Source organism: Arthrobacter sp. 05T45 (assembly GCF_056395875.1).
On sequence record NZ_JBFTKI010000020.1, the window covers coordinates 1 to 82,340 of the forward strand.

General features: G+C 67.0%; 76 protein-coding genes, 1 tRNA gene, 1 rRNA gene and 2 riboswitches. Of the genes, 19 read left to right on the forward strand and 59 right to left on the reverse strand.

Going from position 1 to position 82,340, the window contains the following annotated elements; all coding sequences use genetic code 11:
• From AC1DGD_RS16505 to AC1DGD_RS16530, 6 genes are all read right to left on the reverse strand, one after another.
• On the reverse strand, nucleotides 1-1,361 hold a 1,361-nt coding region (locus AC1DGD_RS16505; protein ID WP_476857535.1), incomplete at its 3' end, for an L-serine ammonia-lyase.
• A 174-nt stretch (nucleotides 1,362-1,535) separates the two neighbouring features.
• Nucleotides 1,536-2,882 carry a serine hydroxymethyltransferase gene (gene glyA / locus AC1DGD_RS16510; RefSeq protein WP_476857536.1) on the reverse strand — a complete coding sequence of 449 codons (1,347 nt, stop codon included), beginning with the start codon at nucleotides 2,880-2,882 and terminating at the stop codon, nucleotides 1,536-1,538.
• The gene (gene gcvH, locus AC1DGD_RS16515; RefSeq protein WP_230007215.1) at nucleotides 2,879-3,262 is read right to left on the reverse strand and encodes a glycine cleavage system protein GcvH; all 384 of its coding nucleotides are present in this window, start codon (nucleotides 3,260-3,262) and stop codon (nucleotides 2,879-2,881) included. The genes glyA and gcvH overlap by 4 nt, the downstream gene beginning before the upstream one ends.
• Nucleotides 3,263-3,797: 535 nt before the next feature.
• A complete protein-coding gene (gcvT, locus tag AC1DGD_RS16520; protein ID WP_476857537.1) occupies nucleotides 3,798-4,946 on the reverse strand; it encodes a glycine cleavage system aminomethyltransferase GcvT in 1,149 nt (382 codons plus the stop codon).
• A 12-nt stretch (nucleotides 4,947-4,958) separates the two neighbouring features.
• Nucleotides 4,959-7,880: an aminomethyl-transferring glycine dehydrogenase gene (gene gcvP / locus AC1DGD_RS16525; RefSeq protein WP_476857538.1), complete on the reverse strand. Its 2,922-nt coding sequence runs from the start codon at nucleotides 7,878-7,880 to the stop codon at nucleotides 4,959-4,961.
• Between the two features lie 39 nt (nucleotides 7,881-7,919).
• Nucleotides 7,920-8,034, reverse strand: a riboswitch (glycine riboswitch).
• 1 nt (nucleotide 8,035) lies between these two features.
• Nucleotides 8,036-8,134: riboswitch (glycine riboswitch) on the reverse strand.
• 268 nt (nucleotides 8,135-8,402) lie between these two features.
• Complete coding sequence (locus AC1DGD_RS16530; RefSeq protein WP_079555622.1) at nucleotides 8,403-8,942, reverse strand: TetR/AcrR family transcriptional regulator; 540 nt, start codon at nucleotides 8,940-8,942, stop codon at nucleotides 8,403-8,405.
• A gap of 67 nt (nucleotides 8,943-9,009) precedes the next feature.
• Here AC1DGD_RS16530 and AC1DGD_RS16535 point away from each other — a divergent pair, with 67 nt between their 5' ends.
• On the forward strand, nucleotides 9,010-10,596 hold the full coding sequence (locus AC1DGD_RS16535) for an MFS transporter (protein WP_476857539.1): 1,587 nt from the start codon (nucleotides 9,010-9,012) through the stop codon (nucleotides 10,594-10,596).
• Nucleotides 10,597-10,752: 156 nt separating this feature from the next.
• On the opposite strand, the gene AC1DGD_RS16540 is transcribed toward AC1DGD_RS16535, so the two are convergent.
• Entirely contained in the window at nucleotides 10,753-11,232 is a 480-nt protein-coding gene (locus AC1DGD_RS16540) for a Dps family protein (protein WP_028275324.1), read from the reverse strand.
• A gap of 166 nt (nucleotides 11,233-11,398) precedes the next feature.
• Nucleotides 11,399-12,217 (reverse strand): sigma-70 family RNA polymerase sigma factor, encoded by an 819-nt coding sequence (locus AC1DGD_RS16545; protein ID WP_026538956.1) that lies wholly within the window; start codon nucleotides 12,215-12,217, stop codon nucleotides 11,399-11,401.
• Nucleotides 12,218-12,460: 243 nt separating this feature from the next.
• Between AC1DGD_RS16545 and flgN the strand changes: the two genes are divergently transcribed.
• On the forward strand, nucleotides 12,461-12,976 hold the full coding sequence (flgN, locus tag AC1DGD_RS16550) for a flagellar export chaperone FlgN (protein WP_476857540.1): 516 nt from the start codon (nucleotides 12,461-12,463) through the stop codon (nucleotides 12,974-12,976).
• Nucleotides 12,977-12,990: 14 nt separating this feature from the next.
• Here flgN and AC1DGD_RS16555 read toward each other — a convergent pair whose 3' ends face one another.
• The 13 genes from AC1DGD_RS16555 to AC1DGD_RS16615 all read right to left on the reverse strand — a co-directional run bounded on the left by AC1DGD_RS16555 (nucleotide 12,991) and on the right by AC1DGD_RS16615 (nucleotide 23,927).
• On the reverse strand, nucleotides 12,991-13,239 hold the full coding sequence (locus tag AC1DGD_RS16555) for a carbon storage regulator (RefSeq protein WP_026538957.1): 249 nt from the start codon (nucleotides 13,237-13,239) through the stop codon (nucleotides 12,991-12,993).
• A gap of 9 nt (nucleotides 13,240-13,248) precedes the next feature.
• Nucleotides 13,249-14,520 carry a hypothetical protein gene (locus AC1DGD_RS16560; RefSeq protein WP_476857541.1) on the reverse strand — a complete coding sequence of 424 codons (1,272 nt, stop codon included), beginning with the start codon at nucleotides 14,518-14,520 and terminating at the stop codon, nucleotides 13,249-13,251.
• Nucleotides 14,498-16,546 (reverse strand): flagellar biosynthesis protein FlhA, encoded by a 2,049-nt coding sequence (locus AC1DGD_RS16565; protein ID WP_476851538.1) that lies wholly within the window; start codon nucleotides 16,544-16,546, stop codon nucleotides 14,498-14,500. The genes AC1DGD_RS16560 and AC1DGD_RS16565 overlap by 23 nt, the downstream gene beginning before the upstream one ends.
• Nucleotides 16,547-16,619: 73 nt before the next feature.
• Nucleotides 16,620-17,708, reverse strand: coding sequence for an EscU/YscU/HrcU family type III secretion system export apparatus switch protein (locus AC1DGD_RS16570; RefSeq protein WP_476857542.1), 1,089 nt, complete (start codon nucleotides 17,706-17,708; stop codon nucleotides 16,620-16,622).
• Nucleotides 17,708-18,466 (reverse strand): flagellar biosynthetic protein FliR, encoded by a 759-nt coding sequence (locus tag AC1DGD_RS16575; protein ID WP_476857543.1) that lies wholly within the window; start codon nucleotides 18,464-18,466, stop codon nucleotides 17,708-17,710. The genes AC1DGD_RS16570 and AC1DGD_RS16575 overlap by 1 nt, the downstream gene beginning before the upstream one ends.
• Nucleotide 18,467: 1 nt before the next feature.
• Nucleotides 18,468-18,743: a flagellar biosynthesis protein FliQ gene (gene fliQ, locus AC1DGD_RS16580; RefSeq protein WP_079555610.1), complete on the reverse strand. Its 276-nt coding sequence runs from the start codon at nucleotides 18,741-18,743 to the stop codon at nucleotides 18,468-18,470.
• Nucleotides 18,740-19,606 carry a flagellar type III secretion system pore protein FliP gene (fliP, locus tag AC1DGD_RS16585; RefSeq protein ID WP_476857544.1) on the reverse strand — a complete coding sequence of 289 codons (867 nt, stop codon included), beginning with the start codon at nucleotides 19,604-19,606 and terminating at the stop codon, nucleotides 18,740-18,742. Before fliP ends, fliQ begins: the two co-directional genes overlap by 4 nt.
• Nucleotides 19,603-20,229, reverse strand: coding sequence for a flagellar biosynthetic protein FliO (gene fliO / locus AC1DGD_RS16590; protein WP_476857545.1), 627 nt, complete (start codon nucleotides 20,227-20,229; stop codon nucleotides 19,603-19,605). The genes fliP and fliO overlap by 4 nt, the downstream gene beginning before the upstream one ends.
• Nucleotides 20,230-20,952: a flagellar motor switch protein FliN gene (gene fliN, locus AC1DGD_RS16595; RefSeq protein WP_028277087.1), complete on the reverse strand. Its 723-nt coding sequence runs from the start codon at nucleotides 20,950-20,952 to the stop codon at nucleotides 20,230-20,232.
• Nucleotides 20,949-21,845 carry a flagellar motor switch protein FliM gene (locus AC1DGD_RS16600; protein ID WP_223914317.1) on the reverse strand — a complete coding sequence of 299 codons (897 nt, stop codon included), beginning with the start codon at nucleotides 21,843-21,845 and terminating at the stop codon, nucleotides 20,949-20,951. The genes fliN and AC1DGD_RS16600 overlap by 4 nt, the downstream gene beginning before the upstream one ends.
• 146 nt (nucleotides 21,846-21,991) lie before the next feature.
• Nucleotides 21,992-22,816 carry an OmpA/MotB family protein gene (locus AC1DGD_RS16605; protein WP_079555607.1) on the reverse strand — a complete coding sequence of 275 codons (825 nt, stop codon included), beginning with the start codon at nucleotides 22,814-22,816 and terminating at the stop codon, nucleotides 21,992-21,994.
• Nucleotides 22,813-23,622, reverse strand: a complete 810-nt coding sequence (locus AC1DGD_RS16610) for a motility protein A (RefSeq protein ID WP_028277084.1) — start codon at nucleotides 23,620-23,622, stop codon at nucleotides 22,813-22,815. Before AC1DGD_RS16610 ends, AC1DGD_RS16605 begins: the two co-directional genes overlap by 4 nt.
• 2 nt (nucleotides 23,623-23,624) lie before the next feature.
• A complete protein-coding gene (locus AC1DGD_RS16615) occupies nucleotides 23,625-23,927 on the reverse strand; it encodes a flagellar FlbD family protein (RefSeq protein ID WP_018775806.1) in 303 nt (100 codons plus the stop codon).
• A gap of 285 nt (nucleotides 23,928-24,212) precedes the next feature.
• On the opposite strand from AC1DGD_RS16615, the gene AC1DGD_RS16620 reads away from it, so the two are divergent.
• Entirely contained in the window at nucleotides 24,213-25,379 is a 1,167-nt protein-coding gene (locus AC1DGD_RS16620) for a cytochrome P450 (protein ID WP_476857546.1), read from the forward strand.
• 14 nt (nucleotides 25,380-25,393) lie between these two features.
• Here AC1DGD_RS16620 and rox read toward each other — a convergent pair whose 3' ends face one another.
• From rox to AC1DGD_RS16710, 18 genes are all read right to left on the reverse strand, one after another.
• Nucleotides 25,394-26,854 carry a rifampin monooxygenase gene (rox, locus tag AC1DGD_RS16625; RefSeq protein WP_476857581.1) on the reverse strand — a complete coding sequence of 487 codons (1,461 nt, stop codon included), beginning with the start codon at nucleotides 26,852-26,854 and terminating at the stop codon, nucleotides 25,394-25,396.
• Between the two features lie 78 nt (nucleotides 26,855-26,932).
• Nucleotides 26,933-27,397: a phage tail protein gene (locus AC1DGD_RS16630; RefSeq protein WP_476857547.1), complete on the reverse strand. Its 465-nt coding sequence runs from the start codon at nucleotides 27,395-27,397 to the stop codon at nucleotides 26,933-26,935.
• Nucleotides 27,398-27,594: 197 nt separating this feature from the next.
• A complete protein-coding gene (locus AC1DGD_RS16635) occupies nucleotides 27,595-28,761 on the reverse strand; it encodes a flagellar hook protein FlgE (protein WP_028277079.1) in 1,167 nt (388 codons plus the stop codon).
• 31 nt (nucleotides 28,762-28,792) lie between these two features.
• Entirely contained in the window at nucleotides 28,793-29,227 is a 435-nt protein-coding gene (locus AC1DGD_RS16640; protein WP_476857548.1) for a flagellar hook assembly protein FlgD, read from the reverse strand.
• 18 nt (nucleotides 29,228-29,245) lie between these two features.
• Nucleotides 29,246-31,303 (reverse strand): flagellar hook-length control protein FliK, encoded by a 2,058-nt coding sequence (locus AC1DGD_RS16645; protein ID WP_476857549.1) that lies wholly within the window; start codon nucleotides 31,301-31,303, stop codon nucleotides 29,246-29,248.
• A complete protein-coding gene (locus AC1DGD_RS16650; RefSeq protein WP_476857550.1) occupies nucleotides 31,300-32,040 on the reverse strand; it encodes a C40 family peptidase in 741 nt (246 codons plus the stop codon). The genes AC1DGD_RS16645 and AC1DGD_RS16650 overlap by 4 nt, the downstream gene beginning before the upstream one ends.
• Nucleotides 32,037-32,471, reverse strand: coding sequence for a flagellar FliJ family protein (locus AC1DGD_RS16655; RefSeq protein ID WP_026538968.1), 435 nt, complete (start codon nucleotides 32,469-32,471; stop codon nucleotides 32,037-32,039). The genes AC1DGD_RS16650 and AC1DGD_RS16655 overlap by 4 nt, the downstream gene beginning before the upstream one ends.
• A complete protein-coding gene (locus tag AC1DGD_RS16660; protein ID WP_476857551.1) occupies nucleotides 32,468-33,796 on the reverse strand; it encodes a FliI/YscN family ATPase in 1,329 nt (442 codons plus the stop codon). Before AC1DGD_RS16660 ends, AC1DGD_RS16655 begins: the two co-directional genes overlap by 4 nt.
• Entirely contained in the window at nucleotides 33,793-34,527 is a 735-nt protein-coding gene (locus tag AC1DGD_RS16665; RefSeq protein ID WP_476857552.1) for a FliH/SctL family protein, read from the reverse strand. The genes AC1DGD_RS16660 and AC1DGD_RS16665 overlap by 4 nt, the downstream gene beginning before the upstream one ends.
• Nucleotides 34,517-35,533 (reverse strand): flagellar motor switch protein FliG, encoded by a 1,017-nt coding sequence (fliG, locus tag AC1DGD_RS16670; protein WP_476851547.1) that lies wholly within the window; start codon nucleotides 35,531-35,533, stop codon nucleotides 34,517-34,519. Before fliG ends, AC1DGD_RS16665 begins: the two co-directional genes overlap by 11 nt.
• Nucleotides 35,530-37,134, reverse strand: a complete 1,605-nt coding sequence (gene fliF, locus AC1DGD_RS16675; protein WP_028277074.1) for a flagellar basal-body MS-ring/collar protein FliF — start codon at nucleotides 37,132-37,134, stop codon at nucleotides 35,530-35,532. Before fliF ends, fliG begins: the two co-directional genes overlap by 4 nt.
• On the reverse strand, nucleotides 37,134-37,445 hold the full coding sequence (fliE, locus tag AC1DGD_RS16680; protein ID WP_028277073.1) for a flagellar hook-basal body complex protein FliE: 312 nt from the start codon (nucleotides 37,443-37,445) through the stop codon (nucleotides 37,134-37,136). Before fliE ends, fliF begins: the two co-directional genes overlap by 1 nt.
• Complete coding sequence (locus AC1DGD_RS16685) at nucleotides 37,445-37,837, reverse strand: flagellar basal body rod protein FlgC (RefSeq protein WP_028277072.1); 393 nt, start codon at nucleotides 37,835-37,837, stop codon at nucleotides 37,445-37,447. Before AC1DGD_RS16685 ends, fliE begins: the two co-directional genes overlap by 1 nt.
• Nucleotides 37,837-38,178, reverse strand: coding sequence for a flagellar basal body rod protein FlgB (gene flgB, locus AC1DGD_RS16690; protein WP_028277071.1), 342 nt, complete (start codon nucleotides 38,176-38,178; stop codon nucleotides 37,837-37,839). Before flgB ends, AC1DGD_RS16685 begins: the two co-directional genes overlap by 1 nt.
• A gap of 145 nt (nucleotides 38,179-38,323) precedes the next feature.
• Nucleotides 38,324-38,749: a hypothetical protein gene (locus AC1DGD_RS16695; protein WP_476857553.1), complete on the reverse strand. Its 426-nt coding sequence runs from the start codon at nucleotides 38,747-38,749 to the stop codon at nucleotides 38,324-38,326.
• On the reverse strand, nucleotides 38,742-39,251 hold the full coding sequence (locus AC1DGD_RS16700) for a flagellar export chaperone FliS (protein WP_476857554.1): 510 nt from the start codon (nucleotides 39,249-39,251) through the stop codon (nucleotides 38,742-38,744). The genes AC1DGD_RS16695 and AC1DGD_RS16700 overlap by 8 nt, the downstream gene beginning before the upstream one ends.
• Complete coding sequence (gene fliD, locus AC1DGD_RS16705) at nucleotides 39,248-40,576, reverse strand: flagellar filament capping protein FliD (protein ID WP_476857555.1); 1,329 nt, start codon at nucleotides 40,574-40,576, stop codon at nucleotides 39,248-39,250. Before fliD ends, AC1DGD_RS16700 begins: the two co-directional genes overlap by 4 nt.
• A 150-nt stretch (nucleotides 40,577-40,726) precedes the next feature.
• Nucleotides 40,727-41,899 (reverse strand): flagellin N-terminal helical domain-containing protein, encoded by a 1,173-nt coding sequence (locus tag AC1DGD_RS16710; RefSeq protein WP_476857556.1) that lies wholly within the window; start codon nucleotides 41,897-41,899, stop codon nucleotides 40,727-40,729.
• A 293-nt stretch (nucleotides 41,900-42,192) separates the two neighbouring features.
• Between AC1DGD_RS16710 and AC1DGD_RS16715 the strand changes: the two genes are divergently transcribed.
• From AC1DGD_RS16715 to fliW, 4 genes are read left to right on the forward strand one after another with little or no spacing between them, the layout of a single operon-like run.
• Nucleotides 42,193-42,681 carry a flagellar protein FlgN gene (locus AC1DGD_RS16715; protein WP_476857557.1) on the forward strand — a complete coding sequence of 163 codons (489 nt, stop codon included), beginning with the start codon at nucleotides 42,193-42,195 and terminating at the stop codon, nucleotides 42,679-42,681.
• Between the two features lie 10 nt (nucleotides 42,682-42,691).
• Nucleotides 42,692-44,104: a flagellar hook-associated protein FlgK gene (gene flgK / locus AC1DGD_RS16720; protein WP_476857558.1), complete on the forward strand. Its 1,413-nt coding sequence runs from the start codon at nucleotides 42,692-42,694 to the stop codon at nucleotides 44,102-44,104.
• A 2-nt stretch (nucleotides 44,105-44,106) separates the two neighbouring features.
• Complete coding sequence (flgL, locus tag AC1DGD_RS16725) at nucleotides 44,107-45,030, forward strand: flagellar hook-associated protein FlgL (RefSeq protein WP_476857559.1); 924 nt, start codon at nucleotides 44,107-44,109, stop codon at nucleotides 45,028-45,030.
• The gene (gene fliW, locus AC1DGD_RS16730; protein WP_476857560.1) at nucleotides 45,027-45,431 is read left to right on the forward strand and encodes a flagellar assembly protein FliW; all 405 of its coding nucleotides are present in this window, start codon (nucleotides 45,027-45,029) and stop codon (nucleotides 45,429-45,431) included. Before flgL ends, fliW begins: the two co-directional genes overlap by 4 nt.
• A 53-nt stretch (nucleotides 45,432-45,484) precedes the next feature.
• Here fliW and AC1DGD_RS16735 read toward each other — a convergent pair whose 3' ends face one another.
• The 3 genes from AC1DGD_RS16735 to AC1DGD_RS16745 all read right to left on the reverse strand — a co-directional run bounded on the left by AC1DGD_RS16735 (nucleotide 45,485) and on the right by AC1DGD_RS16745 (nucleotide 47,342).
• Entirely contained in the window at nucleotides 45,485-46,030 is a 546-nt protein-coding gene (locus tag AC1DGD_RS16735) for an AMIN-like domain-containing (lipo)protein (protein ID WP_476857582.1), read from the reverse strand.
• A 320-nt stretch (nucleotides 46,031-46,350) separates the two neighbouring features.
• Entirely contained in the window at nucleotides 46,351-46,653 is a 303-nt protein-coding gene (locus AC1DGD_RS16740; protein WP_018775830.1) for a DUF4193 domain-containing protein, read from the reverse strand.
• Nucleotides 46,654-46,847: 194 nt separating this feature from the next.
• On the reverse strand, nucleotides 46,848-47,342 hold the full coding sequence (locus AC1DGD_RS16745) for a GyrI-like domain-containing protein (RefSeq protein ID WP_290370286.1): 495 nt from the start codon (nucleotides 47,340-47,342) through the stop codon (nucleotides 46,848-46,850).
• Nucleotides 47,343-47,576: 234 nt separating this feature from the next.
• On the opposite strand from AC1DGD_RS16745, the gene AC1DGD_RS16750 reads away from it, so the two are divergent.
• From AC1DGD_RS16750 to AC1DGD_RS16765, 4 genes are all read left to right on the forward strand, one after another.
• Nucleotides 47,577-48,602, forward strand: coding sequence for a nitrilase-related carbon-nitrogen hydrolase (locus tag AC1DGD_RS16750; RefSeq protein WP_476857561.1), 1,026 nt, complete (start codon nucleotides 47,577-47,579; stop codon nucleotides 48,600-48,602).
• On the forward strand, nucleotides 48,599-49,642 hold the full coding sequence (locus AC1DGD_RS16755) for an agmatine deiminase family protein (RefSeq protein WP_476857562.1): 1,044 nt from the start codon (nucleotides 48,599-48,601) through the stop codon (nucleotides 49,640-49,642). The genes AC1DGD_RS16750 and AC1DGD_RS16755 overlap by 4 nt, the downstream gene beginning before the upstream one ends.
• Nucleotides 49,639-51,207, forward strand: a complete 1,569-nt coding sequence (locus tag AC1DGD_RS16760; protein ID WP_476857563.1) for an APC family permease — start codon at nucleotides 49,639-49,641, stop codon at nucleotides 51,205-51,207. Before AC1DGD_RS16755 ends, AC1DGD_RS16760 begins: the two co-directional genes overlap by 4 nt.
• 240 nt (nucleotides 51,208-51,447) lie before the next feature.
• Nucleotides 51,448-52,770 (forward strand): hypothetical protein, encoded by a 1,323-nt coding sequence (locus tag AC1DGD_RS16765; protein ID WP_476857564.1) that lies wholly within the window; start codon nucleotides 51,448-51,450, stop codon nucleotides 52,768-52,770.
• Nucleotides 52,771-52,795: 25 nt separating this feature from the next.
• On the opposite strand, the gene AC1DGD_RS16770 is transcribed toward AC1DGD_RS16765, so the two are convergent.
• The 7 genes from AC1DGD_RS16770 to speB form a co-directional block, all read right to left on the reverse strand.
• Entirely contained in the window at nucleotides 52,796-53,674 is an 879-nt protein-coding gene (locus AC1DGD_RS16770; protein ID WP_476857565.1) for a polysaccharide deacetylase family protein, read from the reverse strand.
• Between the two features lie 57 nt (nucleotides 53,675-53,731).
• The gene (locus AC1DGD_RS16775) at nucleotides 53,732-54,655 is read right to left on the reverse strand and encodes an NAD-dependent epimerase/dehydratase family protein (protein ID WP_476857566.1); all 924 of its coding nucleotides are present in this window, start codon (nucleotides 54,653-54,655) and stop codon (nucleotides 53,732-53,734) included.
• 38 nt (nucleotides 54,656-54,693) lie between these two features.
• Nucleotides 54,694-55,452: an SDR family NAD(P)-dependent oxidoreductase gene (locus AC1DGD_RS16780; RefSeq protein WP_476857567.1), complete on the reverse strand. Its 759-nt coding sequence runs from the start codon at nucleotides 55,450-55,452 to the stop codon at nucleotides 54,694-54,696.
• Nucleotides 55,453-55,552: 100 nt separating this feature from the next.
• Nucleotides 55,553-56,848, reverse strand: a complete 1,296-nt coding sequence (locus tag AC1DGD_RS16785) for a D-arabinono-1,4-lactone oxidase (protein ID WP_223914341.1) — start codon at nucleotides 56,846-56,848, stop codon at nucleotides 55,553-55,555.
• 28 nt (nucleotides 56,849-56,876) lie between these two features.
• The gene (locus AC1DGD_RS16790; protein WP_476857568.1) at nucleotides 56,877-58,379 is read right to left on the reverse strand and encodes an aminobutyraldehyde dehydrogenase; all 1,503 of its coding nucleotides are present in this window, start codon (nucleotides 58,377-58,379) and stop codon (nucleotides 56,877-56,879) included.
• Between the two features lie 99 nt (nucleotides 58,380-58,478).
• On the reverse strand, nucleotides 58,479-59,951 hold the full coding sequence (locus AC1DGD_RS16795) for a purine-cytosine permease family protein (protein ID WP_230007952.1): 1,473 nt from the start codon (nucleotides 59,949-59,951) through the stop codon (nucleotides 58,479-58,481).
• A gap of 179 nt (nucleotides 59,952-60,130) precedes the next feature.
• On the reverse strand, nucleotides 60,131-61,135 hold the full coding sequence (gene speB / locus AC1DGD_RS16800) for an agmatinase (protein WP_476857569.1): 1,005 nt from the start codon (nucleotides 61,133-61,135) through the stop codon (nucleotides 60,131-60,133).
• 195 nt (nucleotides 61,136-61,330) lie between these two features.
• On the opposite strand from speB, the gene AC1DGD_RS16805 reads away from it, so the two are divergent.
• Together AC1DGD_RS16805 and AC1DGD_RS16810 are read left to right on the forward strand one after the other, a co-directional pair.
• Complete coding sequence (locus tag AC1DGD_RS16805) at nucleotides 61,331-62,884, forward strand: PucR family transcriptional regulator (protein WP_476857570.1); 1,554 nt, start codon at nucleotides 61,331-61,333, stop codon at nucleotides 62,882-62,884.
• A 50-nt stretch (nucleotides 62,885-62,934) separates the two neighbouring features.
• On the forward strand, nucleotides 62,935-63,645 hold the full coding sequence (locus tag AC1DGD_RS16810) for a methylenetetrahydrofolate reductase (protein ID WP_476857571.1): 711 nt from the start codon (nucleotides 62,935-62,937) through the stop codon (nucleotides 63,643-63,645).
• 66 nt (nucleotides 63,646-63,711) lie between these two features.
• Here AC1DGD_RS16810 and AC1DGD_RS16815 read toward each other — a convergent pair.
• Nucleotides 63,712-63,788 (reverse strand) — tRNA-Thr (locus tag AC1DGD_RS16815).
• 253 nt (nucleotides 63,789-64,041) lie between these two features.
• The gene (locus AC1DGD_RS16820; protein ID WP_476851840.1) at nucleotides 64,042-64,932 is read right to left on the reverse strand and encodes a DsbA family protein; all 891 of its coding nucleotides are present in this window, start codon (nucleotides 64,930-64,932) and stop codon (nucleotides 64,042-64,044) included.
• Nucleotides 64,933-65,225: 293 nt separating this feature from the next.
• On the opposite strand from AC1DGD_RS16820, the gene AC1DGD_RS16825 reads away from it, so the two are divergent.
• Both AC1DGD_RS16825 and otsB read left to right on the forward strand, forming a co-directional pair.
• Complete coding sequence (locus AC1DGD_RS16825; protein ID WP_476851841.1) at nucleotides 65,226-66,635, forward strand: alpha,alpha-trehalose-phosphate synthase (UDP-forming); 1,410 nt, start codon at nucleotides 65,226-65,228, stop codon at nucleotides 66,633-66,635.
• Nucleotides 66,625-67,470, forward strand: coding sequence for a trehalose-phosphatase (gene otsB / locus AC1DGD_RS16830; protein ID WP_476857572.1), 846 nt, complete (start codon nucleotides 66,625-66,627; stop codon nucleotides 67,468-67,470). Before AC1DGD_RS16825 ends, otsB begins: the two co-directional genes overlap by 11 nt.
• Before the next feature lie 33 nt (nucleotides 67,471-67,503).
• On the opposite strand, the gene AC1DGD_RS16835 is transcribed toward otsB, so the two are convergent.
• Nucleotides 67,504-67,905 carry a VOC family protein gene (locus AC1DGD_RS16835; RefSeq protein WP_223914353.1) on the reverse strand — a complete coding sequence of 134 codons (402 nt, stop codon included), beginning with the start codon at nucleotides 67,903-67,905 and terminating at the stop codon, nucleotides 67,504-67,506.
• 262 nt (nucleotides 67,906-68,167) lie between these two features.
• Here AC1DGD_RS16835 and AC1DGD_RS16840 point away from each other — a divergent pair, with 262 nt between their 5' ends.
• Together AC1DGD_RS16840 and AC1DGD_RS16845 are read left to right on the forward strand one after the other, a co-directional pair.
• Complete coding sequence (locus AC1DGD_RS16840) at nucleotides 68,168-69,250, forward strand: ABC transporter ATP-binding protein (RefSeq protein ID WP_018775851.1); 1,083 nt, start codon at nucleotides 68,168-68,170, stop codon at nucleotides 69,248-69,250.
• 181 nt (nucleotides 69,251-69,431) lie between these two features.
• Nucleotides 69,432-70,850, forward strand: a complete 1,419-nt coding sequence (locus tag AC1DGD_RS16845; RefSeq protein WP_476857573.1) for a DUF4032 domain-containing protein — start codon at nucleotides 69,432-69,434, stop codon at nucleotides 70,848-70,850.
• Nucleotides 70,851-70,898: 48 nt separating this feature from the next.
• Here the strand turns inward: AC1DGD_RS16845 and AC1DGD_RS16850 are convergent, their stop codons facing one another.
• From AC1DGD_RS16850 to AC1DGD_RS16870, 5 genes are all read right to left on the reverse strand, one after another.
• Complete coding sequence (locus AC1DGD_RS16850) at nucleotides 70,899-72,269, reverse strand: FAD-binding oxidoreductase (protein ID WP_476857574.1); 1,371 nt, start codon at nucleotides 72,267-72,269, stop codon at nucleotides 70,899-70,901.
• Nucleotides 72,270-72,303: 34 nt separating this feature from the next.
• Nucleotides 72,304-74,289, reverse strand: a complete 1,986-nt coding sequence (locus AC1DGD_RS16855) for a glycoside hydrolase family 13 protein (RefSeq protein WP_476857575.1) — start codon at nucleotides 74,287-74,289, stop codon at nucleotides 72,304-72,306.
• A 2-nt stretch (nucleotides 74,290-74,291) separates the two neighbouring features.
• A complete protein-coding gene (locus AC1DGD_RS16860; RefSeq protein WP_476857576.1) occupies nucleotides 74,292-75,296 on the reverse strand; it encodes a sugar ABC transporter permease in 1,005 nt (334 codons plus the stop codon).
• On the reverse strand, nucleotides 75,293-76,945 hold the full coding sequence (locus tag AC1DGD_RS16865) for an ABC transporter permease subunit (RefSeq protein ID WP_476857577.1): 1,653 nt from the start codon (nucleotides 76,943-76,945) through the stop codon (nucleotides 75,293-75,295). Before AC1DGD_RS16865 ends, AC1DGD_RS16860 begins: the two co-directional genes overlap by 4 nt.
• A 124-nt stretch (nucleotides 76,946-77,069) precedes the next feature.
• On the reverse strand, nucleotides 77,070-78,368 hold the full coding sequence (locus AC1DGD_RS16870; protein WP_476857578.1) for a sugar ABC transporter substrate-binding protein: 1,299 nt from the start codon (nucleotides 78,366-78,368) through the stop codon (nucleotides 77,070-77,072).
• Between the two features lie 279 nt (nucleotides 78,369-78,647).
• On the opposite strand from AC1DGD_RS16870, the gene AC1DGD_RS16875 reads away from it, so the two are divergent.
• Both AC1DGD_RS16875 and AC1DGD_RS16880 read left to right on the forward strand, forming a co-directional pair.
• Nucleotides 78,648-80,426: a glycoside hydrolase family 13 protein gene (locus AC1DGD_RS16875; protein WP_476857579.1), complete on the forward strand. Its 1,779-nt coding sequence runs from the start codon at nucleotides 78,648-78,650 to the stop codon at nucleotides 80,424-80,426.
• 2 nt (nucleotides 80,427-80,428) lie between these two features.
• Nucleotides 80,429-81,460 (forward strand): LacI family DNA-binding transcriptional regulator, encoded by a 1,032-nt coding sequence (locus AC1DGD_RS16880; protein WP_476851831.1) that lies wholly within the window; start codon nucleotides 80,429-80,431, stop codon nucleotides 81,458-81,460.
• Nucleotides 81,461-81,629: 169 nt separating this feature from the next.
• On the opposite strand, the gene AC1DGD_RS16885 is transcribed toward AC1DGD_RS16880, so the two are convergent.
• Together AC1DGD_RS16885 and rrf are read right to left on the reverse strand one after the other, a co-directional pair.
• Entirely contained in the window at nucleotides 81,630-82,130 is a 501-nt protein-coding gene (locus tag AC1DGD_RS16885) for an SRPBCC domain-containing protein (RefSeq protein ID WP_476857580.1), read from the reverse strand.
• Nucleotides 82,131-82,256: 126 nt separating this feature from the next.
• Nucleotides 82,257-82,340: ribosomal RNA gene (gene rrf / locus AC1DGD_RS16890) — 5S ribosomal RNA — on the reverse strand; the annotation flags it as partial.

Genomic DNA, 82,340 nt, shown 5'->3' on the forward strand with positions numbered 1-82,340 from the left:
TTGGAGCTCATGTCCTTGCCGGTTTCGCGCATGGTCACGATGACTTCGTCCAGGGAGACCCGGTGCGTGCCGTCGCCCCAGAGCGCCATTTTGGCGGCGTTGATGGCCTTGGCGGCGGCGATCGCGTTGCGTTCGATGCACGGGACCTGCACGAGCCCGCCGATCGGATCGCAGGTCAGGCCCAGGTTGTGTTCCATCGCGATTTCCGCGGCGTTCTCCACCTGCTGGGGCGTGCCGCCCATGACTTCGGCCAGGCCGGCGGCCGCCATCGACGACGCCGAGCCCACCTCGCCCTGGCAGCCGACTTCCGCCCCGGAGATCGAGGCCTGCTCCTTGTAGAGCACCCCGATGGCGCCGGCGGTCAGCAGGAACCTGACGATCGTGTCGTCCCGGTCGGCCTGGGTGGCCTGGTCCATGCCGGGGGCGAAGTGCAGCGCGTAGTAGAGCACGGCCGGGATGATGCCGGCGGCGCCGTTCGTGGGGGCGGTGACGACGCGGCCGCCGGAGGCGTTTTCCTCGTTCACGGCCAGCGCGATCAGGTTGACCCATTCCTGCCAGTACTTCGGGTCCCGGTAGTCGGGGTCCTGGCCGCGGGTTTCCTTCATGAGCCGTTTGTGCCAGTCGGGCGCCCGGCGGCGGACCTTGAGCCCGCCCGGCAGCAGCCCTTCGCGTTTGAGGCTGACCTCGACGCAGCCTTCCATCACGGAGTAGATGTGCAGCAGCCCGTCGCGGATTTCCGCTTCGGTGCGGGAGGCGCGCTCGTTGACGAACATGATCTGCCCGATCGAGAGGCCCTTGGACTGGCAGCGGCCCAGCAGTTCGGCGGCCGTGCGGAACGGCAGGGGAAGTTCCTTCTTGGATTCGTCGAGTTCCTTCAGGGCCGCGTCCTCCTCGCCCTCGCGGACAATGAAGCCGCCGCCGACGGAGAAGAACGTGGCGCGGTGGAGGACTTCGCCTTCGGCGTCGGAAACCGTGAACGTCATGCCGTTGGTGTGCCGGGGCAGGATGGTCAGCGGCCGCAGGATCATGTCCTTCACCCCGTACGGCAGGGCGACCGAGCCGGCCAGCTGCAGAGTGCCGGTCTCAGCGATCGTGGCCAGCCGTTCCTCCACTTCCTCGGGCAGGATCAGTTCGGGGTGGAAGCCTTCCAGGCCGAGCAGGATCGCGGTCATGGTGCCGTGCCCGTGGCCGGTGGCGGCCAGGGAACCGTACAGGTCCACGCGCAGCGACGCTACCTTCTCCAGGTTCCCGGAGGCCTTGAGTTCCTCGGCGAAGAGGGCGGCGGCCCGCATGGGCCCCACGGTGTGTGAGCTGGATGGCCCTATTCCGATGGAAAAGAGGTCGAAGACTCCAACAGCCATTGTCGGTTCCTAACTAGGTCTTGCTGTGGCCCGGCAGAGGGTCCTGCCGGAAGGCGCTGCGGGCGCTGGTTGGCGGCCGCATGCCGGATGCACGACGCCGGGCGGCGGCTTGTGGCGGCAACCCGGCGTCGTGATCTGTACTGCTGTTAGTTCTGTACTGCTGCTACTTCAGTCTTACGTCGCCTGGGCGAGGTTTTCAACCGAGGGGTAGAGCGGGTGGGCGGCGGCGAGGGCCTCCACCCGGGAACGCAGACCGGACAGGTCCGCGCCGGCGTCGGCGATCAAAGCCTCGGCGATGATGTCGGCAACCTCGGTAAAGGCCGCCTCGCCGAAGCCGCGGGTGGCCAGCGCCGGGGTGCCGATCCGCAGCCCGGAGGTGACCATCGGCGGGCGCGGATCGAACGGCACGGCGTTGCGGTTGACGGTGATGTCGATCGCCGCGAGCCGGTCCTCGGCTTCCTGCCCGTTCAGCACGCAGTTGCGCAGGTCCACCAGGACCAGGTGCACGTCGGTGCCGCCGGAGATCACGTTGATCCCCTGCGCGGTCACGTCGTCCTGGACCAGCCGCTCGGCAAGGATCCGGGCACCGGCCAGCACACGCTCCTGGCGTTCCCTGAACTCTTCGGACCCCGCGATCTTGAAGGCCACGGCCTTGCCGGCGATGACGTGCTCCAGCGGGCCGCCCTGCTGGCCGGGGAACACCGCCGAGTTGATCTTCTTGGCGATCTCGGCGTCGTTGGAGAGGATGATGCCGCCGCGCGGACCGGCCAGGGTCTTGTGCGTCGTGGAGGTCGTGACATGCGCGTGCGGGACCGGGGACGGGTGCAGACCCGCGGCCACGAGGCCGGCGAAGTGCGCCATGTCCACCATCAGGTACGCGCCCACGGAGTCGGCGATCCGGCGGAAGTCGGCGAAGTCGAGCTGCCGGGCGTACGCGGACCAGCCGGCCACGATCAGCGCCGGCTTGTGCTCCAGGGCCAGGGCCTCAACCTCGGCCATGTCGATCCGGTGATCCTCTTCACGGACCTGGTACGGAATGACGTTGTACAGCCGGCCGGAGAAGTTGATCTTCATGCCGTGCGTCAGGTGCCCGCCGTGGGCCAGGTTCAGGCCCATGATGGTGTCCCCGGGCCGGATCAGGGCGTGCATCACCGAGGCGTTGGCCTGCGCGCCGGAATGCGGCTGCACGTTCGCGTACCCGGCGCCGAACAGGGCCTTGACCCGGTCGATCGCGAGCTGTTCGATCACGTCAACGTGCTCGCAGCCACCGTAATAGCGCTTCCCCGGGTAGCCCTCGGCGTACTTGTTGGTCAGCACCGAACCCTGCGCCTGCATGACGGCTTTGGCGGTGTGGTTCTCCGAGGCGATCATCTCCAAACCGTCACGCTGCCGGGTCAGTTCGGCGTCGATCTTCGCGGCGATCTCGGGATCCAGCACGGACAGGTCCGCGTCCAGGCTCGGCGAAACGACCTGCTCAAACGCCAGCGTCTGGGTGCCCGCGGCCGCCGTTGCGCCGCTCACAGCTCGCCGCCGTTCTTGGACGCGTACTCCTGGGCGGAGAGCAGCGGGCCGTCGGACTCGGCGGCGACCTTGAACAGCCAGCCGGCGCCGTACGGGTCGCTGTTGATCAGCGCGGGGTCATCGACGACGGCGGGGTTGATTTCGGTGACCTCACCCGTGACAGGGGCGTACAGGTCCGAGACGGACTTGGTCGACTCGACTTCGCCGCAGGTCTCCCCCGCGGTCACCGCGGAGCCGACCTCGGGCAGGTCCACGTAGACGATGTCGCCCAGGGCGTCCGTGGCGACAGCGGAGATGCCGATGGAAACAACGTTTCCGGCCTCGCGGGCAACCCACTCGTGCTCGTCGGAGTACTGCAGTTCAGGGGCAACTTTTGCCATGTGTTTTTCCTTTACGTTTGAAAGTCGTGGGCCACAACAATCGTGGTGGGTTGGGTGGCGGATGAGGCAATTCCTCCGCGTGTTCGCTCGTCCCTCGCTTAGACGCACGCTTCCGGAATCCCCTGACCCGCCGCTATTCAGTTCAGTTTTTGGGGCCAGCCGTTTTCCCGGAAGAAACAGTGGCCTTTCGATATCTTCCAGAGCCGGGGTGCTCCGAGGCTTCAAGGGTGTCATCAAGCTCAACCCCCAATGATCGGGCTTGGCATGCCACCCCTTGGTACAGTCCTACCCCGCGGTAGGCGGTACATCCCCCAGCACTTTTGGCTTTCGAAGGCGCCCCAAACGACGCTTGGAACTCGAGGTGAGTTGAACCCGAGGTGAGCTGCAGGGCCCCTTCGGGCCCGACATCCGGGAGCATGCGTCCAAGGGAGCGTTACGTCCGCTCAGCGGGCGTCTTCGCGACCGAGCATGCAGAGGATGCCGGGTCCGACGGGCTGACGCAACCACAGTCACGCAGCCCCCGGGACAGCTTCGGCTACTTTTGGCGCTTGTAGAAAGGCAGTGCGACAACTTCGAAGGGTTCGGCCTTGCCGCGGAGGTCGATGTCCAGTGCGGTGCCGGGCTCGGTGAATTCGACGTCGACGTAGGCCATCGCGACCGGGTAGCCCAGGCTCGGGCTGGGCTGGCCGGAGGTGACTTCGCCGACGACGTTGCCGTCCTTGAGGACCGGGTAGTGGCCGCGGCCGGCCCGGCGCCCGAGGCCCTTGAGCCCGACGAGCTTGCGGCCCGTCGTGGCGCCGGCGCCGGTTTCCTTCTTGGCGGCCAAGGCGGCCTTGCCGATGAAGTCGCCTTCCTTGGACAGGGCGACGACGGGGCCCAGGCCGGCGGCGAACGGATCGCCCTCCAGGGAGAGCTCGTTGCCGTAAAGCGGCATGCCGGCCTCGAGACGGAGCGAATCGCGGGACGCGAGCCCGGCGGGGGTCAGCTCGCCGTCCTCTGCGATGGCGACGAGCGCCTGCCAGAGGGCGGCGGCGGCGTCGTTCGCGACAAAGATCTCGAAGCCGTCTTCACCGGTGTAGCCGGTGCGGGCCAGCAGGAGGTCCTGGCTGGCTCCAGCGAACATGAACGGGACGTCCACGGCGGCGTAGTACTTCAGGCCGGTGACGAGCTCGTGCTGCGCGGCGGGGACCAGGCGCAGCAGGATCTCCTGGGCCTTGGGTCCCTGCACGGCGATCAGCGAGATCTCGGCGGACGCGTCCTGGACGGTGACGTCGAATCCGCCGTCCTTTCCGGAACCGGCGCGCTCGGCCAGGGCCTCGGCGACGACCTTGGCGTTGCCGGCGTTGGGGACCACAAGGAATTTCTGGTCGCCGCGGCGGTAGGTGATGAGGTCGTCGATGATGCCGCCGTCCTCGTTGCAGATCAGCGAGTACTTGGCCTTGCCAATGGCCATCGCCGAGATCTTGCCCACGAGGGCGTAGTCCAGGAAGGCTGCGGCGTCGGGGCCGGTGACCCAGACTTCGCCCATGTGGGAGAGGTCGAACAGGCCCGCGGACTTGCGGACGGCGTGGTGCTCGGCTAGTTCCGAGCTGTACTTCAGCGGCATCTGCCAACCGCCGAAGTCCGTGAAGGAGGCGCCGAGCTTCTTGTGCTCTTCGTAAAGTGCCGTGTAATTCTCATTCATCGGTGGCTGTCCCTAGCTGTCAGAGTCGGAGTTGGCGGAGTCGTCGGAGTGGACTGCTGTGTCTTCTTCGAAGGCCTCGAGGGGCGGGCACGAGCAGATCAGGTTGCGGTCCCCGGCTGCGCCGTCGATGCGGCCGACGGGCGGGAAGTACTTGTCCTGCTTGAGCGTGTGGACCGGGAAGACGGCCTGCTCACGCGGGTACTCGCGGGTCCAGTCGGTGCTGATCACGGCAGCGGCGGTGTGCGGGGCGTTGCGCAGCGGGCTGTGCTCCACGGTGAAGTCGCCGTTGGCCACCTGGTCGATCTCGGCGCGGATGGCGACCATGGCCGTGATGAAGCGGTCGATCTCGCCCAGGTCCTCGGACTCGGTGGGCTCCACCATCAGGGTGCCGGCCACCGGGAACGCCAGGGTGGGGGCGTGGAAGCCGTAGTCGATCAGGCGCTTGGCCACGTCCTCGGCGGTCACGCCGGTCTTGGCCGTGAGTTCGCGCAGGTCCAGGATGCACTCGTGCGCCACCAGGCCGCCCTCGCCGGTGTAGAGCACCGGGAAGGAGTCGTTGAGGCGGGCCGCGATGTAGTTCGCCGCGAGCAGCGCGGACTTGGTCGCCTCGGTGAGGCCGCGGCCGCCCATCAGCTTCACGTAGGCCCAGGAGATCGGCAGCACGCCGGCCGAGCCGTAGCGGGAGGCGGAGATCGGGGTTCCGTCGGCGCCGTTGGCGGGATCAGCCGCGTTGCCGGGCATGAAGGGGGCGAGGTGCGCCTTGGCCGCGACCGGGCCGACGCCCGGGCCGCCGCCGCCGTGCGGGATGCAGAAGGTCTTGTGCAGGTTCAGGTGCGAGACGTCGCCGCCGAACATGCCGGGCTGGGCCAGCCCGACCAGGGCGTTGAGGTTGGCGCCGTCGATGTAGACCTGGCCGCCGGCGGCGTGGACCGCGTCGCAGACCTCGCGGACATCGGCGTCGTACACCCCGTGCGTGGACGGGTAGGTGATCATGATGCAGGACAGCGCGTCCTTGTGCAGCTCGATCTTGGCGGTCAGGTCCGCGTGGTCGATCGTGCCGTCCGAAGCCGTGGCCACGACCACGACCTTCATGCCGGCCAACACGGCCGAGGCCGCGTTCGTGCCGTGCGCGGAGGCCGGGATCAGGCAGATATTGCGCTGGGCATCGCCGCGGGAGAGGTGGTAGCCGCGGATCGCCAGCAGCCCGGCGAGCTCGCCCTGGGAACCGGCGTTGGGCTGGATCGAGACCTGGTCGTAGCCGGTGATCTCGGTCAGCTGGCCTTCGAGGTCCTCGATCAGTTCACGCCAGCCGGCGGTCTGGGATTCCGGGGCGAACGGGTGGATGGAGGCGAATTCCGGCCAGGAGATGGCCTCCATCTCGGCGGTGGCGTTCAGCTTCATGGTGCACGACCCCAGCGGGATCATGGTCCGGTCCAGAGCCAGGTCGCGGTCCGAGAGCTTGCGGATGTAGCGCAGCAGCTGGGTTTCGGAGCGGTGCGTGTTGAACACCGGGTGCTGCAGGTAGTCGGAGGTGCGCTCGACGGCGGGGTCCAGGCCGAACGCAGTGTCCGTGCCTGCAGCCGCGGCAGTCACGGACGCGCCGAACGCGGCAATGACGTCGGCGACGACGGCAACCGTCGTGGCCTCGTCGGCGGAGATGCCGACGGTGTCGGCGTCGATGGCGCGCAGGTTGACGCCCTTGGCGTCGGCTGCCGCGATGATCTCAGCTGCCCGGCCCGGCACGGAGACGGTGATGGTGTCGAAGAAGGAGGTGTGCAGCACGTCCAGGCCGGCGGCCTTCAGGGAGGCGGCGATGGTCTTGGCGTGGACGTGGACCGACTGGGCGATTGCCTTCAGCCCGTCCGGGCCGTGGTAGACGGCGTAGAAGGAAGCCACGATGGCCAGCAGGGCCTGGGCCGTGCAGATGTTGGACGTGGCCTTCTCGCGGCGGATATGCTGCTCGCGGGTCTGCAGGGCCAGGCGGTAGGCGGGAACGCCGGCGTTGTCCTTGGAGACACCCACGAGGCGGCCGGGCATGGAGCGCTCGAGCCCCTTCTGGACGGCCATGTAGGCAGCGTGCGGGCCGCCGAAGAACAGCGGCACGCCGAAGCGCTGGGCGGATCCGACGGCGATGTCAGCGCCCTGCTCGCCCGGAGACGTGATCAGGGTCAGGGAGAGGAGATCTGCCGCGACGGTGACGAGGGCGCCCCGTTCCTTGGCGTCGGCGATCACGGCGGTGTGGTCGAACACGCGGCCGGAGACGCCCGGCTGCTGCAGAACGACGCCGTTGATGACGCCGTCGGGCAGGCCCTTGGAGAGGTCGGCGACCTCGACCTCGAAGCCGAGGGCCTCGGCGCGGCCCTTGACGATCGCGATGGTCTGGGGCAGGCAGTCGGCGTCGAGGACGGTCTTGCCGTCGTGCGCCGTCTTGTTCTTATTCGCGCGGCGCATCATCAGCACGGCCTCGGCCACGGCGGTGGCTTCATCCAGCAGGGAGGCGTTGGCGATCGGCAGGCCGACGAGGTCCTGGACCATGGTCTGGAAGTTCAGCAGCGCCTCCAGCCGGCCCTGGGAGATCTCCGGCTGGTAGGGCGTGTACGCGGTGTACCAGGCCGGGGCTTCGAGGATGTTGCGGCGGATCACCGGCGGGGTGAGCGTGTCGTAGTAGCCCTGCCCGATCATCTGCACGGCGGTCTTGTTCTTCGACGCCAGCTTGCGCAGCTCGGCGAGGACTTCGACCTCGCTCAGGGCCGCGGCGAGCGCGAGGTCGGCGTCCTGGCGGATGTCCTTCGGAACGGCGGTGTCCACCAGGGCGTCGACGGTGTCGTAGCCGACAGCCTTCAGCATGGCGTCGACGTCGGCCTGGCGGCGCGCGCCGATATGCCGGTCAACGAAGGACGTGGAGGCTGGGGTAACAGTCACAAGGAACTCCATAACTCAGGCGGCGCAGGGTACGCCACATTGATTCGGGTTCCTCCCCGCTCTGTATTGGACCTGAGAGTTTCCGCGCAGCCCGCGTTTCAGGGCTCCGCTTGCACCGTCGGTGAGCACAGCATGTCCGGGACACGCCTGCTACTTTCCAGAGATGCCTTGCCGCGGCGGTACATGGGCCTGAGAGATTCCTGGGGAGGGTTTGCTCCTACGGCGCCTGCTTGTACCTACTTGCAGGACTCTCCCGCCGCAGATCAAAGGCGTATTTAATTAGGTGTTCAATCGGGGGTGACTACAGTCACAGCTCTCATTGTCCTATGCCGGGCGCGCGTCCGCAAACTCCCTCCCGGCGGCGGACCCAGGTTACGGGCCACGAGCCACCCGGCGGCGAATCCGGCGGCGCGAATTCGCCGGAAACGCCCGGAGTCGCCGCAACTTTCCGGCGTACTCGAACGCTTCCGGCGAATTCGGCGGCGAGTAGGGGGTCGGCGGGGAGTAGGGGGTCGGAGGGGATGGGTGTGGGCTTCAGCCGCGCAGGCGCTCGACGGCGGCCAGGAGGCTCTGGACGTCCGCCTCGACTTCCGGCGGCGGCCCGCCGGGACCCCGCGCCAGCATGGCGTTGAAGTACAGCCCGTCCCCCATGCACAGGACGGCCTTCGCCATGGCGGGCCCGACGTCGGCCGCCAGCAGTTCCAGCCAGCTCGCCTGGCCGGCGGCGAAGCGGCGGAGGGTTTCCCCGTGCGCCACCTCGGCGAGCCGCGTGGCCGCCACGAAGACCCGGTCCATGGGCGTGTCCGCCCACACCGAGGACTTGATGAAGTACGCCGCCGCCCCTTCCGGGGCTGCCGCCATGGCCGCAACATCGGCAGCCAGGAGCCGGTCCAGCCGTTCCAGCAGGACCGCGATCATGGCCTCTTTCGTCGGAAAATGGTAGAGCAGGCCGCCCTTGGAGACGCCGGCCCGGCGCGCGACGGCGTCCAGCGTCGCGGCGCGTTCACCGACTTCGATGAGCAGGGATTCGAAGGCATCGAGGACGGCCTCGCGGGCGACGGGTTTCCTGGGCATGCCTCCCATCATGCCTGTCCGCGCGCGCATTTCTTAACTGTACCGTCCAGACGGTACAGTTATCCTTATGAGCATTTCATCGATCACCGTAGCCACCAGCACTCCTGCGGCCACCGGGCCCCGGGCACCGTGGCGTGACTGGGTGGCGCTGGCCCTGCTGATGTTCCCCGTCCTGCTCGTGGCCGTGGACAACACCGCGCTCACGTTCGCCCTGCCGGCCATCGCCAGCAGCCTGACCGCCTCCGGCGTCGAACTGCTCTGGATCGTCGATGCCTATCCCCTGGTCCTGGCCGGACTCCTGGTCGCGATGGGTTCCCTGGGCGACAGGATCGGCCGGCGCCGGCTGCTGTTCGTGGGCAGCGCGGGCTTTGCCGCGGTGTCGGCCGTGACGGCGTTCGCGCCGAGTGCGGAATGGCTGATCGCCGGCCGCGCCGGGCTTGGCCTTTTCGGCGCCATGCTAATGCCGTCCACGCTGTCGCTGATCCGGAACATCTTTCCGCAGCCCAACCGGCGCAGGCTGGCGGTGGCGGTCTGGGCCGCCGGCTTCTCCGGCGGCGCCGCCCTCGGCCCGATTGTCGGCGGCTGGCTGGTGGAACACTTCTGGTGGGGCGCCGTCCTGCTGGTCGCGGTGCCGATCATCCTGCCGCTGCTGCTGCTCGGGCCGGCGTTGATCCCGGAATCCCGCGATCCGAAGCCGGGCCGGGTGGACGTGCCCAGCATTGCCCTGTCCCTGCTGGTCATGGTGCCGGTGGTCTACGGGATCAAAGCCCTTGCCACCCACGGGCCGGCTCCCGAGGCCTTCGCGAGTATCGGAACCGGCCTGCTCATGGGCTATGTGTTCATCCGGCGGCAACGCGCGCTTGCCCGTATCCACAGGACAGACCACAGCACCGCGCCGATGCTCGACGTCAGCCTGTTTGGCAACCGGATCTTCAGTACGGCCATTGTGGCCAACGTCCTGGCACTGTTCTCCTTCAACGGCTTCATTCTCTTCCTGGCCCAGCACCTGCAGCTGCTGGAGGGCCAGTCCCCCTCGGCCTCCGGCGTCGCCATGGTCCCGGCCCTCATCGCCACGGTTGTAGCGGGGCTGCTCGTGGTCCCGCTGGTGCGCAAGGTGCGGCCCGGCTTTGTGGTGGCCGGCGGCCTGCTGCTGAGCGCGGCGGGCTATTTCGTGGTGGCATTCGGCGACCACAGCCAGGGCCCGTCGCTGCTCCTTGCCGCCCTGCTGGTGCTCTGCCTGGGGGTGGGGGCCGCGGAGACGATCTCCAATGACCTGATCCTGGGTGCGGCGCCCGCCGACAAGGCAGGGGCAGCCGCCGCTATCTCTGAGACGGGCTACGAAGTGGGGTCCCTGCTGGGTACGGCGATTCTCGGCTCAATCCTGACGGCCTCCTACCAGGGCAACCTCCGGCTTCCCGCGGGCGTGTCCGAACTCGCCCCGGCGGCGGCCACCAGCCAGGCCGGTGAAACCCTGGCCGGCGCTGTGGATCTGGCCCGGATGCTTCCGGCGCCCCTGGCCGAGGCGGTGACGGCGGCCGCGCGCACCGCCTTCGACTCGGGCGTGCACGTCACTGCGTCCATTGCACTGGTCCTGATGTCCGGGGCCTGCGTCCTGGCCGCCGTCGTCCTGCGGTCGGTGCCGAAGGCCCAATAGGGCTCAGCGGCCGCCGTCAGCGTCACGCCGTCGTCAGCGTCAAGCCGTCGTCAGCACCAAGGGGTTCCAGCCCTTAAACAGCAGCGTCCGGCGCCGGGAGGATACCCGGTGCCGGACGCTGCTGTTTTTTTTGGGGGGGGCTGTGGGAGCCGGTCCCTACTTGCTGTCCGGGGTGGTCACGCTGGCAGTGGCCCGCATGGTCTCGGCATTCACCATCCAGGCGTACTGCTCAAACTTGGCGATGAACTCGTGCAGCAGATCCGCGGTGGTGGGATCTTCCTCGTCCACTTCGTCATGGACCTTGCGCATGGTGCCGACGGCCGCCTCAAGCGCGGCGACAATCCGCTCGATGGCGTCCTTCGTGTTGATCAGGCCCTTCGGGAACTCGGCCAGTGCGGTGGACTTGGAAACCGTGGAGCTTCGGCCGTCCGGGAGGGCGTGGAGGGCACGCATGCGCTCGGCAAGGTCATCCGCGAATCCCCGGGCGGCGTCGATGATTTCATCCAGCTGGAGGTGAAGGTCCCTGAAGTTGGTCCCGACGATGTTCCAGTGTGCCTGCTTGCCCTGAACGTGGAGTTCGATCAGGTCCACCAGTACTGCCTGCAGGTTGGTCGTCAATGTTGGTGATGCTTTCATGAATCCTCCTCGATAGAACCGGTGCCGTGCGGGCCGCGCATGCCATTGCTGGCACCCCGGCCGATGCTTCCGACGCTACCGCAGCGCGGCGCCGGGCCGCGATGCTTCTGGGAGGAATTTCTCGGTCAGCTTACTAAGTCGGCTTACTAACCGTTTTGGGGGCGGCTTAGACGGCCTCGTTGAGGATGGGCCCACGCGGGAACACGGCCCGTGTGATGCCGCCGGAGGTGGATTCGGACAGCTGGGTGAGGTAGTCGTTGCGCCGCCTCGGGGTAATCCTGGACTGGGGCTGGAACGGCTGCTCGGGGTCGTCGGCGTAGTGGGCGCTCAGGCCGTCGCGCATGAGCCGGATGGCTTCCGAACGCTGCTGGGACACCGCTGCGTGCGTGGATCCGAGTTCCGCGGCCAGGTCTTTGACCGTGCGGTCTCCGAAATAGATCTCCTCCACCACGTAGCGCATCCGTTCCGGAAGGGATTTCACGGCGGCCCGAAGGTACTGGAGCCGTTCGTCCGCGAGCACGGAGTGTTCCGGGGTGAGGGTTTCGGCGGCCAGGGTGTCCACCACGGCCTCGTCGAGGGGCGTCAATGTGCGCGAGGCATCCGCGAGCGCGGCCTCCACAACGCTCTGCTGGACGCCCAGGGCAGAGGCGATCTCATCCACTGTGGGGGTGCGGCCCAGGGCGGACGCCAGGGTTTCCTGCACGGACATGGTTTCCTTGATCCGGCGGCGGGCGGATCGGGTGGCCCAGTCGCTGGCCCGCATCTCGTCTGCGAAGGCGCCAAGGATACGCCGGCGCGCGAAAGCGCCGAACGGCACCCCGAGGCCTGGATCGAACGAATCGGCCGAGGTAATCAGGGCAATAGCGCCGGCTGACGCCAAGTCATCGCGAGAAAGGTGTGACGCCTTCGAGCACAAATCTGAGACGAGATACCCCACCAGCGGAAGGTGCTGCGTGACCATCTCGTTGCGTTCCACGCGATTCAATACTGTGTCCCCCCATGAGACCGGATCCGAAGGGTCCTCGACCCTTAAAACGCCGAGAGCCGCACCCAAAACCGACCGGTGCTCCCCCCATTGGAGTCAGCGTTCGCAAGTAGGGCGCAGCACCCATGGAGGAAACCTATCACCTGTTCCAAGATCTGCGTGTACCCTCAGGGAAAAGCTGTGCGAAAAATGCGGTGACCGCCCCGAAGCTGTGATTCACGGGGCGGAAAGAGAATGGGGCACATGAGCGCAAGTGATCTCTCCGCGGCACTGTGGCAGGAGCGGCGGCAGCTGGAGCTACTCCTCTTCAGGCTGGAAACGCAGCGCCTGCACGTCGTGGCCGGGAATCTGGAATGGCTGAGCTTCATGGCCTCCGAGATTGAAACCGTGCTGGACCGCCTGCGCTTCGAAGCCCTGGCCCGGAGCGTCGAGTCCGCTGCCGTGGCGGCCCAATGGGGCCTGCCGGCACAGACCACGCTCGTCGAACTGATTGCGGCCGCGCCCGCCGGGCCATGGCCCGAGATCCTGCGCGAGCATCTGGACGCCCTGCACGCACTCCTGGCCCGGCTGGGCGAGGCTTCCAGCGTGAATGAGGACGCGCTGCGGAGCCTCCCGATGCCGGGACGCGCCGGCCCGGCGGGTACGGCCGGGCTTCTGGACCAGCTGACCATGGGAGGAAACCTGGAGCGGTCCCTCGCCGTGCTCCGGCGTTCAGCCCAGCCGCTCCTGGCCCAGTATCTCGGCGGGGACCATGTCTGATCCGGTGCGGGTCCTCAGCCGTCGGCGGGAGTGGCGCGCGGCGGCATGAGCCCGCGCAGCGCTTCCTCGGCGTCCGGGCCCGCTTCCGCCGCCGCGAGGTTCGCCGCTGCGATGGCTTCGATGACTTCCCGGCGCTGGATCGGCACACCGCGGGGCGCCTCAATGCCTATCCGAACACCGTCGCCGCGGCCTTCCAGAACAGTGATGACGATGCCGTCGCCGATCATGATCTGTTCGCCCGGCTTGCGTGTAAGTACCAGCATCCTCTCAATCTACCCTTCAGTCCGGGGAGCATCGTACGATTCCCGCCGGTTCTGCCATGTCGGTTCGGGCCCGGCGGGGCGCCCGTCGATCCAGCCCACGGGCAGTCCCAGGCCATTGACGCTTTCAGGCGACCCGGTCTCCGAGGCGCCGACCACCGCTACCGCGGTCACGTTGAGCTGGGCGGACAGCACGCCGACCCAGCGCGCCGTGTCCTCGTGCTTGCGTCCGGCATCGACCACAACCCAGACCTGGTCGGCGGAGAGCGCCGCCACGGACGGCACCCGGGCCAGGGCGTTGCGGGCTTTGCCCAGTCCGAACGCCACCAGGACGGTGCGCTCCGTCACCACGGCATGGGCGCGCGCGGCCGTGGCACTTTGGCGTCCGTCGACGTGCAGGTGGCCATAGGCGGAGAGCTCACCGGCGGTGCGCACATCGGCACCTCCGGAGGCCATGGACATGGCCAGGGCGGTATCCATCGCGTCCTCCCCCAGCCCGATCAGGAGCACGAGATCGCCGACGCCGGTCAGCGGAGCCGGAGCCGGGGCACCCGCAGCGTTGCCCGGCGCGACGGCGGCCGGGTGCGCGGGGCTCCCGACGGCGGCCGGTTGCGCGACGGCGGCCGGGTGCGCGGGGCTCCCGACGGCTGCGGCGGGGTGCGCGGGGCTCCCGGCGGCGGCGGGCGCTGCGGCGGGCGGATCTGTGGGGGTCCGGAGCCCGGTGCCGAGCTGTTCCAGCAGTTCGGCGAAGTCCCGCGATTCGGTGGACACACCGGCAGGAGCGGGCCGGTGCAGGCTCAGCTCGGCGGCGTCCGCCTCCTCCAGGAGTGCGGCGATGGCGGCGCCCTGCAGGTGATGGGTCGGGGCGGCGGGCCGTGCCGACCCTCCGGCCGGGCCCGCCTGCGCTGCGGCCCGGGCCGCCGGCGGGGCCGGTGCTGCCGCCACGGCTCCGGCGTCGTACTTCCCGGCGGGGGTCCCGGCGCCCGGAACAGTGCCCGCGGTAGCCGCCCCGGCGGCGGTCTCCCCGGCGGGACCACCAGTCGCCGGGCCGGAATCGGCCCCGGCCAGGATGTCGGCGTCAGGCACTACCTCGCCGGTGACGACCTCGTGTTTGGACTGGAGCTCGATCATGGCCTCGTAGCGGTCCTGGGCGAAGAGGCCGGCGATTCCGGGGCTGCTGACGCGTTCGGCGGACACGATCCGGGCCGCCGGACCGTACAGCTGTTCCGCCTTGCGGCGGATTTCCTCGAGCGAGGCTCCCTTAAGCCGATAGCGGTTCGGCATGGCGCACCACTCCTACTGTTTCGATCCGGACGTTGGCGGAGGTCACCTCGCGGTAGGACAACACGGGCACGGATCCCGGCTGAGCCCCGACGAGGCGGTAGATGGCGGGCCGGAGCGCGGGTGCACAGACAAGCACGGCCTGGCGGTTGGCGGCGGCCGCGGCGTCGACAGCCGACCGCACCGAGCGCAGCACGGCGTCGAGCCGTTCCTGCCCCATGACGATCTGGCTGCCGCCCTCCGCGGGCCGCATGTCCTCGAGCATGTGTTGTTCCAGGACGGGGTCGATCATGATGACGTTGAGCACCTCGCCGTCCATGAATTTGGCCGTGAGGGCGGGGCCCAGGGCCTGCCGGGCGGCTTCCACAAGCGATTCCGGATCCGTGGAAATCTTGGCGCGGAGCGTGAGGGCCTCATAGATCCGGGCGAGGTCGTTGATGGGCACCTGCTCATCCAGCAGGCCCTGGAGGACGCGCTGCAGCTCGGCGAGGGAGAGCAGGGCCGGGGTCAGTTCGTCGACGGCGGAGGGGCTCTGCTTGCGCACGCCCTCGGTCAGCACCCGGACGTCCTCGCGGGACAGCAGCCGGGCAGCGTTCGCCGCGACGATCGAGGACAGGTGGGTGACCAGGACGGAGACCCGGTCGATCACTGTGGCACCTGTCATTTCGGCGTTGTGGCGCATCTCCCCCGGAATCCATTTCCCGGCGAGCCCAAACACGGGTTCGATCATCGCCGGGCCCGGGAGCGAGTCCAGGTTCTCGCCCAGGGCGAGCATCTGGCCGCTGGGGGCCGTGCCGCGGCCGGCTTCCACGCCGGCAATCCGGATGGCGTAGGTCGCCGGCGGCAGGTCCACACTGTCCCGGGTGCGCACCGGCGGGATGACCAGGCCAAGTTCCATGGCGATCTTGTGCCGCAGGGACCGGACCCGGGCCAGGAGGTCATCGGAGGCGCCGGAGACCATATCCACGAGGTCAGGTGCGAGCAGGATCTCCACGGGGTGGATGCGCATGTCTTCCAGCAGTTTCTCGTTCGGATCCTGTTCCGGGAAGTTCAGCGCGGTCGACTCAGCCTCCCGGGCCGTTTCCGCCAGCTGTTGGCTTGCCGCGGTCCGGCGGGAGGCGATGAACAGGCCGGCGCCTACGACGACGAACGGAATCGGGGGCATACCGGGGATAAGTGCCATGGCGACGGCGGCGACGCCGGCGATCATGAGGGCGTTCGGTGACTGCAGCAGCTGGGTGGAGGCCGTCCGCCCCATGTCGGACTCGGCGTTGGACCGGGTCACGATCATGCCGGTGGAGACGGCCATGAGCAGTGCCGGGATCTGGGTGACGAGCCCGTCGCCCATGGTCAGCAGGCCGTAGGTGTTCAGGGCGTCGCCGATTTCCAGGCCGCGCTGGACCATGCCGATGGCGATGCCGCCGACGAAGTTGATGATGATAATGATGATGCCCGCGATGGCGTCGCCCTTGACGAACTTCGAGGCGCCGTCCATGGCACCGTAGAAGTCGGCCTCGGCAGAGACTTCGGCCCGCCGCTCCCGGGCCTGGGTGTCGGTGAGGAGGCCGGCGTTGAGGTCGGCGTCGATCGCCATCTGCTTGCCGGGCATGGCGTCGAGGGTGAAGCGTGCGCCCACCTCGGCCACGCGCTCGGCGCCCTTGGTGACCACGACGAACTGGATCACCACGAGGATGAGGAACACGACGGCGCCGATGATCATGGAGCCGCCGACCGTCACCTTGCCGAAGGCTTCAATGACCTGCCCGGCGTATCCGTTGCCCAGGACCAGGCGGGTTGAGGCGACGTTGAGGCCGAGCCGGAACAGCGTGGCCACCAGCAGCAGGGACGGGAACACCGAGAAATCCAGCGGTTTTTTGACGAACATGCTGGTCAGCAGGACCAGCAGTGCCAGCAGGATGTTGCAGACGATGAGGAAGTCGAGCAGCGGCGCGGGAACGGGAACCACCAGCAGGAGCACGATCCCCACGATGCCGATGGGCACCACCAGCCGGTTCAGCCTGTTGTTCATGGTGCTGTCCTTTCACAGACGCTGATTCCCGAAGATTTCGTGCTGTGTTGCACGCTGTGGAGCCTGCCGTGTTTCATACGGTGGCCACCGTGGTGGTCATGCGGTGCATCCCGGCGGCGGCGCCCCGGGCCTTGAGTGCCATGACGAACGCGAGGACGCCGGCCACCGCCCGGTAGAAGTCCACCGGGATCTCGTCCCCCAGCTCACAGGCCCCGTGGAGGGCCCTGGCCAGCGGGATGTCCTGGACCATGGGCACGTTCTTTTCCTCGGCTTCTTCCCTGATCCTCGCTGCCACGTGGCCGGCGCCCTTGGCAACCACGCGGGGTGCGGATTTTCCGGGCTCGTATTTCAGGGCCACCGCCACGTGCGTGGGGTTCACCAGGACGACGTCGGCGTCCCCGATCGCCGCGATCATGCGGTTGCGGCTCATGGCCATCTGGCGCGCCCGGCGTTGGGACCGGATCAGCGGATCGCCCTCGCTGTTCTTGTTTTCGTCCTGGACTTCCTTCTTGGACATCCGCGTCTTCTTGCGGTTGCGCCGCATCACGACGAAGAAGTCGGCCGCGGCCAGCACGATGCCGGCGGCCACCGCGAACTGGACCAGGGCGGCTATCCCGCCGGCGGCGGCCTGCACTACCCCGGCGACGGGCAGTCCGCCGGCGGTCAGCAGCACCGGAACCAGTCCCTGCACGACGGTGTAGAGCACCAGCCCCACGACGCTTGCCTTGAGCAGCGCCTTGAGGCCGCCCCACACGGCCTGCGCGCCGAACAGCCGCTTGATCCCGGCGAGCAGGTTGAAGTGTTCGAATTCGAACCTGAATTTCTTCAGGTGGACACCGCCCTGGAGGGCCGAGCCGGCGAGGACGGCCAGGAATACGACAACCAGCAGGGGTCCGACGATCCCGGCGATGGACGCGAAGCCGGCTTCCAGCGCCCGGACGGCTTTGCCGGGGTCCGGGGCGGACACGATCCCGCGGATGCTGAAGAGCTGGTCCGTGGCGGCGTTGGCGGCCCGGTCCACCGTGCTGGGCAGCATCAGCGCGGCGGCGCCGACGCCGAGCCAGGCGGTGAGGTCCTGGGAACGGGACAGCTGGCCCTTGGAGCGGACCTCCCGCATCCGTTTCTCGGTGGCTTGCTCGGTCTTTTCCTGTGAATCCGCCATCAGCCCACCCCCAGCACGGCTTTGGCCGCCTGCCCGGCGAGGCTGGAAACGAGTCGGGGCAGGGCCAGGAACATGAAGCCGGCCAGCGTCAGGGTGAGCAGGATCTTCAGCGGGAAGCCGAGGGAGAAGGCATTCAGCGCCGGGGCCACGCGGGTCAGCAGGCCGAGCCCGACGTCGGCAAGGAACAGGACCACCAGGAGGGGGCCGGCGATCTGCACCGCGGCAAGGAACATGCCGGACACCGCCGCGATCATGGCCTGCACCGGCTGGGCCAGGTCGATCCCCGCGGCCAGCGGCAGGGCCGCAAAGCTGCCGGTAAGGCCGGTAATGACCAGCTGGTAGCCGTCGGAGGCGAAGAGCAGGGCCAGCGCCGCCATCTGCAGGAGACGGGTGAACTGTGCGCCGTTGACCATCATTTGGGGGTCGTAGGCCTGGGCCATCTGGAACCCGCTGAAAAGGTCGATCAGGCTGCCGGCGGACTGGATGGCCGAGAAGATGACGAGGACCAGAAAGCCCAGGACCAGCCCGGTGACGAGCTCCAGGACCACACCGGTGACGAACCCGGCGGTGTCCCGGGGCGTGTAGCCGCCGGCCAGGCGCTGCGTCACCGCCAGGCCCAGGCCCAGGCCCAGCATGGCCTTGACGCGCCCCGGAATGGCGTGGTGCGAGAAGGGCGGTGCCACGACCAGGAAAGCGGTCATCCGGACCGTGGCCAGCAGCAGGACTTCAAGCCAGGCCGGGTCGATGGGGATGCCCACCTCACAGGCCTCCGAGCAGGGACGGAATCTTCGCGAAGAGGTCGTTGGTGAAGCCCACCATCTCCGAGATCATCCAGTGTCCGCAGACAATCAGGGCCACGGCCACCGCGGCAGCCTTCGGCACGAAGGACAGGGTGGCTTCCTGCAGCTGCGTGATGGACTGCAGCAGGGAGATGGCCAGGCCCACCACCAGCGCCGTGACCAGCACGGGCGCGGAGAGCTTGGCGGCCACGATCATGGCCTGGAGGCAGATGTCCAGGACCGCGTTGGCGTTCATCCTGAACCCGCATAGCTCTGGATGAGCGCGGTGATGATCAGGCCCCAGCCGTCCACGAGCACGAAGAGCAGGATCTTGAAGGGCAGCGAGATCATGACGGGCGGGAGCATCATCATGCCCATGGACATCAGGGCCGCGGACACCACGAGGTCAATCACGAGGAACGGGATGAAGATGACGAAGCCGATGATGAACGCGGCACGGAGTTCGGAGATCATGAACGCCGGGATGAGGGTCTGCAGCGGCACGGCCTCAGGAGTGGCCGGGTTCTCGGCTCCGGCGGCACGGGACATCAGGGCGATGTCCTCCTCGCGCGTGTGGGCGAGCATGAAGTGCTGCAGCGGACCCGATGCGGCGCTGACGGCACCGTTGAAGTCCAGTGTGCCGTTGAGGTAGGGCTGGACGCCGAGGGTGTTCATCTCGTTGATGACGGGCCACATCACAAAGATCGAGAGGAACAGAGCCAGCCCGGCCAGGACCTGGTTCGGCGGGATGGAGGGCAGGGACAGCGCGTTGCGGGTCATTGCCAGGACCACAAAGATCTTGGTGAAGGACGTCATCATCAGCAACAGCGAGGGCGCAACGGCCAGGAGGGTGATGCTGATCAGGGTCAGGACAGCGGAGGAAGGTTTCCCGTCCATCCCGTTGATCTGGATGTTGATGTTCCCGCCGTCGGGATTGGCAGGGTCGGCCGGGGGCACCGGCGCAACAGGGTCGATGGGTGCGGCGTGGCCTGCCGAGGCATTGAGCCACAGCAGGAGGACGGCAAAGAGCACGGCGGCGAGCCCCAGGGCCAGGAGCCTGAGGGGTCTTGCGCCAGCTGTTCGCGGGCGGGTGGTGCTGGTGGGGAGCGGGAAGATCAATTGCGGCGTCCGCTCCTGAGCGCGGCGGCAGCCTGCTTCCAGGTGGAGCCGGCCAGGATGGAGCCGTGCAGCGGCGGATGGGCCGACCCGCCGCCGGCGCTGCCGCGGCCGGCGTGGCCGCGGGCCGCGGAGCCCCGGTGAAGGGAGCTGCGGCGGGACGGCGGCAACTCCCGGACACCGTTCTGACCGTCGGCGAAATCGTCGGCGTCGACACCGTCCGCAAAATCGTCGCCGTCAGCGGCGGCATCACCTGCCGGCATGGCCGGCTGGCTGCTGAAGTGGTTGCCGGCGAGCGGACTGGCGTCAGCGAGCATCCGGGCGAAATCGCCCAGGCCGCGGCTGGTGCCGGGGACCGCGACTTCTTCGGGTTCGGGCGGGATGTCCCCGGTGTGCAGGACGTTGACGGCGTGCTCGGTGACGCCCAGGAGGAAGCGCTGCCCGGCGGCGTCGACCACCACCACGGAGGCTTTTTGTCCGAGGCTCTGCCGGCTGACGATGGTCAAGGCGCGGTCAGCCCGGCGCCGTCCGGTGCCCTTGCCCAGCCGGTGCTGCAGGAACCACATGAGGCCAAGCACCGCGCCCAGGGCCACGACTACCCGCAGCCCGAGGATCAGTGCGTCCATTCAGCTGAGTCCCTCGGCCACGTCGAGGATCCGGGTGATCCGCACCGCATAGTCCTGGTCGAGGACCACGACTTCGCCGTGCGCGATCAGGCGGCCGTTGAGCAGGACGTCGGCCGGGGCGCCGGCGGAGCGGTCCAGTTCGATGATCTTGCCCGGTTCCAGCGACAGGACGTCCCGGACCGACATCCGGGTGCGTCCGATCTCCACGGTCAGGGCCATTTCAATGTTGTTGATCCGGCCGAGCCGGCCGGCCACGGTGTCCCCGCCGGCGAACAGGTCCCCGCCGCGTTCCTGGCTGTTGCTGTGTTCGCGGAGCCGGACGGCAAACCAGGCCGCGGCGTTGCTGCCGTCGGAGAGTTCAAAAACGGCCGTGTCGGGATCCGAGAGGAGCCCTGAGACGTCGGATTCACGCAGGTCGGACAGGACACCGGCCCCGAAGACTGAGCTGGCGCTTTCCATCGCGGGGCGCAGCACGTCGGTCACGGAGACGTGGCCCAGCTGGGACCCCGCGCCGGCGGCCTCGTCAAGGAAGGTGCGGTCGCTGAGCATGAGGGCGAGGTCGGCGGTCACCGCGCCGACGAAGGTCGCCGTGACCGCCTGCCGGGCGTAGGCCGCCGCGGACCGGGCAGGCACCAGCGCGACAACCTTCAGGGCCACCGGGCTCGGGAGCTCCTCGACGAGCCGTTCCGCCGACATTTCGTGCTTGGTCAGGGTGATGCTCATCGTTGGTTCTCCTCGATTGTGACAATTACTGCGGCCGCGCGGGAGCCGTTGCGGGCCGGGGCGGCAGTGGCCAGCCGGGTTCCGTCCAGGGTGAGGTCAAAGGGCCTGTTCTCCAGGTGCGGCAGGGTCAGGACGTCACCGACGGCGAGACCCAGGACCTGGCTCGGGGTAACGAAGGACGTCGAGAGCCGCACCGACAGTTCCACCGGCACCTGCTCCAGCTGGGCGCTGACGCGGGCGGCCGCGTCTTCGCGGGAGTCGGTCGGGTTGACCTTCTTGAGCCGTCCCAGCAGGATTCCGGCCGGAACGGCCAGGGTGGCGGGCGCGTTGACGTCGCCGACGCTCATGGTGAAGGAGGCAACGATCATCAGTTCGCTGGGTGCGGCGGCCTGGGCGAACTGGGAGTTGTATTGGATGGTGTCCACCCGGACGGCCTCGCTGAGCAGCGGGCCCAGGGAATAGCCGAGGTCTTCGAGGGCCTCGTCCATCAGGCCCTTGATCAGCGCCTGCTCGATCTGGGTGAACTTGCGGTCCGGCATGGGCGAATCGTTGGTGGCGCCGAGCATGCGGTTGACCCAGCCGAGGGCGGCCGGGCCGGGGAACTGCACCACGAGCTTGGAATCGTGGGCCTCCACGGTGCACAGGACCATGGCGGTGACGGCGGGCAGCGAGGCGGCGTACTCGTCGTAGCTGAGCATGCTGACGTCTTCCAGGCGCACCACGGACTTGACGCGGACCTTGGCGGTGAGCTGGGTGCCCCACTGGCGGGCGAAGGTTTCGAAGGCGAGCTCCAGCACCCGGCTGTGTTCGCGCGCGAGCGTCGCAGGACGGCGGAAGTCATAGACGCTGACGGTCCGCTCCCGTGCCACTTCCCGCTCATCCAGAACACTCACGGTTGCCACTATCGGCAAGGGAACTCGTGGCGTAAGCAGAACGCCTTAGGCAAAACACAGAGGCAAAATGCGGCAAGACACAGGAGGCAAAAATGCAGGCAAAACTCCGGCAAAGAACCCAGGCGATCCGCCGTAGCCGGGAACGGCTACTTCTCGCTGAGTTTCAAGGCCTCCGGAATCAGTGCCCGGACGACGTCGGGCTTGTCGGAAATGACCACGATGTCCACCCGGCGGTTTCGCTCCATGAGCGCCGGCGTGGAGTCGTCGTTGACCTGGCGGGCAGAACCGAACGCGACGGCACCGATCGTGCCGGGGGCTATGCCGCCGCGGTCCACCATGTACCGCAGGACATTGACGGCGCGCGCCGAGGACAGTTCCCACGTCGAGGGGTAGGCCGTGATGCCGTTCGCGGCGTGGCCTTCGACCATGATTTCCATGCCGGCCGGTTTGAGGACCGGTGAGATGACCTGCAGCACCCGGGAGGCCCGGGAGGTGAGCTCGGGCCGGTCAGGTTCGAAGAAAGCCTGCGATCCGACGAGCTTGACCGTCAGGCCGCGCTGGTCGATCTGGAACTCGACGTTCTCGCTCAGCCCGGCTGCCGCCAGGCCGGCCTGCATTTTCTGCTGCAGCGCCTTGAGTTTGTCCACTTCCTTGATCGCTTCAGCCATATTCTCGGGGGATGCGGTGGCCGCGCCCTTGACGGCGGCGAACGCCTCGAGGTCCTCTTTCACGAGTTCCGGCGGCACCACTGTGCCCGACGCCGTATCCACCGTTTCCGTCGCGACTGCGCCGAATCCCGTGGCCAGGGAGTTGCGGAGCTTTTCAAACTTGTTGGCGTCCACCGTGGACATCGCGAAGAGGACGATGAACATGCACATCAGCACGGTGACCATGTCCATGTAGGACGCCATCCAGCGTTCGTCGACGTGGTGTTCTTCCGGCTTCTTCCGCCCGCGCCGCCTCGGGCTCACGCTGCCTCGTCCATCCTGTCGGACTTGTCAGCGCCGGCCTTCTTGCCGGAGCTCTTGAGCTGGTGCTCGGGGACCATGGCGCGGAGCCGTTCGGCCAGCAGAAGCGGCTGGGCACCGGACTGGACCGACAGCATGCCTTCCATGAGCAGCGTCATCCGTTCTATGTCCAGTTCCGAGAGCCGGGCCATCCGGGCGCTGAAGGGAAGCCAGATGAAGTTGGCGGACAGCAGGCCCCACAGGGTGGCGACGAAGGCTGCCGCGATCATCGGGCCGAGGTGGTCCGGGGTGGAGAGGTTTTCCAGGACGTGGGTCAGGGATACCACGGTGCCGATGATGCCCACGGTGGGGGCATAGCCGCCGAGACTCGCGAAGAATTTGGAGTTGGCGTGATCGCTCCGTGACTTGGAGTCGATCTCGTCCTCCATGAGCATCCGGAGGTCCTCGGCGTCGGTGCCGTCGGCGATGTTCTGCAGGGCACGGGCAAGGAAGGGGTCCTTGACGCTGGCCGCTTCCTCTTCCAGGGAAAGCAGGCCCTCGCTGCGCGCCTTTTCGGCGAAGCGGACCATCTGGTCAATGCTTTCCTGCGGCTTGGCGGTTTTGCCGAGGAACATCTTGGGGAGGGCTTTGAAGGCCTGGACGACGTCTTTGAGGGTGTTTCCGGCGATCCCGACGGCGAGCGTGGCGCCGAAGACCAGGATCATGGGGGCCGGGAGGAGCAACGCCGACAGGCTGGCGCCCTCGAGCGACACCATGGCGATAACGGAGCCAAAGGCGAGGAGCAGTCCGATGACTGTTGCGGGATCCATCGTTACTTTCTGGGTTGCGCGGGCGCCGTGGGACCGGCGCCGTCGTCGTAGGGGTCGTCGTCCGGGTCTTCAGTCCGGACCAGGCTGAGGGGATAGCCGGTGATGGCCGGAAAGTCCCGGGCTTTGCTCAGGATGTAAGCCCGGTACTCTGCGATGAGCTCGACCACCTCGGCGAGGCTTTCGAGCACCACGTAGGCGGCGCCGTCGAGTGTCACCAAGTGCGTATCCGGGCTCTCGTGGATGCGTTCAATGAGGTCCGGATTGACCGCGAAGCGCGTTCCGTTGAGGCGTGTGACGACGATCATGGGCCGATTCTGCTCTGTGAGGGGAAGGGTGTTCTCCTCCGTACTGTCGGCAGCCGGGGCCCCTTCGTTAGGCGCCGTCGTCAGGCGCCTTGTCAACGTGCCGGTGCCCGGGGGCGGCCGGCGCAGCAACATTCCCCGTGCCAAGGCCGCCGCGCGGTATTAGGGTGGGATCTGACGGGGCCACCCGGCCCGCCCCGTTGGACGTCTGCTCCACCGCAGTTCGTCCCGTGCAGTTGGCCCAGTGCCAGGAAACGACGGCCGCCCGCCTCATCAGGAAGGCCAGCCATGGCGTCATTTCCGGATTTTGAGCAGCCGTTGAACCCGTTTCCCCGCTACGCAGCCATGCGGGACAGTGAACCCGTTTTCCAGGACCCGGACACGGGCGTCTGGCACGTGTTCCGCTACGACGACGTGCAGCGGGTCCTGTCCGAGCACGCCACTTTTTCTTCCCGGATGGGCGGGGACAACCCCTCCGAAACGGGCCAGCTCTTCGCCGCCAGCCTGGTCAACACGGACCCGCCGCGGCACCGCCAGTTGCGTTCGCTCGTGACGCAGGCGTTCACACCGCGGGCAGTCGAAGCGCTCGCCCCGCGCATCTCGGAACTGACCGGCGAGTTGCTGGAGCCGGTGGTGGCCGGCGGCGCCACGGACCTGATCGAACAGCTCGCCTATCCGCTTCCGGTGATCGTGATCGCCGAACTCATGGGCATTCCGGCCTCTGACCGGGACCGGTTCAAGCTGTGGTCCGACGTGATCGTGAGCCAGACCCGCCCGGGCGCCGACGATTCCGTCCACACGGCAGCCAACCGGGAAATGGCGGAGTACTTCATGGCCATGATCGAGGAGCGGCGGCACCGGCCGGGCAATGATTTGATCAGCGCGCTCCTCGCGGCCGAGATCGACGGGCAGAAGCTCAGTCCCATCGAGTTGCTGGGATTCTGCAGCCTGTTGCTCGTGGCGGGAAACGAGACCACCACCAACCTGATCGGCAATGCGGTGCTGTGCTTCACCGAATCGCCGGGCACGGCGGAACGCCTCGTCGCCGAGCCTGCCCTGCTCCCGCACGCCATCGAAGAGGTGCTGCGCTACCGCTCCCCCGTCCAGTCCATGTACCGGCTCTCAGCCGTCGACACGACCGTGCGCGGCCGCACCATCCCGGCAGGCTCGCCGATCATTGCCTGGATCGGCTCGGCGAACCGCGACGGGGAGCAGTTCCCGAGCCCGGACGAGTTCGACGTCGAACGCTCACCCAACCGTCACCTCGCCTTCGGGCAGGGCATCCATTTCTGTCTGGGGGCGCCCCTGGCGCGGCTGGAGGCCAGGATCGCGCTGGAGGCCGTGCTCTCACGGCTGCCGGGGCTTGCTGTGGACCCCGACGCGCAGTTGGAGCGGATGGAAAGCATGATCGTCTACGGGGCGAAACAGCTTCCCGTGACCTGGCAGGCTGCCTGACGGCGGCCACGGCGTCAGGGGCGGCGATCGTGACCGTCTCCGGCGCCCTCGAGGGCGGTCCCGAACCATGTCGGCAGGTGGCGGAGCAGGTCGTCCTGGTCGTCGCCGATCCATGCGACGTGGCCGTCCGGCCGGAGCAGGACCGCGGGCGCGTCCAGTTCCCCGCTGGCGTCCGCGACGTGGTCGATCCGATCCGCCCATCCTGCCACGGAGAGTTCGCCGGTCTGGTCCAGCAGGAGCCCGCGGCCTTTGCGGGTGAGTTCGTAGAGACGGCCCCGCGACAGAGGAATGTCGCGCAGTCGCCTGCCGAGCAGCTCGGGTCCTTCGCCGAAGTCGTAGCGGACCCCGATCGCGGTAATCTTCTCGGCCAGGAAACGGCTGACGTCCTCGAAGTCCATCAGCTCGCTCAGCAGCCGCCGCACGGCCTGCGGGCCGGGCTCGGTGGACAGCAGCTCGCTCTGGGCGCGGGTCATGGTCAGCACGCCTTCGGCGACCGGGTGACGCTCGGCGTAATAACTGTCCAGCAGCCCGTCCGGCGCCCATCCTTTGACCTCGGCGGCGAGCTTCCAGCCGAGGTTGAAGGCGTCCTGGATGCCGAGGTTCAGTCCCTGCCCTCCCAGTGGCGGGTGGACGTGCGCCGCATCGCCGGAGAGCAGAATGCGGCCCACCCGGTATTGCTCGGCAAGCCGGGTGGCATCGCTGAAACGGGACAGGGAGCGTGGTGAGTGGACGCCGAAGTCGGTGCCTGCGAACGCCCGCAGCTGCGTCCGGAACTCCTCCAGGGTCGGCGGGACGGAGCGGTCCTCGGCCACGGCCGCCGCGGGCACGACGGCGCGGTACAGGCCGTTTCCGGCGGGGCCTATGCCGAACCCCTTGTGGGTCTTGCGCACCTCCTCGGCCACCGCGGCCAGCTGGTCCGGCGCCGCGGTCACCTTCACCTCGCCCAGGAGCCACTCGGTCTTGGCCGGCTCGCCGGGGAAGCCGATGCCGAGCAGTCTGCGCACCAGGCTGCGTCCGCCGTCGCAGCCGACCAGCCAGCGCGAGCGCAGCCGTGTGCCGTCAGCGAGTTCGACGCTCACCGCGTCCTCGTCCTGCTCGACCCCTGCCACCTCGCAGCCGCGGCGGATCTGGGCGCCGAGCTCACCGGCGCGCTCGGCCAGCAGGCGATCGGTGACCGGCTGGGGGATGCCAAGGACGTAGCCGTGTGCGGTGTCCAGGTTCACCGGCCGGGGCTTGTCGATCCCGGCGAAGCGACCCACGCCGCCGGGATACTGTTGCCCGTGGGCGAGGAACCGGTCCAGCAGCCCGCGCTGGTCCATGATCTCGATGCTGCGCGGGTGCAGACCGAGCGAACGGACCGCCTGGCTCGGCTCCGCGTCCCTCTCCAGCACGAGCACGTCCACGTCGTGCAGCCGCAACTCGCTGGCCAGCATCATCCCCGTCGGGCCGCCGCCGCTAATGATCACGTCGAAAATATGGAACCCCAATCCCAGAAACTCACTTCCCGGATTGCCCGGCTGCGTCCCGCACCCTGAAATGCGGGGTGAGCCCGATCAGTACTCGCCCTTGATCACGAAGTAGGAGCCGCGAATAACGCCCGCCAGCTTCGACTTTTGGCGGGCGAACTTGAAGCGCGGCGCCAATTCCTCCGGAACTTCCATGCCGTCGGCAAATTTGAACCCCACCGCTCTTTTCCCGCCGTCCTCGATGCTGTACATGACGTTGACCGACAGTCCCGACTCGTAAAAAACATAGGCCATCCGCAAACCGTCGACTTCGAAGGCGGTCGCCTCCAGCGGGCGGGAGCCGATCACGATCTCGCGTTCATCCCGGAGGATGCGGCTCACCCGGTCAACAACGTCAGGAACTTCGCCCGCGGGGCTCACGGTGAAGGCGTGGCCGTACTTATTCCGGAAATAGCGGGCCTCGTTGGCGCGCAACCCGGCGAGGGCCTCGGAGACGGGCGATGATTCCAAGCCGACGGTAGAAACGGTCTCGAAGTCAACGATGTACGGCATGTGCCCTCCTGGACAGACGTGTTGGGACCAATGCTAACGCGACGACGTGCTGCCGCTGACGCGACGACGTGGCTGCCGGACGCCGGAACGCAGGCGCCCCCCTGAGGTGTGATCCGGGGAGACAGCTCCGGGTCCGGCATTACTGGAAACCCGAAGCTGTCTCCCGAATCCTTAGGGGACAAGCACGATTCCGCTCATTAGCGCTTGAGCTGGGTCAGTTCCTGGAGAACCTCATCCGAGGTGGTGATGATGCGGGCGTTGGCCTGGAAACCGCGCTGCGCAACGATCAGGTTGGTGAATTCCTGGGACAGGTCCACGTTCGACATTTCCAACGAGCCGCCGGTCAGGGTGCCAAGGCCGGGGTCGCCCGCAGCACCGAGCTGCACGCCGCCGGAGTTGCCGGTTGCGACGTAGGAGGAGCCGCCGGCCTTCTCCAGGCCGCCCGGGTTGGTGAACTTGGCGAGGGCGATCTTGGCGAGGACCTGCTTGATGCCGTTGCTGAACGACCCGACCAGGGAGCCGTCGCTGCCCAGCGTATAGGACTCGAGCTTGCCGACGGGGGCACCGTTCTGGCCGCTGACGGTCAGCGAGCTCATGGCAGCGTAGCCGGAAACCTTGGAGACATCGATGGTAATGCCGTTGACGGTGACGTTGCCGCCTGCGGTGGGCTTGCCGTTCGTGTAGGTCACAGACCCGGTGGCTGTGGTGCCGTTGTCGTCGGCGGCGATGTTCCAGGTGCTTCCGGCCTTGGTGAAGGTCATTGACACGCTGCGTTCGGTGCCGGCGGCGTCGTAAACCTTGACCAGACGGTCCAACTTGGTGCCGTCGACGGCGTCGCTGGGCAGGTTTCCGTCCAGCGTCACCGAGTCGGTCTTCTTGGCCACCATGGTGTTGGGGTTCAGCGTAATGTCGCCAACGGGGCCTCCCGCGTTGATCACACCGTTGGTGGCGGTCCAGCCCTGGAGGATGCCGCCGTCGGGGCTTACGAGCTGGTTGGCTGCGTCCGGGCTGAACGCGCCGGCGCGGGTGAAGAGCTGGCTGCCGCCCTTGCTGGTGACGAAGAAGCCGTCACCGGAAATCATCAGGTCGGTGGCCCGGCCGGTGCTCTGCGATGAGCCCTGGGAGAAGTTGGTGGTGACGCCGGCAACCCGGACGCCCAGGCCGATCTGGGCGGGGTTGCTGCCGCCGGTCGCGGCCTGCGGGCCGGTGGCGCCCTGCTGCAGCTGGGACAGGGTGTCCTGGAACTGGGTGGAGGAGGCCTTGAAGCCTGCGGTGTTGACGTTGGCGATGTTGTTGCCAGTAACGTCCAGCATGGTCTGGTGGGCGCGGAGGCCCGAGATTCCGGAGTACAGCGAGCGGAGCATGGGAACTGCCTTTCTACGGGTGAAGAACTGGTTAGGATGCGGCCGGAGCGGTAAGCCCGGTGATGGAGTCGAGGGGAACGGAAAGGTCGCCGATCGTGACGGACGGAACCGATCCCGCATAGCTGACGGAACTGGCGACGCCGGTCCCGGTGGTGCCGTCCGCGAGGGTGTAGCCGACCGAGTGTCCGATCAGCTGGGCTGCCGCCGTCCGCATCTGGAGGGAGAAGCCCTCCTTGCTGTTGGTGGTCAGTTCGGTCATTTTTTCCATCATGGAGAGCTGAAGGGTCTGGCTCATCATCTGGTTGGTGTCCATGGGCGCGCTCGGGTTCTGGTTCTTGAGCTGCGTCACGAGCAGGGACATGAACACGTTGGCATCCATGGTCTGCGAGGGTGTCCGCACGGCAGAGGCCTGGGTGGCGTCCCCCGCCACCGTTACCGGCTGGGATGCGATCGGCTGAATCGTCATAAGTCGCGTTCCTTCGTGTCAGACAAGAATGTCGAGGGTGGTCTGGGGGCCGTTCAACAGCCTGGCGGTGCGTATGGCTTGATCATCGGCCAGCGCATCCCAGCGGTTTCCGGGCCGCGGCCCGTTCCGGTCGCCCGGGCCGGAGCCGCTGCCGCCGGGGCCCGAGCCGCTGCCGCCGGGGTCCCGGCCGGTGCCGAACTGGCCGCCGGTCCCCGTCCGGTCCTGGCCCGTGCCGTGCTGGGCCCCGTGCTGCCCGAAACCGGGACCGTTGTGGTCTGAGAGGTCAAGGCTGGCCGCGAATCCGGCGCCGTGGAGTTCCCTGCGGAGTTCGGGCAGGATTCCGCGGACGGCTTCACGTCCCGCATCGCCCGGGGCGAACAGCTCAATCCGGACGCCCGCGGCGTCGATCTGGGCCCGGACCGTCAGTGGACCGAGATCTTCCGGGCTGACCTTGAGGGTCATGATGTGCTGGCCCTGGGGTGCCCCCACGAGGGTGAAAAGCGGTTTGGCCAGCTGGGACTGGAGGGGCGCCGCGAAATGGGGCGCCGGCGGGGACGCGGACTGGAACGCCGGCTGCGCAGCGGCCTGGGCAGCCGGCTGGGGCACGGCCTGGGCCGCGGTTGCCGCCGCCAGAGTCGGCTGGACGGGGAAGGCGGCCGCCGTGGGGGCGTCGCTTTCCGGATTGGACCGAGCCTGGGCGGCGGTGGGCGTGGGTGCCGCGACTGGTTCCGTCAGGACGCCGGCGTGGAAAGGAGCGGGGGCGTGTGCGGGTCCGGTTCCGGTTCCGGTTCCGGTTCCGGTTCCGGTTCCGGTTCCGGTTCCGGTGGACATGCTGCCGGAGGATCCAGTGCCGGCTCCGGGGATGCCGGATGGCGCCGGACCGGACGGGGTCGTGCCGGGTGAGGTGGTCGGCGACGTCGGCGCTTGTCCGGGCGCGGAGGGAGCGACGGCGGCGACGTCTGATCCGTTGACCGCCCGCGCGGACACGGCCGCGGTGGTGGCCGCCGGCGACGCACCATGACCAGAGCCAAGTCCCTGGGCGGTCTGCGCCGCCGCTGCCGCGCCCGGTGCCGCGGCCGCGGCCGGAGGTGTGGCGCCGGCCTGCACCGGGACTGCCTGCGTTGGCCCGGCAGGTGCAGCAGCCTTGGGTGGGCCACTGAGCACCGGAACGGGACCGGCCGCAGGGGTGGTCCCTGCGGCGCCGGTGGCAGTCGAGGCCAGCGGCGCGGCCGCAACAGCAGCCGGTGCGGTGGCCACGGCGTCGACGGGCGCAGCCGTCGGGGCAGGATCGTTCCCATTGACCGGCCGGTTGACCGGTCCGCCGGCGGCCTTGGGCCCGGCCAGCGGGACCGCGCCCGCCGTCTGCGAGGCCGCAGCGGCGTTCGGCTTACCGTCCGGCATGGTCCCAGCGGGGACGGCGGCCACAGTCTGGCGCCGCGTTGCGGCCAATCCCGGGGTCGCGACGGCCGGGGAATGCGCGGCGGCGGCCGGCAACTCGTCGGGAAGGACCGCCGAGGCCGCGGACGCAGTGACGGCCGGTGCGGCAGTACGGGAACCATCGTTGCTGTCCGTCGGCGGGGCAACCGCCGGCGCCGACTGTCCGGGCAGCGCAGCCTGACCAGCCTGACCAAGTTGTGTATAGGAGACAAACTGGGCCGGCGGGAATTCGGCCGGGCCGTACTGGGCTGGAACGTGCGGGGCCGGAACGTACGGGGCCGGCCCGGGGCTGGTGATACCGGACGAAGCAGCGTCGGTCCGCGGCGCGGTCCCGGAAGCAACGTCGGCCCCCGTCACAGTGTTCGCAGCGGTGCCGCTCAGCGAAGCGGGGTCCGTGGCGCCGTCGGGCTGCGGCAGTTCGGCCGCCGTGTCATCGGCCGCCGGTACAGCCTTAGCGGCGCCAGGCTCTGCCGCGGTGCCGTTGCCCGCTGCGCCCTGGACGTCGTTGAGGACTGCGTCGAAGGACGCGGCGGCTGTGTTTCCGTTTTCGCTGCCGGGCCGCGGGTCCGCGCCCTGCCGGGCCGCCCGGACGGTCGCCCCCAGCGCGGCCGCAAGCTCCGTCGATGCCGCCGCCTTCATGATGCAGCCCCTGCGGGAACGATGCGCCGGATGGAGGTCAGGTTGGACTGCTGCTCCCAGGCGTCGCGGATCTGGATGGTCTTGCCCGGCACGGGTGCGTCGATCGCCTTGCCGTTGCCCAGGTAGATGGAAATGTGGTTGCCGCCGAAGCTCACCAGGAGGTCTCCGGGTTTCGCTTCTGCGAGGGACGCCACCGGGGTGCCCTGGCGCATCTGGTCGCTCACCACACGGGGAAGCTCCACGCCGAGGTCCTTGAAGACCCGCTGGGTGAAGCCGGAGCAGTCCATGCCGGAGGCCGGATTGGTGCCGCCCCACACATACGGAACACCGATGTACTTCTTCGCCACGGCCACCACGTCATTGCCCGTCGCGGCCTCACCGGTATGTACGGTTCCGGCTGTCTGGGCACCGGTGAGCGCGGCAGTCCCGGCCGCCGCAGCGCTACCTGGTCCGGATGTGCCGCCAATGCCCAGTGAGGAGCCCAGTGAGGAGCCCAGTGAGGAGCCCAGGCCCAGGCTGTCCGTGAGGGAGGCGGCATCCGTTGCGCCACTGCCGCCCAGTGCCGCGGCAAGTGCCTGGGTGAACGTGGCGGAGTCGCCGGTGCCGGTTGCGGACGCGAGCGAGGTAGCCGCAGCCTTGGCAGCGGCTGCGCTGGTTTCCGCGGCCGCAGGCCGGCTCAATTCCGCGATCATCGACTGGATGCCCTGCATCCGGCCGATCGCTTCAGTCATGCTCATGGCTTCACCTGCTGCTCATCGCGGTGCCAGAGCGTCGAGGCGATCTCATCGAGGGCCGACTGCTCGGCGCGCAGGTCCGCGGAGTTGACCTCGGCGTCGTGCCGGGCTTGCAGTTTTTCCAGCCCCACGGACCGCGTGCGGGCAGCGATGAACTCGGCCCGGGCGTTGGCTTCGTCGGCCTCGGCCAGGTGGGTGAGGTTTTGAAGGTCCGCGAGCATGCTGTGCGCGGATGACCGGGCGGCCGCCACGGCGCGCAGTGAGGCCGAGCTGGAGATGGGGTCATCCGTGGCGGCAAGTTCGCGGCGGGCGGCGGCTTCGCGGACCCGGACGGAGCTGGAACGTGAGCGGGCGCGCGCCAGCCCGGTTGCCGCCTGGTCCTGCTGGAGCTGGCGGAGGCGCAGGAGGCCGGCCAGTGAGAATTCGCGGTTCATGCTGCTGCTCCCAGGATCGAAGTGAGGTGGCCGAGCCGTTGCCAGGACTCGGGGTGGGCGGTGGATTCGTCCATCGGCTGCTGGAGGAAACCGCTGACGTCGTGCTCGTGGTTCAGCGCAGCGTCCACCAGCGGGTTGGTCCCGGCTTGGTAGGCGCCGACGTCGATCAGGTCCTGTGCCGCCTTGCGGGCCGCGAGGACCCGGCGGAGCGTGGCGGCGGCGTCGAGGTGTGGCCGGGAATTGACCTTGCTGGCCACCCGGGACACGGATCCGAGCACGTCCACGGACGGGAAGTGCCCGGTGACGGCGAGTTTGCGGTCCAGCACCACGTGGCCGTCCAGGATGGAGCGGGCGGCGTCTGCGATGGGCTCGTTATGGTCATCGCCGTCCACGAGCACGGTGTAGATGCCGGTAACGGAGCCGGTCTCGGCCGTGCCGGCGCGCTCCAACAGCCGGGCCAGGATGGAAAAGGTCGACGGCGGGTAGCCGCGGGTGGCAGGGGGCTCGCCGGCCGAGAGGCCAATCTCGCGCTGCGCCATGGCCACCCGGGTCAGGGAGTCCATCATGAGCACCACATCCTGGCCCTGGTCGCGGAAGGACTCGGCGATGCGGGTGGCGGTGAAGGCCGCGCGCATGCGCATCAGGGCGGGTTCGTCGGAAGTGGCGACCACCACCACGGAGCGCGCCAGGCCGGCGGCGCCTAGGTCGTCTTCGAGGAACTCGCGGACTTCGCGGCCGCGTTCGCCAACGAGGGCGATCACCGAGACTTCGGCGTCGGTTCCGCGGGCGATCATCGAGAGTAGGGAGGATTTGCCGACCCCGGAGCCGGCAAACAGGCCCATGCGCTGGCCCTTGCCGAGCGTGGTCATGGTGTCCAGGACGCGCACGCCGGTTTGCAGCGCGGTGTCGATGCGGGCGCGTTTCATGGCGTTCGGTGCCTCGTTGTCGATCGGCACGCGCGGCCCGCTGAGCAACGGACCCTTGCCGTCGATCGGACGTCCCAGGCCGTCAAGGACCCGGCCGAACAGGCCCCGCCCGGTGGGAACCAATACCGCGCTGCCTTTGGCGCGCACCGGGTCACCGGCAGCCACGGCCGCCAGCCGGCCCAGCGGCATGCAGCGCACGGAGCCGTCCAGCGCCGCGACGACTTCGGCGTCAAGGCCAGGGTTCCCGCCCACGGTCACGAGGTCACCAAGGGCGCAGTCCAGACCCGACACTTCCAGGCCCAGCCCGATGACCGAGGTGACGACGCCGACCCGTTGCGGGGCGGCCGCGGCCAGCGCGGCGGCATAGTCGGCGCCCTTCGGCCGCCACTCGGCGATCATGCCTGGCCCCGGTAGGCGCCGGCACCGAATTCGGCCTGGCCGGATTCTCCCGGCACGACGTCTCCCGGCACGGTGTCTGCCACCAGTGCGCCTCCCAGCGGGCCCTCTGCCGACGCTGCCTCTCCCAGCAGCGCCGTGCGGGCCCGTCCCAGGGCGGTGCGGAGGCTGGCGTCGAACCAGCCCTGCTGGTATTCGACCTTCGCGTCGCCGCGGCCCAGGGAGGGGTCCGCGATCAGCGGCAGCCCGGCGGGCAGTTCCTGGCCTTCCCGGCTGAGGACGTCGATGTCCGCCGGGTGCAGCCGGATTGCCAGTACCGTGGCGGAGTCATTCCCGGAGAGGGCGCGGGCCAGGGCGGCCCGGGCGGTCCGGGTGCCTTCGGCCAGTTCGTAGCCGAGGATGGCCTCGGCCAGTTCCAGCGCCGTGCGGGCCAGGATTTCCTCGGCGTCCTGCAGCGCCTGCACGTTGCGGTGCGCAAAGTCTGTCCTGGCGACGGCGAGGGCGCGCACGGCACGGTCCAGGTCCTGCTGTCCGGCGGCCAGGGAGGCAGCCTGCTCGGCGGCCATCCGGTCCCGCCAGCGGCGCTGCTCTTTCGCTGCGGCGCGCACACCGGCGGCGTAGCCCGCGGCGTGGCCTTCGGTGTAGCCGGCCTGTTCGGCGGCCGGGCCGTTGGCCCGCAGTGACGGGAAGACGACGCGCGCCGGGGCGTTGGCCGCGCCGTTGTCAGTAGACATAGTCTTCTTCGTCCCCGCGCTGGATGGTGATCTGGCCTTCGGCCTCGAGCTCGCGGATGGACCGGACGACGGCGGCACGGGCCTCTTCGATCTGCGAGGCACGCAGGGGTCCCAGGGCGGCGATCTCGGATTCGAGGATTTCCAGGTTGCGCCCGGAGACGTTGGTGGTGATGGTTTCCAGGACCGGCTCGGAGGCACCCTTCATCGCCATCGCCAGGACGGCCGCGTCGAGTCCGCGCAGCACCAGCTGCACGTCGCGGCGTTCCAGCTTCACGATGTCGTCGAATGTCACCATCTGGGCCCGGATCTCCACCGCGAGGTCGGGATCGAGCAGGTCTAGGCCGTCCAGCACGGACCGTTCCGTGCCGGCGTCGGTCCGGTTGATGATCTCCAGCAGCGGCTGGATGCCGCCCACCACCTTCGAGGCCTGCTGGGACACGGCGGCGCCGCCGCGGAGTTTGAGGGTGTCGGCGACGATCCCGATCGCCTCGGGCGCGCCGGATCCCATGGTGGCGATGCTGAGCGCGACGTCGGCGCGCAGCGAGCCGGGCAGCCCGGACATCACGGCCGAGGCCTTGCGCGGGCTGAGGTGGGCGAGGACCAGGGCGATGGTCTGCGGCAGTTCGCCGTCGATCAGGGCCAGGATCTGCACGGGTTCGATGTCTTCGAGGAACTCGAAGGACTTGCCGGCCATATTGACGGTCAGGCGGTTCATGAGCCCGGCGGCCCGTTCCGAGCCGAAGGAGGCCTCCAGCAGGCCCTCGGCGAGTTCCCGGCCGCCCCGGGCCTGGCGCGTGGTTGTCATCGCGGCCTGGTGGAAGTCCTTCATGATCTGCTCGGTGACGTCAGAGTCCACCTTGCGGAGCTTGACGATCTCCCCGGCAATCTCCTCCGCCTCGGTGTCCGTGAGCTGGGCCATGACCTTGGCGGCGTTCTCGGGGCTCATCTGCATCAGGACGACGGCGGCGCGCTGGGTGCCGGTCAGGGGCGTATCGGTGGGTTTCATGCCGGTTGCCTGTCATCCATGAGGCTGCGCAGGTAATCGGCGGCCCGTTCCGGGTTGGCGGCGACCATGTTGTCGATTTCAAACCGGCGGCGCTCGGATTCCAGCTGTTCGGTGCTCGGGCCCGGAAGCGGGGGCAGGGCGGTGATCGGGATCGCCGACGTCGCTGGCGGAAGGGCCACCACAGGCGGGGCCACCGGCATGATCTCCAGGTCCAGGCGTTCGCCGAGGTCCACGGGCTCGCGCTTCTGGCGGCGCCGCAGGATGATCGTGACCACCAGGGCCAGGATCAGCAGGCCCAGCAGGATGCTGCCTGCGGTGACGAGGGTTCCGAAGAACGCGGCCTGCTTCTCGGCTTCGGCGTTGGCCTGGGCCTCGGCGAGCGCCTTGGCGGCGTCGTCGGCGGCTGCGGTGCTGAACGGCACAACCTCGACCGTGACAATATCGCCGCGCGCGGTGTCGGCCCCGGCTGCGGAGGTGACGAGGTTCTTCAGCGACGCCAGGTTCAGGCCGCCGGCGGCGGCCTGGCTGACGGCGACGGAAATGGTCTGCCGCTTGATGGCACCGGCCGGGATGGTCCGGTCCTCGGTGACCTTGTTGACCGCGTTGTTCTTGGTTTCGGTGGAGGAATCGAAGTTGCCGTTGCCGCTCGTGCCGCCGGGAACAGCGATGTTGTCCGGGCCGAGGACGCCCGCGGCGCCTCCCCCGGTTCCGGTGTATTTCTCGGTCTTGGACGATTCACTCAGCGGCAGGGCGCCCTCGGCATTGGAGAAAGTCTCGCTCTTCTGCTGCGCCGATTCGCCCGTCACGTCGGCGGCGACGGCGACCGTGGAGTTGCCCGGGCCCACCACGCGGTCCATGACCGCGCGGACGGCGTCCGAGGTGCGCTGCTGGTAGTCGCTGGCCTGCTTGGTGGACGATCCTGCGGTCCCGCCGCCGACGGTGGAGAGCACGTTGCCCTGCGAATCGACCACGGAGACGTTGGACGGCTTGAGGTTTTCGATGGCGGCGGAGGTCAGGTGGACGATCGCCTGCACCTTGTCACCGGTCAGGGCGGCGCCGGCGTCGGTCTCGATGAACACTGAGGCGGTGGTGTCCGGGGCCTTGGACACAAACACTGTTTTCTCGGGGATGGCGAGCCGGACGGCGGCGGTCTTCACGCCGTCCATGGCGGAGATGGTGCTGGCAAGTTCGCCCTCGAGGGCGCGCTTGTACGTGACGGACTGCTGGAATTCCGAAGACGTCACGCCCATCTTGTCCAGCAGGGAGTAGCCGGTGGCGGCGGCAGTCGGCAGGCCCGCGGCCGCTGCCTTGAGGCGCTCGTCGTAGACCTTGTCCTGCGGCACCAGGATGGTGGATCCGCCGTCGCTGAGCTCGTACTGAACGTTGTCCTTGCGGAGCTGTTCGACGATGCCGTTGGCGTCGGTGGTCTGGAGGCCGGAGAACAGCGGGGTCAGCACAGGGCGGGTAAGCCAGGCGGACAGGGCAACAATGCCCACCACCAGCAGGGCAGCGCCGATCACGGCGATGGTGCGCTGGCCGGCGGTGAAACTCTTCAGGCCCGCGCCGAAGCGCTGGAAGAAAGCGTTAATCTGCGGAGGCATCAGGCCTGCATCCTCATGATCTCGTTGAACGCGTCAACGCCCTTGTTGCGCATGGTGGCCATGAGCTCCAGCGTCACCTGCGCCCGGGTCGCGGCAAGCGTGGCGTTGTGGATGTCATCCAGGTTGCCGGTCACGGCGGACACAGCCAGCTGGTTCGACGTCGACTGCAGCTGCTGGAGGTTATCCACCGCGCCGGTGAGGGAAGTGGCGAAGGCGGAGCCGTCAGTGCCGGCCACGGGTGCCGCTCCGGCGCCCGTCACATAGTTTGTCGGCAGGACGCCCTGGACGGGGGCGATGGGGGCGACAGTCATTAGGAGCGTCCAATCTCAAGGGCGGCCATGTAGGTTTCGCGGGCGCGATCCACCACCTGCGCGTTGGCCTGGTAGCCGCGCTGGGCGATGATGAGCGCACCCATCTGTTCGGCCATGTCAATGTCCGGGTACTTCACGTTGCCGTTGGCGTCCGCCAGCGGGTGATCCGGCTGGTAGACGACCCTGCCCTCGGCGTTGCCGAGCTGGGTGCTCTTGACGTACACGCCCGAGCCCTGCGAGCCCTCCGCGGCCTCGACGTACCGGGCCTGGAAGGCGGGGCCGGACGTGGCGGAGGCGTTGTTCATGTTGGCGAGGTTGTCCGAGACGGCATCGAGCCACTTGCGGTGGACGGTGAGGGCGGAGCCGGCGATGCCGATCATGTCGAAAGTCATCAGCTGGTCCTCAGGGCGGAGCGCACGGCGGTGAACTCGGTGTTGACGGCGCGTGCGGCGAACTGGAAACGCAGCACGGTGTCGATGTTGGACAGGGTCTCGGTGTCCAGGTTGACGTTGTTGCCGTTCAGCTGCGTGGGCTCCAGGGACTCCGCCGTGGTTGCCTGGACGCGGCCGTTCCCGGACTGCACCGACGCTGCGAGGGCGTCCTCGAAGCTGACGCGCTTCGCGTGGTAATTCGGCGTGTTGACGTTCGCGATGTTGTTCGCGATGGTCCGCTGGCGCAGTGCCAGCCCGTCCATGGCGCTGGCCAAGGCGGCGGAAGTCACGGATTCGAGCACAGAGTCCTGCCTGGGAAAGGTGGGGGTGGCCGATCCGTGGCCGGTAATCGAGCGATCCGTGCTCTTATAGTGGTTATCGGCACTGGTCAGCGCCGCGTTAGGCGAAATCAAAAGACTATTTCAGATGTTTTGGAACCCGGGATTCCTAGCCGTTGACATCCAGGTACAGGGCTCCGGCGGACTCCCCCACGCCGGGCACCGACGATACCGCCTGCAGCTGCCGGGCGACTCCCAGCCGCGCCTCTTCCAGCCGGAGGGCAACGCGTTCCTGGGCGGCTGCCAGTGCGACGGCGCGACGCCGCGCGGTCGCCGGCAACGGCCCGTTCATCGATGGCGGAGACCAGCGCTTCTCCGGCCGGGGTTCCGCCACCGAACCCGCGGGAGCGGCGAGCGGGCCCAGCGGATCCTTCAGGGTCCGCTCGGCGGCCTGCACCGCCATTTCAAGCACATCCAGGACGGCCATCCAGGCAGCCAGGGTGGTGTCTTCAGGGATCGTGCCGGGAAGGGACGAATCGGCGTCGTTGTATCCGGTTCCCCCTGGGCCAATATCCAAGTAAGCCTGTTCAGCCAAAGCCGAGACTCCCGCCGCCTGTTCCGGGCCCGGTGTTCCAGGCCCCTGCTGCCGGGAAACCGGCTGGAGCTGCGGCGGGAAACGCCGCGGGGGTTGCGGGCGCGGGTACCGCGGCGGCGGCCTCGTGCCAGGTCTGCCGCAGGGGCTCCAAGAGTTCGATCGCTTCCCGGGTCAGCGCCGCGTCCCGCTGGATGTTCGCGTTGGTCAGTGCGGTGGAGACGTAGTTGTAGACCCCCAGCAGCCCGTTGGCACCGTCCCACGCGTCGACCTTCAGCGAGGAGGACAGCTCGGACACGATGGCCTGGGCGTGCAGCAGGTTTTCCGATGCGGTGGTCCAGTCGGCAGCGTGCTGCGCCGTTTCCGCCCGGCCCAGGTCCAGCAGGAGGCGGTCGTAGAGCATGGTGAGGAGGCGTGCCGGCGGAGCCGACAGGACCGAGTCGGCCAGGTACTGGTTCCGCTGGCCGGCATTGCCGTAGCCGCCGCCGAAGGAGGTCAGAGTCATGATGAAGAGCTTCCTGAAGAGAGTCCTGCGAGTTGGGAGGACAGCCAGGACGACTGCGCTTTCATGCCGCTGAGAGCGACCTCCAGCGCGGAGTAGGTCCGCTGCAGCGTGGTCCGACGCATTTCCAGGCGGTCATCCCAGTCGGCGATCTGGTCGGTGTAGTCCTTCGCGGTGGACTGTTGTCCCTTGATCTTGGTGCTGAGGAGCCCCGTGGAAGGATCGGAGGCCTGCTTGGCGGCGTCCGCCACGCGGCCCGCGATAGTGGCCACGGCCGCCATTGTTCCGGCCGGGTCCTTCGCCAGGGCGTCGCCGAATTTGGTGGCGTCGAATTCCATCGTCCCGGTCTTGGTCACGCTGATGCCAAGCTCAGACGGCGATTTTCCGTTCAAGGGCTGGGACGCAGCGGCCAGGATCGCGGCGTTGACGGTACGAACGGTGCTGTCTCCGGTGAACACGCCGCCTGAAGTGACCGGGTTGCCGGAGGCGTCGGTGCTGCTGACTACGGCGCTCTTGGTGGCGATCTGCGCCAGGACTCCGTTGACGGAGCTAACCAGGTCAGAGGCGGCCCTGCTGATCTGGGCGTCGTCACGGGCAACGGTGACGCGTGTGGGGGTGGCAGAGACCTCGGAGACGCTGATCGAGACTCCGCTCAGGACATCCGCGAAGGTGTTGGTGGCGGAGCTGAGCGTCGCCTCGGCAGCTGTTCCCGCCCACAGCTTGATCTGCGCGTCCTGCCCAGACTGAACTTTGGTCAGCCCGGCGGTGCCGTCCGGATCGGCGATGCTGAACCCGCCGGCGACGCCGGTCTTGGACGAGGCAAATTGCAGCCGGTACTCGCCGCCGCCCACTGAAACTTTCGATGCGACAATCCCGGCGCCGGCGAGGTTCACGGCGGAAACGACGTCGTCAAGAGATGAAGTGAGCGGGGTGACCGTGATGGCCTGGCCGCCTTCGCCGGTGACCGTCATAGTGGTGTAGGGCCACGCGGCGAGGTTCTTGCTCACGGAGACCTGGGTCTGGGCCAGCTGGGAGACGGTGAAATCAACCGCACCCGGTTTCGCTCCGGCACCGACCACGGTGGTGACTTTGGCGGAACTGCTCGAGGCCGAATACAGTTCGAGGCTTTTGGGGTCGGAGAGCTTGCCGGCCTTGGTTGCGAGGTCCGCGACGGCGGTATTGAGTCCCTGCAGGGCCGAGATGCGGGTTTGGACCGTTGCGGCCTTGTTCTTCATCAGGCTTTGTGGGATTGCTTCCACGGCCATGAGGGAATTGATCAGGGCTGTGGTATCCAAACCGCTGGAAAGTCCGTCGATAGAAAGTCCCATGCCTGCAACTCCTTAGAACAATGGCTGGCTGAATCAGTAATGGCTGGTGGTACTGCACAGCGCCCGGGGAGAAGAATTCCCTCCCCGGGCGCCACGTGCAGTCTGAGCTACCTAGCGGAAGTCACCGGAGTGATCGCTTCCCGCTGTGTTTTAGCGCAGGAGCTGCAGTACACCCTGGTTGGACTGGTTTGCCTGGGCCAGCATTGCGGTGCCGGCCTGGGACAGGATGTTGTTGCGGGTGAACTTGACCATTTCCTCAGCCATGTCCGTGTCGCGGATACGGGAGTTGGAAGCCGTCAGGTTTTCCTTGGCCACGTTGATCGTCTGCACAGCCGACTCGAGGCGGTTCTGGGTTGCACCCAGGTCTGCACGAGCCGTCGACACTGCGGTGATCTGCGTGTCGATCAGCTTGATGGAAGCCTGAGCGCTTGCGGCGGAGGAGAAATCGAGACCTGTCGTGGCCGCTCCCTTTACACCGACGTCGAGGCCCGTACCGGCGGCAGCGTTGTCAGCGTTCTCAAGCAGGCCGCCGTCCTTGGCCTGGACCGAGATGCCGGTGCCCTTGCCGTTGGCGTCCTTCTCAACCGTGACCGTGAACTTCGACGCGAAATCGGTGTCCTTCCGCAGTGCATCGGCGTAACCCTCGACGCTAGTGAAAGGACCCGCAGCGGCCAGAGTAGACGTCGCTACGGTGGTAACGACCCCGTCCTTCGTGGACGTGAACGAAGCTTCACCTGTCAGCAACGCCGGGTCAGCAATTGCAAACGTGCTGCCGTTATTGGACATGGTGCCCAGGTTCAGCGTCGTAGCAACACCCTTGACGTTTGCACCGGACAGGTCAACGGCGATCTGGCTGGCCGCGTCACCGTTGGCACCGACCTGGATGTTCAGCGTCGGGTTGTCACCGTTGAGCAGCTTGGTGCCGTTGAAGTCGGTCCCGCCAGCGATACGTCCAAGTTCATTGACGAGGCTGGTGGCTTCAGTCTTGATAGCCGCGCGGGATTCGGTGTTGTTCGTATCGTTGGCTGCCTGAACACCCAGGTCGCGCAGACGCTGCAGGATGGAGTGAGCCTGGTTCAGGCCGCCTTCAGCGGTCTGGACAAGGCCAATGCCGTCCTGGGCGTTACGGGAAGCAACCGTGAGGCCGCCGATCTGGGACTTCAGGCCCTCGGAGATCGCCAGGCCGGCCGCGTCGTCACCGGCGCGGTTGATGCGCAGGCCGCTGGAAAGCTTCTCCAGCGACTTGGACAGGTCGGTCTGGGTGTTGCTGAGGCTGCGGTAAGCGTTGTTCGCAGCCATGTTGGTGTTGATCTGCATTCCCATGATGTTTCCTCCATGATTGGGACGATGTGCGACGGCCCATCCGTGGGCCTTCAGAAGTAGTTATCGCCATTTGGCCAGCACACGTAAGGAAGATTCCAAAAAGAGTTTTCAGTTCAACGCCCCATCTGGTCCCGACTGTTATCAGCCTTATTGCCGCTAACGAATCCTGCGCCCCTGCCGATAGTTTCTACGAACCCTGCTGGAGGCCAAATCGTCCGCACGATGAAATCGACGCCCCGGCACCACCGCACCAGTCATTTGCACCATTCACACATGAGGGAGCCGTCCGGACCATGGCCATCCACGAACTTTCAGCCCTGCTGTGGCGGGAGCGTGAACTCCTGGACGTTCTCACCTTCAAGCTGGAGGAAGAGCAACTGCTGCTCACCGCCGGCAAATCCCGCTGGCTTCCCCACGGCACAAAGGAAGTCGAGCAGGTTCTGGAACACCTCTCCAAGGCGAGCCTCGCCCGCACCATCGAAGCCGCCGTCGTGGCCGAAACCTGGGGACTGCCCACTGACGCGTCCCTGGGTGAACTCGCCGCTGCCGCGCCGGAAGGCGCCTGGTCCGAAATCCTCACGGCCCATCTGACGGCCTTGACCCACCAGACGGCCCTGATCAAGGAACTGCGCGACTCGAACGAGCAGTACCTGCGCACCGCAGTCCGTTCCACCCAGGAATCCCTCGCGGATCTGCGGCCCACCGCTGCGGCCGGCACCTATGACGCCCAGGGCAAGACCGGGGAAACTGCAGCCTCGCGTATTTTCGACAAGCAATTCTAAGGAAGCGACCATGAGTACCTTCGGCGCGCTGAACACCGCCTACCGTGGCTTGACCGCCGCCCAGCAGGGCATGAACGTGGCCGGGCAGAACATTGCCAACGCCGCCACCGAGGGTTACACCCGGCAGCGCGTCCAGCAATCGTCAATCGTGGCTCCCGCGCAGGGCCTGTTCGGTTCGGGCCGCCCCGAAGCCGGGAATGGCGTCTCCGTGGACGGCATCGCACGCTTGGGCAGCAGCTTCCTTGACGGAAGCGTCCGCTCGACGGCGGCCCAGTCCGGCTACGCCAGCGCCCGGTCCTCGGCGCTCCAAGGGATCGAGGGCATCCTTCAGGAACCCGGCGAAAACGGCATCTCCACCGCGCTCCAGGGCTTCTGGTCGGCCTGGCAAGGCGCCGCCAACCACCCCAACGACTCCGCCGCCAAGGGACTGGTCCTGCAGGCCGGCAACGACCTCGCCAGCAAGGTCTCCTCTTCCTACCGCTCCCTTGAGGGCCAGTGGAGCAGCGTCCGCGGCCAGGCCCAGGGCGCCGTGGACACCGTCAATGCCGCCGCCACGCAGGTGGCCGCCTTCAACACCAGCATTCGCTCAACCCTCGCCGCGGGAGGATCGGCCAACGAGTTGATCGACGCGCGGGCCAAGCTCACCGAGACCATCTCCCGGCTGACCGGCGGCACCGTCAGGGAACAGGCTGACGGCACCGTGGATGTCCATGTCGGCGGAAACGCCCTCGTGATGGGCAGCTCCGTCCGGGCACTCGCCCTCTCCGGAAGCCAGACTGCGGACAAGCTCGGCACAGCCGTGCAGCTTGAGTGGGCGGACCGGCCGGGTGCGGCAATCGCCGTCGCCGATGGGGAAATCGCCGGCGCGTTGTCCGTCCTGGCTCCTGCCGCGAACGGCGGCGCCATCGATTCGGCCGCACAGTCGCTGAACAAGTTCGCCGGCGACCTGCGGGACGCGGTCAACGCCCTTCACTTCGGCGGACGGACCTCTGACGGCTCGGCGTCCGGTAACTTCTTCGACCCGGCCGCCGCGGGCCCTGCGGCGCTCGCTCTCGCTGTTGTGCCCCAGGCCGCCGCAGAGATCGCGGTCGGCGTGGCGGGTGCGGGGAACCTGGACGGCAGCCTCGCCGACAAGATTTCACAGCTTGGCACTGGGCCGGGGTCTCCGGACCGCGCCTGGGCAAACATCGTCACCGGGATCGGTGTGCAGTCACGCGGCGCCCAGCAGCATGAAGCGTTGAGCTCGGCAGCGGAAATCTCCGCGCAGTCCAACCGTTCCTCGCAGGCGTCCGTCAGCCTGGACGAAGAAAACGTCAGCCTGCTCACCAACCAGCACGCATACCAGGCCGCGGCCCGCGTCATGACGGCTGTGGACGAAGCCCTGGACGTCCTGATCAACCGCACCGGACTGGTAGGAAGGTAGACATGCTGAACCGGGTAACCAACCTGACCATGAGCACAACCGCCCAGCGGACCCTGCAGGCCCAGCAGTCCAAGCTGGCCCAGCTGCAGGAAAAGGCGACCACGCTGGACAAGATTTCGCGCCCGTCTGACGATCCTGCCGCCACGGCGCAGGCTCTCGATACGCGCGCGCGGCTCGCCGCCAACGCCCAGTACGGCAGGAACATCGACGACGGCGCCAGCTGGCTCAACGCGGCCGACTCCGCCCTCAGCCAGGCCACCAACGTCATGAACCGCATCCTCGACCTCACGGTCCAGGCCGGCAACGGCGCGCTCAACCAGGCGGGCAAGGACGCGATCGCCGTCGAGCTCGAAGGGCTGAACAAGGATCTGCTCTCAACCGCCAACAGCAAGCACCTTGGCCGGAACATTTTTGCTGGAAGTTCGGACGCGGCCACGGCCTTCAGCCCAGCCATCCCGGCCGACCCGAGCATCCCAGGAGACACCGGAACTCCCCCAGTCTTCAACGGCGTCGCCGGCGGCTCAGTGGAACGGCGCATCAGTGCCGACAGAACTGTCCGGGTCGACGCGGACGGCGCCGCGATCTTCGGCAGCGGCTCCGGCTCCGTCTTCGACGCCGTCACCAAGACCATCGAGTCACTGCGCAAAGGTGAGGATGCCACTGTGAACCTCACCAACCTGCAGGCGTCGTTCAAGAACATCGTCAGCGGGCGTGCTGAAATAGGATCACGGCAGGTGCAGCTGGAACGCGCCGGCAACGTCAACACCGAACTGGAGGCCACCTTGGATGCACAGAAGATGGGCATTGAAAAGGCAGATCTCGGCAGCGTCATCATGGACCTGAAGCTTCAGGAAACCAACTACCAGGTGGCCCTCGCGGCGACGGCCCGGGTGCTTCAGCCCACCCTGATGGACTTCCTGCGGTGAGCACCCCGGTCATGGACACTCCCGTCGCAAGCCTGCCCCTCACATTCACCGCACCCATGCCTGGCTTCGAGGAGCTGCACGATTTCGCGCTGCGGAGCGTCGAGGGCGCGGCCGGACTGTACGCCCTGGAGGGAGGTTCCAGCCCGGTGCGGCTATTCCTGGCCGATGCGGCCGTGTTTGCACCGAGCTACGCTCCGCCGATCCCGGCAGCCTCGCTGGAGGCCCTCGAACTCGACGGGCGGGACGCCGCCCAGGTACTGGTCGTGGTGAACCACTCGCCCGGTTCCACGACCGTCAACCTCATGGCCCCGATCGTTCTGAACCGTGCCGCCGGGCGCTGCACGCAGCTGGTGCTGGACGGCCGGGACTTCCCGCTCCGGGCCGAGCTCGGCTCGCTCTAGCCGACCCGCCCGGCAAGGCGCGCAGCCCTGCCTTGCGACCGGCTTCACCAGCCTCACCAGAAATGCGCCACGTCCACCACGAGCCGGGACCCGGTGCCCGGCCCGGGCAGGGCCAGGACCCGGAACGGCAGCCGGGCGCGGACCCCCAGGCCAATGGTCGAATAGCCCTCGAAGCTGCCCGCCCACGCCACCTGCCGGAACGTCTGGTAGCCGGCCACGTCAGCCAATTCATTCTTGTTCGCCGGATTGTAGGTGGGATTGCCGGCGTCGTCATATGCGGGTGCATTGACCGTGAGCTGAATGAAGGCCTGGCCCCGCAACGGGACCGGCAGGCCGGACCCGTCCTGCACCACCGCGGGTACGTAGCGGACACTGTAGCCGGCCACGGGGCCGTTGAGGTCAATGACCAGCCGGTCGAAGCAGTAGTGCTGACCGGTGCGGACGTCCACCACCTTGGCCTGGCTCATGGCCGGATCCAGTTTGCTCAGCGACCCCCAGGCCAGTCCGCAGTACGGGTCTGCGGCGGCCGGCGCCGGCGCAAGAATCCCGAGCGCGGCGGCCATCAGAACAGCCGCGAGCAACGCGTTGACCTTTTTCAACTGGATCTTCTTCAACTGGGTCTTCTTCAAGGCCGCCACCCCCTGGTGCTGCCTGACCCTTGGGCTGGCGGAACAGTCAGCGCAGGTCAGACGCTTTCAGCGTAGGCGGGCCCGGCCCGGCGGGCGAGGTCCTCCACAGTTTCGGCGCCCAACCGTTAGCGTGGCCCGCTGCTGGTCACGGACGGATTGCACGGACCCTGTTCGTGAAGGTCGTTCACGAACAGATAACACCGCCAGCAGCAGGCCTAGCCGGGAACGGCGAAGCGCCGGCACCCTCGCGGGTCCGGCGCTTCGTACGGCCTGTCTGTTGCCGGAAGGTTTTAGCCTTCGCAGTCGCGGCAGTACTTCATGCCGTTCTTCTCAAGGGCCACCTGGGACCTGTGGCGGACCAGGAAGCAGGAGGAGCAGGTGAATTCATCGGACTGCTCCGGAACAACAATGACCGTCAGCTCTTCGCCGGACAGATCTGCACCGGGAAGATCAATGCCTTCAGCGGTGTCGTTCTCATCGACGTCGATCACAGCGGTCTGCGCGCCGCCGCCGCGGGACGCCTGAAGGGCCTCCAGCGACTCAGCGGGAGATTCTTCTTCTGTCTTGCGTGGGGCGTCGTAATCGGTAGCCATATCGGGGTTCACTTTCGTTGCTGCGCAGCGCCATTTCAGGCACCTCAGTGAAGCAGTTTAGGACATTGTGCATGGAGTAGAGCAATAGTGTGGCCTATCAGACAGAATGAGTCGGACGGGCCCTGGAAACCCGGGCAGCGGCCCCCCGGCCGGGGCCCCTCCGCGCGGCGGCCGGGCAGTGCAGGTGCGGCATTTCAGTCGACCGGCCAGACCACGAGCGTCTGCCACTTCGCTGGATCGGGTTCGACGCCGGGATCGGTGAGGTAGTACTCCCACATTGCTGCTCCCGGGCTCGCGCCGTCCTGCCGCATCCGCGCCATGATCGCGCCGTAAGTGCGCTGCAGTGATTCGTAGGGACCGATGTGCATCGCCTCGTAGGCCTGGCCTGCGGGGAGGGTGCCGGCGACAACCGCCGTGTCCGCTCCACTGGGGTTCGTGAACGGCGCGGCGAGGGGGAACCCCGCCTCCACGTCGACGACGTCCGTCGGCATGCCGCGGTACAGCGCGAACGGGGGTCCGGCCAACTGGACATGCTGCTCCTGCACCGCACCCATGACGGCGGCGAAGGCACGGCCGAAAAAATCCCGCAACGCATTCATCGGGACTGTCTCATGCACCACCGCCGTGGGCTGTTCCTTGAGTTGGGCGGCCCTGATGTCCGGGGCCGGCCCCGGGTTCGTTTGAGTCATACCCCAGACTCTGCCGGGACTAATCCACGGTCTAGGGCCTTACGGCCCGCGCCCCCAGGGGAGGTCCGCGCCGTGGTCCAGTAGCGGTCCGGCTGCCGGCCCGGGGACGGCGCGGGTTCCACCCCGAATAAATAAATGAACTTTATTCATATTAGGTCTTGCCCCGTGCCGCCATCACCCTCAAACTAAATGAACAACGTTCATTAATGTGACGCCCGTCTCACTGGAGTAGCCATGATCGAAATCACGTCCCTCGACACCCCGCCCTCCCTCGCCCGCACGCTGCCCTCCGGCCGGCCGGCTCTGCGGATCGGCGTCGTGCAGCATCGCTGGCATCCTGACGCCGCGGCCCTGCACGCCGAACTGGACGAAGGCATCGGGCGCGCCGCCCGGCTGGGAGCAGCCGTCGTCTTCCTCCCCGAGCTCACGCTGTCCCGCTACCCCGCGGACACGCTTCCCGAAAATGACGCCGCCCGCGGCGGGACCGCGCGCCCGCGGCCCTCGGACATTGCCGAGGATCTGTTCACCGGCCCCACGTTCCGGTTCGCGGCGGACGCGGCCCGGAGGCACGGCATCTGCGTCCACGCTTCGCTGTACCAGAAGGCGGAGAATCCGGACGGCACAGACGACGGCCTGGGCCTGAACACCGCCATCCTGGTGTCCCCCGGGGGCGAACTCCTGGCCCGCACCCACAAGCTCCACATTCCCGTCACGGCAGGCTACTACGAGGACAAATTCTTCCGCCAGGGCCCGGACGGCGACGATGCCTACGAGGTCCACTCCCCCGCCGAACTCGGCGGCGCACGGTTGGGCATGCCCACCTGCTGGGACGAGTGGTTCCCGGAGCTGGCGCGGATCTACTCCCTCGGCGGCGCGGAACTCCTGGTCTACCCCACAGCCATCGGCTCCGAGCCCGACCACCCCGACTTCGACACCCAGCCGTTGTGGCAGCAGGTCATCGTCGGCAACGGCATCGCCAACGGGCTGTTCATGGTGGTCCCCAACCGCTGGGGCAGCGAAGGCACGCTGAACTTCTACGGTTCCTCCTTCATCGCCGATCCCTACGGCCGGATCCTTGCCCAGGCACCGCGGGACGAATCCGCGGTGCTCGTCGCGGACCTCGACCTCGACCAGCGCCGGGACTGGCTCACGCTTTTCCCCTTCCTGGCCACCCGACGCCCGGACACGTACGGGCGGCTGACCGAACCGGTACGCCCCGACGCCCCGCTCGGCGCCGACACCAGCAAGGCCACCGCATGAGCGCGTGGCGGATGCCGTCCGAAACGGCGCCCCAGGACCGTGTCTGGATGGCGTTCCCCACCGGCGGCTACACCCTGGGCGAAACAGCGGCAGAAGCCCACGCCGCCCGCTCCGTCTGGGCCGCCGTCGCGAACGCCGTCGTGGAATTCGAACCGGTCACCATGCTGGTGGCGCCGGCGGATGTGCAGACCGCGGCGGACTACCTTCACCCGGATATCGAGGTGGTCCCCGCCGCACTGAACGACGCCTGGATGCGGGACATCGGCCCCACGTTCGTCCTCGACGACGGCGGCCGGCTCGGCGCCGTCGACTGGGTCTTCAACGGCTGGGGCGGCCAGGACTGGGCCGCCTGGGACAAGGACGCGCTCGTGGCGTCGGCCGTCGCGGCCCGCTCGGGGGCCAGCCACCTTAACTCGCCGCTGGTGAACGAGGGCGGCGGCATCCACGTCGACGGCGAAGGCACCGTCCTCGTCACCGAGACGGTCCAGCTCGATCCGGGCCGCAACCCCGGGCTCAGCAAGGCCGACGTCGAAGCCGAGCTGGGCCGGACCCTGGGCGTAAGCCACGTCGTCTGGCTTCCCCGCGGCCTGACCCGGGATTCGGAACGGTTCGGCACGCGCGGCCACGTCGACATCGTTGCGGCCATCCCGTCCCCGGGCACCGTGCTGGTCCATTCCCAACAGAACCCGGCACACCCCGACTTCGAAGTCTGCCGGGCCATCATCAGCCACCTCGCCACCACCCGGGACGCGGCCGGCCGCGAATGGAACATCATCGAGGTCCCCGCCCCGGAAACCCTGACGGATGAGGAGGGGTTCGTCGACTACAGCTACATCAACCACCTGGTGGTCAACGGCGGCGTCATCGCCTGCACCTTCGGCGACCCGATGGACGAAAAAGCCTTGCGCATCCTTGGCGACGTCTACCCCGGCCGCAGGGTAGTCGGCATCGACGCCCGCGAGCTCTTCGCCCGCGGCGGCGGCATCCACTGCATCACCCAACAGCAACCATCCGTCCCCCAGAAAAAAGGTCAGCAATGAGTCAGACTATCGGCCGCGAAGACGGCACCATCACGCACGACGTCGTCGATCCGGCCGGTTCCAAGCACGGCATCTCGGGCAAGGGACTCAAGGGCGGCCAGCTGGGCCTTCTCGCCGTCGTCGTCCTCGGCATCTCCTCCGTGGCACCCGCCTACAGCCTGACCAGTTCGCTGGGACCCGCCGTCGGCGCCGTGGGCCTGCAGCTGCCGGCGATCTTCATTGTCGCGTTCATCCCGATGATCCTGGTGGCGTTCGCCTACCGTGAGCTCAACGCCGATTCACCGGACAGCGGCACCACTTTCACGTGGGCCACGAAGGCGTTCGGCCCGTTCGTCGGCTGGATGGGCGGCTGGGGTCTGCTGGCCGCCAACATCATCGTCCTGTCCAACCTGGCCGGCGTCGCGGTGGACTTCTTCTACCTCTTCCTGGCCCAGGTGTTCAACAACCCGGACCTCGCGGACCTGACCTCCAACACGGCCGTAAACATCGCGACGTGCCTGGTGTTCGTGGCACTGGCCGTCTGGGTCAGCTACCGCGGCCTGCACGCCACCAAGCTGGTGCAGTACACCATGGTCGGATTCCAGGTCCTCGTCCTGGGCATCTTCGTCGTCATGGCACTCACCCACGCCGCCTCGGGCGACTCGGGCACCGCGATCGCCTTCAGCTGGGACTGGTTCAACCCGATGAAGATCGGCAGCTTCGAGCAGTTCGCCGCCGGCATGTCACTGGCCGTCTTCGTCTACTGGGGCTGGGACGTGTGCCTCACCGTCAACGAGGAAACCAAGGGCGGCAAGGGTACCGCCGGCCGGGCAGGAACCACGACGGCGGTCGCCGTCCTGGCCCTTTACCTCGTCGCGATCGTGGCCACCATGATGGTTGCCGGCACCGGAACCGACGGCATCGGCCTGAACAACCCGGACAACCAGTCGAATATCTTTGCGGCACTGGCTTCCCCAGTCATGGGTCCGCTGGCCATCCTGATGTCCCTGGCCGTTCTCTCCGGCACCGCGTCGTCCCTGCAGTCCACCATGGCCTCTCCCGCACGCAGCCTGCTGGCGATGGGCCACTACGGGGCACTGCCGCCGCGCTTCGCATCCGTCAGCAAGCGGTTCGGGTCCCCCGGTTTCGCAACGGTGATTGCCGGTGTGATCTCCGGCGGCTTCTACGCCGTCATGAAGGTAGTCAGCGAGAACGTCCTCAATGACACCATCATGGCCCTGGGCCTGATGATCTGCTTCTACTACGGCCTCACGGCCTTCGCCTGCACCTGGTACTTCCGGCACAGCCTGTTCTCCAGCGTCCGCAACTTCTTCATGCGGCTGCTGTTCCCGGTCCTGGGCGGCCTGGTCCTCACCGTGGTCTTCTTCCAGACCGCCGTGGACAGCTGGGCACCGGAATTCGGCAGCGGCTCGGAGGTCTTCGGCGTGGGCCTGGTGTTCATTCTGGGGATCGGCATCCTCGCCCTCGGCGTCGTGATCATGCTGGTCGCCGCGAAACTGCATCCGGGCTTCTTCCGGGGCGAGACCATCCGGAAGGACACCCCCGCCCTGGTGGTTCCGGAGTAGCCTCCCAGCAACGACCCGCCGGCCCGAATGAGCTCGGAGCCGGCGGGTTTTTGCGTGCGTCCGTCGCCCGCGTAGCTGCCAGACATGTTGAGGAACACCTCCCCGTGCTAGATTCACGCTGTCTGCATTTCCGCGGGCTCTAGCGCAGCCTGTTCCGGGCGCGGCAATTTGGGGGAAATTTTTATGCTGCTATTCGACCGCGTCCGGCCTCTATCAATTCCGTTGTTCCTTGGTGTGGTCATGATGCTTTCCCTGACACCGCTTGCCCCCGCATCCGCCGCGCCGGATACGACGACGGCGGTCAGTGCAGCGTCCGCCGCGCCGTTGACGACGGCCCCCGTGCCGACGGTCAAGGGCACAACAAAGGTCGGCTACACCCTGACCGCGGTCCCGGGCATCTGGGGTCCGGCACCCGTCACTCTGACGTATCAGTGGAAGGCGAACGGCGTCGTCATCATTGGCGCCACCGCCGCCGCCTACAAACTGGCCGCGGCGCAGGCCGGCAAGGCCCTTACCGTCACCGTCACCGGAACCAAGACCGGCTACACCACCGCCGCGAAGACCTCGACCCCCACCGCAGCCATCGCCGCCGGCTCGCTCGGGCCGGCCCCGGTGCCGACGATCACCGGAATGACAAAAGCCGGCTACACTCTGACCGCAGTCCCGGGCACGTGGGGTCCGGCTCCCGTCATCCTGAAGTACCAGTGGAAGGCGAACGGCGTCGTCATCATTGGCGCGACCGCCGCCACCTACAAACTGGCCGCGGCGCAGGCCGGCAAGGCCCTCACCGTCACCGTCACCGGAACCAAGACCGGCTACACCACCGCCGTGAAGACCTCGGCCGGCACAGCGGCAGTCACGCCCGCAGGACCCGGCGTCGACGTGTCCTGGCCGCAGTGCGGCAAACCGCTGCCCAAGGGCCAGAGCTTCGCGATCATTGGTGTGAACAACGGCCTGGCGAACAACACCAACGCGTGCCTGGCCACCCAGCTGTCCTGGGCCGCCACGTCCACCGGCGGGACCGGGCAGCCTCTCGTGGCCCTGTACGTAAATACCGGGAACCCCGGGACGGCCGGCTCCTGGTGGCCCACCAGCAACACCTATGCCGGGAAGACCGTGGCCAACCCGTACGGCACGTGCACCAAGGGCTCGGTCGGTTCGGCGTGCTCCTATATGTACGGTTACGCCAAGGCCTACGACGACGCCATCATCCGCGGGGTCAAGAACCCGGCCTCCTACACCTGGTGGTTGGACGTCGAGACCGAAAACTCCTGGTCAACGAACAAGGCCGCCAACAGAGCTGATCTGGAGGGCATGGCCGCCTACTTTGCCAGCATCGGCGCCAAAACCGGGCTCTACTCGACCGGCTACCAATGGGCACAGATCATCGGCACGGTGCCCTCGACAAGCAACCTTTACGCCCAGCGAAGCTGGCTCGCCGGCGGGAGCTCCTTCCAAAACGCCAGCAGCATGTGTTCGGCAGCGCCGCTGACAGGCGGCGGGAAAGTCACCATGGCCCAGTACATCTCGGGCGGCTTCGACTACAACAAGTCCTGCATCTGAGTTCCAGCCTCCGGCCAGTCCGGATTCAGTAGTCCGGATAGAGCTCCTCGGACGCTGTAACTGGATTGAGGGGCTCGGCAATCAATGCAGGGTCACCGAGTGCCGCTTCCGCGAGCGCTTCGCACGTCGAGAAGCGGACACCGCCTCGTTCCAGCGCAGTTTCGATCACGGTCCGCAGCGCCTCCAGCCGTCCTGCCCGCCCAGTGAGGAACGGGTGGCAAGTGAGCATGAAAAGAGCACCATGACGTCGCATTGCGTCGATCTCATGAATCCACATGTCCGCCACGACAAGTGGCGACTGGATGATTTCACCGATCTTGGGTTCCGGAAGGAAGGCATACTGCTCCCAGTCATCCAGACTCCAATGTGGGGGGAGCTCCGCAACTGTGCCTGCGGGGGTTTCGATGAGATAGGGGACGTCCGCGTCCATCAGGCTGGAATCGTATTTCAGCCCGTATTCAGCCACCAACGACGGTGTCTGCCACGAGGGCTCCCACAGTGCGGCGCGATGCCCCTTTGGAGAAATGCCGAAACGCCCGAGTGCAGCTAGCGCCAGATCGAAGTCGGCGCGTTCGTCGTCGAAACTCATGTTCACCGCGGTGCGGTGAGTGTGTGAGTGGTGCGCGATCTCATGACCCGATTCCAGGACCTGTTCCACCATGCGGGGATACCGCTCCGCGGTTACTCCTGGAATGAAGAATGTCGCCGGCTGCTGCACATCCTTCAACATCTGGAGAATCCGGGGAACACCCACCTTGGGCCCGAACGCCTGGTGGGTCATCGCCATCGCATTGTCGGCGTAGCGCCGGCCGGCGGCCAGGACGGGCGACTCGGCGTCGACGTCGAAGGTCAACGCGGCAACGCAGGCCGCCCCCTGCCTCCAGCCGCTTCTATCGAATGTCATGTTCGTCCCTCTTCGAAGAAATGAGTCAGTTAGAAGAAATGAGTCAGAAGAAAGGGGTCAGAAGTCATGGGTGGAGAGCCAGTCGGCGTAGTCGGCGAGGGCCCGCTGCAGCGGCCAGAGCGATTCGTAGCCGAGATCCGCGGCTGCGGAAGCGATGCTGAAGTGGCCCTGCAAATCCAGGGTTGGATCCGTCCCGGGCCCGATCTCCACGGAGGCGTCCGGGAATGCGATTCGAACTTCTTTGACGACGTCGCTGAGTGTCCAGTACTCGCTGCCGGAGATGTTGTAGGCCAGGGGCCTGGCCCGGGCCGTTTCTGGTGCCTGGACTGCCGCCAGGACGGCAAGAGCGACGTCGCGGACGTAGACAAGGTTGTAGCGGTGGTCGGCCCCGTGGTCCTGTGAGAATGAACCGTCGCGGACTACGCCGCGCATAATGTCCCGTATGACTTCATCCATGCGGTTTCCGGGTCCGTAAACCTGGCCGATGCGCAGGGAGATGACGTCGACTCCATACCTGTCGCCGTAGACCCGTCCGAGCCATTCCCCGGTAACCTTCGTCACGGCGTAAGGCGTCGTCGGATTTACTGGCTCCGATTCGAGAACCACCGGTGCTGAGGTCTTTCCGTACACGCACTCGGAAGAGAAGTTGATGATCCGTTTGACGCCGTGGAGTCGTGCCGCCTCGAAAACCGCCACCGTTCCCTCGACGTTGGCAGCAAACGTAGCCAGGGGAAAGCTCAGGGAATAGGTCGGGTGGGATATGGCGGCGGTATGGACGATGGTGTCGACGTCGTGCTCCTTGAATACTTCGAGGAGACGGGGGATATCGAACAGTTCGCCCTGGACGGAAACGACGTCGGGGCGTGGCGCCTCGATGAAGTCCCGGTTGTAGCTGACTGTTTGATGGCCGGCGTCGGCGAGTTCGTTGACGATGTGGCGTCCGGTGAATCCGGCACCACCTGTGACCAGAACAGAGCTCATGTGATGTTGCCTTTCACTAGGTGCGTTGGATGTGGGATTCAATGTCCGAGTGGGAACGTCGTGGTCCGACCACCATCGACAACAAGGTTTGTTCCCGTGACATACGAGGATTCAGGACCCAACAGCCACAGCGCCGCGGCTGCAATCTCCTCGGGCAGGGCGAACCGGCCAAGCGGCACGGACACTTCGTCCCGGGCGCGTTCTTCTTCGTTCGCGAACTCGGCCGCAAGCATCGGGGTATCTGTCGTGCCCGGCGACAGTGCGTTGACCCGGACGCCGGCCGGTGCGAGTTCGGCGGCCAGTGACCGCATCATCGACAGCACGCCGCCCTTGGTCGCGGTGTATGCGGTGTAGCCTGCCTGGCCGACGAGTGACAGCTCGCTGGCAGTGCAGACCAGCGATCCACCGCCGTTGGCCGAGAGCGTCCGCGCCGCTGCCCGGGCGAAGTGGAAAGTGCCGGTTAAGTTCACCCGGATCAGTCTCTGCCACAGCTCGTCGGATGTTTCGGCGATGGGCGCAACACTGGAGATTCCTGCGGCGTTGAAGGCCCCGCTCAGGGGCCCGAGTTCTGCTTCCGCCCGGGCGAAGGACCCATCGACCTGTTGGGACTCAGATACGTCGGCTTCGATGAAGATCACAGCGCCCGAGACTTGGCTTTTTGCGTCTTCAAGCAGACGGTCCGGGAGACCGACCGCTGCAACCTTTGCCCCTTGCGCCAGAAGGGCCCGGGTGGTCGCGAGACCGATGCCGGAGCTGGCTCCGGTGACAAGGTAGGCCTTGTCCTGAAAATGGCTCATGTCTCCTCTTCCCCGTTGGATGTGGAAAGGCGGGCAGCATGCCCCCGGTCACGATTCGGGGGCATACGCCGGATTTGCCGGTTTAACCTTGATGGCTGATTTAGCCAACGAGCGCACGAGTGTGGTCGTTAAGGAACATGCCGCGGGGGTCGAACTCCCGGCGTATCTGGATGAAGGTGTCAAGCTCCGGGTAGAGACGCTCCAATCGGCTCCTCGTCATGAAATGGATCTTTCCCCAGTGCGCGCGGGGCTCGAATTCCTGCAGCACCGCATCCGCATCCCGGAAGAAGGGCCAGTAGTCGGTCCCGGGTTCGGTGGTCAGGGTGATAACGGTGGTGTCGCGTCCTTGGAACTGGGACATGTAGCCTTCGTCGGCTTTCACCCAGCGGACCTCAACGGGGTACTTCTGGTCGGAATGCTTGGTGCGGATCAGCTCCTGGACAGCCTGGACGGCCGCCAGGCCGTGTTCGCTGGGAACGAAGTACTCCAGTTCATGGAACGGTGTGGTGAATCCGCCCGGGTAGATGCGGTACGACCGGTCCAGCCGGGCACCTTCCGTGCGGGAAATTTCACGCTCGTCCTGGACCTGGGCGACGTTGTACCGCTTGGTGTAGCTGCGGTTTGCCATGCTCTGGCCCGGCGAACCGGGCAGGTCCAGGAGCTCACAGGAATCGTTGTCCGGGCACCAGAGGAACGAGTAGTGCCGGTTCCCGTCGATGTCGGCCTGCCAGGTTGCCGCGGTCTCCGCCCACGTGGGATAGGTAATCTCCTCCTGCAGGTAATAGCGGTCCTCGACCGCCAGTTCGACCTCCAGGAAGATTCCGAGCGTCCCCAAGGCGACCTGGGCGGCCCTGAGTTCGCGGAGTTGCCCTTCGCCGATTTCGACGATTTCGCCGTAACCGTTGATCAGCCGGACCCAGCGCAGTGCCGATGAGAAGCTGCCCAGGTTCTTTCCGGAGCCGTGGGTGCTGGTCGCGAGTGCCCCGGCGATCTGCTGCTTGTCGATGTCGCCCTGGTTGCCCAGTGCCAGCCCCTGCTCCCACAGCGGATCGCCAAAGGCGTTGATGGTGGTGCCGGCCAGGGCCCTCGCACGGCGCCCCATGAGGTCGGTTCCGGTGATGGCCGAGAGTGCGGACATGTCCATCAGGACTCCGCCCGTCTGGACAAGCGGTGAGGACGAATGCCCTGAGCCGACTGCACGTACGGGGAGGCCTTCGCGGATGGCGAACCGGACGGCGTCGAGCGCCTCCTGTTCGTTCCGCGGCCGGACGGTGAAGGCCGGCGTGGCGCTCTGGTTGCCGCCCCAGTTGGTCCAGGTTACGTCTGTCCCGAACGGAGCGGACGGGGTTGCGGCGCGCGCCGACGACGCGGAGTGGGGATGATTCGTGGTGGTCATTGCTGGGCTCCGATGCTGGTCTAAACGCTCATGCGCCGTGGTTGATCATGACGTGCTTGGTCCGGGAGTAATCGTCCAAGGCATACAGCGAGAGGTCGCGGCCGTAGCCGGATCCCTTGAATCCGCCCCACGGAACCTCGCAGGCCAACACCAGGTGTGAATTGACCCAGACGGTGCCGAAATCGAGCTGCTTCGGAATGCGGAGCGAGAGGCTCGAATCCCGGGTCCATACCGAGGCGGAAAGCCCGTAGGGACTCTCGTTGGCCCGGGTGATGGCCTCTTCAGTGGAGCTGAAGGACTCGACGGTGACCACTGGGCCAAAGATTTCGTGGGTAGCAATATGCGCCCCGGCCGGGACGTTGCTGATTACGGTGGGTTCAATGAAGTAGCCGGGGCCTTCCAACGCCGAGCCGCCGATGGCCACCTGAAGGCCCGCAGCTTTTGCCTCGGCAAGCGCTTCCTTCACGCGTTCGAAGTGCGGGCGCGAAATCATGGGACCGATTTCCACGTCTTCCCCTGCGCCCGGAGCGCCGACGACGAGCGTGCTGACTTCGCGTACCAGGTGTTCGGTGAACTCCTCGGCCACGGACTCGTGCACGAGCACACGGCAGGCGGCGCCGCAGTCCTGGCCGGCATTCCAGAAGCCGGCGTTTCGCACGCCGGCGGCTGCCGCGCGGAGGTCGGCGTCGGGGAAGACAACAACCGGGGCCTTGCCGCCGAGTTCCAGATGGACGCGCTTGACGGACCTGGCCGCGGTCTCCGCCACTGCCTGTCCGCTGACGACGCTTCCCGTCAACGCAACGAGGGCGACATCAGGGTGTTCGGAGAGTCGCTGCCCAACGGTTCGGCCCTTTCCCGTCACGACGTTGAGGATGCCGTCGGGGATGCGTCCGGCGACAAGTTCTGCCAGCTTCAGCGTCGAGAGCGGCGTCTGTTCCGAGGGTTTGAGGACGATGCTGTTTCCGGCGGCGAGGATGGGCGCGATCTTCCAGGCAGCCATCAGCAGCGGGTAGTTCCAAGGGGTGATGACGCCGACGACGCCGACGGGTTCCCTGAGGATGACCGAGGTGTGTCCGGTGGCGTAGTCGCCGCCTGCCATGGAGGTCAGTGTGCGGGAAGCCCCGGCCATGAACCGGAAGGTGTCGATGGTGCTGGAGACATCGTCCTCCGCGACGGTTCGCGGTTTGCCGGTGTTGGCGGACTCGATGATTTCGAAGGCTTCACGGTTGGCTTCAATGATGTTGGCGATCAGGGAGAGCACCTCGGAGCGTTCCTTCGGTGTCGTGGTGCCCCAGGACTTCTGGGCCGCCACGGCTGCTTCAACCGCAGCGTCCACATCCGCGGCCGTGCCGGCAGGAACCGATGCGATGACCTGTTCCGTGGTGGGGTCGACGACGTCGATCAGCCGGGTCGCGGAACCGGAAACAAACGTTCCGCCGATGAAGTGCCCCGCCGGAGGCAGGAAGCTGGCGCAGCTTTGCTCCTCGGAGGAACGTCGGACTGTGAACTGCTCGGTGTCAGTGAGTGTCATGATATTTCGCCTTTGTTTTCTGCGCCGATCGCGGCGCCGGGAGTTTGGTGTGGGGGCGGGCGGTCTGTGCCCGGGGTGCGCGGTGTGCCGGAGCGGGCGTTACGCCCGCGGCGCCTCAATCAGGTCACCTGCGAATGCGGGCGACTGAAAGGGGGCGGCTTCCGGCGTTTTCCGGAACATGCGTGCCGCGAAGTAGTACAGGGGTGCAACAACCACCAGGCCGACAATCCAGGAGAGGTCCACGCCGTTCATCGCTGCGGCAGCGGGGCCCGTGAACATCGCTGTCGCCGAGAACGGAACCTGGATCAGTGCGCCGGCAACATAGGCTCCGATCGCCACCCAGTTGAACCTTCCGTACACTCCGCCGTCGCGCTTGAAGAAGTCTTCAACCCGGTAGTCGCCGTGCCGCAGGAGGTAGTAATCGACCAGGTTGATGGCCGTCCAGGGAACCAGGACGTACATCAGGAAGGAGAGGAAGTTCGTGTAGAAGAAGATGAAATTGTCACGGGCGAACAGCGCGATCATCAGGGCTAGGGTGAAGAGGAGGATTGACGCAATGGTCCGGGTCTTGGCGTGGGGCAACCAGGCCGGCCTGAACGTCTGCCCAATGGTGAGGGTGCACAGGACCCCGCAGTAGAGGTTCATGGCGTTCGACGCCGCAACGCCAAGGCAGAAGATTCCGATGATCACCATGGTCCATGGCCCGAGCAGGGCTCCCAGGCTCCCTACTATTTCGACGCTGCTGCCATCGTTGATCAGCGCCAGTGCGAGCGTTCCCACCAGGGCACCCAGGACCATCGGGAAGAGTGTTCCCAAGACGCAGCCTGAATAGGACGCCCAGAACGCCGGGGCCGAGCCGGTGCCCTGAGGCATGTAGCGGGAGTAGTCCGAGACGTAGGGAGCGTAGGCGAGCTGCCAGAGGGCGGAGACGGAGATAGTGGCCATGAAGCCGACCCAGTTGAAGTTTCCCTGGTCCAGGAAGCTGGCCGGCAATCCGTGGACGGCCAGGATCCAGACGAAGGCCAGCACCAGCGCCAGACCGGCCACGATGCTCAAGATGCGTGCATAGGCGTGGATGAGCCGGTAGCCGAAGATGGTGGCCACGACGCTCACGACGCCAATGACAATGATGCCTGCATCGACGCTGATGCCCGGGGTGACCGCGGCCAGCGCTTGGCCGCCAAAGACGAGGTTCGCCGCAAAGAACCCGATGTACATGACCACCACGATGACCACGATCAGCAGTGCCCCGTACGAACCGAACTGGCCGCGGGTCTGAATCATCTGCGCCACGCCCAGCTGCGGGCCCTGGGCCGAATGCAGTGCCATGAAGATGCCACCGACAACGTTCCCAATGATGATTCCGACGATTGCCGGCACAAAGCTGAGCCCGAACACCGTCGTCGCGAGTCCCCCGGTCACGATGGTCATGATCATGATGTTGGAACCGAACCAGATGGTGAAGAGGTCCCGGGCCTTGCCATGGCGTTCGTGGGCCGGGATGGGTTGAATGGTCTTGTCCTCGAGCCGGGGTACTTCGGCTGTGACGGCGTGAGTGGGTCGAGCGTTCATGATGCGTTCCGGGAGTTCATGGGAACCTCTTTGTTCTGTCCCGGCGCTTCGTCGAGCACGGGATCTGATGTATCAATCATTCGTGACTTTTGTCACAGTGGTAATCCGGCGATTGAATAGTTGCCGTAGACCTGTTCATACATATGTATAAATCAGGCGCGAGAGCCCAGCAGTTGTGGTCAGACGGTGGCCGCTTGCAGCTCCACAGTGACGTTGGCGGTGGCCTTGCTGCGGTTCACCATCAGGGCGAGGAGGTCGAAGACCAGCGTCGCCGCGGCGACTGTGGTGATGTCTGCATGGTCGTAGGCCGGAGCGACCTCGACGACGTCGGCGCCCACGATGTTGATGCCGTTCAATCCGCGGAGCAGCGCCAGCAGTTCGCGGGAGTGGAGCCCGCCCATTTCCGGAGTGCCGGTGCCCGGGGCGTAGGCCGGGTCCAGGACGTCGATGTCGATGGAGACATAGACCGGGGTGTCGCCCAGCCGGTCCTTGACGCGCTGGATCGCGGCCGGAACCCCGATGACGTCCAGGTCCGAGCAGCGGATGATCTGAAAGCCGAACTCGTGGTCGCGAAGGAAATCGTTGCGGTCATAAACCGGGCCGCGGATGCCGACGTGCATCGACTTGTCCTCGACCAGAAGGCCTTCCTCGAAGGCCCGGCGGAAGATGGTTCCGTGCGTGACCGGCTGGTCGAAATAGGTGTCCCAGGTATCCAGGTGTGCGTCGAAGTGGAGCAGGGCGACGGGGCCGTGGACCTTGTTCAAGGCCCGCAGCATCGGGAGCGCGATCGTGTGGTCGCCGCCGATGGAGATGAGCCTCTTGCCGGAGCCGGCGTCGCCAAGGAGCGGGAGGGCCTGTTCCTCGATCTCGCGGACTGCGCGGGCGATGTCGTAGGGGGTACAGGCGATGTCGCCGGCGTCCACAACCTGGGCTTCGTACACCGGCTCAACGTCGAGCTCAGGGTGGTAGCCGGGGCGCAGGAGCCGCGACGCTTCACGGACAGCGGCCGGACCGAAGCGGGCGCCGGGGCGGTAGGAGGTACCGCCGTCGAACGGGACACCGACGATCGCAATGTCGTAGTCCGGAACCCGGTCAATCTGAGGAAGCCGGGCAAAGGTGCCCAGGCCCGCATAGCGGGGAACTTTTGTTGCGTCGACGGGGCCGATTGGCTTGTGCGTGGTCATGACTGGGGTCCTCCGGTTGCTGTGGTTTCAGTCGGCCTGGCAATTTCTTCCTGCGCCGGTCGAGGTCTATCCCTTAACTATTAGTGATCGGCGTCACGCGGTACATCCGCCGATTGACTACAAAGAGCCGAGAGGCTTATACATATGTATAAGCGGCTTGGGGACGGCCTCCGGACTCATGAACAGGAACCGCGCATGGCGATCACCGTGGCCGAACTGCTTGCCGAACCCCAGCTGGGACTGAGCCTTCTGGCGGGTTCCGCCGGTCTGGGCAACCGGGTCACCTGGGCCCACACCTCCGACCTGCCGCGCCTGTGGGAATGGGTCACCGGCGGGGAGCTCATGATGACTAACGGGCTCTCCATTCCGGCCGATCCCGAGGGGCAGGTTGAGCTTGCCGAGGCACTGGTCAACGCAGGTGCCAGTGCACTGGCGATCGGCGAGCAGATGCATGCCCCTGAACTCTGTCCCGAGTTCCTCGAAGCCTGTGACCGCTTGCCGTTGCCGGTCATCAGCATCCCCTATCCGCTACCGTTCATCGCCATCGCACGTTCGGTCGCTGAGTCTTCGTTGCTCGAAGAGTCCCGCAGGCTGCGCCAGACGGCCCGTATTTATGACCTGCTGCGGCTGGCGGGGCCATCTGAGGACAACTGGCTGGGACTGATCCTGGGTATCGAAGCCGAACTCGATGCCAGCCTCTTCGTCATTGATCGACGGTGCCTGCACGCCTGGCATCCCGGAGGCCAGCCGCTGCCACCGGGCCTCAAGCAGCAACTTGAACCGCTGACCAGCAAGTCACCGGTGGCCAGCAAGAAGTTCCAGTGGCATCGGTTGGGGGAAGGCCACCTTCTGATGATGGATATCCCGACTCACGCCAACGCGCTTCTGGTGGTGCTGCCGAAATCCGAACCGCTCCCGGACGCGGTAGTGCTGCTCCATGCGGCCACAGTCCTGGGACTCGAGCTGTCGCGGACGGTGCTGTCTCTCGAGAACCAGCGCCGGCTGGGTGCGGAGTTCCTTTTGCAGGCCTTTGACGGGCGCCTGGGCATAGCCGACATTGAAAGCCGACTGCCTGAGTTCGGGATTTCGTCACGGGAATTCCTCATCATCTCTATGTCCAGCGACGACGGTGAGCGCCTGGCAGGGATCCACGTTGATCTCTGGCGACACGGCTACCCGACGGCGTGCCAGCGCAGATTCGACACAATCCATTTGGCTGTCGCAGCAGACTGCACCGATGATCTGCTGCGACACACGGTCCCCCTGGACGTCAGGATCGGGATCAGCCGGCCGTCCGCGGCCGCTGGTGTGCAGAGAGCTCTTCAGGAATCGATGTGGGCACTTGGGACGGCGTCAAGCACCGGCGAGCGGTTGGTCCGCTATGCCGAGGGACCCTCGTGGCTCGGGCTCACCAGCTTTGAGGAAGGCCACGCCCTGGTCCAGCGGCTCCTCGGACCCATTTTTGAGTACGAACAGCGGGAAAACGGGGACCTCATCGTCACGCTCAAGACGTTCCTCGACACGCAACGGTCCTGGCAGAAAACGGCAGCCGCCCTGTTCGCGCATCGGCAGACCATCATCTATCGCATCCGAAAGATCAGCGAGCTGACGGGCCTCGATATGACCGAAACCTCCACTCTGGCGCAACTGTGGTTTGCCCTGCAGATCCATGAAGCCATGGACCTCCACGACAATCCGCGGCGCCTGCCGTCGGCCGAGGTCAGCACTCCACGACGGCAGTACCGCTGACCACGACGCTCACCATCACGTGTCTGCCTCACCACGGAACCGGGCGGACCATGCGCACGGCCGCCCAGCTCAGTCTGCTCGGCTACACCGTGGTCCCGCACATCGCGGCCCGCAGCCTGGCGGATCGCACCCAGCTGGCCGGCATCATCCGGGAATGTGCTGGGTACGGCATCTCAGAAGTGTTCGCGGTTGGCGGTGACGCCCCGCAGCCCGCGGGTCCCTTCGCCGATGGCGGCGAGCTGCCGCGCGAGATCGCCGAAATCAGCGGCGGCCAGATGGCCGTTGGGGTCGCCGGGTATCCGGAGGGTCATCCCGGCATCGGCCCGCTGCAGCTGCTCGAATCATTGTTGGCCAAGCAGGAACTTGCCTCCAACGTCGTCACGCAGATGTGCTTCTCGGCAGACAGTATCCATAGCTACACGGCGATGCTGCGTCGCGAGGGAGTCATGCTTCCAGTCCGGGCCGGGGTTGCCGGGGCCGTCCCAAGAACCAGGCTGATTGCACTGGCAACGAAGATCGGCGTCGGAACGTCCCTCCGGTTCCTTAGCCGGAAACGACCGCTCGCCCGCCGCCTCCTGAGCGGCGAACGCTACTCGCCCGGGACTCTCATCAACGAGCTGACCGCCCAGCCTGTCGTCGACGGCATCCATCTCTACAGCTTCAATTGTTTTGACGAGTTACCCGGTACCTTCGCCGCTTCGTCGACGGAACCCTCCGCCACAGGGCTGGAAACGTTGACTGGAAATGCGTCGCCCGGCTAGTCGCCTGTTTTAGGACATAAGAAAACCCCTCCGTCCCGGCCAAATTCGCCGGAACGGAGGGGTTCGTGGGGCCCCCTGTCGGATTCGAACCGACGACCCCCGCTTTACAAGAGCGGTGCTCTGGCCAACTGAGCTAAGGAGGCATTCCTGCTTCCCGACACAACTCCGGGCCACAAAATGGCGCGGATGCCAGGACGCTAGACAAGATTAGCCCACCGACGCCCGGTGAGAAAAACCCAGAGAAAAACGCTCAACGCCCCTCCCGCCCAGCGAAGGCCGCAGCGAAGGCCGCAGCGAAGACTAAAAGCAATGGCCCGGCCCCGGAACGATCCGGGGCCGGGCCATCAACTTGTGGCCTTCAACTGCGCGCCTTCAACGGCATGTGCCCTTGTGCGGTTACTTCTTGGCGTCGACCGCGGCCTGCAGGTACTGGTCGAACGGGGTCTGGGCGCTGTCGCCGACGCCCCACTGCTTGCCTTCAACGAACACGGTGGGCGTGCCGGTGATGCCGATTACCGTGGCCTCCTGGGTGGTGTGCTTCACCCACGGACGGTAGGTCTTGCCATCCACGCACGTCTCGATGCTCTTGGCCCCGGCGTCGGTGGCCAGCGTCTTCAGCTCGTTGTCGGAGAGTCCGGCGCTGCCTTCGGCCGGCTGCTTGGCGAACAGCAGGTCGACGAAGTCCGAGTACTTCTCCGGGGATTCGTTGACCACGCAGGCTGCGGCGTTGGCCGCGCGCGAGGAGTAGTTCGTGGTGGACCGGCTGTCAAGGAATCCGAGCGGGCGGTACTCCACGGTGATTTTGCCCTCGTTGCGCAGCTTGGTGAGCGTCTCGTTGTACTGCGCCTCGAAGTTCTTGCAGACGGGGCAGATGAAGTCGATGTAGAGGACCACCTTGACCGGCTTGCCGGCCTCAGCCTCGGCGCCCGGGGCCGTGACCGGAGACGGCGGCGTGGCCGGAGCGGACGGGAGGTCGGACAGCTTCACGGTTGCGGGATCGGTCTTCGCCACCTCGGTGTTCGCCAGCAGGGTGACACCGCCGTGGATGTTGCCATTGGCCGGCGTGGGTCCCTCGTCTGCAACCGGGGCGTTGTTCTTGATGTTGGAGGTGACAACCAGCGCGACGATCACGATGATGGCGACGACGGCGGCAACGATGCCCCAGCCGATCAGCAGCTTGTTGCGCTTCTCCTTCTTCAGCTGCGCATCGCGGATCTCGCGGGCTTTCTCGCGCGCCGCGGCAGTGCGCTCTGCCTTAGACAGTCGGGGTTCGTTTGCGGGGCTCATTGGTTCCTCGGGTCGTTCGGCCAGGGACGGTCCACTCAGTGGCAACGTCATCATTTTAGGGGAGAAACCCGAGAACTTGCGCTTTCAAGTTTCCCTTCCGCCTGCCCAACGGACGAATAGCCCGGAAGATTCCGGGCGGCTAGGGTTGATGGAGAGCCACGAGCGGACCCCAGGGGGCACCAATGGAAGCAACGGACAGCGCCGGCCACGGCACACAGAGCACCACTGACGCGGCGCAGACCGCCACAGACGGCGCCGCCACGGGTGCCGCGGCAGGGGATCAGTTCGACTTCATGGTGGTGTCCAACCGGCTGCCCGTCGACCGCTGTTCTGCCGACGAGGCCGGCTGCGAGGATGGCTGGCGCCGCTCCCCCGGCGGACTCGTGACAGCCCTGGCCCCGATGATGACCAAGACCGACGGCGCGTGGGTGGGCTGGCACGGGGCCCCCGATGAGACGGTCAAGCCTTTCAGCCACGGCGGCATCGACCTGATCCCCGTCCAGCTGAGCACCGAGGACATCGAGCTTTTCTACGAGGGCTTTTCGAACGCCACGTTGTGGCCGCTTTACCACGACGTGATCGCCCCGCCGGAGTTCCACCGCACGTGGTGGGATTCGTACCGGAAGGTCAACCGGAGGTTCGCCGACGCCGTCATCCGCCATGCGGCCGAGGGTGCCACCGTCTGGGTGCAGGACTACCAGCTCCAACTGGTTCCCAAGCTGCTCCGGGAGGCCCGGCCGGATCTGAAGATCGGGTTCTTCAACCACATCCCCTTCCCGCCGCCGGAGATCTTTGCCCAGCTCCCGTGGCGCCGTGCGATCATCGACGGCCTGCTGGGCGCGGACCTGGTGGGCTTCCAGCGCAGCAGCGATGCCGGAAACTTCATGCGCTCCGCACGGCGCTTCCTTGGCGCGAGCGTCAAGCAGCAGCAGGTCCATGTCAGGGGCGCCGACGGCGAGACCACCCACATCGCGAGGGCCCAGGCGTTCCCGATCTCCATTGACGTCAAGCAGATCAGCGAGCTGGCGAAGAAGCCGGAGGTAATCGAGCGGGCGCAGCAGATCCGCCGGGACCTCGGCAACCCCAAGACCATCCTGCTCGGCGTCGACCGGCTCGACTACACCAAGGGCATCCGGCACCGGCTCAAGGCGTACGAGGAACTGCTGCAGGACGCCAAGGTCACCGTCGAGGACGCGACCCTGATCCAGGTGGCCAGCCCCAGCCGTGAGCGTGTGGAGCAGTACCGCCTGCTTCGCGAGGAGGTCGAGGGCACAGTGGGCCACATCAACGGCACCTTCGACACCATGGAGAGCACGGCCGTCCGCTACCTGCACCACAGCTACCCCATCGAAGAGATGGTGTCCCTGTACCTGGCCGCGGACGTCATGCTGGTCACCGCCCTGCGCGACGGCATGAACCTCGTCGCCAAGGAATACGTCACGGCCCGGACAAACAACGACGGAGCGCTGGTACTGAGTGAGTTCGCCGGCGCCGCCGACCAGCTCAAGCAGGCCCTGCTGATGAACCCGCACGACATTGACGGCCTCAAGGACACGATCATGAGGGCCGTCAACATGCAGCCGGCCGAGGCATCACGCCGCATGCGGGCCATGCGCAAGCAGATTCTGGACCACGACGTCGACCTCTGGTCCTCCGACTTCCTGAAAGCCCTCGCCGAAAAGGTTGTACGCGATGACTCCTGACGCCGCCGGAACCCACGACTCAGAGACCAACACTCCAAACCCGGCCCCACTCTCACTCTCCCCTGAGCTGCTGGCAGCCGTGCGCCGCGTCGCCGGCACCGGGCACCTGCTCGTGGCGATGGACTTCGACGGCACCATGTCACCGCTCGTGGACCATGCGGCCGACGCCCGTGCGCTCCCGCGCTCCGCCGCCGCCTTCGCGGCGCTGGCGGAACTTCCCCGGACGACGACGGCGCTCATCTCCGGCCGGGCGCTGGACAGCCTGCGGGCCGTCGCCTCCCCGCCGGAGGAGACGCTGCTGATCGGCAGCCACGGCGCAGAGGTCTGGATGGGGCCCGGCTCCTCGGAGCTCATGCTCGACGACGCCCAACGCGAACTCCTGGCCGAGGTCCGCCGGGAGCTTGAGGGAATCGTGGAACGGGCCCCGGGGACCCTTTTGGAAGACAAGCCGGCCGGCGTCGTCCTGCACACGAGGCTCGCGGCGGACGACGTCGCCGAGGACGCCGTCGCTGCGGCGCGGGCGGTCCTGCAGGACCGCAGCGGCGTCTTCCTCAAGTCGGGCAACCGCGTCCTGGAGACCTCCGTCGTGAACGCCTCCAAGGGCGAGGGCATTGCCTTCCTGCGGCAGGCTGCCGGAGCCACGGCTGTGGCTTTCGCCGGAGACGACACCACCGACGAGGACGCCCTGGCCAGCCTCGTCCCGGGCGATCTCGGGGTAAAGGTGGGGCTCGATTTCACCCAGGCCGAGTTCCGGGTGGAGGCGCCGGTGCACATCTGCGAACTGCTGGAGGCCCTCCTGCGGGAGCGGAAGAAGGCCCTCGGCTCCGGGAGCTAACCCGGGCCTACGGAGCGGTCAACCGGGCGTCGGTCACGACTCAGGTTCGTAGCCGATCAACCAGTGCAGTCCGTGACGGTCGAGGACCTGGCCATCTGTTGCGCCCCAGGGCTTCGGGGCAAGGGGGTCGATCACCCGGCCGTCAACGGCGAGCTTGTCGAACCACTCGTGGAGAACTGCCGGTTCGGCGGTCCCCAGCAGCGAGAGCATGAGGCCTTCGAACCGGACGCTTTTCTCCCCCGCGGCCGCATCCGACCCCGCCAAAGCGACTGCGCCGTTCAGCTGTCCGTGGGCAATGGCATCCGGCGGGCCATCGCTGCGGTTGAACTCCTCGTAGGTGAACAAGGCAAGCTCTCCGCCGAAGACGTCGGCGTAGAAGCCAAGTGCTTCACGCGCCGTGCCGGGGAAACTGACATAGATCTGCAGTGCCGTCATGCGCACAGCATACATACCCACTTCTGGCGCCATGTGACTGACCCCACGTGTGACATCCGTAACTTTTTAACCCATTTGGCATATATCTGACATACTCTGTTTGTGATGTGGCGCACAACTACCGTGCGGCGTCACTGGATACTCCTCGGCTTCGGCCGAGGAGTATGCGTATGAAATCCCACAATTGAATTAACAACTGCATAAAACGACCATTCACTACGGATCGTCCGGCACGTACCTGCCGGTGAAGGGATTGATAACTGTGGCTACAGTTACTTTTGATAACGCAACACGTCTGTACCCGGGCACCGAGAAGCCCGCTGTTGACAAGCTCAACATTGATATCGCCGATGGCGAATTCCTGGTCCTCGTTGGACCCTCCGGCTGCGGAAAGTCGACCTCCCTGCGCATGCTTGCGGGTCTCGAGGACGTCAACTCCGGCCGCATCCTCATCGGCGACCGCGACGTCACGGACGTCCCGCCGAAGGATCGCGACATCGCCATGGTGTTCCAGAACTATGCCCTGTACCCGCACATGACCGTGGCGGACAACATGGGCTTCGCTCTGAAGATCGCCGGCGTCAGCAAGGAAGAGCGCGCCGAGCGCGTCCGTGAGGCCGCCAAGCTGCTCGACCTCGAACCGTACCTGGACCGCAAGCCGAAGGCCCTCTCCGGCGGCCAGCGTCAGCGCGTTGCCATGGGCCGCGCCATTGTGCGTAACCCGCAGGTCTTCCTCATGGATGAGCCGCTGTCCAACCTTGATGCCAAGCTGCGCGTGCAGACCCGCACCCAGATCGCGTCCCTGACCCGCCGCCTCGGCGTCACCACGGTCTACGTGACCCACGACCAGGTCGAGGCCATGACCATGGGTGACCGCGTCGCCGTGCTGAAGGACGGCCTGCTGATGCAGGTCGACACCCCGCGCAACCTGTACGACAAGCCCAAGAACGTCTTCGTGGCCGGCTTCATCGGCTCCCCCGCCATGAACCTGCTCGAACTCCCCGTTGTCGACGGCGGCGTGCAGTTCGGCGGAACCGTTTACCCGGTACCGCGCGACGTCCTCGAGGAAGCCCACGGCCAGACCGTGACCCTCGGTTCCCGCCCGGAAGACCTTGAGACTGTTGCCCAGGGTGAAGGTCTCCAGGTCGAGGTCGACGTCGTCGAAGAACTCGGCGCCGACGCTTACGTCTACGGCCACACCACGCTCGACGGCCAGAGCCACGACATCGTGGCCCGCGTCGACGGCCGCCGCCCCCCGATGAAGGGTGAGTCCATCTGGGTCCGCCCCCAGTCGGGCCACGTACACCTGTTCGACACCAAGACCGGCCTGCGCCTCGGCGACTAGTCCCCACCGGCTCCCTAGCCTCGCTTCGCGTCGGTCAGGGAACCCTGCCGGCGTGGGCCCACCCACCGGCTCAGCAGACGGCGGCCCTCCCCAGTGGAGGGCCGCCGTCGGGCGTTAACAGCCCTGCTTTAGGTGCGGCCCGCCAAATACGGAAGAATTGATTCATGACCGAGGAAACCCCATGACCGAGGAAAACAGTGCCCAGTGGCACGACGAGCCCACCGACTACGGTCAGATCGGGAAACTGCCCCGGTTCGAGGCCGCCAGCGCCAATGACGACAAGGCCGCGATGGTGTCCAGCTCGCTGAGCATCACGGCCGCCGCCACCGAGCCCGAGCTGCTGGACCTGCCCTGGCACATTGCCCTCGAGGACTGGCCGGCCGAATATCTGGCAGCCCTCCCCCGCGGCATCTCCCGGCACATCGTGCGCTTCGCCCACCTCGGCGGCTCGGTGATCGCCATCAAGGAAACCTCGGAACACGTGGCCCGCCACGAATACCACATGCTGCGCAAGCTCGCCCGGCTGGACGTTCCCGGCGTGGAGCCGGTGGCCGTCATCACCGGACGCACCACCCCGGAGGGCCGGCCCCTGAACCCCGTGCTGGTCACCCGGCACCTGAAGTTCTCCATGCCCTACCGTGCGCTCTTCTCCCAGATGCTGCGCAAGGACACCCTGACCCGCCTCATCGACGCCCAGGCCCTGCTGCTGGTCCGGCTGCACCTGATCGGCTTCTACTGGGGCGACGTCTCGCTCTCCAACACCTTGTTCCGCCGCGACGCCGGCGCGTTCGCCGCCTACCTGGTCGATGCCGAGACCGGCGAACTGTACCCGGATTTGTCCACCGGCCAGCGCGAGTACGACCTCGAAATCGCCCGCGTCAACATCGCCGGGGAACTCATGGACCTCCTCGACGGCGGCCTGATCGAGGAGAAGGTGGACCCCGTGGCCACCAGCGAGCTGATCATGGACAGCTACCGGCGGTTGTGGACCGAGCTGACGGCAAAGGAATCGTTTGAGATCGGGGAACGCTGGCGCGTGGCCGCCCGGATCCGGCGGCTCAACGAGCTGGGGTTCGACGTCGAGGAATACGCGATCAAGACCACGCAGAACGGCTCGACCATCCAGCTCCAGCCGAAGGTCGTCGACGCCGGGCATCACCAGCGCCGGCTGCTGCGCCTGACCGGCCTGGACGCCCAGGAAAACCAGGCCCGCCGGCTCCTGAACGACATGGACTCGTTCCGGGCGGACAACAACCCGGGCATGGACGAGGAATACAGCGCGCACCTGTGGGTCAGCCAGATCTTCGAACCGATCGTCCGGGCCATCCCCCGCGACCTCTCCGGCAAGCTCGAGCCGGCCGAGGCGGTGCACGAGGTCCTGGAGCACCGCTGGTACATGTCCGAGAAGGAGAACCGGCACATCCCCCTGGCGGAGGCCGTCCAGTCCTACATCGACAACGAACTCCGCCACCGCCGGGACGAGGCAGCGATCATGCTCAACCCGGACACGGGGTTGCTCAAGATCCTTGAGGTGGAGACCGAGGAATCACGCTACGGCGCCGACGACTCAGAGGACGAATACCCCGACTCCGACGACTAAGCCGCGCGCCGGGCATGTTGTGGCACGCCCGGGCTAAATCGCCTTGAGCTAAATCGCCTTGCCGGGGTTCAGGATTCCGGCCGGATCGAAGAGTTCCTTGATCCGGCGCTGCAGCTCACGCACGGGTTCCTTCTGCTCCAGGCCAAGCCAGCGCAGCTTGTACTGCCCGATCCCGTGTTCGCCGGTGATCGTGCCGCCCATGGCCAGGGCCACGGCGATCGACCGGTCCAGGGCGGCGCCCAGGCGGCCCATGGCATCGGGGTCCACGGCATTGTCCACCCGGTCGACCCAGAAGGTGGGGTGCAGGTTGCCGTCACCGGCGTGTGCCACGACTTTGAGCTGCACCCGGTGCTCCGCCGCCATGGACTCAAGTTCGGCGACGTAATCCACCAGCCGCGAACGCGGCACGGCCACGTCCTCGCCCACCCGGTATTCGTCGTCCACCTCGGTCCCTCGGCTGTTGCGGCGCAGTTCGACAAGCTCCTCTGCCTCCGCGTTGGCCTCCATGGTCACCACCGCTCCTCCCGCCACCAGGACCGGGCGGATGGCCGCGGCTTCCGCCGCCGCGCCGAAGCCGTCGGTCTGGATCAGCAGCAGGGATGCCCCGCGTGCGGCCAGGTCCGAGCCGTGGATCTCGTCGAGTTGGGCGAGCGAGCCGCCGTCGAGCAGTTCCATGATGGCCGGCTGTACGCGGGCCCTGCCCACGGCGAGGACCCCGGCCGCGGCGCTGCGGAAGTCCGGGTAGAAGGCGGCGATGGTGTGAACGTCGCGCGGCAGGTACTTCAGCCGTACGGTGACACCGACCACGATCCCCAGGGTCCCCTCCGAGCCGACGAACAGCCCGGTGAGGTCATAGCCGGCGACGCCCTTGAAGGTCTGGTGGCCGGTATGGATGAGGGAGCCGTCCGCGAGGACGACGTCGAGCGCCAGGACAGAGTCGCGGGTCACCCCGTACTTCGCGCAGCGCAGCCCGCCGGCGTTGGTGGCCACGTTGCCGCCGATGGTGGACATCTTGAAACTTGCAGGATCCGGGGCATACATGAGCCCGTGCACGGCGGCGGCCGCATTCAGGTCGGCGTTAATGACGCCGGGTTCCACGACGGCGGTCTCGTCATCCGGGTTGAGGTCCAGGATGCGGTTCATCCCCTCGAGCGTGAGCACCACGCAGCCCGCGCTCGCGTGGGCGCCCCCGGAGACCCCCGTACCGGCCCCGCGCGCCACAAGCGCGACGCCAAGGTCGGCGCAGGCACGCACAGTAGCCTGCACGTCGGCCACCGATTCGGCGCGGACCACCGCCTGCGGGAGCTGATAATCCAGGACGGGAGCCTGGTCCACGGCATAGGCGGCCAGGGTGGTCGCGTCCACGGCAATTTTCGCCGCGCCCAGGGCGGTGGTCAGCTCGTCGATGATGCTGCGCATGCGGTCTCCAGTTCGGTCGAATCCGGTTCCCAGTCTAAGACTGCGGGAGCGGCAGCCGGGTCCCGGGCAGCACCCATGCGGCAGCGGCCGGACCCCGGGTGCGGATCAGGGCGGATCGGGCGGCCTCATCCGCCCTGATCTTCCCGGCAGACGCGTCCGGCGATGGCTCCGGCGCCCCGCCCGGTTCCCCGCGCGGCTCCCGCCGCAGTTCCACCATGACCTCGCCCGCCGCGTAGGCAGGCCGCCCGGCCAGGGCCGCGAACTGGCCCCCTGAGAGTGTTCCGGGAGCCAGTTCCGCCTCCGCCCCGGCCCGGGCCACCACCACGAGCACGGCGCTCTTCCCTGTTTCACGCACGAACGCCAGGACGTCCCCGCGTGCGTACAGCCAGCGCACGCCGCCGCCCGTCAGTGCGGGCTGGTCCCGGCGCAGCGCGGTGAGGGCTGCGTAGTCCGCCGTCAGGTCGGTGAGGATGCGGTTGGGGTCGTCCCAGGGCATGGGCGTCCGGGAGGACTCCCCGTTGTCGCCTTTGAGTCCGAACTCGTCGCCGGCGAACACCACGGGAACGCCCGGCAGGGTGAACATCAGCAGCGCGCCGAGCCGCTGGCCGCCGTCGATCATCACGGTGGCCGCCCGCGCGGTGTCGTGGCTGTTCAGGGCGTTCATGTTCTGCTGACGGACATCCCAGCTGAACGCGGAAGCGAGGTCCAGGTGCGTGGCCAGGAAGTCCTCCGCGGCGGTCCGGTTGGGGCCGGGCAGCGGGGTTCCAAAGAAATTGACGTGTCCCGCGTCCCCTGCGAGCCAGGACCACAGCGGGCGGGTGAAGTTGGAGTAGGTCATGGCACCGTGCCAGTGCTCGCCGCTGAAGTCGGGTGCCGCGTCATTCGTGGCCTCGGCGAGCAGAGCCGCCTCGGGGTTGATCGAACGGACGCGGTCCGCGATCAGCCGGGCGACGTCGTAGTTCAGATCGGTGCCGCCGAGCCTGCCGGTCATGTTGCCGACGTCGATCCGCCAGCCGTCCAGGTTGAACGGCGGCCGGAGCCAGAGCGCCACCGGGGAATCGTCGTCCAGGACGAATTTCTCGCGCAGGCCCGGGGAGGCCCAGTTGAGCTTGGGCAGCGACCTGACGCCGTACCAGGACTCGTACGCCGTGTGGTCGGCATTGAAGTAGTAGTACCCGGCTTCCTCGGAGGCCGGGTCGGCCAGGGCGCGCTGGAACCATTCGTGGGCGTCGCCGGAATGATTGGCCGTGAGGTCGCCCATCACCCGCAGGCCGCGGGCGTGGGCGGCCTGGACGAGTTCCACCAAGGCCTCGTCCCCGCCCAGCAGCGGGTCCACCATGGAAAAGGTGGCGGCGTCGTAGCGGTGGTTGGAGCGGGCCGGGAAGAACGGCGTCAGGTAGATGACGTCGGCCCCGAGCGCCTGGATGTGGTCCAGCCGCTCGGTGATGCCCCGGAGGTCTCCGCCGTAATACTGGTACGGGGTCTGCGGACCGAAGCCCTCGACCTCGGTGGTGTCCCACCCGCACGGCACGGCCCAGTCCGGGAACGCCTCGTCCGGGGAAGTCTTTTCCGGCGCCGGCTGCGACGGCGTGGAGCGGGCGAAGCGGTCCGGGAAGATCTGGTACATCGTTCCCCTGCGCAGCCATTCGGGGGCGGGCCGGAACGTGGTGAGGCGGAAGTCGGCGTAGTCGGAGACGTCCCGGCTGAATAGGCCCTGCGCGTTCAGGGTCCAATACCGCGGGCCGACCTCGATCAGGAACCGGTAGCGGGCCACCGGGTTGGTCACCACCATCGCAGCCTCCCACCAGGCCCACCCGTCGGCTTCCCCAAGGTTCCTGGCCGGATCGTAGCGGGGTTCGCCGTCGTGGATGGACCGGAGCCACACCCGGGCGGGCCGCCCCCAGACGGCCGGCACGCGGAGCCGCAGCCGGACTTCCGCCCCCGGTTCCACGTGCCGGGGCGCGTGGAGTGCCGAGCCGTCGTGGTGCGGCAGCGGGCCGGCGCTGCCTGGCAGCGCCATGCCTAGCCCTTCACCGAGCCCGCGGTGAGGCCGCTGACGATGTAGCGCTGCAGGAACAGGAACAGGGCCATCACCGGGATGGCGCTGAGCACGGCGCCGGCGGCGAAGACGCCCCAGTTCTCCGAGCGCTGCTGCGCCACGAAGGAGTACAGCCCGACGGCGAGGGTCTGGCTGTCCGGGTCCGTGAGCACCACGGAGGCGATCACGAACTCGCCGGAGATACCGATGAACGTCAGGAGGCCCACCACCGCCAGGATCGGCGTGACGAGCCGCATGATGATGCCGAAGAAGATCTGCGCGTGGCTGGCGCCGTCGATCTTCGCCGCCTCGTCCAGGGACTGCGGCACGGTGTTGAAGAAGCCGTACATGAGGTAGGTGTTCACGCCCAGTGCGCCGCCCAGGTACACCATGATCAGGCCCAGCTGGCTGCCCAGGCCGAGGGCCGGGATGACCTCGGAGATGCCGCTCAGGAGCAGGAAGATGGCGACGACGGCCAGCAGCTGCGGGAACATCTGGAGCAGCAGCAGGCTCAGCAGGCCGATCCGGCGCCCGGTGAAGCGCATCCGGGAGAAGGCGTACGCCGCCATGGCGCCCAGGAACACGGTGGCCGCGGAGGTCACGCCGCCCACCACCATGGTGTTGCCGAACCAGCGGGCAAAGGGCCGCGAGGGCATGTCGAACAGGGCGGTGAAGTTGCCAAAGTCGATCCTGCTGAACAGCGCGTTGGAACCCACCAGGGTGCCGGTGGAGTTGAGCGCTGCGGACAGCACGTAGAGCAGCGGGAAGACCGCGAAGACCGTCACGATGCACCCCACCAGGTGGCGCCATCCTTTGTCCTTGAACCAGACGCCGAACGGGCGCCGGCGCTGCAGCGACTTGAGGTATTCGACGTCGGTCGCGCCGGTGGTGATGGTGCCGGGGCCGGTGGTGATGTTGCCGGGGCCGGTCCCTCCACCCTGCCGGGTTTCCTCTGCCGGAGCGGCGGTGCGCGATGCTGACCCGTTCATGCGTTCACGTCCTCGAGTGCCTTGGTCTGCTTGAAACTGATGGCCGAGACAGTGGCCACGATGATGAAGATGATGATCGCCAGTGCGCTGGCGAGGCCGTAGTCACGGCCAGTGCCCTGCCCGAATGCCACCTTGTACACCAGTGTGATCAGGATGTCGGTGGCTCCGATGTCCCGGTTGGTGTCCTCGAAGCGGGGTCCGCCGCCGGTGAGCATGAAGATCACGTTGAAGTTGTTGAAGTTGAAGGCGAAGGAGGAGATCAGCAACGGCGCGATCGAGACCAGCAGCAGCGGGAGCTTGATGGAGCGGAACACCCGCCACGGGCCGGCACCGTCCATCCGGGCGGCCTCGTCCAGCTCGCTGGGCAGCGACTGCAGCGCGCCGGTGCAGACCAGGAACATGTAGGGGAACCCCAGCCAGAGGTTGACCACCAGCACGCTGATCTTGGCCAGGAACGGGTCGGTGAGCCAGCCGATGGATGCCCCGCCGAACAAGTTCTGGTTGAGCCACCCGAATTCCGGGTTGAGGATGCCGGACCAGACCAGGCCGGTGAGGAAGGCGGGGAAGGCGTACGGCAGGATCATCAGGATCCGGTAGACCTTCTTGCCCCTGAGGTCCTCGCGGTTGAAGGTGATGGCCAGGAACAGCCCCAGCGCAAAGGTCAGAGCGACGGAAGCCAGGGCGAAGGTGAAGGTCCAGAGGATAACGCCGAGCAGCGGGCCGCGCAGGCTGGGGTCGGTGAAGGCGCGGGCGAAGTTTTCCATCCCGACGTCGATCTTCCAGCCGGTGGAGAGCGTCTCGCCGTTGCCTGCCGCGAAGGCGCCCTTGCCGTTGTCGCGGTAGACGGCACCGGAGGCGGTGTCCGTGAAGGTGTCGGCAGCGGCGTCGTACTTCAGCGACGGCTTGAACTGGTAGGCGTTGCTGCCGTCCGCGGTGCGCAGGGTGCCGTCGGCCGGGTTGGCGGAGACCGGGACGGTGATGTCCAGGATGCTCTGCTGGTTGGCAACGATCTCCTGGAAGTTCAGGGTTCGGTAGCCGGCCAGGGCGTTGGCCTTCCCGGTCGAGTCCTTGCCGGCGCCGGGGGCCTCCGCGAGCGGCGCCTCGGTGTTACCGAGCGAGACCTTGCCCTGCGGGTCGGTGAAGAGAAGGTAGAAGGAGTTGTCCTTGGTGAGCACGGCGGCCTTGTAGGCCGGCGACTCGGGCACCCGCTTCTGCGCGGTGAGCTGGATGGCGGCGATCGCGTCACCCTTGGTGCTGTTGTGGCCGTCGCCGTAGTTGGTGAACGCGATGTAACCGCTAAACATGACCACGAAGACCTGGAATACGAGCAGGAAGAGCACGCCCGGGGCCAGGTACTTGGCGGGCAGGCCGCCCTTGCGCAGGTAGATCCAGTTGATCACCAGCACGACGGCGGCGGAGACTCCCAACGCCAGCCAGGACTGGCTCAGGAAAAGCATCATCAGGATGTAGACAGCGAGGGCGTCCACGAGGCCCAGCAGCACGATCTTCGCGATGGTTCCCTTCACCCCCTCGGGGCCGCTCCGGCGTGGGTGGGCGCTGCCGGCCCGCCGGGCTGAGGTTGTGGGGGCGGCGTCCGGGGCGGACGACAATGCGGGGTCTATGTCCTCGCGGAGTTCGGTATCTGGCATGGCTGTCTACAGTCCTTGGGAGAAGCTGGGGTGATGCAGGAACGGGCCGGGCGGCCTCACGGCCGCCCGGCCCGGTGCCGCCGGTTACTGGCGCTTGGGGAAGCGTCAGGAACCGGCGCGGGGACTAACCCTTGATCTTGCTCTTGATGCTGGCGGCCATCTTGGCCCAGTCAGCGGCGGGATCGCCCTGGCCCTTGATGAGGGCGAGCTCGGTGGCTCCCCAGTCGGCCCAGACGGCACTCATTTCCGGGATGGCCGGCATCGGGACGCCGTTGGCGCCGATCTTGCCGAAGGCGGCGACAACCGGGTCGCTTGCTGCCTTCTCGAAGGAGGCCTTCAGTGCCGGCGGGCGGCCGCCGGCCTTGTACATGGAGTCCTGGGCGGCCCCGGAGGTCAGGTAGTTGGTGACGAACTCGTTGGTGGCCAGGGCGTTGGCGCTCTTGGCGCTGATGAAGAAGCCGTTGACGCCGATGAACGGCTGGGCCGGCTGGTCGCCGGTGGTCGGCAGCTCGTCGACAGCGAACTTGATGCCCTTCTTCTGCACGTCCGGCACGTTCCACGGGCCGGTCAGGTAGTACGGGGACTCGCCGGCCAGGAACTTCTCCTTGGCGATGTCACCGGTGATGTTGGAGTTGATGATCTTTTCGCCCTTGTCGCCCCAGGCGGCCAGCTTCTTGGCGAACTCGACGCCGGAGGCGTCGCCGATCAGGAGCTGCTTCGGGTCGTAGCCGCCGTCGGCTGCCTTGCCGAAGACCTGCGAGCCCATGGAAGCCTGCAGCGGGTAGAGGTGGTACGGATCGCCCTGCTTCGGGTCCATGCCCACGAGGAACGGGAACTTCGCCTTGCCGTCGGCCACGGCCTTCTTGCCGTTGGCGACGACCTCGTCCAGGGTCTTGGCGCTCTGGGCAACGAGGTCCGTGTTGCGGAGCAGGGCGATGTTCTCGATCGCATACGGGACGCCGTAGACGGAGCCGTTGTAGGTCATGGCCTTGATGGAGGAGTCCTGGAACTCGGACTTCTTGTCCCCGAGCTCCACCGGAGCGATCACGCCGTTCTGGACGAACTTGCCGACCCAGTCGTGCGGGCCAACGATCAGGTCCGGGCCCTTGCCGGTCGGGACCTGGGTGATGAAGTCGTCGCGGACAGCGGCGAAGTCCTTGACGACGAGCTTGACCGCGATGCCGGTATCGGTCTGGAACTTGGCCGTGATGTCCTTCAGCGCGGGCGCGCGCTCGGCATCGACCCACATGGTGATCGTGCTGGCGCCGGAGGCCTTCAGGTCAGGCTTGGCCGTCGCGGTCACGGGTGCGGTGGCTGCGGCGCCGCCGCACGCGCTGAGGGCCAGTGCGGCCACTACGGAAATAGCGCCCGCGGTGAATACGCGGCGGCTCGTTCCGTTCGTGAGGGTGTTCTGCACCTTCATTGGTGTCCCTTTCATAAATTCCTGCATCCACGCGTAAGGCCCTGGAAGTCCATTCCAGAGCCCGTGGCATCGTCGGTGATGTGGCTCACAACTGCAAGCGCTTCCAAAGTACACGCTAGGTACCACTTTGAAAAGTCACCGCACCGGCCCGGGGCGAGGGACTCCGCTGGCTGGCCGGACGCCGGGCCGGGGACAGTCCTAGCGTGGGACGAAACTGCCCGATTCGAATGTGACTGGAAGCGTTTTCATTTTTCGGGTGTGGGACTTACGATTACCGTCATGTCCGTTGATTCAGTTCTCCGCTCCCCCGCCGCGCAGGCCGGCCCCCTGACGGGTCCGCTGACCCCGGTGCACGCCGCAGACCACATCCCTGGATGGTGGCGGTCCGCCGTCATCTACCAGGTCTACCCTCGCTCGTTCCGGGACCTGAACGGCGACGGCATCGGCGACCTCGCCGGAATCACCGCCGAGCTTCCCCGGCTCGCCGACCTGGACATCGATGCCGTCTGGCTTTCGCCGTTCTACCGGTCTCCGCAGCGCGACGCCGGCTACGACGTGAGCGATTACTGCGACGTCGACCCCCTGTTCGGCACGCTGAACGACTTCGACGCCATGATTGCCGAGGCCGCGCGGTTGGGACTGCGGATGATCGTTGACCTGGTGCCCAACCACTGCTCGGACCAGCACGCGGCCTTCCAGGCCGCCCTGGCCGCTCCCGCCGGCAGCCCGGAGCGGGACATGTTCATCTTCCGCGACGGCAAGGGAACCTTCGGCGAAGAACCGCCGAACAACTGGCAGTCCCACTTCGGCGGTTCAGCCTGGACCCGTATCACCGAACCGGACGGCGCCCCGGGCCAGTGGTACCTGCACCTCTTCGACTCCTCCCAGCCGGACTTCAACTGGGACAACCTCGCCGTCCACGTGGAATTCGAGCGGGTCCTGCGCTTCTGGCTGGACCGCGGCGTCTCCGGTTTCCGGGTGGACGTGGCGCACGCCCTCGTGAAGGCCACCGGCCTGCCGGAGTGGGGCGGCCGCGCCGACGGCAGCAGCTCTGACGGCTTCCCCGGCCACGACGCTCCGATGTTCGGCCAGCCCGCCCTCCACGACATCTACCGCCAGTGGCGGCGGATTCTCGCCGAGTACGGCGCCGACCGGATCCTCTGCGCCGAAGCGAACGTGGACCCGCTCCCCCGGCTCGCCGACTGGGTGCGCCCGGACGAAATGCACCAGGCCTTCAACTTCCCCTACCTCCACGCGGGCCTGGACGTGCATCGCATGCGCCACGTCATCACCGAGTCACTGACGTCGCTGGACGCCGTCGCCGCCCCCAGCACGTGGGTGCTCTCCAACCACGACGTCGTCCGCCACGCCACCCGCTTCGGATACAACGGGCAGGCGCCGCGCGACGGTGACGGAATCGGCACCTGGGATCCGCAGCCGGACGAGGACCGCGGACGGTCCCGCGCGGCAGCGGCGTCCCTGTTCATGCTCGGGCTGCCCGGCGGGGCTTACCTATACCAGGGCGAAGAACTCGGCCTTCCGGACGGGATCGACATCCCGGACACCCGGCGCCAGGACCCCACTTTTGCCCGCACCGGCGGCGCACGGCTGGGCCGCGACGGCTGCCGCGTCCCGCTGCCCTGGCGGGCCGGAGAACTCCACGCAGGATTTGGCGACGGGCAGGACCCGTGGCTGCCGCAGCCGGAAAGCTTCGCCCGGCTGGCGCGGGATGTGCAGGCCGCTTCACCGTCGTCGCACCTAAGCCTCTACAAGCGCATGCTGGAGCTCCGCCGCCGGCTGGACCTGGGCCGCGGCTCACTGTCCTGGTACGAGGACCTGTGCACGGACACGAGCCTTGCCTTCCTCAACGGCTCCACGCTGGTCCTGCTGAATGTGGGGTCCGAGCCCTTGGAACTGCCCGCCGGGCGGGTGCTGCTGCGCAGCTCAACGTCACCGGAGGCCGGCTACGACGTTGGGGGCATGGACAGCGCCGGCGATCCGTTAAGCTCAGGTGAAACTGTTTGGCTGGAAATCTACATCGAGGACACGGAGGGCTAGGCATGCCCGGCATCAAGGACGTCGCGGAACGGGCCGGCCTCTCCATCGCCACCGTTTCGCGCGCCTTGAGCGGCAAAGGCAACGTTTCCCCGCGAAGCCGGGAACGCGCCCAGACCGCCGCCGCTGAGCTTGGCTTCGTCCTGTCCTACCACGCTTCCAGCCTGGCCTCCGGGCGCAATCACAATGTCGGCCTTGTTGTCCCCTCGGTCCACCGGTGGTTTTTTTCCTCGGTGGTCGAAGGTGTCTCTGCCACCCTGCTGGACGCCGGCTACGACCTCACGCTGTACAACGTCAGCGAGGGCCGGGAGCGCCGCCACAGTGTGCTGAACGACTTCCTGCTGCGCAAACGCGTGGATGCTGTGATCGCAGTGTCCTTGGAGCTCTCCGAGGCCGAGATCGACCAGCTGCTGGCCATCCACCGTCCGATCGTCGGGATCGGCGGCCCGTTGCCTGGCGCGTCGACCATCCGCATCGATGATTCCGGCATCGCGGAGGCCGCAGCCCGCCACCTGATCCAGCTCGGCCACAGCAAAATCGCCCATATGACCGGCGATGCCGCCTACGACCAGGATTTCCGCCTTCCCGGGACACGCCAGGCGGGCTTCAAGAAAGCCATGCGCGACGCCGGGCTGACGGTCCGGCCGGAGTGGCAGATCTCCGCCGATTTCACGATCCAGGGCGCCTATGCCAACGCCCGTACGCTGCTCGGCACCTCACCGGAGCGCCCCACGGCCGTCTTTGCCGCCTCCGACGAGATGGCGATTGGGACGATCCTCGCTGCCCGGGATTTCGGCCTGCGGGTGCCGCAGGACCTCTCCGTCATCGGCATCGACGGCCATGAACTTGGTGAGGTCTTCGGGCTGACCACGTTCGATCAAGACGCGCGGGGCCAGGGCGCGCTGGCCGTGCGGCGCTTGTTGGCCAGGCTCGACGGCGCCGGAGACGCGGCGGCCCCGCACACCGAATACCCTACGCGCTTTGTCATCCGGTCCAGCACCGCTGTTCCGCCCCTTGACCAAGGACCGATCCGCTAGTCTCCGGCTATTTTCTCCGTGGCGGCGTTCCTGCCCAGTTCCTCGCTCCATTGCCTGGCCGTCTGCCCAGAACGGCCCGGAAGGCCGGGGAGGCCCCACGGGTTCTCCGCCCCGGTCCTCCGAGCAACTGGGAAGCAACGCCTCGATCCGGCCCACAGGCCAAGCAAGCTCAGGCGCTGGCGCCGCCCATGAAGCGAACAAAACGGTCCAGGACGCCGGGCCAGCCGGCCGCGTAGTCTGCCCGGGCGGCCGCGGGATCCTCGGCGCCTTCCCAACCGCTGTGAACCAGGCGGAGCTCTGTTCCCTCGCCGACCGCCTTGAAGGCCACCCGGAGCTCAGTGGACCATATGGCAGTGGTCCCAGGGTGCCAGCTGGCATGGAAGGACAACGGCGGCTGCCAGTCGTCAATGGATCCCCACACGGCTGTCCGGCCATCATCAGCGGTCTCCATGATGAGGCTCTCCTCGAACTCCACGTAGGACCCGGCGCCATAGACGCTGTGGTCCTCCAGCGGCCACCAGAGGTGCGTATGTTCGGTGAATCCCACAAAGGCCCGGGCGACGGCGCCGGGTACCACCACCGTGTAGACAACCGGCTCCAGGCCGTCGGCTACCTCCGGCTCGGGGCCATCAGAAGGGTCAACGGGAGCATGGCTGAAGAGGTTATCCATGGGCAACAACTCTACCCGCGCCGCCCAACCGGGCCCGCATGGGGTTTCGGCTTGAGTATTTCGTATGGGTCGTTAAATGCGGGAGGACCCCCACCTGGTGGTGGGGGTCCTCGACCGTTAATGGTGTTCCGGCGGTGACCTACTCTCCCACACCCTCCCGGGTGCAGTACCATCGGCGCTGTGGGTCTTAGCTTCCGGGTTCGGGATGGG

Bases quoted from the DNA above. Each gene is read 5' to 3' on its own strand.
- fliQ (WP_079555610.1), bottom strand. From the start codon at position 18,743: ATGAACGCCAACGCGGTCCTGGACATCTGCCTCCAGGCCATGATCGTG.
- AC1DGD_RS16535 (WP_476857539.1), top strand. From the start codon at position 9,010: ATGAGCATTTCATCGATCACCGTAGCCACCAGCACTCCTGCGGCCACC.
- gcvT (WP_476857537.1), bottom strand. From the start codon at position 4,946: ATGAATGAGAATTACACGGCACTTTACGAAGAGCACAAGAAGCTCGGC.
- AC1DGD_RS16530 (WP_079555622.1), bottom strand. From the start codon at position 8,942: ATGCCCAGGAAACCCGTCGCCCGCGAGGCCGTCCTCGATGCCTTCGAA.
- AC1DGD_RS16655 (WP_026538968.1), bottom strand. From the start codon at position 32,471: ATGAACCGCGAATTCTCACTGGCCGGCCTCCTGCGCCTCCGCCAGCTC.
- AC1DGD_RS16610 (WP_028277084.1), bottom strand. From the start codon at position 23,622: ATGGATCCCGCAACAGTCATCGGACTGCTCCTCGCCTTTGGCTCCGTT.
- AC1DGD_RS16755 (WP_476857562.1), top strand. From the start codon at position 48,599: ATGAGCGCGTGGCGGATGCCGTCCGAAACGGCGCCCCAGGACCGTGTC.
- AC1DGD_RS16745 (WP_290370286.1), bottom strand. From the start codon at position 47,342: ATGACTCAAACGAACCCGGGGCCGGCCCCGGACATCAGGGCCGCCCAA.
- AC1DGD_RS16785 (WP_223914341.1), bottom strand. From the start codon at position 56,848: ATGACCACCACGAATCATCCCCACTCCGCGTCGTCGGCGCGCGCCGCA.
- AC1DGD_RS16645 (WP_476857549.1), bottom strand. From the start codon at position 31,303: ATGAAGGCGGCGGCATCGACGGAGCTTGCGGCCGCGCTGGGGGCGACC.
- AC1DGD_RS16540 (WP_028275324.1), bottom strand. From the start codon at position 11,232: ATGAAAGCATCACCAACATTGACGACCAACCTGCAGGCAGTACTGGTG.
- speB (WP_476857569.1), bottom strand. From the start codon at position 61,135: ATGACCACGCACAAGCCAATCGGCCCCGTCGACGCAACAAAAGTTCCC.
- AC1DGD_RS16635 (WP_028277079.1), bottom strand. From the start codon at position 28,761: ATGCTCCGCTCGCTGTACTCCGGAATCTCGGGCCTCCGCGCCCACCAG.
- AC1DGD_RS16685 (WP_028277072.1), bottom strand. From the start codon at position 37,837: ATGACTTTCGACATGATCGGCATCGCCGGCTCCGCCCTCACCGTCCAC.
- AC1DGD_RS16660 (WP_476857551.1), bottom strand. From the start codon at position 33,796: ATGATCGCCGAGTGGCGGCCGAAGGGCGCCGACTATGCCGCCGCGCTG.
- AC1DGD_RS16740 (WP_018775830.1), bottom strand. From the start codon at position 46,653: ATGGCTACCGATTACGACGCCCCACGCAAGACAGAAGAAGAATCTCCC.
- AC1DGD_RS16700 (WP_476857554.1), bottom strand. From the start codon at position 39,251: ATGACTCTGACCTCCTTCGGCGGCGGCTACGGCAATGCCGGCCAGCGG.
- fliG (WP_476851547.1), bottom strand. From the start codon at position 35,533: ATGAAACCCACCGATACGCCCCTGACCGGCACCCAGCGCGCCGCCGTC.
- AC1DGD_RS16805 (WP_476857570.1), top strand. From the start codon at position 61,331: ATGGCGATCACCGTGGCCGAACTGCTTGCCGAACCCCAGCTGGGACTG.
- flgN (WP_476857540.1), top strand. From the start codon at position 12,461: ATGAGCGCAAGTGATCTCTCCGCGGCACTGTGGCAGGAGCGGCGGCAG.
- AC1DGD_RS16560 (WP_476857541.1), bottom strand. From the start codon at position 14,520: ATGCCGAACCGCTATCGGCTTAAGGGAGCCTCGCTCGAGGAAATCCGC.
- AC1DGD_RS16750 (WP_476857561.1), top strand. From the start codon at position 47,577: ATGATCGAAATCACGTCCCTCGACACCCCGCCCTCCCTCGCCCGCACG.
- AC1DGD_RS16760 (WP_476857563.1), top strand. From the start codon at position 49,639: ATGAGTCAGACTATCGGCCGCGAAGACGGCACCATCACGCACGACGTC.
- AC1DGD_RS16765 (WP_476857564.1), top strand. From the start codon at position 51,448: ATGATGCTTTCCCTGACACCGCTTGCCCCCGCATCCGCCGCGCCGGAT.
- flgK (WP_476857558.1), top strand. From the start codon at position 42,692: ATGAGTACCTTCGGCGCGCTGAACACCGCCTACCGTGGCTTGACCGCC.
- AC1DGD_RS16860 (WP_476857576.1), bottom strand. From the start codon at position 75,296: ATGAACGGGTCAGCATCGCGCACCGCCGCTCCGGCAGAGGAAACCCGG.
- AC1DGD_RS16865 (WP_476857577.1), bottom strand. From the start codon at position 76,945: ATGCCAGATACCGAACTCCGCGAGGACATAGACCCCGCATTGTCGTCC.
- AC1DGD_RS16615 (WP_018775806.1), bottom strand. From the start codon at position 23,927: ATGATCGTCGTCACACGCCTCAACGGAACGCGCTTCGCGGTCAATCCG.
- AC1DGD_RS16825 (WP_476851841.1), top strand. From the start codon at position 65,226: ATGGTGGTGTCCAACCGGCTGCCCGTCGACCGCTGTTCTGCCGACGAG.
- AC1DGD_RS16565 (WP_476851538.1), bottom strand. From the start codon at position 16,546: ATGAACAACAGGCTGAACCGGCTGGTGGTGCCCATCGGCATCGTGGGG.
- gcvH (WP_230007215.1), bottom strand. From the start codon at position 3,262: ATGGCAAAAGTTGCCCCTGAACTGCAGTACTCCGACGAGCACGAGTGG.
- fliF (WP_028277074.1), bottom strand. From the start codon at position 37,134: ATGCCTCCGCAGATTAACGCTTTCTTCCAGCGCTTCGGCGCGGGCCTG.
- AC1DGD_RS16810 (WP_476857571.1), top strand. From the start codon at position 62,935: ATGCGCACGGCCGCCCAGCTCAGTCTGCTCGGCTACACCGTGGTCCCG.
- AC1DGD_RS16885 (WP_476857580.1), bottom strand. From the start codon at position 82,130: ATGGATAACCTCTTCAGCCATGCTCCCGTTGACCCTTCTGATGGCCCC.
- AC1DGD_RS16630 (WP_476857547.1), bottom strand. From the start codon at position 27,397: ATGCCGTACATCGTTGACTTCGAGACCGTTTCTACCGTCGGCTTGGAA.
- AC1DGD_RS16820 (WP_476851840.1), bottom strand. From the start codon at position 64,932: ATGAGCCCCGCAAACGAACCCCGACTGTCTAAGGCAGAGCGCACTGCC.
- fliO (WP_476857545.1), bottom strand. From the start codon at position 20,229: ATGGACGCACTGATCCTCGGGCTGCGGGTAGTCGTGGCCCTGGGCGCG.
- AC1DGD_RS16775 (WP_476857566.1), bottom strand. From the start codon at position 54,655: ATGAGCTCTGTTCTGGTCACAGGTGGTGCCGGATTCACCGGACGCCAC.
- AC1DGD_RS16870 (WP_476857578.1), bottom strand. From the start codon at position 78,368: ATGAAGGTGCAGAACACCCTCACGAACGGAACGAGCCGCCGCGTATTC.
- AC1DGD_RS16650 (WP_476857550.1), bottom strand. From the start codon at position 32,040: ATGAGCATGACTGAAGCGATCGGCCGGATGCAGGGCATCCAGTCGATG.
- AC1DGD_RS16770 (WP_476857565.1), bottom strand. From the start codon at position 53,674: ATGACATTCGATAGAAGCGGCTGGAGGCAGGGGGCGGCCTGCGTTGCC.
- AC1DGD_RS16790 (WP_476857568.1), bottom strand. From the start codon at position 58,379: ATGACACTCACTGACACCGAGCAGTTCACAGTCCGACGTTCCTCCGAG.
- fliD (WP_476857555.1), bottom strand. From the start codon at position 40,576: ATGGGACTTTCTATCGACGGACTTTCCAGCGGTTTGGATACCACAGCC.
- fliN (WP_028277087.1), bottom strand. From the start codon at position 20,952: ATGAGCATCACCCTGACCAAGCACGAAATGTCGGCGGAACGGCTCGTC.
- AC1DGD_RS16570 (WP_476857542.1), bottom strand. From the start codon at position 17,708: ATGGCGGATTCACAGGAAAAGACCGAGCAAGCCACCGAGAAACGGATG.
- AC1DGD_RS16665 (WP_476857552.1), bottom strand. From the start codon at position 34,527: ATGTCTACTGACAACGGCGCGGCCAACGCCCCGGCGCGCGTCGTCTTC.
- AC1DGD_RS16715 (WP_476857557.1), top strand. From the start codon at position 42,193: ATGGCCATCCACGAACTTTCAGCCCTGCTGTGGCGGGAGCGTGAACTC.
- flgL (WP_476857559.1), top strand. From the start codon at position 44,107: ATGCTGAACCGGGTAACCAACCTGACCATGAGCACAACCGCCCAGCGG.
- AC1DGD_RS16855 (WP_476857575.1), bottom strand. From the start codon at position 74,289: ATGGCGCTGCCAGGCAGCGCCGGCCCGCTGCCGCACCACGACGGCTCG.
- AC1DGD_RS16845 (WP_476857573.1), top strand. From the start codon at position 69,432: ATGACCGAGGAAAACAGTGCCCAGTGGCACGACGAGCCCACCGACTAC.
- AC1DGD_RS16640 (WP_476857548.1), bottom strand. From the start codon at position 29,227: ATGACGATTCAGCCGATCGCATCCCAGCCGGTAACGGTGGCGGGGGAC.
- gcvP (WP_476857538.1), bottom strand. From the start codon at position 7,880: ATGGAGTTCCTTGTGACTGTTACCCCAGCCTCCACGTCCTTCGTTGAC.
- AC1DGD_RS16850 (WP_476857574.1), bottom strand. From the start codon at position 72,269: ATGCGCAGCATCATCGACGAGCTGACCACCGCCCTGGGCGCGGCGAAA.
- AC1DGD_RS16555 (WP_026538957.1), bottom strand. From the start codon at position 13,239: ATGCTGGTACTTACACGCAAGCCGGGCGAACAGATCATGATCGGCGAC.
- AC1DGD_RS16880 (WP_476851831.1), top strand. From the start codon at position 80,429: ATGCCCGGCATCAAGGACGTCGCGGAACGGGCCGGCCTCTCCATCGCC.
- AC1DGD_RS16795 (WP_230007952.1), bottom strand. From the start codon at position 59,951: ATGAACGCTCGACCCACTCACGCCGTCACAGCCGAAGTACCCCGGCTC.
- AC1DGD_RS16710 (WP_476857556.1), bottom strand. From the start codon at position 41,899: ATGGGAATGCAGATCAACACCAACATGGCTGCGAACAACGCTTACCGC.
- otsB (WP_476857572.1), top strand. From the start codon at position 66,625: ATGACTCCTGACGCCGCCGGAACCCACGACTCAGAGACCAACACTCCA.
- AC1DGD_RS16875 (WP_476857579.1), top strand. From the start codon at position 78,648: ATGTCCGTTGATTCAGTTCTCCGCTCCCCCGCCGCGCAGGCCGGCCCC.
- AC1DGD_RS16780 (WP_476857567.1), bottom strand. From the start codon at position 55,452: ATGAGCCATTTTCAGGACAAGGCCTACCTTGTCACCGGAGCCAGCTCC.
- AC1DGD_RS16620 (WP_476857546.1), top strand. From the start codon at position 24,213: ATGGCGTCATTTCCGGATTTTGAGCAGCCGTTGAACCCGTTTCCCCGC.
- fliE (WP_028277073.1), bottom strand. From the start codon at position 37,445: ATGACTGTCGCCCCCATCGCCCCCGTCCAGGGCGTCCTGCCGACAAAC.
- AC1DGD_RS16835 (WP_223914353.1), bottom strand. From the start codon at position 67,905: ATGACGGCACTGCAGATCTATGTCAGTTTCCCCGGCACGGCGCGTGAA.